The organism is Neorhizobium sp. AL 9.2.2 (genome assembly GCF_013317225.1).
Classification (GTDB): domain Bacteria; phylum Pseudomonadota; class Alphaproteobacteria; order Rhizobiales; family Rhizobiaceae; genus Neorhizobium; species Neorhizobium soli.
On the sequence record NZ_JAALXU010000001.1, the window covers coordinates 911,320 to 1,018,203 of the forward strand.

Annotated in this window: 123 protein-coding genes and 2 pseudogenes (2 of these 125 cut by a window edge); 88 read left to right on the forward strand and 37 right to left on the reverse strand. The window is 62.3% G+C overall.

Annotation, left to right across the window (positions count from 1 at the left end):
* The 3 genes from G6K99_RS04275 to G6K99_RS04285 form a co-directional block, all read left to right on the forward strand.
* Positions 1–774: the 3' end of a GGDEF domain-containing protein gene (locus G6K99_RS04275; protein ID WP_174195808.1), read on the forward strand. Its footprint begins 1,035 nt before the window's first position; the window shows 774 of its 1,809 coding nt (coding positions 1,036–1,809); its start codon lies beyond the left edge, outside the window; it ends in the stop codon at positions 772–774.
* Positions 775–874: 100 nt separating this feature from the next.
* Positions 875–1,876, forward strand: coding sequence for an NAD(P)H-quinone oxidoreductase (locus G6K99_RS04280; protein WP_174195809.1), 1,002 nt, complete (start codon positions 875–877; stop codon positions 1,874–1,876).
* A 584-nt stretch (positions 1,877–2,460) separates the two neighbouring features.
* Positions 2,461–2,607, forward strand: coding sequence for a DUF1127 domain-containing protein (locus tag G6K99_RS04285; RefSeq protein ID WP_082471856.1), 147 nt, complete (start codon positions 2,461–2,463; stop codon positions 2,605–2,607).
* A gap of 104 nt (positions 2,608–2,711) precedes the next feature.
* Here the strand turns inward: G6K99_RS04285 and G6K99_RS04290 are convergent, their stop codons facing one another.
* Positions 2,712–3,449 carry a DUF3750 domain-containing protein gene (locus tag G6K99_RS04290; protein ID WP_062453533.1) on the reverse strand — a complete coding sequence of 246 codons (738 nt, stop codon included), beginning with the start codon at positions 3,447–3,449 and terminating at the stop codon, positions 2,712–2,714.
* A gap of 101 nt (positions 3,450–3,550) precedes the next feature.
* On the opposite strand from G6K99_RS04290, the gene G6K99_RS04295 reads away from it, so the two are divergent.
* Both G6K99_RS04295 and G6K99_RS04300 read left to right on the forward strand, forming a co-directional pair.
* Complete coding sequence (locus G6K99_RS04295) at positions 3,551–4,558, forward strand: asparaginase (protein ID WP_174195810.1); 1,008 nt, start codon at positions 3,551–3,553, stop codon at positions 4,556–4,558.
* Positions 4,559–4,581: 23 nt separating this feature from the next.
* Complete coding sequence (locus tag G6K99_RS04300; protein ID WP_174195811.1) at positions 4,582–5,217, forward strand: glutathione S-transferase family protein; 636 nt, start codon at positions 4,582–4,584, stop codon at positions 5,215–5,217.
* Positions 5,218–5,503: 286 nt separating this feature from the next.
* Here G6K99_RS04300 and G6K99_RS04305 read toward each other — a convergent pair whose 3' ends face one another.
* The gene (locus G6K99_RS04305; protein WP_174195812.1) at positions 5,504–6,151 is read right to left on the reverse strand and encodes a glutathione S-transferase family protein; all 648 of its coding nucleotides are present in this window, start codon (positions 6,149–6,151) and stop codon (positions 5,504–5,506) included.
* A gap of 146 nt (positions 6,152–6,297) precedes the next feature.
* On the opposite strand from G6K99_RS04305, the gene G6K99_RS04310 reads away from it, so the two are divergent.
* Together G6K99_RS04310 and G6K99_RS04315 are read left to right on the forward strand one after the other, a co-directional pair.
* Positions 6,298–6,585: a type II toxin-antitoxin system ParD family antitoxin gene (locus G6K99_RS04310; protein ID WP_174195813.1), complete on the forward strand. Its 288-nt coding sequence runs from the start codon at positions 6,298–6,300 to the stop codon at positions 6,583–6,585.
* Positions 6,582–6,905: a type II toxin-antitoxin system RelE/ParE family toxin gene (locus tag G6K99_RS04315; protein ID WP_174195814.1), complete on the forward strand. Its 324-nt coding sequence runs from the start codon at positions 6,582–6,584 to the stop codon at positions 6,903–6,905. The genes G6K99_RS04310 and G6K99_RS04315 overlap by 4 nt, the downstream gene beginning before the upstream one ends.
* Here the strand turns inward: G6K99_RS04315 and G6K99_RS04320 are convergent.
* Both G6K99_RS04320 and G6K99_RS04325 read right to left on the reverse strand, forming a co-directional pair.
* Entirely contained in the window at positions 6,902–8,281 is a 1,380-nt protein-coding gene (locus G6K99_RS04320) for a TIGR03808 family TAT-translocated repetitive protein (RefSeq protein ID WP_174195815.1), read from the reverse strand. The two genes, G6K99_RS04315 and G6K99_RS04320, sit on opposite strands and share 4 nt — an antisense overlap.
* A gap of 82 nt (positions 8,282–8,363) precedes the next feature.
* Positions 8,364–8,894: a MarR family winged helix-turn-helix transcriptional regulator gene (locus G6K99_RS04325; RefSeq protein ID WP_113167485.1), complete on the reverse strand. Its 531-nt coding sequence runs from the start codon at positions 8,892–8,894 to the stop codon at positions 8,364–8,366.
* A 122-nt stretch (positions 8,895–9,016) separates the two neighbouring features.
* Here G6K99_RS04325 and G6K99_RS04330 point away from each other — a divergent pair, with 122 nt between their 5' ends.
* From G6K99_RS04330 to G6K99_RS04360, 7 genes are all read left to right on the forward strand, one after another.
* Positions 9,017–10,555, forward strand: a complete 1,539-nt coding sequence (locus tag G6K99_RS04330; protein WP_174195816.1) for an MDR family MFS transporter — start codon at positions 9,017–9,019, stop codon at positions 10,553–10,555.
* Between the two features lie 40 nt (positions 10,556–10,595).
* The gene (locus G6K99_RS04335; RefSeq protein WP_113112181.1) at positions 10,596–11,606 is read left to right on the forward strand and encodes a ligase-associated DNA damage response exonuclease; all 1,011 of its coding nucleotides are present in this window, start codon (positions 10,596–10,598) and stop codon (positions 11,604–11,606) included.
* Between the two features lie 334 nt (positions 11,607–11,940).
* Positions 11,941–13,578 (forward strand): cisplatin damage response ATP-dependent DNA ligase, encoded by a 1,638-nt coding sequence (locus G6K99_RS04340; RefSeq protein WP_113111251.1) that lies wholly within the window; start codon positions 11,941–11,943, stop codon positions 13,576–13,578.
* A gap of 87 nt (positions 13,579–13,665) precedes the next feature.
* On the forward strand, positions 13,666–14,574 hold the full coding sequence (locus tag G6K99_RS04345; protein ID WP_174195817.1) for a S9 family peptidase: 909 nt from the start codon (positions 13,666–13,668) through the stop codon (positions 14,572–14,574).
* Between the two features lie 82 nt (positions 14,575–14,656).
* A complete protein-coding gene (locus G6K99_RS04350; protein ID WP_092661599.1) occupies positions 14,657–15,481 on the forward strand; it encodes a L,D-transpeptidase in 825 nt (274 codons plus the stop codon).
* A 285-nt stretch (positions 15,482–15,766) separates the two neighbouring features.
* Positions 15,767–16,492, forward strand: a complete 726-nt coding sequence (locus G6K99_RS04355; protein WP_174195818.1) for a L,D-transpeptidase — start codon at positions 15,767–15,769, stop codon at positions 16,490–16,492.
* Positions 16,493–16,762: 270 nt separating this feature from the next.
* On the forward strand, positions 16,763–17,185 hold the full coding sequence (locus G6K99_RS04360) for an organic hydroperoxide resistance protein (RefSeq protein WP_062453520.1): 423 nt from the start codon (positions 16,763–16,765) through the stop codon (positions 17,183–17,185).
* A gap of 110 nt (positions 17,186–17,295) precedes the next feature.
* On the opposite strand, the gene G6K99_RS04365 is transcribed toward G6K99_RS04360, so the two are convergent.
* Positions 17,296–17,742, reverse strand: coding sequence for a MarR family winged helix-turn-helix transcriptional regulator (locus G6K99_RS04365; RefSeq protein ID WP_371816137.1), 447 nt, complete (start codon positions 17,740–17,742; stop codon positions 17,296–17,298).
* A gap of 54 nt (positions 17,743–17,796) precedes the next feature.
* On the opposite strand from G6K99_RS04365, the gene G6K99_RS04370 reads away from it, so the two are divergent.
* The 3 genes from G6K99_RS04370 to G6K99_RS04380 all read left to right on the forward strand — a co-directional run bounded on the left by G6K99_RS04370 (position 17,797) and on the right by G6K99_RS04380 (position 20,292).
* Complete coding sequence (locus G6K99_RS04370; RefSeq protein WP_174195820.1) at positions 17,797–18,549, forward strand: thioredoxin family protein; 753 nt, start codon at positions 17,797–17,799, stop codon at positions 18,547–18,549.
* Between the two features lie 46 nt (positions 18,550–18,595).
* The gene (locus G6K99_RS04375; RefSeq protein ID WP_174195821.1) at positions 18,596–19,420 is read left to right on the forward strand and encodes a VOC family protein; all 825 of its coding nucleotides are present in this window, start codon (positions 18,596–18,598) and stop codon (positions 19,418–19,420) included.
* Between the two features lie 71 nt (positions 19,421–19,491).
* The gene (locus tag G6K99_RS04380) at positions 19,492–20,292 is read left to right on the forward strand and encodes a hypothetical protein (RefSeq protein WP_174195822.1); all 801 of its coding nucleotides are present in this window, start codon (positions 19,492–19,494) and stop codon (positions 20,290–20,292) included.
* A gap of 15 nt (positions 20,293–20,307) precedes the next feature.
* Here G6K99_RS04380 and G6K99_RS04385 read toward each other — a convergent pair whose 3' ends face one another.
* The gene (locus G6K99_RS04385; RefSeq protein ID WP_113111244.1) at positions 20,308–20,703 is read right to left on the reverse strand and encodes a cytochrome c family protein; all 396 of its coding nucleotides are present in this window, start codon (positions 20,701–20,703) and stop codon (positions 20,308–20,310) included.
* Between the two features lie 8 nt (positions 20,704–20,711).
* Positions 20,712–22,298 (reverse strand): helicase HerA-like C-terminal domain-containing protein, encoded by a 1,587-nt coding sequence (locus G6K99_RS04390; protein ID WP_174195823.1) that lies wholly within the window; start codon positions 22,296–22,298, stop codon positions 20,712–20,714.
* 132 nt (positions 22,299–22,430) lie between these two features.
* Between G6K99_RS04390 and G6K99_RS04395 the strand changes: the two genes are divergently transcribed.
* From G6K99_RS04395 to G6K99_RS04405, 3 genes are all read left to right on the forward strand, one after another.
* Entirely contained in the window at positions 22,431–23,438 is a 1,008-nt protein-coding gene (locus G6K99_RS04395; RefSeq protein ID WP_174195824.1) for a YihY/virulence factor BrkB family protein, read from the forward strand.
* Positions 23,439–23,554: 116 nt separating this feature from the next.
* Positions 23,555–23,947 (forward strand): hypothetical protein, encoded by a 393-nt coding sequence (locus tag G6K99_RS04400; protein WP_062454796.1) that lies wholly within the window; start codon positions 23,555–23,557, stop codon positions 23,945–23,947.
* A gap of 78 nt (positions 23,948–24,025) precedes the next feature.
* A complete protein-coding gene (locus G6K99_RS04405) occupies positions 24,026–24,205 on the forward strand; it encodes a hypothetical protein (protein ID WP_062453514.1) in 180 nt (59 codons plus the stop codon).
* A 22-nt stretch (positions 24,206–24,227) separates the two neighbouring features.
* On the opposite strand, the gene G6K99_RS04410 is transcribed toward G6K99_RS04405, so the two are convergent.
* Positions 24,228–24,911 (reverse strand): spermidine synthase, encoded by a 684-nt coding sequence (locus G6K99_RS04410; RefSeq protein WP_174195825.1) that lies wholly within the window; start codon positions 24,909–24,911, stop codon positions 24,228–24,230.
* A gap of 271 nt (positions 24,912–25,182) precedes the next feature.
* Between G6K99_RS04410 and G6K99_RS04415 the strand changes: the two genes are divergently transcribed.
* Positions 25,183–26,199, forward strand: a complete 1,017-nt coding sequence (locus tag G6K99_RS04415) for a magnesium transporter CorA family protein (RefSeq protein ID WP_062453512.1) — start codon at positions 25,183–25,185, stop codon at positions 26,197–26,199.
* Positions 26,200–26,267: 68 nt separating this feature from the next.
* On the opposite strand, the gene G6K99_RS04420 is transcribed toward G6K99_RS04415, so the two are convergent.
* The 5 genes from G6K99_RS04420 to G6K99_RS04440 all read right to left on the reverse strand — a co-directional run bounded on the left by G6K99_RS04420 (position 26,268) and on the right by G6K99_RS04440 (position 31,463).
* Complete coding sequence (locus tag G6K99_RS04420) at positions 26,268–27,581, reverse strand: S9 family peptidase (RefSeq protein ID WP_174195826.1); 1,314 nt, start codon at positions 27,579–27,581, stop codon at positions 26,268–26,270.
* 193 nt (positions 27,582–27,774) lie between these two features.
* Positions 27,775–28,599, reverse strand: a complete 825-nt coding sequence (locus G6K99_RS04425) for an aldo/keto reductase (protein WP_174195827.1) — start codon at positions 28,597–28,599, stop codon at positions 27,775–27,777.
* A gap of 168 nt (positions 28,600–28,767) precedes the next feature.
* A complete protein-coding gene (locus G6K99_RS04430) occupies positions 28,768–30,282 on the reverse strand; it encodes a phospholipase D-like domain-containing protein (protein WP_174195828.1) in 1,515 nt (504 codons plus the stop codon).
* 109 nt (positions 30,283–30,391) lie between these two features.
* Positions 30,392–30,586, reverse strand: coding sequence for a hypothetical protein (locus G6K99_RS04435; RefSeq protein ID WP_174195829.1), 195 nt, complete (start codon positions 30,584–30,586; stop codon positions 30,392–30,394).
* A 148-nt stretch (positions 30,587–30,734) separates the two neighbouring features.
* Complete coding sequence (locus tag G6K99_RS04440) at positions 30,735–31,463, reverse strand: gamma-glutamylcyclotransferase (protein ID WP_244631354.1); 729 nt, start codon at positions 31,461–31,463, stop codon at positions 30,735–30,737.
* A 540-nt stretch (positions 31,464–32,003) separates the two neighbouring features.
* On the opposite strand from G6K99_RS04440, the gene G6K99_RS04450 reads away from it, so the two are divergent.
* Positions 32,004–32,891 (forward strand): branched-chain amino acid aminotransferase, encoded by an 888-nt coding sequence (locus tag G6K99_RS04450; RefSeq protein ID WP_174195830.1) that lies wholly within the window; start codon positions 32,004–32,006, stop codon positions 32,889–32,891.
* A 55-nt stretch (positions 32,892–32,946) separates the two neighbouring features.
* Here G6K99_RS04450 and G6K99_RS04455 read toward each other — a convergent pair whose 3' ends face one another.
* From G6K99_RS04455 to G6K99_RS04465, 3 genes are all read right to left on the reverse strand, one after another.
* Positions 32,947–33,576: an alpha/beta hydrolase gene (locus G6K99_RS04455; RefSeq protein WP_371816119.1), complete on the reverse strand. Its 630-nt coding sequence runs from the start codon at positions 33,574–33,576 to the stop codon at positions 32,947–32,949.
* 169 nt (positions 33,577–33,745) lie between these two features.
* Entirely contained in the window at positions 33,746–34,477 is a 732-nt protein-coding gene (locus tag G6K99_RS04460; RefSeq protein ID WP_174196046.1) for a sulfite exporter TauE/SafE family protein, read from the reverse strand.
* Between the two features lie 115 nt (positions 34,478–34,592).
* Positions 34,593–34,916, reverse strand: coding sequence for a hypothetical protein (locus tag G6K99_RS04465; RefSeq protein ID WP_174195832.1), 324 nt, complete (start codon positions 34,914–34,916; stop codon positions 34,593–34,595).
* 190 nt (positions 34,917–35,106) lie between these two features.
* Between G6K99_RS04465 and G6K99_RS04470 the strand changes: the two genes are divergently transcribed.
* The 7 genes from G6K99_RS04470 (at position 35,107) to G6K99_RS04500 (ending at position 38,783) form a co-directional block, all read left to right on the forward strand.
* Positions 35,107–35,709 carry a superoxide dismutase gene (locus tag G6K99_RS04470; RefSeq protein WP_062453504.1) on the forward strand — a complete coding sequence of 201 codons (603 nt, stop codon included), beginning with the start codon at positions 35,107–35,109 and terminating at the stop codon, positions 35,707–35,709.
* A gap of 302 nt (positions 35,710–36,011) precedes the next feature.
* Positions 36,012–36,449, forward strand: a complete 438-nt coding sequence (locus G6K99_RS04475) for a cytochrome c (protein WP_062579617.1) — start codon at positions 36,012–36,014, stop codon at positions 36,447–36,449.
* Between the two features lie 76 nt (positions 36,450–36,525).
* On the forward strand, positions 36,526–37,440 hold the full coding sequence (locus tag G6K99_RS04480) for a cytochrome c (RefSeq protein WP_174195833.1): 915 nt from the start codon (positions 36,526–36,528) through the stop codon (positions 37,438–37,440).
* Between the two features lie 44 nt (positions 37,441–37,484).
* A complete protein-coding gene (locus tag G6K99_RS04485) occupies positions 37,485–37,739 on the forward strand; it encodes a type II toxin-antitoxin system HicA family toxin (protein WP_174195834.1) in 255 nt (84 codons plus the stop codon).
* 8 nt (positions 37,740–37,747) lie between these two features.
* Positions 37,748–38,068, forward strand: a complete 321-nt coding sequence (locus G6K99_RS04490; protein ID WP_180215451.1) for a type II toxin-antitoxin system HicB family antitoxin — start codon at positions 37,748–37,750, stop codon at positions 38,066–38,068.
* 83 nt (positions 38,069–38,151) lie between these two features.
* Positions 38,152–38,418 (forward strand): AbrB/MazE/SpoVT family DNA-binding domain-containing protein, encoded by a 267-nt coding sequence (locus G6K99_RS04495; RefSeq protein WP_174195835.1) that lies wholly within the window; start codon positions 38,152–38,154, stop codon positions 38,416–38,418.
* On the forward strand, positions 38,415–38,783 hold the full coding sequence (locus G6K99_RS04500; protein WP_092661631.1) for a type II toxin-antitoxin system PemK/MazF family toxin: 369 nt from the start codon (positions 38,415–38,417) through the stop codon (positions 38,781–38,783). The genes G6K99_RS04495 and G6K99_RS04500 overlap by 4 nt, the downstream gene beginning before the upstream one ends.
* A 67-nt stretch (positions 38,784–38,850) precedes the next feature.
* On the opposite strand, the gene G6K99_RS04505 is transcribed toward G6K99_RS04500, so the two are convergent.
* On the reverse strand, positions 38,851–39,432 hold the full coding sequence (locus G6K99_RS04505) for a GNAT family N-acetyltransferase (protein ID WP_174195836.1): 582 nt from the start codon (positions 39,430–39,432) through the stop codon (positions 38,851–38,853).
* 182 nt (positions 39,433–39,614) lie between these two features.
* Here G6K99_RS04505 and G6K99_RS04510 point away from each other — a divergent pair, with 182 nt between their 5' ends.
* On the forward strand, positions 39,615–39,902 hold the full coding sequence (locus G6K99_RS04510) for a type II toxin-antitoxin system ParD family antitoxin (protein ID WP_174195837.1): 288 nt from the start codon (positions 39,615–39,617) through the stop codon (positions 39,900–39,902).
* Between the two features lie 5 nt (positions 39,903–39,907).
* Positions 39,908–40,225 (forward strand): type II toxin-antitoxin system RelE/ParE family toxin, encoded by a 318-nt coding sequence (locus G6K99_RS04515; RefSeq protein ID WP_174195838.1) that lies wholly within the window; start codon positions 39,908–39,910, stop codon positions 40,223–40,225.
* 4 nt (positions 40,226–40,229) lie between these two features.
* Here the strand turns inward: G6K99_RS04515 and G6K99_RS04520 are convergent, their stop codons facing one another.
* The 4 genes from G6K99_RS04520 to G6K99_RS23385 all read right to left on the reverse strand — a co-directional run bounded on the left by G6K99_RS04520 (position 40,230) and on the right by G6K99_RS23385 (position 43,695).
* On the reverse strand, positions 40,230–40,646 hold the full coding sequence (locus tag G6K99_RS04520; RefSeq protein ID WP_062453496.1) for a helix-turn-helix domain-containing protein: 417 nt from the start codon (positions 40,644–40,646) through the stop codon (positions 40,230–40,232).
* A gap of 155 nt (positions 40,647–40,801) precedes the next feature.
* Positions 40,802–41,077 carry a hypothetical protein gene (locus tag G6K99_RS04525; protein WP_062579631.1) on the reverse strand — a complete coding sequence of 92 codons (276 nt, stop codon included), beginning with the start codon at positions 41,075–41,077 and terminating at the stop codon, positions 40,802–40,804.
* A gap of 297 nt (positions 41,078–41,374) precedes the next feature.
* Positions 41,375–43,465 carry a S9 family peptidase gene (locus G6K99_RS04530; RefSeq protein WP_092661639.1) on the reverse strand — a complete coding sequence of 697 codons (2,091 nt, stop codon included), beginning with the start codon at positions 43,463–43,465 and terminating at the stop codon, positions 41,375–41,377.
* Positions 43,466–43,563: 98 nt separating this feature from the next.
* A complete protein-coding gene (locus G6K99_RS23385; protein ID WP_256413692.1) occupies positions 43,564–43,695 on the reverse strand; it encodes a hypothetical protein in 132 nt (43 codons plus the stop codon).
* A 145-nt stretch (positions 43,696–43,840) separates the two neighbouring features.
* Here G6K99_RS23385 and G6K99_RS04535 point away from each other — a divergent pair, with 145 nt between their 5' ends.
* A complete protein-coding gene (locus G6K99_RS04535) occupies positions 43,841–44,248 on the forward strand; it encodes a DUF930 domain-containing protein (protein ID WP_371816120.1) in 408 nt (135 codons plus the stop codon).
* A gap of 23 nt (positions 44,249–44,271) precedes the next feature.
* Here the strand turns inward: G6K99_RS04535 and G6K99_RS04540 are convergent, their stop codons facing one another.
* Together G6K99_RS04540 and G6K99_RS04545 are read right to left on the reverse strand one after the other, a co-directional pair.
* The gene (locus G6K99_RS04540) at positions 44,272–45,444 is read right to left on the reverse strand and encodes an AI-2E family transporter (RefSeq protein WP_174195839.1); all 1,173 of its coding nucleotides are present in this window, start codon (positions 45,442–45,444) and stop codon (positions 44,272–44,274) included.
* Positions 45,445–45,548: 104 nt separating this feature from the next.
* Entirely contained in the window at positions 45,549–46,412 is an 864-nt protein-coding gene (locus G6K99_RS04545; RefSeq protein ID WP_062579634.1) for a VOC family protein, read from the reverse strand.
* A gap of 321 nt (positions 46,413–46,733) precedes the next feature.
* Between G6K99_RS04545 and G6K99_RS04550 the strand changes: the two genes are divergently transcribed.
* From G6K99_RS04550 to G6K99_RS04565, 4 genes are all read left to right on the forward strand, one after another.
* Complete coding sequence (locus G6K99_RS04550; RefSeq protein ID WP_062453491.1) at positions 46,734–47,399, forward strand: hemolysin III family protein; 666 nt, start codon at positions 46,734–46,736, stop codon at positions 47,397–47,399.
* Positions 47,400–47,488: 89 nt separating this feature from the next.
* Positions 47,489–47,989 (forward strand): GNAT family N-acetyltransferase, encoded by a 501-nt coding sequence (locus G6K99_RS04555; RefSeq protein ID WP_062453490.1) that lies wholly within the window; start codon positions 47,489–47,491, stop codon positions 47,987–47,989.
* A 95-nt stretch (positions 47,990–48,084) separates the two neighbouring features.
* Positions 48,085–48,495 (forward strand): cupin domain-containing protein, encoded by a 411-nt coding sequence (locus G6K99_RS04560; protein ID WP_092661642.1) that lies wholly within the window; start codon positions 48,085–48,087, stop codon positions 48,493–48,495.
* A gap of 69 nt (positions 48,496–48,564) precedes the next feature.
* The gene (locus tag G6K99_RS04565; RefSeq protein ID WP_174195840.1) at positions 48,565–49,449 is read left to right on the forward strand and encodes an aldose 1-epimerase family protein; all 885 of its coding nucleotides are present in this window, start codon (positions 48,565–48,567) and stop codon (positions 49,447–49,449) included.
* A gap of 76 nt (positions 49,450–49,525) precedes the next feature.
* Here G6K99_RS04565 and msrB read toward each other — a convergent pair whose 3' ends face one another.
* On the reverse strand, positions 49,526–49,936 hold the full coding sequence (gene msrB / locus G6K99_RS04570; protein ID WP_174195841.1) for a peptide-methionine (R)-S-oxide reductase MsrB: 411 nt from the start codon (positions 49,934–49,936) through the stop codon (positions 49,526–49,528).
* 173 nt (positions 49,937–50,109) lie between these two features.
* On the opposite strand from msrB, the gene G6K99_RS04575 reads away from it, so the two are divergent.
* From G6K99_RS04575 to G6K99_RS04620, 10 genes and pseudogenes are all read left to right on the forward strand, one after another.
* Entirely contained in the window at positions 50,110–52,557 is a 2,448-nt protein-coding gene (locus G6K99_RS04575) for a putative monovalent cation/H+ antiporter subunit A (protein ID WP_174195842.1), read from the forward strand.
* A 295-nt stretch (positions 52,558–52,852) separates the two neighbouring features.
* Positions 52,853–53,260 (forward strand): annotated as a pseudogene (locus G6K99_RS04580) (Na+/H+ antiporter subunit B); the annotation flags it as partial.
* 134 nt (positions 53,261–53,394) lie between these two features.
* Positions 53,395–53,772, forward strand: coding sequence for a Na+/H+ antiporter subunit C (locus tag G6K99_RS04585; RefSeq protein WP_062453487.1), 378 nt, complete (start codon positions 53,395–53,397; stop codon positions 53,770–53,772).
* Between the two features lie 9 nt (positions 53,773–53,781).
* Complete coding sequence (locus tag G6K99_RS04590; RefSeq protein WP_174195844.1) at positions 53,782–55,398, forward strand: Na+/H+ antiporter subunit D; 1,617 nt, start codon at positions 53,782–53,784, stop codon at positions 55,396–55,398.
* Entirely contained in the window at positions 55,395–55,868 is a 474-nt protein-coding gene (locus G6K99_RS04595) for a Na+/H+ antiporter subunit E (RefSeq protein WP_174195845.1), read from the forward strand. Before G6K99_RS04590 ends, G6K99_RS04595 begins: the two co-directional genes overlap by 4 nt.
* A gap of 17 nt (positions 55,869–55,885) precedes the next feature.
* A complete protein-coding gene (locus G6K99_RS04600; RefSeq protein ID WP_062454780.1) occupies positions 55,886–56,218 on the forward strand; it encodes a cation:proton antiporter in 333 nt (110 codons plus the stop codon).
* Positions 56,215–56,559 (forward strand): monovalent cation/H(+) antiporter subunit G, encoded by a 345-nt coding sequence (gene mnhG, locus G6K99_RS04605; protein ID WP_244474029.1) that lies wholly within the window; start codon positions 56,215–56,217, stop codon positions 56,557–56,559. The genes G6K99_RS04600 and mnhG overlap by 4 nt, the downstream gene beginning before the upstream one ends.
* A 414-nt stretch (positions 56,560–56,973) precedes the next feature.
* Complete coding sequence (locus tag G6K99_RS04610; protein WP_062453483.1) at positions 56,974–57,405, forward strand: MucR family transcriptional regulator; 432 nt, start codon at positions 56,974–56,976, stop codon at positions 57,403–57,405.
* A 224-nt stretch (positions 57,406–57,629) separates the two neighbouring features.
* Positions 57,630–58,070: a helix-turn-helix domain-containing protein gene (locus tag G6K99_RS23245; protein WP_244631355.1), complete on the forward strand. Its 441-nt coding sequence runs from the start codon at positions 57,630–57,632 to the stop codon at positions 58,068–58,070.
* Between the two features lie 22 nt (positions 58,071–58,092).
* On the forward strand, positions 58,093–58,860 hold the full coding sequence (locus G6K99_RS04620; RefSeq protein WP_174195846.1) for a DUF6456 domain-containing protein: 768 nt from the start codon (positions 58,093–58,095) through the stop codon (positions 58,858–58,860).
* Positions 58,861–58,865: 5 nt separating this feature from the next.
* Here the strand turns inward: G6K99_RS04620 and G6K99_RS04625 are convergent, their stop codons facing one another.
* The 3 genes from G6K99_RS04625 to G6K99_RS04635 form a co-directional block, all read right to left on the reverse strand.
* Positions 58,866–59,882, reverse strand: a complete 1,017-nt coding sequence (locus tag G6K99_RS04625; protein WP_174195847.1) for an acyltransferase — start codon at positions 59,880–59,882, stop codon at positions 58,866–58,868.
* A 134-nt stretch (positions 59,883–60,016) separates the two neighbouring features.
* Positions 60,017–60,439, reverse strand: coding sequence for a SufE family protein (locus G6K99_RS04630; protein WP_062453480.1), 423 nt, complete (start codon positions 60,437–60,439; stop codon positions 60,017–60,019).
* Positions 60,440–60,621: 182 nt separating this feature from the next.
* Complete coding sequence (locus G6K99_RS04635; protein ID WP_092661655.1) at positions 60,622–61,059, reverse strand: DUF5330 domain-containing protein; 438 nt, start codon at positions 61,057–61,059, stop codon at positions 60,622–60,624.
* A 456-nt stretch (positions 61,060–61,515) separates the two neighbouring features.
* Here G6K99_RS04635 and G6K99_RS04640 point away from each other — a divergent pair, with 456 nt between their 5' ends.
* Together G6K99_RS04640 and G6K99_RS04645 are read left to right on the forward strand one after the other, a co-directional pair.
* Positions 61,516–63,123: a HAMP domain-containing sensor histidine kinase gene (locus tag G6K99_RS04640; RefSeq protein ID WP_162237973.1), complete on the forward strand. Its 1,608-nt coding sequence runs from the start codon at positions 61,516–61,518 to the stop codon at positions 63,121–63,123.
* Positions 63,095–64,276, forward strand: a complete 1,182-nt coding sequence (locus tag G6K99_RS04645) for a peptidoglycan-binding domain-containing protein (protein ID WP_174195848.1) — start codon at positions 63,095–63,097, stop codon at positions 64,274–64,276. The genes G6K99_RS04640 and G6K99_RS04645 overlap by 29 nt, the downstream gene beginning before the upstream one ends.
* A 31-nt stretch (positions 64,277–64,307) precedes the next feature.
* Here the strand turns inward: G6K99_RS04645 and G6K99_RS04650 are convergent, their stop codons facing one another.
* A complete protein-coding gene (locus tag G6K99_RS04650; protein ID WP_092662461.1) occupies positions 64,308–64,469 on the reverse strand; it encodes a Thivi_2564 family membrane protein in 162 nt (53 codons plus the stop codon).
* Between the two features lie 146 nt (positions 64,470–64,615).
* Between G6K99_RS04650 and G6K99_RS04655 the strand changes: the two genes are divergently transcribed.
* On the forward strand, positions 64,616–64,966 hold the full coding sequence (locus G6K99_RS04655; protein ID WP_092661659.1) for a DUF1491 family protein: 351 nt from the start codon (positions 64,616–64,618) through the stop codon (positions 64,964–64,966).
* A gap of 3 nt (positions 64,967–64,969) precedes the next feature.
* Here the strand turns inward: G6K99_RS04655 and G6K99_RS04660 are convergent, their stop codons facing one another.
* The gene (locus G6K99_RS04660; protein WP_174195849.1) at positions 64,970–66,061 is read right to left on the reverse strand and encodes a DUF2336 domain-containing protein; all 1,092 of its coding nucleotides are present in this window, start codon (positions 66,059–66,061) and stop codon (positions 64,970–64,972) included.
* 655 nt (positions 66,062–66,716) lie between these two features.
* Between G6K99_RS04660 and G6K99_RS04665 the strand changes: the two genes are divergently transcribed.
* Positions 66,717–66,890 carry a hypothetical protein gene (locus tag G6K99_RS04665; protein ID WP_156461810.1) on the forward strand — a complete coding sequence of 58 codons (174 nt, stop codon included), beginning with the start codon at positions 66,717–66,719 and terminating at the stop codon, positions 66,888–66,890.
* 17 nt (positions 66,891–66,907) lie between these two features.
* Here G6K99_RS04665 and G6K99_RS04670 read toward each other — a convergent pair whose 3' ends face one another.
* Both G6K99_RS04670 and G6K99_RS04675 read right to left on the reverse strand, forming a co-directional pair.
* A complete protein-coding gene (locus G6K99_RS04670) occupies positions 66,908–67,489 on the reverse strand; it encodes a DUF1254 domain-containing protein (protein WP_174195850.1) in 582 nt (193 codons plus the stop codon).
* A complete protein-coding gene (locus G6K99_RS04675) occupies positions 67,486–68,070 on the reverse strand; it encodes a DUF1214 domain-containing protein (protein WP_174195851.1) in 585 nt (194 codons plus the stop codon). The genes G6K99_RS04670 and G6K99_RS04675 overlap by 4 nt, the downstream gene beginning before the upstream one ends.
* A gap of 196 nt (positions 68,071–68,266) precedes the next feature.
* Here G6K99_RS04675 and G6K99_RS04680 point away from each other — a divergent pair, with 196 nt between their 5' ends.
* Positions 68,267–68,587: a HigA family addiction module antitoxin gene (locus G6K99_RS04680; RefSeq protein WP_092661661.1), complete on the forward strand. Its 321-nt coding sequence runs from the start codon at positions 68,267–68,269 to the stop codon at positions 68,585–68,587.
* Between the two features lie 197 nt (positions 68,588–68,784).
* On the opposite strand, the pseudogene G6K99_RS04685 reads toward G6K99_RS04680, so the two are convergent.
* Positions 68,785–70,992: pseudogene (locus G6K99_RS04685) on the reverse strand (transglycosylase domain-containing protein); the annotation flags it as partial.
* A gap of 162 nt (positions 70,993–71,154) precedes the next feature.
* Between G6K99_RS04685 and G6K99_RS04690 the strand changes: the two are divergent.
* The 10 genes from G6K99_RS04690 (at position 71,155) to G6K99_RS04735 (ending at position 78,787) form a co-directional block, all read left to right on the forward strand.
* Positions 71,155–71,622, forward strand: a complete 468-nt coding sequence (locus tag G6K99_RS04690) for a YcgN family cysteine cluster protein (RefSeq protein WP_174195853.1) — start codon at positions 71,155–71,157, stop codon at positions 71,620–71,622.
* A gap of 100 nt (positions 71,623–71,722) precedes the next feature.
* The gene (locus G6K99_RS04695; RefSeq protein WP_174195854.1) at positions 71,723–74,197 is read left to right on the forward strand and encodes a heavy metal translocating P-type ATPase; all 2,475 of its coding nucleotides are present in this window, start codon (positions 71,723–71,725) and stop codon (positions 74,195–74,197) included.
* Entirely contained in the window at positions 74,194–74,604 is a 411-nt protein-coding gene (gene cueR, locus G6K99_RS04700) for a Cu(I)-responsive transcriptional regulator (RefSeq protein WP_174195855.1), read from the forward strand. Before G6K99_RS04695 ends, cueR begins: the two co-directional genes overlap by 4 nt.
* Positions 74,605–74,619: 15 nt before the next feature.
* Positions 74,620–74,820, forward strand: a complete 201-nt coding sequence (locus G6K99_RS04705; protein ID WP_062453471.1) for a heavy-metal-associated domain-containing protein — start codon at positions 74,620–74,622, stop codon at positions 74,818–74,820.
* A 44-nt stretch (positions 74,821–74,864) separates the two neighbouring features.
* Positions 74,865–75,830, forward strand: coding sequence for a magnesium and cobalt transport protein CorA (locus tag G6K99_RS04710; RefSeq protein ID WP_062453470.1), 966 nt, complete (start codon positions 74,865–74,867; stop codon positions 75,828–75,830).
* An 84-nt stretch (positions 75,831–75,914) separates the two neighbouring features.
* Positions 75,915–76,112, forward strand: a complete 198-nt coding sequence (locus G6K99_RS04715) for a hypothetical protein (protein WP_062453469.1) — start codon at positions 75,915–75,917, stop codon at positions 76,110–76,112.
* A gap of 88 nt (positions 76,113–76,200) precedes the next feature.
* Positions 76,201–76,536 (forward strand): hypothetical protein, encoded by a 336-nt coding sequence (locus tag G6K99_RS04720; RefSeq protein ID WP_062453468.1) that lies wholly within the window; start codon positions 76,201–76,203, stop codon positions 76,534–76,536.
* 402 nt (positions 76,537–76,938) lie between these two features.
* Complete coding sequence (locus tag G6K99_RS04725; RefSeq protein WP_062453467.1) at positions 76,939–77,139, forward strand: hypothetical protein; 201 nt, start codon at positions 76,939–76,941, stop codon at positions 77,137–77,139.
* A gap of 113 nt (positions 77,140–77,252) precedes the next feature.
* Positions 77,253–77,534, forward strand: a complete 282-nt coding sequence (locus tag G6K99_RS04730; protein WP_062453466.1) for a metal-sensing transcriptional repressor — start codon at positions 77,253–77,255, stop codon at positions 77,532–77,534.
* A gap of 26 nt (positions 77,535–77,560) precedes the next feature.
* Positions 77,561–78,787 (forward strand): nickel/cobalt efflux transporter, encoded by a 1,227-nt coding sequence (locus tag G6K99_RS04735; RefSeq protein ID WP_174195856.1) that lies wholly within the window; start codon positions 77,561–77,563, stop codon positions 78,785–78,787.
* 24 nt (positions 78,788–78,811) lie between these two features.
* On the opposite strand, the gene G6K99_RS04740 is transcribed toward G6K99_RS04735, so the two are convergent.
* Positions 78,812–80,731: a diguanylate cyclase gene (locus G6K99_RS04740; protein WP_174195857.1), complete on the reverse strand. Its 1,920-nt coding sequence runs from the start codon at positions 80,729–80,731 to the stop codon at positions 78,812–78,814.
* Between the two features lie 271 nt (positions 80,732–81,002).
* Positions 81,003–81,632, reverse strand: a complete 630-nt coding sequence (locus G6K99_RS04745) for an outer membrane protein (protein ID WP_062453463.1) — start codon at positions 81,630–81,632, stop codon at positions 81,003–81,005.
* A 181-nt stretch (positions 81,633–81,813) separates the two neighbouring features.
* Between G6K99_RS04745 and G6K99_RS04750 the strand changes: the two genes are divergently transcribed.
* The 4 genes from G6K99_RS04750 (at position 81,814) to G6K99_RS04765 (ending at position 87,092) form a co-directional block, all read left to right on the forward strand.
* Entirely contained in the window at positions 81,814–83,211 is a 1,398-nt protein-coding gene (locus G6K99_RS04750) for an MFS transporter (RefSeq protein WP_174195858.1), read from the forward strand.
* A gap of 107 nt (positions 83,212–83,318) precedes the next feature.
* Positions 83,319–84,779 carry a protein adenylyltransferase SelO family protein gene (locus tag G6K99_RS04755; protein WP_174195859.1) on the forward strand — a complete coding sequence of 487 codons (1,461 nt, stop codon included), beginning with the start codon at positions 83,319–83,321 and terminating at the stop codon, positions 84,777–84,779.
* Between the two features lie 248 nt (positions 84,780–85,027).
* Positions 85,028–85,666, forward strand: coding sequence for a hypothetical protein (locus G6K99_RS04760; protein ID WP_174195860.1), 639 nt, complete (start codon positions 85,028–85,030; stop codon positions 85,664–85,666).
* A gap of 34 nt (positions 85,667–85,700) precedes the next feature.
* Complete coding sequence (locus G6K99_RS04765) at positions 85,701–87,092, forward strand: DNA-packaging protein (protein ID WP_174195861.1); 1,392 nt, start codon at positions 85,701–85,703, stop codon at positions 87,090–87,092.
* 109 nt (positions 87,093–87,201) lie between these two features.
* Here the strand turns inward: G6K99_RS04765 and G6K99_RS04770 are convergent, their stop codons facing one another.
* On the reverse strand, positions 87,202–87,402 hold the full coding sequence (locus G6K99_RS04770) for a hypothetical protein (protein WP_062453459.1): 201 nt from the start codon (positions 87,400–87,402) through the stop codon (positions 87,202–87,204).
* 97 nt (positions 87,403–87,499) lie between these two features.
* On the opposite strand from G6K99_RS04770, the gene G6K99_RS04775 reads away from it, so the two are divergent.
* From G6K99_RS04775 to G6K99_RS04820, 10 genes are all read left to right on the forward strand, one after another.
* Positions 87,500–88,129 (forward strand): hypothetical protein, encoded by a 630-nt coding sequence (locus G6K99_RS04775; protein WP_180215423.1) that lies wholly within the window; start codon positions 87,500–87,502, stop codon positions 88,127–88,129.
* A gap of 46 nt (positions 88,130–88,175) precedes the next feature.
* Complete coding sequence (locus tag G6K99_RS04780; protein ID WP_174195862.1) at positions 88,176–89,345, forward strand: phage portal protein; 1,170 nt, start codon at positions 88,176–88,178, stop codon at positions 89,343–89,345.
* Positions 89,346–89,405: 60 nt separating this feature from the next.
* Positions 89,406–89,681, forward strand: coding sequence for a CopG family ribbon-helix-helix protein (locus tag G6K99_RS04785; protein ID WP_174195863.1), 276 nt, complete (start codon positions 89,406–89,408; stop codon positions 89,679–89,681).
* Complete coding sequence (locus tag G6K99_RS04790) at positions 89,681–89,989, forward strand: type II toxin-antitoxin system RelE/ParE family toxin (RefSeq protein WP_113111204.1); 309 nt, start codon at positions 89,681–89,683, stop codon at positions 89,987–89,989. The genes G6K99_RS04785 and G6K99_RS04790 overlap by 1 nt, the downstream gene beginning before the upstream one ends.
* A gap of 181 nt (positions 89,990–90,170) precedes the next feature.
* On the forward strand, positions 90,171–90,497 hold the full coding sequence (locus G6K99_RS04795; RefSeq protein ID WP_174195864.1) for a DUF6107 family protein: 327 nt from the start codon (positions 90,171–90,173) through the stop codon (positions 90,495–90,497).
* Positions 90,498–90,593: 96 nt separating this feature from the next.
* Positions 90,594–91,187 carry an HK97 family phage prohead protease gene (locus G6K99_RS04800; RefSeq protein WP_174195865.1) on the forward strand — a complete coding sequence of 198 codons (594 nt, stop codon included), beginning with the start codon at positions 90,594–90,596 and terminating at the stop codon, positions 91,185–91,187.
* Between the two features lie 19 nt (positions 91,188–91,206).
* Entirely contained in the window at positions 91,207–92,493 is a 1,287-nt protein-coding gene (locus tag G6K99_RS04805; protein WP_174196048.1) for a phage major capsid protein, read from the forward strand.
* Positions 92,494–92,612: 119 nt separating this feature from the next.
* Positions 92,613–93,182, forward strand: a complete 570-nt coding sequence (locus G6K99_RS04810) for a head-tail connector protein (protein ID WP_174195866.1) — start codon at positions 92,613–92,615, stop codon at positions 93,180–93,182.
* The gene (locus G6K99_RS04815) at positions 93,182–93,514 is read left to right on the forward strand and encodes a phage head closure protein (protein WP_180215424.1); all 333 of its coding nucleotides are present in this window, start codon (positions 93,182–93,184) and stop codon (positions 93,512–93,514) included. The genes G6K99_RS04810 and G6K99_RS04815 overlap by 1 nt, the downstream gene beginning before the upstream one ends.
* On the forward strand, positions 93,511–93,912 hold the full coding sequence (locus tag G6K99_RS04820) for a DUF3168 domain-containing protein (RefSeq protein ID WP_174195867.1): 402 nt from the start codon (positions 93,511–93,513) through the stop codon (positions 93,910–93,912). Before G6K99_RS04815 ends, G6K99_RS04820 begins: the two co-directional genes overlap by 4 nt.
* Here G6K99_RS04820 and G6K99_RS04825 read toward each other — a convergent pair.
* A complete protein-coding gene (locus G6K99_RS04825; RefSeq protein WP_174195868.1) occupies positions 93,891–95,117 on the reverse strand; it encodes an MFS transporter in 1,227 nt (408 codons plus the stop codon). The genes G6K99_RS04820 and G6K99_RS04825 overlap by 22 nt on opposite strands.
* A 110-nt stretch (positions 95,118–95,227) precedes the next feature.
* Between G6K99_RS04825 and G6K99_RS04830 the strand changes: the two genes are divergently transcribed.
* From G6K99_RS04830 to G6K99_RS04840, 3 genes are read left to right on the forward strand one after another with little or no spacing between them, the layout of a single operon-like run.
* A complete protein-coding gene (locus tag G6K99_RS04830) occupies positions 95,228–95,635 on the forward strand; it encodes a phage major tail protein, TP901-1 family (protein WP_062453448.1) in 408 nt (135 codons plus the stop codon).
* Between the two features lie 20 nt (positions 95,636–95,655).
* The gene (locus G6K99_RS04835) at positions 95,656–96,006 is read left to right on the forward strand and encodes a gene transfer agent family protein (RefSeq protein ID WP_062453447.1); all 351 of its coding nucleotides are present in this window, start codon (positions 95,656–95,658) and stop codon (positions 96,004–96,006) included.
* Positions 96,006–96,221 (forward strand): rcc01693 family protein, encoded by a 216-nt coding sequence (locus G6K99_RS04840; RefSeq protein ID WP_174195869.1) that lies wholly within the window; start codon positions 96,006–96,008, stop codon positions 96,219–96,221. The genes G6K99_RS04835 and G6K99_RS04840 overlap by 1 nt, the downstream gene beginning before the upstream one ends.
* A gap of 13 nt (positions 96,222–96,234) precedes the next feature.
* Here G6K99_RS04840 and G6K99_RS04845 read toward each other — a convergent pair whose 3' ends face one another.
* A complete protein-coding gene (locus tag G6K99_RS04845; protein ID WP_174195870.1) occupies positions 96,235–97,005 on the reverse strand; it encodes a hypothetical protein in 771 nt (256 codons plus the stop codon).
* Between the two features lie 169 nt (positions 97,006–97,174).
* Between G6K99_RS04845 and G6K99_RS04850 the strand changes: the two genes are divergently transcribed.
* The 10 genes from G6K99_RS04850 to G6K99_RS04895 all read left to right on the forward strand — a co-directional run.
* On the forward strand, positions 97,175–97,648 hold the full coding sequence (locus G6K99_RS04850; RefSeq protein ID WP_174196049.1) for a phage tail tape measure protein: 474 nt from the start codon (positions 97,175–97,177) through the stop codon (positions 97,646–97,648).
* Between the two features lie 9 nt (positions 97,649–97,657).
* A complete protein-coding gene (locus G6K99_RS04855; RefSeq protein WP_174195871.1) occupies positions 97,658–98,296 on the forward strand; it encodes a DUF2460 domain-containing protein in 639 nt (212 codons plus the stop codon).
* On the forward strand, positions 98,293–99,168 hold the full coding sequence (locus G6K99_RS04860) for a DUF2163 domain-containing protein (RefSeq protein ID WP_174195872.1): 876 nt from the start codon (positions 98,293–98,295) through the stop codon (positions 99,166–99,168). Before G6K99_RS04855 ends, G6K99_RS04860 begins: the two co-directional genes overlap by 4 nt.
* Positions 99,165–99,629: an NlpC/P60 family protein gene (locus tag G6K99_RS04865; RefSeq protein ID WP_174195873.1), complete on the forward strand. Its 465-nt coding sequence runs from the start codon at positions 99,165–99,167 to the stop codon at positions 99,627–99,629. Before G6K99_RS04860 ends, G6K99_RS04865 begins: the two co-directional genes overlap by 4 nt.
* A gap of 87 nt (positions 99,630–99,716) precedes the next feature.
* Entirely contained in the window at positions 99,717–103,514 is a 3,798-nt protein-coding gene (locus G6K99_RS04870; protein ID WP_174195874.1) for a glycoside hydrolase/phage tail family protein, read from the forward strand.
* Between the two features lie 64 nt (positions 103,515–103,578).
* On the forward strand, positions 103,579–103,800 hold the full coding sequence (locus G6K99_RS04875) for a hypothetical protein (RefSeq protein WP_062453440.1): 222 nt from the start codon (positions 103,579–103,581) through the stop codon (positions 103,798–103,800).
* Positions 103,801–103,960: 160 nt separating this feature from the next.
* Positions 103,961–104,224: a hypothetical protein gene (locus tag G6K99_RS04880; protein WP_062579714.1), complete on the forward strand. Its 264-nt coding sequence runs from the start codon at positions 103,961–103,963 to the stop codon at positions 104,222–104,224.
* A 72-nt stretch (positions 104,225–104,296) separates the two neighbouring features.
* Positions 104,297–104,968 carry a response regulator transcription factor gene (locus tag G6K99_RS04885; protein WP_062453438.1) on the forward strand — a complete coding sequence of 224 codons (672 nt, stop codon included), beginning with the start codon at positions 104,297–104,299 and terminating at the stop codon, positions 104,966–104,968.
* Positions 104,958–106,382 carry a sensor histidine kinase gene (locus G6K99_RS04890; RefSeq protein ID WP_062453437.1) on the forward strand — a complete coding sequence of 475 codons (1,425 nt, stop codon included), beginning with the start codon at positions 104,958–104,960 and terminating at the stop codon, positions 106,380–106,382. The genes G6K99_RS04885 and G6K99_RS04890 overlap by 11 nt, the downstream gene beginning before the upstream one ends.
* Before the next feature lie 281 nt (positions 106,383–106,663).
* On the forward strand, positions 106,664–106,884 hold the 5' portion of the coding sequence (locus G6K99_RS04895) for a hypothetical protein (RefSeq protein WP_062454768.1). It continues 211 nt past the right edge of the window; the window shows 221 of its 432 coding nt (coding positions 1–221); its start codon is at positions 106,664–106,666; its stop codon lies beyond the right edge, outside the window.

Consider the following 106,884-nt stretch of genomic DNA (forward strand, 5'->3'; position numbering starts at 1 on the left):
AAGAACAAGGTCTACGAGCGCACCATCGCCCATTTCGTCGAGCGCGCCCCGATCATCGGGCTGGATGCCGAAGCGGAAGAGCTGATGAGCCTGTTTGCCAACATGGAAAACAGCGCCTGCGTAATCCTTACCGAAAACATGCGGTATGCCGGCGTCGTCTCGGCCGCATCGCTGATCAAGGTGGTCAACGAAAAGCAGCTGAAGATCGCCCAGGACCAGAACCCGCTGACGGGGCTTCCCGGCAACCGGGCCATCCGCGACTTCATGTACCAGGCCGGCCGCGATGACGACGAGCAGCGCTTCTTCTGCTATTGCGACTTCGACCATTTCAAGCCGTTCAACGATCATTACGGCTTCCAGATGGGCGACCACGCAATCTCGCTGTTTGCGGCGCTGATGAAGCGCTACTTCTTCTCCGACGAACATTTTCTGGGCCATGTCGGCGGCGACGATTTCTTTATCGGCATTCGCGACTGGTCCCGCGACGAGTTGGAGGAAATCCTCGAGCGCCTTCTATCGGATTTCCACGATGACGCCGTCGCGCTCTATTCGGAAGAGGAGAGGGCGGCAGGCCGGATCCGTGGCCATGACCGCACCGGCGTGGAGCGCGATTTCCCGTTGCTGCGCTGCTCGATCGGCGTTGTCCATCTGCCGCAGGGCCTGATCCTCGACGATATCGCCCGGATCGGAACGGAGATCGCAACGGTCAAGGTTGCCGCCAAGGAGAGCGACCGTGGCCTTGTTTTCGCAAGCTACGGTGACGCGGCAAAGTAGCGCCACACCGGCTCAACCGGATGCATGCATCCAACCTCCGCCTTTCCAAGCAGGGGGCACTGTCCTAAGTCAGTCGTCAGATACTGACAGGAGTAGACCCATGTCCATGCCGTCCCAGATGCGTTTCGTCGACCTGCCGTCCTTCGGCGCGCCCGATGTAATGACCCATGCCACCGGCCCGTGCCCGTCGGCCCGATCAGGCGAAATCCTGATCAAGGTGGAAGCCGCCGGCGTCAACCGGCCCGATGTCGCCCAGCGCCAGGGAAACTACCCGGCGCCGAAGGATGCAAGCCCGATCCTTGGCCTCGAAGTCGCCGGAGAAGTGGTGGCGCTTGGCGAGGGCGTGACCGAATTTGCAATCGGCGACAAGGTCTGCGGCCTTTCGAACGGCGGCGGCTATGCGGAATATTGCGTTGTGCCCGCAGGCCAGGCGCTGCCATGGCCGAAGGGCTATGATGCGGTGAAGGCCGCAGCCGTGCCGGAAACCTTCTTCACCGTCTGGGCCAACCTGTTCCAGATGGCGGGCCTGACCGAAGGCGAGAGCGTGCTGATCCATGGCGGCTCGAGCGGCATCGGCACGACCGCGATCCAGCTCGCCAAGGCATTCGGCGCGACGGCCTATGCGACCGCCGGCTCGAAGGACAAATGCGACGCCTGCGAAAAGCTCGGTGCGACCAAGGCGATCAATTACAAGACCGAGGACTTTGCCGAGGTGATCAAGGCCGAGACCGACGGCAAGGGCGTCGATGTGGTGCTCGACATGATCGGCGCTTCCTATTTCGAAAAGAACCTGTCGGTCCTTGCCAAGGACGGCTGCCTGTCGATCATCGCCTTCCTCGGCGGCAACATGGCGGAAAAGGTCAATCTCTCACCGATCATGGTCAAGCGCCTGACGGTGACAGGATCGACCATGCGGCCCCGCACCGCCGACGAAAAGCGGGCGATCCGCGACGAACTGCTGAGCGAGGTCTGGCCGCTTCTCGAAGCCGGCAAGGTCTCACCCGTCATCCATTCCGTGGTGCCGTTTGACGACGTGGTCGAGGCGCACCGGCTGATGGAAACCAGCAGCCATATCGGCAAGATCGTGATGCAGCTGGGGTGATGAAACCTGGGGGCAGGGGTGGCCTTGGGCATCGCCCGGAAGGCACCCCGCCACCGGCTGCGCGAATAGTGGTCGAACCGCCGCCGATCCGCAACTCAATAATATCTTCGATTGTTTACATAACTTGCCTTGCAAGCGCCGCAGATCGCACCTACCTTCTGATCATCATCAACGTAATGAAAGGAAGGTGGTCCAATGTCTAATGAGATTTCGGTCTGTGTAGCGGGCAATGGAAAGTTGTTGGTCTTGACGGGGCAGCCCTCGGCCTGAATGACATCTTCCTTCGGACTGCATGATTGCAGCCCGGGTTCGTTCAACCGGACCAAACTCATGGAAGGGCCGCTCAAGCGGCCCTTTTCCATGTCTGCCAGTTGCAAATATCGATGGTCTTCCATCCTGCCTGGCAATGATGACCAATTCCCTGACATCGACCCTTGGAAAGACATGCATGGCGCGCATGGGTGGCCTGACGCTTCAGTGCTTCTGCTTCATCCTTGGGCAGCGTATAAAGAGGTCATCGAAGCAAGAGAAAGCGCCAGCATCTGGCAGCTGAAGCTTCGAAAGCCTCAGGAAAGGGGATCATCATGAACGTAGCACGCACCATCAACAACTGGCGCAAGTATCGTCAGACGGTCACCGAACTGGACCGTATGACCTCGCGCGAACTCCACGACCTCGGTATCGACCGTAGCGATATCCGTCGCGTCGCACGCACTGCCGTCGGCTTCTGATCGGTTTCTGATCGTATAATCCGAATGTTTGCAAACGCTCGCAAGTCTGCGGGCGTTTTGCGTTTCATGCATGGCTCCCATGCATCGCGGCACTGCTCTCCCGGCTAGATGCCGATCCGTCCGAGCGCCGGCACCTTGATGCCCGGCCGGGCGAGATCGAGGCCCGCGACGAGACCGAGGAAATGGACCTCGATGCCGCTCCGCACCCCCACCGAAAAGCCTAACAGTCCACGCAGCGTCACATGCAGGTCGCGGCTGTCCTCGTCCAGATGCACGAATTCCCCATCCGGCAGATAGTCGCGGCCCACCGCATGCGGCGGAAGCACCGCGCCGATCTCAGGCACGGTGCGCAGCACATAGGCCACGAACGTATTGGAATTCGGCCCCGGCCAGATCGTGTAGCCGCCGGGCTCGGCGTAAGGGTAGGCGGCAATCGCGCCTTCGATCTTGGGGATCAGCAGCTCCGCCTTCGATCCGGTGATCGATGTCACCAGCTGCGGCGGGTTCGAATACCAGAAGGCATCCGGATCGCGGTGGTTGCGGCGGATCGGGTTGCCCCAGCCCACCTTGTCATAGCGGGTATAGGTGGCCGCACCCTTTGCCTTGGTCACGATCCAGGCATGGCTTGCGACCGAACCTTTCAGCCCGCCCGTCATCGCCGAAAAAATGTAGATCGCCGCATCGTTGCTTTCGTTCGCCTTGGGCAGGATACCGGCCGATGACCAGCGCGCGGCGCTCCAGCCGGACGGGTGTTCGCGCATCGCCCAAAGGCCGGCGGAAGCGAAGGTGGGAAGAAGGTAGACGACGAAGATAAGGAGCAGCAGTCGCTTTACCGATTTCATAAACATTCCCGTGCAACAAATCGCCGAAACGGCTATCAACGCCGCCGAAATGGCGTTTAAGCCGAATGAGCAATAGAAGCCGGCAAATTCAGGACTGACCGATGCAAAATCCCGTGACCGTTGAAGTGACCCGCGGCTCTCTCGTCGAAAGCCGCCATCGCGGCCTCGGCGTCGTCGTGGATGGCGAAGGCAAGACGCTGTTTTCCTTCGGTGATGCGGAAGCCGGCGTGTTTCCGCGGTCCTCCTGCAAGGCCATGCAGGCGCTGCCGCTTATCGAAAGCGGTGCAGCCGATGCCTACGGCTTCGGCAATAAGGAACTGGCGTTTTCCTGCGCCTCCCATTCCGGCGAGGACGCGCATGTGGCCATGGCGGCCTCAATGCTGGCCAAGGCCGGCAAGAGTGTCGAAGACATGGAATGCGGCGCCCACTGGGCATCCGAACAGGCCTCGCTCATCCATCAGGCCCGCACCATCGAATATCCGACGGCGCTGCATAACAACTGCTCCGGCAAGCATTCCGGCTTCGTCTGCACCTGCGTCCATTCCGGCACCCAGCTGAAGGGCTATGTCGACTACGATCATCCGCTGCAGAAGGAAATCCGCGACGTGATGGGCAGCCTCACCGGCGCGGTTCTCGCTGAAGACAATTGCGGCATCGACGGCTGCTCGATCCCGACCTATGCCGTTCCGCTCAAGGGTCTCGCCCACGGCTTTGCGAAAATGCTGACCGGCACCGGCCTTTCCAACGAACGGGCGAAGGCCTCGCGCCGGCTGATGGATGCCTGCATGGCCGAGCCGTTCTACGTCGCCGGCACCGGCCGCGCCTGCACGAAGCTGATGGAACTGGCGCCGGGCAAGATCTTTGCCAAGACCGGTGCCGAAGGCGTCTTCGTCGCGGCACTTCCCGATCAGGGCATTGCCATGGCGGTCAAATGCGAGGACGGTACGACCCGCGCCGCCGAAGCGATGATCTTCGCGCTCATCGCCCGCTATTTCGAAAAGGGCGGCGAAACGCAAGAAAAGCTGATGGCCATGGCCAACCGCACGATGAAGAACTGGAACGGCCTCACCGTCGGCGAAGTCCGGGTCACCGACGCGCTGTTTGCCTGATACCGACGAAGGGATACGGATCGATGCTGACGCTCTATATCACGCCCGGCACCTGCTCACGCGCCAGCCATATCGCGCTGGCCGAGTCGGGCCTCGATTATCAGGTCTCGCTGATCCGCTTTGCCGAGGGCGAGCAGCGATCACCAGCCTATCTGAAGGTCAACCCCAAGGGCCGGGTGCCGGCATTGGTAACGGACAAGGGCGTGCTGACCGAAACCGTCGCACTGCTCCCCTACATTGCCCAGCTCGTGCCGGAAAAGAACCTTGCGCCGCTCGACGATCCCTTCCTGTTTGCAAAAATGCAGGCCTTCAACGCCTATCTCTCCTCCACCGTCCACATAAACCACGCCCATGGCCGCCGCGGCGCGCGCTGGGCCGATAATGCCGCCTCGCATGCGGACATGATCGCCAAGGTGCCGCAGACCATGCGCGACAGCTTCGCTCTGATCGAGGATGGTCTTGTCGAAGGCCAATTCGTCCTCGGCGAGACGTTTTCCGTCGCCGACGCCTATCTCTTCGTCATGACCGGCTGGCTGGAAAGTGACCATGTCGACATGGCCGAATTCCCGAATGTCGCCGCCCACTACCGGCGCATCGAAATGCGGCCGGCGGTGCAAAGGGTGCTGGCGGAAGAAGCGGCAGCGAAACCCGCCGCCTGATCGTCAGGCCGCAGACTGCTGGCAAACTCTGAAGAAGCTCATTTGGCGAGAGCGATACCCCAGTCTCCGTCATCCTCGCCCTTGTGGCGAGGATCCAGCGACCCGACGTCTGTCGGGTCAAAGACTCCTTCAGCTCAAGGACTTGAGCTGACTGGATCCCCGCCACAAGGGCGAGGATTAGGGGAGTTTGGAGCAGCCGGCTCAATGTCCCAAGCGACCCCAGAGCGTTGTTCGGCAATACCTCTGTCAGCACTCTGAAGCAGCAGCGAAACCCGCCAATTGATCGTCAGGCCGGCTCGGCGTTGCGCTTTGCCCACATCGCCTGATAGGCGGGCCGGGCGACGCAGCCGTCATACCAGGCTTTCAGCGCCGGGCGGCCGTCGAACAGGGCGGCATGGCTGCGCGCGTAACGCACGATCTCCGTCACGTTGATATCGGCCACCGTAAACCGCTTGCCCACCATGAAACCGTCTTCGGAAAGGTGCTTTTCAAGCACATCGAACGGCCGCGAAAGCGTGCGTGCGGCAGCCTCGATCGCCGCCTTGCCTTCGTCGGTGGACGCACTGGACGACTGGATCGTCAGGGCCGCGGTTTCGACGCTGGTTGCCGCAAACAGCGACCACTGCACCATCTGCGCCTCTTCCTCGATCGTCTTCGGAGCAATCTCGCCGCCATGCTTGCGGGCAAGGTAAAGCGTGATGGCAAGCGATTCGTGCAGCACGAACCCGTCATCATCCATCGACGGGATCGAACCCATCGGGTTGACGCTCAAAAACTCCGGCGACCGCGTGTTGATAGGCGCGCCATCAACCGAAGCATCGTCCAGCCGATAGGCCTGGATGACCGGAATATGCTCGAACGGCAATCCCAGTTCCTCGATCAGCCAAAGCGGCCGCGTCGCGCGCGAACGATAGACGCCATAGATTTTCAGCATGCGTATCTCCCATTGTGTGTCGGGCGCGACGCTAGTGCGGTTCGGCCCCGAACGGAAGATGCCGCCCCCTCAATTCGACCGGTTGGACGTCCGCTTTCGTTTTCGGTATAGTCTTCAGCATTCTGATCTTTCCAAGGGCCAACCCCATGCGCGCCACCCGTTCGCTCAGCATCACCCTGCCGGTCGAGATCGCCGAAATGGTCGAAGCCAAGGTCGCCTCCGGCGAATACGCCTCGGAAAGCGACGTGATCGCCGAGGGCCTGCGCCCGATGGCAGCACATGACGCCGCGATCGAGAAGTGGCTGAGGGATGAGGTCGTTCCGACGCTTCGGGAAATGGATGCGCACCCGGAACGGGGATTAACCGGCGACGAGGTGGATCGGTATCTGGACGAGCTGGCGGCAAAACTTACCGAGCAGATGACGAAGGAATGAAGTACAGGGTCGTCTTCGATCCTGCGGCGAGAGATGATCTTGCCGATATCCTGACATATCTGGCACCTCGCATGGGTGTAGACCCCGCATTGGCCTATGTTCGCCGCATCGAAGACTACTGCCTTGATTTTTCGACATTTCCCCACCGCGGCATGCGGCGCGATGACGTTTACTCCGGGCTGCGGCTCGTCGGTTATCGGTACAAGGCAACGATCGCCTTCCGCGTCAGGGACGACGTCGTGCAGATTGCCCGCGTCTTCCACAACGGCCGCAACATCGATTTCGGCCCCAGCCCCGAAGCTGCCGACCCCGAAACCTAACCCACCCGGTTCCCCATAACCGTCAGATGCGGAAACGCCGCCGCCGCATCACCCGTCCCGCCCAGCTCTTCCGTCGCCGCCTCCGTCCACCGAAAGCCAATCACGCCGCCATCCTTCACGTCCTGAAACACGTTGCCGCTGATGACAGTCGAACCGGCGCCTTCGGCAACGCTGACGGCACAGCCCACCTTGGCGCCGCGCACGATATTGTTGCTCGCGACGACGTTGCGGAGATAGGGGCCGAAGCCGAGGGCCAGGCCCCAGAGGGCGGCATTTTCCACCACGTTTCCTGTGATCGCCGTGTCGGCTTCGGCGCTGATGCCGACGCCGAAGATGGCGCCGTCGAGTTTGTAGGGGCCGGTTGCCGAAAGGTTGCGGACGATATTGCCTGAAATGGTCGAAAGCCTGCCGCCTTCGTTGAAGTTGACGACGGAAATGCCGTTTGCCGCGCCATCCACCGTATTGCCCGAGATGACAGCGCCCTCGAACGAGAATTCCGCATAGATCGCCGTCTCGCCGGAGCGAAAGCACTGGTTGCCGGAAATCTGCGCGTTGGAGGAGCTGTTGGCGCGGATCGCCGAAAAGGCAGAGTCGGTGATGTGGTTGCCGCTCACCATCACGTTGGCCGCGCGAAACAGGTTGATCGCATTGCCATATTGCCCGGTGCCGCCATTTCTGGCGCCGATCCGGAAGATGCGGTTACCCGTGACGATGCTGCCATCGACGCCTTTCTCCCAGCGATGGATGAGAATGCCTCCATTGCCGCAATCAAATACGCTGTTGCCGGTCACTGAAAGACCGGTGCTTTCGACCGCATAGACCGCGTAATCCGCAGCGCCCGATATTTTCGAGCGCTCGATGCGTCCGCCGCACCGCTCCAGCTGGATCGCGGATTTGCGCGCGCCGAGAATTTCGCAGTTGTCGATGGAAACGTCGGGAATGCCGGAGAAATGGATAAGGGCAGGCGTCTGATCATCCAGCCAGCGATTGCCGCCATCGATCACCAGATTGGAAAGCTCTATCCGCCGTGCCGCGGTTGCACGGATAAACGATCCGTCGCCGGAATAGACGAGCCTGGAAGCACCTGAAACGCCGACGAGCCTTGTGTTATCGGGAAGATCGAGCCCGGAAACCCGGTAGTCGCCGGGCGGCAGATAGACCGGCTTGTTCTGCCGCGCCGCCTGTTCGATCAGCGCCAGCAGCTTGCGGGTCGAAACATCACCGCCGTCAGGCGACACGCCGTGGTCGCGCGCGTCGATCGAACCGCGCAGATCAACGGTCGAAACGCTGGCGGGTGCTGCAAGCGCTGACAGCGGCAATGCGGCAACCGCAGCGCCCGTCATGCCCCAGCCAAGCATTTTGCGTCTCGAAATCATCCAGCCGTCTCCATCATCCCCTTGCAACACGCATTTATCGTGCCAGCGGAAGTGTGTGGTTTCGGGACGGATGCCGAAACGGTCAGGTCGGAGAGGGACGGCCCGCGCCGCCGGGATAGACCGCTTCGAAGCCGGAGATGAACTTCTCGAACAGATGCGAAAACGCCGAAAGCTCTTCCTCCGGCCAGTCGCCCAGCACATTCACCAGCAGCGAACGCTTGACCGCCTGTAGCTCGGTCAGCAGCGCATCGCCGAGTTCGGTCCTGACCAGCAGCGAGCGCCGCCCGTCCTCCTGCGAAGCATCACGCCTGAGAACACCGCGCGACACGAGATCGGTCACCAGACGGCTGCCGCGCGACGGGTCGATCCGCATCGTCTCGGCAATCGCGCCCACTGTGATTTCGCCCTCGATCCTGCCCATCACGTCAAGCACGTCGAGATGCGCCGTTTCCAGCCCCGGAACCGTGTTGGCGATCGCGGTGCGCGCAATCATCCGCCGCCCCATCAGATGCCGCATCCGGGTCAGGTTGTCGCTGACACGCGAAAGACCCTCCGCAAATGCGGCGGTTTCGGTCGAAGGCTGTGGGTCTGATGCAGAAATCGTGGTCGTCATCGCTGCAACTTATCAGCAGGTGCCGGGTTGTTTCAACGAAATTGTTGCTTGGTGCATCTGCCTGCCGTTGACAATTATATGCTGAAGTCACATAAATTCGCCGACCTCTCAGGAAGTATGCCATGGATATGTCACGCCCGGCCCAGACCCCGCTTGTTGCCGACAAACGACAGCGTCTTCTTGTTTTCTGGTTCCTGATGGCGGCGCTGTTCATGGCGGCGCTCGACAATCACATCGTTTCCACGGCGCTTCCCACCATCGTCGGCGAGTTCGGCCAGATGGAAAGTTTCGGCTGGGTATCCTCGGCCTTTCTTCTGGCCATGAGCGCGGTCATGCCGATCTACGGCAAGCTTGGGGATCTGTTCGGCCGCAAATATGTGATGCTGTTTGCCATCGTCCTCTTCACGCTCGGCTCGGTCCTGTGCGGCTTTGCCTGGTCGATGAATTCGCTGATCGCGGCCCGAGTCTTCCAGGGTCTCGGCGGCGGCGGCATCATGGTGTCGATCTTCTCGATCAATGCCGATCTGTTCGAACCGCGCGAGCGGGCGAAATACCAGAGCTATTCCAGCCTGATGATCATGGCCGCCGGCAGCATCGGCCCGGTTCTCGGCGGCACGCTCAGCGATCTGTTCGGCTGGCGCTCGATCTTCCTGATCAACCTGCCGCTCGGCGTCATCGTCGTGACCGGCCTTGCCCTGCTGCTTCCCTATCGCCGCCCGCAGCGAAAGCCGAAGATCGATTATGCCGGCGCCGTCGTGCTGGCGCTGACGATCGCGAGCCTCGTCACCTTCGCCGACAGCCACCAGCTGTTCGGCTCGCTGATGGCAATCGAATCGCTGGTCCTTCTCGGCTTCGGCATGGCCTGCGCCGGCCTTTGGGTGTTCGTCGAAAGCCGGGTGCCGGAACCGATCGTGCCGCTCAAACTGTTCAGGGACAGCACCTTCTCGCTGTTTCTCATCATCACGCTTTGCTCGGGTGCGGTCGGCATCGGCATGGTCAACTATTACGCGCTTTTCCTGCAGACGACGACGGGCCTGTCGCCGTCGCAGGCCGGCCTGTTCTTCATCGGCCTCACCGGCGGCATCGTCGTCGGCTCCATGTCGGCGGGAAGGTTGATTTCCATCACCGGCCGCTACAAGCCGTTCGCCGTCTTAGGCCTGGTCATGAGCATCGGCGCTCTCCTGCTTTTGTCGCAGGTGACGTCGGCTACGCCGCTCTGGCTCGTCGCCATCCTTCTCATGTTGCAGGGACTTGCCGTCGGCTTCGGCCAGCAGGCCCCGATCATCGGCGTCCAGAATTCCGCACCGCGGGAAGATATGGGAGCCGCCACCGGTGCCGTGACGCTGATGCGCATGGGCGGCGCCTCGATCGCCATTTCGCTCTACGGCGCCATCATCGGCTCGTCGGTCAAGGGCAGCGGCGTGGTCATTCCAGGCGTTGCCGATATCGGCGCACTGACCCCGAAAGTGCTCGACCAGCTGCCGCAAGCCTCGCGTGAGGCAGTGGCCTCCGTCTACTTCTCCGCCTTCACGCCGCTCTTCTTCGCCGCCGCCGTGATCGCCGCCATCGGCCTTGTCGCCGCCCTTTTCCTCAAGCCCAAACGCCTGCCGACTGCGCAAGTCCAGGCCGCCGCACAACAAAACAAGCTGCCCGCCCCGTAAGGCTCTTCCAAGCGGGCTTTCCCCGCCTATCTCTCGTCCTATGAAACCCGAGGCACTGCTTCATCCCACACCGGCCGGCCTGTTCTGCCCCGTCGGCGGCTTCCATGTCGATCCGGTGCGCCCCGTCGAGCGGGCGCTAATCACCCATGGCCATTCCGATCATGCCCGCGCCGGCCACACCCATGTGCTCGCCACCCGCCAGACGCTCGACATCATGAAGATCCGCTACGGCGACGACTTCTGCACCTCCGAACAGGAGGCTGCATGGGGCGAGGTGATCGATGTCGGCGGCGTCAATGTCAGCTTCCATCCAGCCGGCCATGTGCTCGGCTCGGCGCAGATCGCGCTTGAGCATAAGGAACTGCGCATCGTCGTATCAGGCGATTACAAGCGCGGCGTCGATCCCACCTGCGCACCCTTCGTGCCGGTCAACTGCGATGTCTTCATCACCGAGGCAACCTTCGGCCTTCCGGTCTTCCACCATCCCCACCCCCGCGAGGAAATCGGCAAGCTATTGACCTCGCTCAAGCAGTTTCCCGACCGCAGCCACATGGTCGGCGCCTACGCGCTTGGAAAGGCGCAGCGGGTCATCCGCCTGATCCGCGACAGCGGCTATGACGAACCGATCTATATCCACGGCGCGCTGGCAAAACTCTGCGATTATTACGAAAGCCAGGGCATCGCGCTCGGCGAAATCCGCCCCGCCACGATCGACAAGAGCAGCCCCGACCTGTTCAAGGGCGCCGTCGTCGTCGGCCCGCCCTCGGCCTTTCAGGATCGCTGGGCCCGCCGCTTCAACGAACCCCTGATCGCCTTCGCCTCCGGCTGGATGATGGTGCGCCAACGCGCCAAACAAAGCGGCGTCGAGCTGCCGCTGGTCATTTCCGACCACTGCGACTGGCCCGAACTCCTGGAAACCATCAACGAGGTCGCTCCCTCCGAAGTCTGGGTCACCCACGGCCGCGAGGAAGCGCTGGTGCGCTGGTGTGAACTGAAGAGCATTCCAGCGCGGCCGCTGCATCTGGTCGGCTATGAGGATGAGGGGGATTGATGATGACTGTGCCGCTGAAAAGAGACCCCTCCCAACCCTCCCCACAAGGGGGAGGGCTTAACCCGGTCGCACCGCTGTCGCACAATCTGGGTGGTACCGTGCCGCTGGTTCTCTCCCCCCCTTGTGGGGGAGATGGCCGGCAGGCCAGAGGGGGATCGATGATGGGTGGATTGTTGAAGAAAAACCCCTCCCAACCCTCCCCACATGGGGGAGGGCTTAACCCGGTCGCGCCCCTGTCGCACAATCGAGGCAGTGCCGTGCCGCTTGTTTTATCCCCCCTTGTGGGGGAGATGGCCGGCAGGCCAGAGGGGGTTTTTCGAAGAGTGCTGCGCCCATGAAACCCTTCGCCACACTGCTGGACCGTCTTGTCCTCACCCCGTCGCGCAACGGCAAGATCACCCTGCTGGTCGATTACTTCCGCACCACGCCCGATCCCGATCGCGGCTATGGGCTGGCGGCGCTCGCAAGTGCGCTTGATCTCAAAAGCGTCAAGCCCGCCATGCTGCGCGAACTGGTGCTGGAGCGCATGGATGCGGTTCTGTTTCAGTATTCCTACGACTATGTCGGCGATCTCGCCGAAACCATTGCGCTGGTCTGGGATGGCCTCGAAAAGGACGACACCACCGATGCCGAGCAGCCGCTTCTGTCCGAAGTCGTCGCCCGCATGAACTCGCTCGGCCGCACGGAAGTGCGCTCAGCCGTCCGCGACCTGCTCGATCATCTCGATCCGTCCGGCCGTTTCGCCTTCCTGAAGCTCGTCACCGGGTCGCTTCGCATCGGTGTCTCCGCCCGGCTTGCAAAGCAGGCGCTGTCCGAAATGTCGGGCAAGGACGTCACCGAGATCGAAACGCTGTGGCACGGGCTGGAGCCGCCCTATGTGTCGCTGTTTGCCTGGCTGGAAGGCCATGCCGACAAGCCGGTTCTGGCGACGCCGGCGATCTTCCATTCGGTCATGCTCGCCAACCCGGTCGAAAGCGGCGATCTCGAAAAGCTCGATCCCGCCGATTACGCCGCCGAATGGAAATGGGATGGCATCCGCGTCCAGATGTCGGCCCATGGCGGCACGAAGAAACTCTATTCCCGCTCCGGCGATGATATTACCGGCGCCTTTCCCGATATCGTCGAGCAGATCAATTTCGACGGCGTCGTCGATGGTGAGCTTCTCGTCGGCGGCACCATGCGCTCCAACAATCCCACCCGCACCTTTTCCGACCTGCAGCAGCGCCTCAACCGCAAGACTGTGAACGCGAAGATGCTGGAGGATTACCCCGCCTTCGTACGCGCCTACGATATCCTGTTCGACGGCGAGGCGGATGTGCGCGCAAAAGGTTTTCTCGAGCGCCGCGAACGCCTGTCCGAGGTGATCGGCCACGCCCCGCATGACCGGTTCGACCTCTCCGATCTCGTGCCCTTCACCACCTGGGATGAGCTAGAAGCCCTGCGCCGCGATCCGCCGGATCCGGTCATCGAAGGCGTCATGATCAAGCGCCGCGACAGCGTCTATCAGGCCGGCCGGCTGAAAGGCCCGTGGTTCAAGTGGAAACGCGATCCCTATAATGTCGATGCGGTCATGCTCTATGCCCAGCGCGGCCACGGCAAGCGCTCCAGCTACTACTCCGATTTCACCTTCGGCGTGTGGACGGATGGCCCGGATGGCGATCATCTCGTGCCCGTCGGCAAGGCCTATTTTGGCTTTACCGACGCGGAACTGGAAGTGCTCGACAAGTTCGTGCGCGACAACACGGTCGAGCGTTTCGGCCCGGTGAGGGCGGTGCGTGCCGACAAGGATTTCGGCTTCGTGCTGGAAGTCGCGTTTGAGGGCATCAACCGCTCGACGCGCCACAAGTCCGGCGTCGCCATGCGCTTTCCCCGCATCGCAAGGCTGCGGATGGACAAGCTGCCGCGCGATGCCGACCGGCTGGAAACACTGACCGCGATGATCGATGCCAAAACGGCGGACGCGAAGATGTGACCGCCGGCCCGCTTGCGTTCTGAACCGTCGGGTTTACGCTCAACCCCGATATCTGAGACTACTCATATCCTTATAGACGGTCGTTCCATGTCAATCACCCGCCGCATGCTGATGACCGGTCTGGCACTCGGTGCACTTGGTTCCCTTGCTGCACCCCAGGCCCTGGCCGCGCCCTTTCCCGTCCCCGAAACCCTGCCGCTGGAAAAGGAAGATTATGCCGAAGCCAGGCGTCGCTTCCGCACCCATCTTCTGAAGCATGGTCCGGCACCCGAAGCCTCGCCGCCGCTCGGGACCCCGCCGGGTGCGCAAAAGGTTATGTATCGCGGCGGTCCGGATGGCTCGCTCGAACTGATCGCCTGGCTTTCCCATTACGAAGCCTCGGGCAAGCCGAAACCGGCCGTGCTTTTCCTGCACGGCGGCAATGCCACCGGCGACGGCCACTGGGAACTGATGAAAGCCTATTGGGAAGCGGGCTTCGTGGTCCTGCATCCATCCTTTCGCGGCGAAAACGGCCAGGCCGGCAATTTCTCCGGCTTCTACGACGAAACCTCCGATGCGCTGGCAGCCGCCACCTATCTGGAAAACCTGCCCGGCATCGATCGCAGCCGGATCTTCATCGCCGGCCACAGCAATGGCGGCACGCTGTCGCTTCTTTCAGGCATGACGCGGCGGTTCAGGGCGGCGGTTCCGATTTCCGCCGGCGTCAATTCCTGGCGCTTCTTTACCCGATACTCGAACGAAGTGCCCTTCGATGCCGCCGATCCGAAAGAGTTCGTAATGCGGTCGTCCGCCTGTTTCGGGCCGAGCCTCAAATGCCCGACGCTGCTTCTGCGCGGGTCGGACGAGCGGCCTTTCGATGCCGATCATCAACTGCTGATCGATCGTGCGCGGTCTGCCGGTGTGACGATCGACAAGAAGCTTCTGCCCGGCAATCATAACGGCGTCGTCCCCGGTGCCGTTGTCGAAAGCATTCGCTTCTTCAACCAGTTCACGTGATCCAGTCGCCACCTCTCCAGCCTCGCGAAAGCGCTGCCTGACAGATTGCCCCCGACGTCATCAATGCCGAAGCGGGACTGCCATGCAAAACAAAGCCTTATCGCTCAGCCGGACCTCCGGTCTTGCGGCCGTTCTCGTGGCGACGACGGCGCTCAGCGGTTGCCAGGTGCCGTTCGTCACCGATACGACCCGCATGGACCCGGCCGTGTTTGCCCGCGAAACCACGCCGGTCTTCTATCAGCCGGCCTACAACGAGCCGGTCCAGCCACAGCCTCTTCCCCAGAAGGAGGCTATTCCGCAAAAGCGTCAGCTTTATCAGACGCAGTTCCACCAGACCTACGGCATGCCGGTCTCCAACCCCGTGCACCGGGTCATGTACGAGGTGATCCGCGACGACGGCCACACGCTGCCGGCCATTCCCTATTCGCGCATCGACAACCGTTTTCTGCGCCAGGATGTGTCCTACCAGACCAATGAAGCACCCGGCACGCTGGTGGTCGATACCCGTGCCAACTTCCTCTATCTCGTGCAGCCCGGCGGCAAGGCGATCCGCTACGGCGTCGGTCTCGGCAAGGCGGGCTTTGCCTGGTCCGGCCGCGGCGTCATCCAGCGCAAGGCGAAATGGCCGCGCTGGACGCCTTCAGGCGAAATGGTGTCTCGCCAGCCGGAGCTTCGCCAGTTCGCAGCAGCATCCGGCGGCGCCGATCCCGGCCTCAACAACCCGCTCGGTGCCCGCGCGCTCTATATCTACAAGGACGGCAAGGACACGCTCTATCGCGTTCACGGCACGCCGGACTGGCAGTCCGTCGGCAGGGCAACCTCGTCCGGCTGCGTTCGCATGCTCAACCAGGATGTCATCGACCTGTTCGACCGTGTCCCGAACGGCACTCCGATCGTCGTTCTCTGACCGCTGGCGCGTGGCAAAACTGCCCACGGCAAGCTTGCATCTCGCGCGTCAATCCCCCGGGCCTCGTATCTGCCCTCACACACAGTGAAGTGATCACGCTGTTGCGCAGGGGACACAGGCTGTGTCGCATCCCTGTGATGGTGTGTGTCAACCTCGTGAATGGTCGATGAAGCTGGCCGCGTTATGTGATAGTGGAGCAAAACATCAGGCAGGGAACCAATCGGTTCGATTGCCGTTAAAATTTGCTTTTGCAGTGACGCGTTCCTCTAGGGTGACTTTCCGAACATGATTTCCAACTCTTCTTTCTCCCGACGGGGCTTCCTGTCCATGCTGGGTGTCGGCGCTGCCTCGACGCTCGCGGGCTGCGCTTCCACTGCGCCGGGCCCTTCCGGCAACATCGTCACCTACCGTGACGGCGTCGCCCTCCGCAACGACGGCCTTCCGCCGGTTGGCGGCGATCCCGAAGCCGCGATGATGTACGGCGCCGTCGAAGATGGTGGCTATGTCATCCCGGCCATCCCCTATGAGCGGATCAATCCGCGCTACTATCGCCAGCGCGTTGTCGATCCGACAGGCGAACGCCCGGGCACGATCGTCGTCGACACCCCGTCGCGCTTCCTCTATCTGGTCGAGCCCGGCGGTTCGGCCATGCGCTACGGCGTCGGCATCGGTCGCGATGGCTTTGCCTGGAGCGGCGAGGGCGTCATCCAGTGGCGTCAGAAGTGGCCGAAATGGACCCCGCCGGACGAAATGGTCGCGCGCCAGCCGCAACTGGTCAAGTATTCAATCGCAAACGGCGGCATGCCTCCGGGCCTCACAAACCCGCTCGGCGCCCGCGCGCTCTACATCTTCCAGAACGGCCAGGACACGCTCTACCGCCTGCACGGTTCGCCGGAATGGAACTCGATCGGCAAAGCCGTCTCGTCCGGCTGCGTCCGCCTGATGAACCAGGACATCATCGACCTCTATGAGCGCGTCCCCAACAAGGCCCGCGTCGTCGTCTGGCAGTAAGCATCTTCTTGATCTACGACGAAAAGGCTGCGGGAGACCGCAGCCTTTTTTGCATCCGGTGACCATCCGTCCCTCGGCAATGGCGCCATCGGCGCACCTCTCTTTCCCGGTCCCCGTTCATTATCTCCCACCCCGGTCCTGACTTCGCGGCCTGCTGCCCTATCTCCTGCCTTAGCGACCATGTCGCTGGACTAATGCCGGTTCAGGTTTTCGTGCCATCGAATGCTCGCGCGATGATCCGGCAATACCAATCACCAAGGGAGTTACTCCATGCCCATTCTTTACACGACCAAGGGTTCCGCAACCGGTGGCCGCTCCGGCCACGGTGCTTCCGACAACGGCGTGCTCGACGTCACGCTGACGGTTCCGAAGGAACTCGGCGGCGATGGCGCCACCGGCACCAATCCGGAACAGCTGTTTGCGGTCGGCTATTCCGCCTGCTTCCTCGGCGCGCTGAAAGCCGTCGCTGCCAAGGAAAAGGTGAAGATCCCTGACGAGGCCAAGGTCACCGCAACGGTCGGCATCGGCCCGCGCGAAGATGGTGGCGGCTTCGGCATCGAAGTCTCGCTGTCGGTCAACGCCCCCGGCATCGAACGCGCCCAGCTCGAAGACCTGGTCGCCAAGGCCCATATCGTCTGCCCTTACAGCCACGCGATGCGCACCTCGACCGAAGTCCAGGTTACCGTCGAGTAAAGCTTTAAAACAATGGTCCGGCGGGCAGTTCGGTTCTCGGACTGCCCGCGCGCGACGGCAAAAAGCGGCTTCGGCCGCTTTTTGTTTGCGCAAGTTACAGCCGACCCCGTTCAGCTCACAACCTTCAACGAGTCCCGCAGCTGGTCCGCATTGCCGCCGGGCAGCGCGGCATCAAGCTCTGCATGCGTCGCTTCCCAGATCGGCAGGGCTTTCGCCAGAACCGCGCGGCCATCCTCCGTCAGTGTCAGGAGCCGTCCGCGCTTGTCCTTCGGGTCAACGGCGCTGCCGATCCAGCCACGCGCGTGCAAAACTTTCAGGGCCGCAGTCAGCGTCGTGCGGTCCATGGCAAGCAGATCGCAGACGGATTTCATCGTCGCCGGCTGCGGCCGGTTGAGCGACATCATCAGCGAGAACTGGCCATTGTTCAATCCAACCGGCTTCAGCGCCGTATCGAAGGTTCGCGCTAAGGCCCGCGCTGCCCGTTGCACATGCAGGCAAAGACAGGTGTCGCGGACATGAAGCGTGGCGGAAAACGGAAACGAATCGGGATTTGACAGCATGGAAATATTATGTTGATATCAACCTATTCTGTCAAGAAAGGGGAGGTTCTTATGGATGTCAGCGCATTCCCGACAAATGCCGTCCTGTCGAAAGAAGAGTGGCTGAAGGCGCGGCTCGAGCTTCTGGCGCTCGAGAAGGAGGAGACGCGGTTGCGTGACAAGGTCCGCGCCGCCCGCCGCGCCTTGCCCTGGGTGCGGGTGGACAAGGACTATGTCTTCGACACGCCGCAGGGCGGCAAGACCTTGTCCGATCTCTTTGCCGGACGCAGCCAGCTGCTAATCTATCACTTTATGTTCGGACCCGACTGGAGCGAAGGCTGTGTCGGTTGCTCCTTCATGGCCGACCATTTCGACGGCACGCTTGCCCATCTCAACCATCACGACGTCACGCTGGTCGCCGTCTCGCGCGGCACGTTGGAGCAAATCGAGGCCTACAAGGCCCGCATGAACTGGCAGTTTCCCTGGGTCTCGTCCTACGCCACAGATTTCAACCACGACTATCGCGTTTCCTTCACGCAAGGAGAGATGCAGGGCGAGACGATCAACTACAATTTCCGCGACCTGCCCGTGAGCGAAGGTTTCGAGGAGCTTCCGGGCCTGTCCGCCTTCTACAGGAATGAGGCCGGCGAGATCTTCCACACCTATTCCACCTATGCCCGCGGACCGGAGGAGGTGATCGGCACGCTGATGCTGCTCGACCGCGCGCCGCTCGGCCGCAACGAGGACAAGACGATGAGCTTCCTCAAGCGCCACGACGAATATGCGGCAAAGCCCGAGCAACAGGCGTCATCCTGCTGCCATTGAGAGCTTGTCGCCGGGTCCGTTCAACACACACAAGAGGGAGATGGGCATGCTGCAGATCGTTTCGAAATCCCGTTCGGACACGCATGGAAAGTTCATCTGGTGCGAACTGATCACGTCAGACACGTCTGCGGCGGGCAAGTTCTACGCCTCGGTGGTCGGCTGGAATGTCCGCGAACTCGCCATGCCCGATATGCCGTCCTATTTCCTGTTCGAAATGGGCGAGGGTGACAATTGCCCCGGCATCGGCGGCATGATGCACTTTCCGCCGGAGCTTGAAGGCAAGATGCCGCCGAACTGGACCGGCTATGTTGCCGTCGACGATGTCGATGAAACCGCAAGTGACTTCGTTTCGCTTGGCGGACGCATCCAGCGCGACCCGGAGGATATCCCGGGCGTCGGCCGGTTTGCTGTTGTGGCCGATCCGCATGGGGCGGTTCTCTGCATCATGACGCCGATCCCGCCGGCAAACCCGCCCCGCCAGCTCGGCCCCGCCGATCCCGGCAATCTCGGCTGGTGCGAGCTGATGGCGGGCAACGGCGAGGAGGCTTTCGAATTCTATGGAAGCGTGTTCGGTTGGGCGAAGGACCATGACATGGACATGGGCGAGAGGGGCGTCTACCGCATCTTTGCCTATGACGGCCATCCCGGCCGGGCGATCGGCGGCATGATGACGAAACCGGACACGGTGCCTGCGCCGTGCTGGTCCTATTACTTCAACGTCGCGGCGATTGACGCGGCCATCGAGCGGATCACGGCCGGCGGCGGTAGTGTCGTGTTCGGGCCGATGCAAGTGCCCGGCGGAAGCTGGATCGTCCAGGCCACCGATCCGCAGGGCGCCTTCTTCTGCCTCGTCGCTCCGAAGCGCTCTTGATCCCCGAAACCTTGAACCTGTCCTCGTCAGGCCTAATTGCACCTTCACGCATAAGGCCGGAGGACCCACTCATGCATCCATTGCCCCGTCCGCTGAGCCTTGTTTTCTTTAGCATCAGCACATTCCTGGCCCTGTCCGGCATCGTCATGATCCTGACGGGTTTCCGGGGCGGCTGGCCGGTGCTGGCCCTGTTCGGGGCAGGCGCCTTCGTCTTTGCGCATATGCTCTGGCCGCAAACCTTCCATCGAAGGCGGGTGGATGCCGCAACGCTGATTTCGCGCTTTCCCGGTCCGGTCACCCTCTATTCCAGCCGCGTCCGCTATTTTTCGCTGGCCGTCGGCTGCGCAGCCTTTGCCGTCCTGCTTCTGTTTCTGCTTTTGGATGCCGACCCGGCCGATCCGCCGATGCCGGCACTGCGACAGGTCATTCTCTGGCTGGGCGTCGGTTTCCTGTCGCTCTGCGCCTCCGTCATGATGGCGGGCGTCCTTGTCGGTCAGCGGCTGGAACTGGATGGCGACGGCTTCACCATGGTCACGCTCGGACGTCGCAAAGTCTGGCGCTGGCAGGATGTCGAGGGCTTCAAGGCCGGCGGGATGACGCCGATTTCCATGCGCTTTCTGCCGAAGCTGGAGATGAAAATGGTCGTGTTCGACGATCTGACGCTTCCGGAAACCGCCCTGATCCGCATGAGCCGCGATGCGACCGGCCGCAATTCCGGCCTGCACGACGCCTACGGGCTCGATTTCACGCAGCTTGCCTGGCTCCTGGAGACCTGGCGCGAAAAGGCGCTGGGTGTGTCGCAAGTCGCAACCGCAGAGACAATCCGCGACGACGAATTTGTGCCTGTCTCGCTGGCGCATCTGAACGGCTGACAGCGGTCTCGACCGTTACTCGGCCTGCGCGGTCGTCTTCAGGTAAGCGATTACGTCGTCGATCTCGGCCTGGGTCCACAGGCCGAAGAAGCGCATGCTGGTTCCCGGCACTTTCTTCTTGGGGCTCGAGAGAAAGGCCGACAGTGCCGCGTCGTCCCAGACGAGACCGGCTGCGCCTGCATCCTTCATCGCCTGCGAATACTTGTAGTCGGGAACTTGCGCTGCCGGTCGCCCGACGACGCCTTTGAGATGCGGGCCGAACCGGTTGGTCTCCCGGTCGGCCACATGACAGGCGACGCATTTCTGGTACACCCGCTTGCCGTTGCCGGCATCTGCCGCCTGCGCGGTCGAGGAAAAGGCGAGCGCAACAAGGGCGAGGGCGCAGAGCCCTGTCCTTGCCGCTTTGTGCATCCGCCCGGTCACCGCTTCAGACTGCCCAGAATGCCGCGCACGATCGCCCGGCCCACCTGGGTGGCGACGGTGCGCGTCACGCTTTTCATGGCCGCTTCGATGATCGTCTCGCGCTGGTAGCCCGAGCGGCCAACGGTTCTGCGGCCCTTCGGCTCGTCGTCGTCCTTGTTGCCGAAGCCGGGCAGGGTCCAGCCGGTGGTTTCGCCGGAGCCGGCGGGCGGCGCGGGGTCGAGTTCGTCCTGCGCCTTGCGGGCAGCGGCCGCATCGGCGGCCTGCTTTGCCCGGGCGCCCAGCATTTCGAAGGCGCTTTCGCGGTCGAGATCCTCGTCATAGACCCCGAGAACCGGGCTGCGGTCCATCACCGACTGCCGCTCCGCATCGGTCAAAGGACCGATCCGTCCCGAGGGTGGGCGGACCAGCGTCCGTTCCACCATCGATGGTGCACCCTTGCCCTCAAGCGTCGAGACCAGCGCCTCGCCGGTACCGAGCTGGGTGATCGCGGTCGCGCAATCGAAGGCCGGGTTCGGGCGGAACGTGTCGGCGGCGGTCTTCACTGCCTTCTGCTCGCGCGGCGTATAGGCGCGCAGCGCGTGCTGTACCCGGTTGCCGAGCTGGGCGAGAACGCTTTCCGGCACGTCGAGCGGGTTCTGGGTGACGAAATAGACGCCGACGCCCTTGGAGCGGATCAGCCGCACCACCTGCTCGACGCGGTCGAGCAGAACCTTCGGCGCTTCGTCGAACAGCAGATGCGCCTCGTCGAAGAAGAACACCAGCTTCGGCTTGTCCGGATCGCCCACTTCGGGCAGTTCCTCGAACAGTTCCGATAGAAGCCACAAAAGGAACGTCGCGTAGAGCCGCGGGTTCATCATCAGCTTGTCGGCGGCAAGGATCGAGATCTGGCCGTAACCGGAATTCGGGTTCACCCGCATGATGTCGGTGATCTTCAGCGCCGGCTCGCCGAAGAAATGCTCCGCACCCTGCTGTTCCAGAACGAGCAGCGCCCGCTGGATCGAGCCGACCGAAGCCTTGGAAATGAGGCCGAATTCCTTGGATAGTTCCGACGCGTTCTCGGCCATGTAATTCAGAAGCGAGGTCAGGTCCTTGAGGTCGAGCAGCGGCAGCCCGGCCTTGTCGGCCAGCTTGAAGGCGATGTTCAGCACGCCTTCCTGCGGTTCGGATGCATCCATCAGACGGGCCAGCAAGAGCGGCCCCATCTCGGCGATCGTCGTGCGAACCCTATGGCCCTTGGTGCCGTAGAGATCCCAGAAGATCACCGGGAACTGCTCGAAATCGTAGTCGGCAAAGCCGATCTGCTCGGCGCGTTTGGCGAGGAAATCCTTGGGCTCGCCCTTGGCCGCGACGCCGGAAAGATCGCCCTTGATATCGGATGCAAAAACGGGAACGCCGGCGCGTGAAAAGCCCTCGGCCAGAACCTGCAGCGTCACGGTCTTGCCGGTGCCGGTGGCACCGGTCACCAGCCCGTGGCGGTTGCCGAATTTCATGTCGAGGAATTCGGCCTTGTTCAACGTGTCGTCAGGGTTGCGACTGCCGCCGATAAAGAGTTTCGCCTGATCGTCCGCATCAATATTCGCCATGCAACTATGCGCTCCCTAAACGCGTTCAATCTGTGGCTTTTATAGGATGCGCTGAAGAGCCGGGCAACGGCTGAAAATCGGCCAAGTGAAAACTGGCGCGAGAGGCGGCAGAAGAGGGGTGAATACGTGACGATGACGGACACAGCCGGACCGGCGGGAACTCGGACACTCGATGCGCAAAGCGTGCGCGATGCGCAAAGGGGCCGCCACGCGGAAGGTCCGATGGGCATACCGGCCCGCGGCCTCAAAGACGTGTTCTGGCGCGTCTATGCCGGCGTAACCGAAGATCGCATCACGCTGATCGCCGCCGGCGTCACCTATTACCTTCTGCTGGCGCTGTTTCCCGCCGCAAGTGCGCTCGTGTCGATCTACGGTTTCGTCGCCGATCCCGTGACGATAGCCGATCGGATCGCGTTTCTGAGCACGATTATGCCCGCCGAAGGGCTGAACATCTTCCTCGATCAGGTCCGGGCCCTCTCAAGCGAACGCGGCGCAACGCTGTCGATCGGCCTGATCGCGGGTCTGGCGCTGGCGCTCTGGAGCGCTAACAACGGCATGAAGGCGCTTTTCGAGGCCATGAATGTCGCTTACGGCGAGCAGGAAAAGCGCGGCATCGTCAAGCTCAACCTGATGTCGCTGCTCTTCACGCTCGGCGCGATGCTGATTGCCATCGTCATCCTGTTTGCCATGGGCGTGGTGCCGGCATTGCTCAAATATTTCTGGCTCGACCAGTGGTCGGAAATGATCATCCGCATCGCCCGCTGGCCGTTGATGATGGTCTTCGTCACGCTCGGCATCATGGCGCTCTACCGGTTCGGCCCCAGCCGCGAGCCGGCGAAGATCCAGTGGCTGACCTGGGGTGCTGCCTTTTCCACCATTTTCTGGCTTCTCGCCTCGCTCGGCGTGTCCTACTATCTGGCCAACGTCGCCGATTACAATGCCACCTATGGCACGCTCGGCGCACTGATCGGCTTCATGGTCTGGACATGGGTATCCGTCATCATCGTGGTCGTCGGCGCAGAGATCAACGCGGAGCTCGAACACCAGACCTCGATCGATTCCACCACCGGCCATCCAAAGCCGATGGGGGCACGTGGCGCTGAAATGGCCGATACGGTCGGTGTCGCCGCCGAGGATTGACAAGCCGCCGGTTGCGCCAACCCGGGCTGCGTGGCACCAGTTGGAACACGCCTGTTGGCATCCGGCACGAGTCTATGTATGACCTTGACGTGAACGTCAAAACTGAGGAGATATTGATGAACGAGATGGTTACCCGCGTTGCCGACCGCGTCGGTCTTGCACCTGATGCGGCCGAAAAGGCGATCGGCATGATGCTGGGCTTCCTGCAGCGCGAGGCGGATGACGCTGCCGTGGCGCGGATGATCGAAGCCATTCCCGGCGCGCCGGAACTGGTCGGCAAATTCAACGGCGAAGGTGCCGGTGGCGGTGGTCTGCTCGGCGGCCTGATGTCGAGCTTCGGCGGCGGCGGCATCATGACGCTCGGCCAGCAGCTGATGTCGCAGGGCCTCGGCATGGGCGAGATCACAGCACTCGCCAAGGAAACCATGGCTGTCGCACGCGAACACGCCGGCGACGAAACCGTCGATACGGTCATCGCATCGGTACCTGGCCTCAGCCAGTTCGTCTGATTTCGAAACGCAATCCGAAAGCCGCTGGCACAACTGCCGGCGGCTTTTCTAAATGATCAGCTATGCTATAGGTCGGCGATGAGCGACAACATCATCAAGTTCCAGCGTCCGAAACCGGTCAAGCCACCGCGCAAGTCGCCGTTCAAAAACATGGCGCCCGGTGTGAAGCGCATGCTGTTCTGGGTCGCCATTATCGCGGGTCTGGTCCTGGCATTCCTCTATTTCCAGTTCGCCGGCAGCCCACCCCCAGGCGTCTGAGCAAAACGTAGTCGGCCGAACGTCAGCCCTTGGCTGCCAGCCAAATCACGTGCTTTGCGCCACGCTTGCCGTTGGCGCGCGTGTTCACCACGTCCGCCTGAAATCCCACTTCCTTCAGCCGCCGGGTGAAACCCGCATCGGGCCCTGACGACCAGACGGCGAGAACGCCGCCGGGCCGCAGCGCCGAGCGTGCGGCATAGAGACCACTCATGGTGTAGAGCCGGTCGTTCGAGGCCCGCGTCAATCCATCCGGGCCATTGTCGACATCGAGCAGGATCGCATCGAATGCGCCGCTCGACTGGCGGATCAACTCGCTGACATCGCCCTCAAAGATCGCCACGCGCGGATCATCGAGGCAGCCCTTGAAGACCGGCGCCATCGGCCCGCGCGCCCAGTCGACTACGGCCGGCACCAGCTCGGCCACGGTCACCTGCGCATCCTCGGGCAGAACGGCAAGTGCTGCCCTCAGCGTGAACCCCATGCCGAGCCCGCCGATCAGCATCGACGGCTTGGCTCTATTGCCGATCTTATCGTGTGCGAGCGTCGCAAGCGCTTCTTCCGAACCGCTGAGACGGCTGTTCATCAGCTCGTTGGTGCCGAGCATGATCGAGAATTCCTGGCCGCGCTGCTTCAGACGCAGCTCGCCTTCCTCGCCGGGCAGGGCGCCGGGAATGGTTGCGCGGTCGAGCTGGATCCAGGGCAGCATGGGACAAACCTCTTGGTCGGAGCGGCTTTGCTACAGAAGCGCAAACGACGGGTCAATGCTGCGCTGCGGGGAGTTGACTTTCCGTGATTTCCGCGCCATTTCACGCGCAAAGCGCTACCCGTTCGGGTGCCGCTCTTTCAAAGGACAAACCGAGATGAACCCCGACAGTCGAAGTTCGACGTCAACAGATAGACCTGCCGCTTCGGGGCTCTGAACCGTTCATATCGGTGATGCGCTCCGGGGACCTCAATGGTCCGGAATAGGAGCCGTCATGCTGCGTATCCATGCCTATGATCACGACCGCCTTGTCGCGGCCGACGCCGTAATAGCCAGTGCAGCCGCCGATGCGACGTCTGTTGCTCCGCAGCCGCCTGTGATCTGGTACGACCTGATCAACCCGACGGCCAAGGAAGAGCGCGATGTCGGCTCCCGCCTCGGGGTTACCATTCCCACCCAGGACGAGATGGAGGATATTGAACTCTCCTCCCGTCTCTACCAGGAAGACGGCGCCGAGTTCATGACCATGACCGTGCTGACACGCCCGGATGCCGGCACGCCGCACAAGGTTCCCGTCACCTTTATCGTCAAGGGCCAGGTTCTCGTCACCGTGCGCTATTCCGAGCCGCGTCCCTTCGATGCGTTCATGGCGCGTGCCCGCAAGGGCAACGGGCTCGGCCTCCATTCGGCAACCGGCGAACTGATCATGACCGGTCTGGTCGAGGCGATCATCGACCGCATGGCGGATACGCTGGAGCGGCTCGGCAACGATATCGACCAGATCTCGCGCGATATTTTTGCGGCCAAGGCCTCCAAGGTCAACAAGAAGACGCGCGACCTGCAGGAACTGATCCGGGCGATCGGCCAGAAGGGCGAGTTCATCACCGTCGTACGCGAAAGCCTCGTCAGCGTCTCGCGCGTCGTTGCCTATTATGCGGCCCTCGATGGTGTCGATCGCAAGCTGCCGAAGGAAATGCGCCAGCGCCTGAAACTGCTGCAGCGCGATGCCACCTCGCTTGGCGATCACTCGGCCTTCATGTCCGGCAAGATCAACTTCCTGCTCGATGCGACGCTGGGGCTGATCAATCTGGAGCAGAACCAGATCATCAAGATCTTCTCGGTTGCGTCAGTCGTGTTTCTGCCGCCAACGCTGGTCGCCTCGGTCTACGGCATGAACTTCGCCAATCAGCCGGAACTGCAATGGCATTACGGCTATCAACTGGCGCTCTGCCTGATGATCGTCTCGATGGCGCTCCCCTACCTCTACTTCCGCCGCAAGGGTTGGCTGTAGTCACAAACGAAGACGGGCGAGGCATGTGCTCCGCCCGTCCTTGTCTGATCTAGGCGGCAAGACGCGCTCTAGCGTTCCTGGATCTGCGGCACGAAATCCGGCAGAAGCTTGCAAGGCTCCTTGTAGGTCTCGGCTTTCTTTTCACACAGCGCTGCCACCGTTTGTGGCGTCGGCTTCTCGCCCTTCTCGATCCAGCTCAGCATGGCCGAAAACAGTGCTGCATATTGCGGCGTCGAGAGCTTTGAATGCTCCGCCTCGTCGGAAAAGTTCTGCACCAGCAGCTCGCCATTGCCGGCCTTGTCCACCGTTTGGCGATAGATCGCCTCGTGATCGACAAACACGGTCGGATCGTTCTTGGCGTGCAGGGTGATGGTCGGCGCGACGATCTGGCCGGTGAGATCAGCATCATAGGCCATCAGCCGAGCCGCTTGCGGGTCCGCCTTGAACCGCTCGACACCCTTGTTCAGCGCTGCGTCATCGTCTGATCCCTTGTACTGCACGTCAGCATTGTCGAACGGGTTCTTGCCATCCATCCGCCGCCAGACGATGTCGGAAAACAACCCGGTCGCCCAGCTCAGATGCGCCACCAGCGTCTTTTCCGGCACCTTGGGGACGGCGAGGATATTGGCGAGGTTCTTCGCCTGCTCTGGCGAGCGCTTGTCCTTCGCAAGCGAGATGCCGGTGCATTCGTCGACGCGCTGCTGCAGCTCGTCGCGCGACATTTTCTCACCCTTGGGCAGGCCCTGCCAGACCGGATACTGCACCTCGTCGGCGCGCGGATGGTTCTTGCAGTAATATTGGTAGACGGCCCGCAGATCGGCGCGGAAGTCATAGCCATGGCCGCCGCCGGCCAGCAAGCCGCTGGTCAGCACCACGCCGTCGTAATTCTTCTGGCCGCGCCAGTCGAGTGCGTAGAGTTCGGCCGTCTTCGCCGCCACATTGCCGCCCCAGGACTGGCCGTGCAGCAGGACATGCTTCGGCTCACCGAGAAGCGCGATCGCGATCTGGCGCAGAGTGTCGGTATCGGACGCCGCCATCCGCACGCCATAGCCTTCGCGGCGATAGTTGGAACCGGCCCAGGCATAGCCCTCCTGAACGGTGACCGCGAAACGCTCGAGATCTTCGACCGGATCGTCCGGCGTAGGCTTTGCGGTGCGCGGCCCGCCATGGGCATGAACGACAAGGGTGCCGTTCCAGTCCTTCGGCTTGGCGATCCAGTAATAGGCGCCGTGCAGATCCTGACCTGCAAAGCACTCGGTCCCGGCCGGCATCGAACTCGGGCAGTCCTTCGGCGCCGGGTCCGCAGGCTTTTGCTGCGCGCTGGCGGGCAGGGCGGTAACAACCATCGCCGCCGCGGACATCAATATCGTTCTGAAATGCATGAAAACTCCTCCTCTTCCAGCCCTTGACAAGACCTATGGTTCTGGCTGGGAGAGGCAAGAGAAGACGTGGCCTCGACTGCCGCATGGGGGAGGCTCGCCGGGCAATTGGGCAGGATCCCACACAAACCACGGCGGGAGTGTGTGGGAAGCGACCCAAACGGACCATTGTCCGAGACCGAAGCCTCGGACCGGATCAGTCCCACTCTGGCGCGAGATGCACCGGCGATACGATGCGTCCGTCTGTCCGCGACAGCGCAAACACCGCTTCCATTTCCTGCGGCGACAGCGAGAAGTCGAAGATGTCGTAATTCTCCGGCAGCCGGCTTTCGGTCGCGGTCTTCGACAGCGCGATCACGTCCTCCTGCTGCACGGCCCAGCGCAGCACGACCTGAGCGGCGGTCTTTTTGTACTTCGCGCCGATCTCCTTCAACACCTCGTCCTTCGGCACCGCGCCATCGGCCATCAGGTAATAGGCGGTCACCGACATGCCGGTCTTGCGCGCTTCTATCAGCACCTTGGTCTGGTCGAGATAGGGGTGATATTCCACCTGGTTGTTGACGATAGGCGCATCGGACAACTTCACCGCTTCAGCCATCAGCGCGGTCGAAAAGTTGGAAACGCCGATATTCTTGACCTTGCCTGCGGTCCTCAGCTCGTTCAGCGCGCCGATCCGCTCGGCCAGCGGCATTTCGCTCTGCGGCCAGTGTAGCAGCAGAAGGTCGACGTGATCCGTCTTCAGCTTGGCAAGGCTTTCGTCCACCGAAGCGATAAAGGCATCGTGACCGACGCGGTCGACCCAGACTTTCGTGGTGAGAAAGATGTCGTCGCGCGGAATGCCCGACTGACGAAGGACGTCGCCGACAGCCTGCTCGTTCTTGTAGATCTGCGCAGTGTCCACATGGCGGAAGCCGAGTTTGAGGGCTTGCGGCAGAATGCGATGAACATCCGCATCGGGCATGCGGAACGTGCCGAAACCGAGAGCTGGGATATGGGCGCCGTTGGCGTTGACGGTTTGCATCATGTGCTCCTTGGAAAAGGGGGCCCGACGGGGAGCCGGGCAAAGAAGAGGCACACTCTAGATGGGCCGTGAAATCCGGCGATCAAGCAGAGACCGGCCCAGGATCACCCGACCGGATGCGACAAATCGGCTCGAAAGAAGGCCCTGGAGGCCGCGCAATCCGCCTCGTCAGGTCTCTTTGCGCGCCCGTTTCGCCCGTCTCGCGACTCGACCGAACCGCTGTTTCAGAAAGTTTGATGTCCGGTAGCGCACGCCGCTTGGCCGCTCGGGATCGGCAATATCGGATTCCGCCAGCAATTCCTCGTCGGCACTCAGCTCCCGCATCTTGACCGGCAGCAGACCTCGGCCGCTCTGTCGGTTCAAGGCCTCGATGGCCGCGATGATCGACCCGTCATGCGCTGCAACCGCGTCACGCACTTCCTGCGGTTCGCGCCCAAGATGTTCGGCGATGAGATCGTCGCGGGTGCTGACGATCTTTTCGCTCAGCGTGTCCTCACCCGGCTGCGCCTCGAGGATGAGGTCGCATTCCGTATCGTAGCCCATCGAGCGGTTGTTGAGATTGGCCGAGCCGATTTTCACGATCCGGTCGTCGGCAAACATCATCTTGGCATGCACATAGATCGACGTGCGGGCCTCGTTGACAGGGTAGTAGATCCGGAATCGATCATGAACATCGGCGTCCTTCACCATCTTCATCAGCCGAATGCGGGCGCTGTCCATCGCCTTGGCTTCCAGCCAGCCTTCGCAGCCCTCCGGATTGATCAGCACGATTTCCGGTCCGTCGGGCTCCTTCAGCCGTTCCGCCATGGCCTCTGCAATACGGCGCGAGGCGAAATACTGGCTCTCGACATAAAGCGTCTTTTTCACCGAGCCGATGATCGCAAGCTTGGCCGTCTCGATCTCGACGATCTGGCTGCGCCCCTCGTATTCAGGCGCGGTGCGGGCGATGCCGATCGAGATGTCGCGAAACCCGACCTCCAGCTCGTCCGGCCAGGGGTCGTTCTGCATGGCGGTATTCTCGTCGGGCGGATCGAGCGTCTCGTCGGTTGCCAGTTTCCAGCGCCGCCGTGCGACCTCGCCGAGCGCCCGTGCGGCCTCGCCGGAAAGGCAGGTAGTGGCATCGTGCCAGGGACCTTGCGCAAACCCCATCGGCGACTTGCGCAACGGCTCGTCTTCCGAATGATCGCGACTGTCCCAGCGCCCGACGGTCATGTCGATCCCGCCGCAGAACGCCACTTCGTCGTCGATGACGAGAAGCTTCATGTGATGCGCCGACAGCGCCGGATGCGCGCCGTCGAGCTTCAGATGGATGCGCTTGTCGAACATCCATTTGAGAATATAAAACGGGGTTTCACCGCGAGTGATCGAATTGATCAGCCCGATATCCCATTTGAGAATGCGAATATCGAGCCCGTTGTTTCGCTCGGCGAGCGCGTTCAGAAACTTGCCAAGCTCGTCGGGCCATTCTTCCTTCGCGTCCGTGTCAGCCTTGCCATCCTTCTTGCCCGGCTCCAGCTGGATGCGTGTGTCGAAATCCCAGCCGATCATGTAGATCGACTTTTTCGCCTTCGTCATCGTGCGCTTGGCGAAGCGAAAGAAATCGGCTGCATCGATGATGATGGAAAGTCTGTCCGCCTTGGCAATCCGCCAGCACGTGTCGCCTTCGTTGAGGATGCTTTGCATCGATCCAGTCGCCCCAGTCTTCGTCTTTTCGGTTATCGAGGATATAGGGCAGCGCCGCGCTGCTTCTACGGGAAATATACAAGGATCGGTGGAGTAATGCGCAGCCGCGTCATCCTGCATTTCTGCGATCGCGATGACTGCTGACCGCGATCGCAATCAGGATCAGCGGCCACAGGCACGACAGCAAAAGTCCCATGATCCTGTCGAAGCTCCAGGGAAGCCGTCGTGTCACACCCTCGGCCAACGTCATCCCGAAGAACGCGGTCGCTACGGTCAGGTACACTGTGGTGGCTACAGTCGTCATGGGTCTCGCTGGCACGGTGCCGGTCATCACGATGGGGGTTGCACGCGCCCCCGAAAGCGTTCAAACACGGATCGAGCCCGCCGTCCTCAACTTTTATGAGAGAGTGCCAGATTTCGCACTGCCGGCCCCGACGGGCGGCATCACGCTTCTAAGCGTGAATCGCTTCGATTTCGCGTGCCACCATCTCCTGCAGCCGCCAGAGATTGCGGTCGCGGATGCCGAATTCGGCCAGATGTACGACGGTATTATAGAGATATTCGGCGCAGGAACCGCGATGGCCGCAGGCGCGCGCCAGAACCGGCGCCACATCCTGCAACGGCGGAAGCGGGCGGATGATCCGTGCGCTTTTGCCGCCGGCCCAGAAGGTCAGCGCCCGGATCGTCTCGCCGCTTTGCGTCCGCACCGGGAGAAAACGGAAGGTCGAGAGGCTGTCCTTGTGGCTCACCTCGCGGCGCAGCGCCTTGCCGATCTGCTCGCGCTTTTCCGAATCGGACACCCGGTAGATCACGCCGTCGCAACGCCCGCCCCGCGACAGCATCATCATCAGCCCCGGCTGGTCCGGCGAACCGCGGCCGCGTTCGATATGCAGCGAAAACGACCGATGCCAGCCATAGGCCGTCGCCCGCTGGCAGGCGATCGAATCAAAGCCCGGCTTCCAGATCAGCGAACCGTAGGCAAAGATCCACAAAGGCTCATCGCCGATATCCCCCACCAGCCGCTCGGTAATCTCGGCATAGTCGGCATCCGTCAGCGGTTCCCAGGTTGGCGGTGCGCCCGGATCCATCTCGTCACGAAAACACAGGTCGACGAGGTCCTGCGTCAACGCCATGGACGATGACTTGAGAGCCGTTGAGGTGAGGGCGCCGGATCTGGACATGGCCTCTGCGTTGTAAAAAAATGAGTGCGTAAACGGGAGGTGAGGCGCAAGACTGCAAGCCTGAAAGGCTGCTGTCAACGTTTTTGGGCCGCGTTTGTGAAGGATTTGCTGCGTTGCCGCAGAGTGGCCCCACTGTTCTGGTCGAAGGGATCACGCAACGTTTCAGACGGAAATGTTCGCGTTATTCTGCGTGAGAGGGAGTTTTCGATACATGCGCTGGTTGTTTCTCATTGTCCTTGGCCTGCTGGTGGCCGTCATTTTGTCAATCACTCTGATGCAGAACGACAGTCGTCAGCTGGGTAGCGATAACCTGTTGCAGGGAGCGCCGGGCAGTCCGCGCCAGCCATCGGACTCGCCGCTTCTTCCGGCACCGGCACCGCAGCGAGCGCCCTGACCATGAGACGGCGGCAATTCGGGGTGCCATCAATATTTGTGATGAATCATCTCGGATTGTCGCTTGACCTTGAGAGCTTCGGGGATTTCATTCACGCCAAATTTTAGCGACCCCCGCCAAGCTTTGAAGACCCGAAGGAGAATATCATGGCCGTCGACACATCCCCTCGCTCCACCACCTGGACTTACGTGGATGGTGAGTGGGTGGAAGGAAATCCGAAGCTGATCGGACCCACCTCGCACGCCATGTGGCTGGGCACGACTGTGTTCGACGGCGCCCGCTGGTTCGACGGCATCTCTCCGGATCTCAACATGCACTGCCAGCGCGTCAACCGCTCGGCCATCAATATGGGCATGAAGCCGGTCATGGCCGCAGAAGAGATCGAGCGGCTGGCGCTGGAAGGCGTCAAGAAGTTCGACGGCAAGACGGCGATCTACATCAAGCCGATGTACTGGGCCGAACACGGTCTTCCCACCAGCGTCGTCGCCGCCGATCCGGAATCGACCCGCTTTGCGCTCTGCCTGTTCGAAGCTCCGATGCACACGGCAAAGGCTTCGTCGCTCACCGTGTCGCCCTTCCGCCGCCCGAGCGCCGAAGTCGCCATGACGGCCGCCAAGACCGGTAGCCTTTATCCCAACAGCGGCCGCATGATCGTCGAGGCGCAAAGCCGCGGCTTCGACAATGCGCTCGCGCTCGACATGAACGGCAATGTCGCCGAAACCGCATCCTCGAACATCTTCATGGTCAAGGACGGCGTGGTCATGACGCCGATCGCCAACGGCACTTTCCTCGCCGGCATCACCCGCTCGCGCGTGTTGACCCTGTTGCGCGGCGCCGGCTTCGACGTGCGCGAAGTCACGCTGACTGCTGCCGATTTCGCCAGTGCCGACGAGATTTTCACGTCCGGCAACTATTCCAAGATCGCCCCGGTGAACCGGTTCGAGGACCGCTCCCTGCAGGAAGGTCCTGTCGCCCGCAAGGCGCTCGAACTCTACATGGACTGGGCACGCTCGACCAAGGGCGAAGACGTCTGATTAACGAGGGACGGCACCCGGTCCGGGCCCCGTCCCTCAACCTTGTTCTGCCGCGTTAAAGCGCTTCGTATCCAAACACTTTCGCCAGAAATTCCACGGCGCGGCCGGCACCGGCGCCGGAAATCGTGTGTCCGAGCCCAGGCTCGATCGATGTCTCCACGTCGAAACCATGCTTTGCCAACGTGTCGGCCGCCTGTTCGCTTTCCCATGACGGGATGACGTCGTCGGCAGTGCCATGCACCAGAAACACCGGCATCTTCGTGGAGGGCGACAGCGGCTCGGGCGAAGACAGCCGGCCGGAAAAACCGACCACCGCACCCACACCAAACCGTCCGTTTGCGACCGCGTCGAGCGCCATGATCGTTCCTTGCGAGAACCCCACCAGCGCGACCCGATCAAGCCTGCCGGCAAAGCCGTTGTCCGCGATGATACCGTTGATCAAGGCATCGAACCCCGGCCGCGCCGCAGCAATCCGCGCGCCGCGATTTTCCGGCGTGACGCCCGCAACACTGAACCACTGGTAGCCGGCACCAAAGCTTGAAGGCTCCGGCGCATCGGGCGAAACGAAGACGGCATCGCCAAGCGTCCCCGCCCATTCCTCCCCAAGCGGCGCCAGATTGTCGCCACTGGAGCCGACGCCGTGCAAGAGGATCACAAGAAGGTTCGGGCGGTTGGTTTCAGCCATGGAAGACATACCTTTGCAGATGAGGATCGGACGTCGGAGAACACTCCGCTACGGCCCCCGGAGGAAACCGCGATACCCGTTATCTAGCGCGCCAGCCGCCAAAGGGACAGGTGCAGGACAGCGGATGTGGGATGTTGCGATGGGCTGGAAGGTTAGAGATCGTGAGCCTTCAGATGATCCGCACCGCAGCCGTACCGATGATGATCAGGGAGACGGCGACCATCAGCGGTTTGGTCGGCAGTCGCTTGACGATCAGCGCTCCGAACGGGGCCGCCAGCACGCCGCCGAGGATGAGGCCGAGCGCCGACGACAGTTCTGACCAGCCGAGCGTGGCGATGAAGGTCGCCGAGATCACCGTCGTTACCGCAAATTCGGTGAGGTTCGTGGAGCCGATCACCTTCTTTGGTTCATGGCCGCGGCCGAGAAGCGAGCTGGTGACGATCGGCCCCCATCCGCCGCCGCCCATCGCATCGAGCACGCCGCCCGCACCGCCCACATAGGGCACGATCCGGTCATGGATGTCGCGCCTGAAGGCCGGGCGGAAGGCCTTGTAAAGAATGTAACATCCGACCAGCATCAGATAGACCGAGACGAACGGCTCGATCGCCTGGCCGTCGATACTGGACAGGAGATAGGCGCCGATCGCGCCGCCGATCATGCCGGCCGGCGCCAGCCGCTTGACCAGCCGCCAGTCTACATTGCGATGGTAGAGATGCGAGGCGCCGGATGCAGCCGTCGTGAAACACTCGGTCACATGCGTCATGGCGCTGGCGACTGCCGGCGGCACGCCGAAAGCAAGCAGACTAGTGGTGGTGAGAACGCCGAACGCCATGCCGAGCGCGCCATCGATGATCTGCGCGAAAAAGCCGATTGCCACGAAGATCACGAAATCGGACGTCAGAAAGTCGAAGGTCAAGAAATCAAACACGGCAGCCCTCCCGGCAGTGTTTCATGCCCGGAAAAGTCTGCCGTGGTGGAAAAGTTCCCAAACGCTGCCGCCCGCGCGGTCGCGGATGTTACTTGCCAGGTTTTGCCCTCAGCATGTCGGCGGAGATCTCGCCACCCACTTCGGCCTTTTTGGTCTTCTTGTCGTAGGCGCAGATCGTGCTGATCCTGACCTTGGCGCCTTTGGCTTTGCCGGTGACGACCGCAAGCCCATAGGACTGGCTTCCGAAAGGATCGACCACGGCTCTTCCGTTCTCGATCAGGTCTTTCGAGGCCGCCACACACGCCTTGCCGACGTCAGCCTGAAACGTCGTCCACGCATCGTCGGAAGCGGCCTGGGCCGTCACGGCGGTGGTTGCGCAAACGAGGAGGATCGGTGCCACAAAGTTTTTCATCGTCAATTTTCTCCGGTTTCTGCATTCGGTGCGAAAGCGATTGATTCCTCTCGCTAATGCTTGGAAAATTCAGCAATTTCTTGTCGATTGAGCGGTTGTTTTTGGAAGGTTCACCGTTGCCTCTTCCCCATCGCGCTCCTATGTTCCAGCACGACCTTCACCCACGGTGTTTGCCAAAAGGAGTATACCAATGGCTTTCGAACTTCCCGAACTTCCATACGATTACGAAGCCCTTGCACCCTTCATGTCGAAGGAAACGCTGGAATACCACCACGACAAGCACCACAAGGCCTATGTCGACAACGGCAACAAGCTTGCCGCCGAAGCCGGCATGGCTGACCTGTCGGTCGAGGACGTCGTCAAGAAGTCCTTCGGCACCAACCAGGGCCTCTTCAACAATGCTGCCCAGCATTACAACCACGTCCATTTCTGGAAGTGGATGAAGAAGGACGGCGGCGGAAACAAGCTGCCGGGCAAGCTCGAAACCGCGATCGCATCCGATCTCGGCGGCTACGACAAGTTCAAGGCTGATTTCATCGCTGCCGGCACCACGCAGTTTGGCTCCGGCTGGGCCTGGCTTTCGGTCAAGGATGGCAAGCTCGTCATCTCCAAGACCCCGAACGGCGAAAACCCGCTGGTCCACGGCGCAGAGCCGATCCTCGGCGTCGACGTCTGGGAACATTCCTATTACATCGACTATCGCAACGCCCGTCCGAAGTACCTCGAGGCGTTCGTCGATAGCCTGATCAACTGGGATTACGTGCTGGAACGCTACGAGGCGGCTTCCAAGTAAGCGCAATCAATTGCTGATTTCCCAGACACCCGGTGCCGCAAGGCGCCGGGTGTTTTCGTTTCTGTTCACCCGAAGTCTGATCAAGCCTGGCGATCGTCAGGCGCCGCTGTCCGCCCACGCGCGGCCGATCTGAAGCGCTTGAAAAACATGACTTTGCCTTGGGTTTGACGGCTCCTAGAATCGAGCGCTAAATTACGAAATCGTGACTTCTTTCGGTCATGTAAGCTTGCCATCATCATCACGCGAATGCGTTGATGATGTGAGACGCAGACATCACATTGTTTTAGGGATCGGAGCCGGAAATGAAGTTCAGAACTATCGCCATGACGACCGCGGCACTCTGTCTCGGCTTCACCGCTGTCCTTGCGCAGGATGCGGTGGTCGAGAAGCGCGAACAGATGATGAAGCAGGTGGCCGCCTCCACGGCAGCCATGCGCAACATCGCCAAAGGCGACAAACCCTACGACGCCGATGCCATCAAGACAGCGCTGACCACGATCAGCACCAATATGAAGGCCTTCCCGGACCAGTTCCCTGTCGGATCCGAAGCCAATTCGGAAGCATCGCCGGCGATCTGGAAGAACGAAGCCGATTTCCGCGCCAAGGCGAACAAGCTCGCCTCCGATGCCGACATGATCCTCGCTTCGATGCCGACGGATGCCGCAGGCGTCCAGAAGGCCGTTGGGACGCTCGGCGCCAATTGCGGCTCCTGCCACGAGACCTACCGCCTGAAGAAGTAGCGCATGCCTGCATGCTTGAACGGCTGTCGCAAAGGCAGCCGTTCCGTTGCGCATCAATGTCGGAGGAAAGTTGGCGATGGCCGCAAGATGGGCAAAAGTGTTGGGCATCGGCGTGGTCGTTGTCGCCGCCGGCGCCGTTGCGGCCTGGGCGCTGACAAAGCCCCAGCCGCATGACGCCGGATACTGGTCGAGCGTCGGTCAGCCCGATCTTGCCAAGGGCGAGCAACTGTTCTGGGCGGGCGGCTGTGCCGGTTGTCACGCCGCAGAAGGTGCAGAAGGCGACGCGGCAAAAATCCTGTCCGGCGGACTGGCGCTGAAAAGCCCGTTCGGCACCTTCCACGTCCCCAACATCTCGCCGGATCCCAAGGCCGGCATCGGTTCCTGGACACTTGCCCAATTCGGCGATGCGATGACACGGGGCGTCGGCCCGGGCGGCGAGCATCTCTATCCGTCCTTTCCCTACGGCTCCTACGCCCGCCTGTCGGCAGCCGACGTCAATGACCTCTACGGCTACATGAAGACCCTGCCGCACAGCAGCAATGTCGCGCCGCCGCACGAATTGGGCTTTCCGTTCAACCAGCGGCTCGCGGTCGGCGGCTGGAAACTCCTCTATTTCGACGACGGCCCACGCGTCGAACTCGCTTCCGCCGATGATAAGGTCAAACGCGGCCAGTTCCTCGTCGAAGGCCCCGGCCACTGCGGCGAGTGCCACACGCCCCGCAACGCGCTCGGCGGCTTCGAAAAAGGCCAGTGGCTGGCCGGCGGTCCCAACCCGGAAGGGCAGGGCAGCATTCCCAACATCACCCCCGGCTCAAAGGACATCGGCGCCTGGAGTGAAGACGAGATCACCGAATACCTCTCGACCGGCTTCACCCCCGATTTCGACAGCGTCGGCGGATCCATGGTGGAGGTTCAGAAGAACATCGCGCATCTGCCGAAAAGCGACCTCCAGGCCATCGCCGCCTATCTCAAGGCGGTGCCGGCAAGGTGAGGCCGGGTGCTTGCAATAAATGATAGCAGGCCTATGATGCCGCGATGAACGGCAAGCAGCGCAAGACCCTCGAAGCTGTTTTCACAGACCCGGTATCGGGAGCGCTCCCATGGGCTGCGATCGAAAGCCTGCTTGTCGCATCCGGATGCACAGTGATCGAGGGAAGCGGCTTACGCGTCCGGTTCGAAAACAAGGGCGAAGTCGAGACCTTCCATCGTCCGCACCCGTCCAAGGAAGCGAAGCGATATCAGGTGCGAGCTGCGCGCGCCTATCTGATACGACTTGGGGTAAAGCCGTGAAAAATGTGATGACCTACAAGGGCTATTCGGCCCGCATCGACTATGACGACGAAGACGGTATTCTGTTCGGGCAGATCGCTGGCATCCGCGACGGCGTCGGTTTCCACGCCGACAATGTCGATGATCTCAGGAATGCGTTCCGCGAGGCTGTCGATGACTATCTCGAAACCTGCGCGAGGATCGGCAAAGATCCTCAAAAGCCTTACTCCGGAAAGGTGATGTTTCGGATCGATCCCGAAGTTCACGCGCGCGCCGCAAGGGCTGCGGAACTGTCCGGCAAGAGCCTCAACGAATGGGCTGGCGAGGTGCTGGCGAAGGCCGCGAAGTGATCCTTTTGCCCCCGTCGCTGCCGTGAGAAGCGCTTGATGGCTGCCTGAGATGTGCTATATTTATAGCACAAACGAGGTGAGCGATGACCGTTATTACCAAGATCAGGCGACAGGGCGGGGCAGCTGTCGTGACAATTCCTCCTGCAGTTCTGAAGATGATGGAATTGCAGGTCGGCGATCAGCTGTCGCTGGAAATGCACGACGGTGAACTCGTCGTAAAGCCGATCAGAAAGACCCAGCGGCGCTATAAGCTTAGCGAGTTGCTCGAAGGCGGCGAGGTCGTCTCCAGCCTGAATGCGGACATGGCCTGGGTGATGGAGGGAGACCCCGTCGGGCACGAAATTTCATGATGGTCCGCAGCAACGTCCCCAATCGCGGCGATGTTTTCTGGATCGATCCCAACCCTGTCGCGGGCCGGGAGATGAAGAACAGGCATCGGTTCGTCGTGATCACCCCGCGGGCGATCAACGCATTGGGAGTCAGCATGACGGTGCCGATCACCACCGGTGGCGCCTTGACCCGGGACGTCGGTCTGGCCGTCGCTGTCACCGGCCACGACACGACGGGGATCGCAGTCTGTAATCAGGTTCGCAGCTTCGATATACCGGCCAGAATACTGGCCAAGACCGCGAAATACATCGAGACATTGGACGAGGCGACGATGGATGACATCGTAGCTCGTGTGGTCAGCGCGATCGATCCCGCGTCGGAATAACGTGGTTGCGCTGCACTGACAGTATGGTCTGTCCCGCTCATTCGGACGGTATTGCCGTGTCCCAGCCTCACACCAACGTCTGCATATACCGCATGCCCGTCACTGGCCGCGGCTTGAAATCCATCTGTTCGTAGAACTTGTGGGCGGCGAAGTTGCCGGTGGCGGCGCTGACCGAGAGATAGCCGCAGCCTGCATTGCGGGCCATGTCGCGGGCGCGCGAGACGAGATGCTGGCCGATGCCGTGGCCACGGTGACCGTCGCGCACGAACAGGTGGTGCAGGTCCATGCCGCGGCTCCCCTCCTGGGCGCGGTAGAGCGGCACCAGAATGGCGTAGCCGATCAGGGCGTCGCCCGCATCCGCAACCAGCGCGGTGATCCAGGGCAGGTCGCCGAAAAGGTCGCGTTCCAGCATTTCGGGGGTGATGTCGGCCAGATCGTTGTGATGCGCGGCAAGGGCTGCGATCATCTCTTTCAACTGCGGCAGATCATGGCGTTTTGCGGCGCGGATCGTCACCACGGCCGGGCGCGGCAGTGAGATCTCGCTGTCTTCGATCGAAATCGGGGGCATTCTGGCATTCCTTTTCGGTCTCGTCGTGCCGTCAGGTGCCCTTAGAAACAACCAAGCCGCCTGACGGCGGCTTGTTGACATAATGAACTGTCGAGCCGCCCTTTACAGGTAGGCCCAAAAATACGTTGCGGCGGTGGTGGTGCACGTAATCATCATGACAACTTTTTGCGCCGGAATAAAATGCTTGTCAAGCGGGTGTTGATGACTGTCTCGGTGGCGTGAGGAGTGCTACAGTCAGTGCTGTCTTGAAAGCGAGGGCCGTGATGAAGAACATCGCGTTGAGCAAGGACGCAGAGCGTTTCATCAGAAAACAGATCGAGTCCGGCCGCTACGAGAATGCCGATGAGGTCATCGATGCAGGCCTCCAAATGCTTGAAAGCAACGAGCAGCCCTTGGAGAAATGGCTCCGGAATGAAATTCCGGGCCGGTATGACGAGCTGATCGAGGGCAGGGCAGAGGGCGTTTCGATTGACGATGCTTTCTCGCGTCTGGAAGACAGGCACCGCGCCCGCCTTGCCGCCGAAGCGAAATCTGCCGACGAAGGCCGATAAGGTCCATGGGGAACCGGTATGCGATCATCTTGCATCCGGAAGCCGAGCGTGAAGTTGCAGAGTTCTACGATTACGTCGCTGACCGTGCCGGCCCGACCGTCGCCTGGACCTATGTGACGAAACTGCGTGCTTTTCTCAATGGTCTCGCTGATTTTTCGGAGCGAGGAACAGTGCGCGAGAGCGAGGTCCCGGGCATCCGTATCATCGGCTATCGGCGCAGTGTCAGCATAGCCTTTGTCGTCCGCTCTTCCGAGGTGATCATCCTAGGTCTCTTCTTCAGTGGCCGTCTGGTGAGCGATGACATACTGCGCAACCGCCTCTAACCCCTCAATGCTCCCCCTCGCAGAGCCCGTGATCCGAGAGTGACCGGATCACGTAACAGTCCTTGATCGCATGGTTGCCGTCACAATGGGAAACGATGCGCTCGAGTTCCTCTTCGAGCTTCTTCAGCTTGGCGATCTTTTCGCGCACGCCGGAAAGATGCTCCGCTGCGATCCGGTCGATATCGCCGCAGGGCTGTTGCGGATGCGAACCGAGCGCGATCAGCTCACGGATCGCGGATATGTCGAGGCCGAGATCGCGGGCGTGGCGGATGAAGGCCAGCCGGTCCAGATCGCTGCGCTCGTAGCGCCGCTGGTTCCCTTCAGATCGCGTGGCGGCGGCAAGCAGGCCCATCTGCTCGTAATAGCGGATGGTTGGCACCTTGACGCCGGTTCGTTTGGAAAGATCGCCGATCGATAGCATGGCAGGCTCAAACCTCTAATGTCTGGAGGTTGAGATAGGACGCATTCACCACAGGTACAAGGATCAGCGTGTTGGCTTGAAGGGCGCCTTCAGGGAATGTTAACCCTGAACGGGGATTGTCACGCGGTGACGGGCCATGATCGATCAGACGTTGATCAGGAGAATTCCTGGTAGATGTCCTGAACCCAGGCCTGCTGCACGGGAGCGGTCGCGCCGCTGGTGGCAAAGGTCGAAGCGCTGTCGTCGCCGGCATCGAGGGCCCACAGGGCGCTCACCAGCGAGCTTGCAAACAGTGTGCTGCTGCCGGTCAGCGAACCGCTGGAACGGGTAGACGCAGGTGTGTCGCGCTGCTGGGTTTCGTCCTGCTTGCGATCGATGTCGACCGCCCGCTGGGGGTAGTTGTAGCCGCTGAGGCCACTATCGATCTTCATGGCACCGCCTCGATCTCGCTTGGGTTAAGCAAGAGTTAACGCCTGAAGCTTGCGCGAAGCTTGCGGCGGGAGATATCCGGCCGGTTTTGGGGCTTGACAGCGCGCATGGGACGTATTCGCGCCGCCGCCATTTCTGTCGAAAAATCAGCGATCTGACGGGAAAATCGAACGCCGCCAAGGCATATGCGCGTTTCCGCATATCCAAAACTGTTTTCACACAAAAAAAGCCGCAGCGCCCGATCGAGGCACTGCGGCGATTTTCATTGGAGATGATCGATTCTGTGGCGATCCGCCCGGTCAGGCTTTCCCGGCCACCTTGATCGCGAATGCATATTCGAAGGCGATCTCTTCCAGACGCTGGAAACGCCCCGACTTTCCGCCATGGCCGGCAGCCATGTTGGTCTTGAGCAGGATCGGTGCCGAGCCGGTCGAGAATTCGCGAAGCTTCGCCACCCACTTGGTCGGTTCCCAGTAGGTCACGCGTGGATCGGTGAGGCCGGAAATCGCAAGGATCGGCGGATAGGGTTTTGCACCCACGTTGTCATAAGGCGAGTAGGCGGCGATCCACTGGTACTCTTCCAGGCTCTCGATCGGGTTGCCCCATTCCGGCCATTCCGGCGGCGTCAGCGGCAGCGTATCGTCGAGCATGGTGTTGAGCACATCGACGAACGGAACGGCCGCGATAATGCCCGCGAACTTTTCCGGCGCCATGTTGGCGATCGCGCCCATCAGCATACCGCCGGCCGAGCCGCCTTCGGCAATGATGTTCTCATAGGACGTGAAGCCCTCGGCCACGAGGTGGTCGGCAGCGGCGATGAAATCCTTGAACGTGTTTTCCTTGGCTTCCATCTTGCCGTCTTCGTACCAGGCAAAACCCTTGTCCTTGCCGCCGCGGATATGGGCGATGGCATAGATGAAGCCGCGATCTGCGAGAGACAGGTTGTTGGTGGAAAACGATGCCGGGATGGTCATCCCATAGGCGCCGTAGCCGTAGAGCAGGCAAGGCGCGGTGCCGTCGAGCGGCGTGTCCTTGCGGTAAAGCAGCGACACCGGCACCAGCTCGCCGTCATGGGACGGCGCCATCACGCGGCGGGTCACGTAATCTGCGGCATTGTGGCCGGAGGGGATTTCCTGCGTCTTCAAAAGCGTGCGCGTCCGGCTCACCATATCGTAGTCGTAGAGCTGGGTCGGCGTCGTCATCGACGAATAGGAAAAGCGTATGACCGTGCTGTCATATTCGGCAGCGCCCGATAGCCCCAGCGAATAGGCTTCTTCGGCAAACGCGATCGAATGCTCCTCGCCGGTCCGGCGGTCGCGGATGATGATCTCCGGCAGACCCTGGTTGCGCTGCAGCCAGATCAGGTGCTGCTCATAGGCCATGTGCGAAATGATCAGCCGGCCGGGCTCGTGCGGTACGATCTCTTTCCAGTTTTCCTTCCCCGGTGCCGCAAACGGCGCCTCGACGATCTTGAAGTCCTTGGCATCGCCGTCATTGGTCAGGATGTAGAAGACATCGCCGCCTTCGGTCATCGAATACTCGATGCCCTCTTCGCGCGCCGCCACCAGCTTCGGCTCGGCGGTCAGGTCCGAGGTCGGGATGAGGCGGTATTCCGAGGTCTCGTGATCATGGATATCGAGATAGATCACGTCGTCCAGCAGCGATCCGCCGACGCCCATGAAAAAGCCCGGATCCTTTTCCTCAAACACCAGCCGGTCGTCCGTCTGCGGCGTGCCGAGAATGTGGTGGAAGACCTTGGAGGGACGATGGTTCTCGTCCTGCAGCGTATAGAAGAAGCTCTTGCCATCAGGCGCCCAGACGCCGCCACCGGCGGTGTTTTCCAGGAGGTCTGACATGTCCTCGCCGGTCGAAAGATCGCGCACCCGCAGGGTGAAATATTCCGAACCCTTGTCGTCGTAACCCCAGATGCCCTTGGAATGATCCGTCGCATGGTCGATACCGGCCAGACGGAAATAGTCCTTACCCGTCGCTTCCTTGTCGCCGTCAAGCAGGATCGTCTGATCGCCGCCGTCGCGCGGGGTGCGGAAATACTTTGGCTGCTCGCCGCCGGTCACAAACAGCGATCCGTAGGCAAACGGTCCGTCCTTCATCGGCACGGAGGAATCGTCTTCCTTGATGCGACCGCGCATTTCGGCAAACAGCGTCTTCTGCAATGCAGCCGTGTCGCCCATCGCCGCTTCCATATAGGCGTTCTCGCCCTCCAGATGGGTGCGGATCTCGGGGTCGAGGATCGACGGATCCTTGAACATCTGCTGCCAGTTGTCGGCCCGGAACCAGGCATAGTCGTCGGTGCGGGTGATGCCGTGACGGGTATCCGTCACCGGCTTCTTGGCCGCGACCGGAGGCGTGGGCAGATTTTCGAACGGCATTTTCGGGGAGGGGGCCAAGGAAGCACTCCGAAGTCATGAAAGGAGTGCCAGAGATAGGGGCGGCCGGACCATGAGGCAAGCGGGCAAGCCGCGTGAGCCTACTTCTTCTCAGGCTCGCGGGACTTGGCGAGAGGTGCGAGGTCACGGTGCTGCTGCCAGAATATGAAGGCGACGACCGATGATAGCCCAATGCCACTCATCAGGAATACCATCGCCAGTTCGGCTGTCATCTGTTCAGTCCGCTTTGCATGATGCCGATTCCGGTCCCGACCACCTAAAGAATACGCGCCAAGATAATTCCCGCTCTGGTAGGTGGTCAACGACGAATCCGTCTTCTAGTTTCCGCCCCGTCCGAGTCACTTTGGATAGGATTCCATGACGATACTGCTGCCCGCCCGGGCATCCATGACAGGCGCTCTCCTGATTTGCGCCGCCTCCACCCTGCCTGCCCACGCGCTCGACGGCCGCATTGTTCGCCAGCTGAACGCCCTTGCACCGGAAGAAAGAGTCGAACAGCGCTGCGATCTCGAGGCGATGGATCGCCTGCGCAAGGAAGGCGATTTCCGCCCCGACAAGGTGATCGCCTACACGTTTTCAGACCCGGTCGGGAACGACAACGGCCTCAAGGCAACCGGCGCAGCGTTCCGCAGCGGCGGTGACTGGTTCAAGCTGAAATTCAAGTGCGAGACCAACGCTGAAGGGCTCAGCGTCATCGCCTTCGACTACAAGGTCGGGTCCAAGATCCCGCGCGAGGAATGGGACAAGTACTACCTTTACGACTGACGGGTCGCTGACATCGCCGGGCTTTAGCCCGGCAGATGCGGAACGGTCTTCTTTTCTGGAAACAGTTCCGACAGTACGGTCATCATGATCAGCGACAGGGGCAGCGCCAGCATGGCGCCGACGGCACCCCACATCCATGTCCAGAACAGGATGGCGACGAACACGACAAAGGGATTGATCTCCCACTGCCGGCCCATGATCGCGGGGAAGATCAGGTTTTCCATCAGCAAGTGCACCGAGAAGAACACGATCGCGGGCAGCAGTCCAAGGAGAAGGGTGTCATGCGTGATGATGCCACCTGCTGCAACCGCGAGGGTCATGATCGTGATCCCGAGAAACGGGATGAAGCTCGACAGGAATGCGAACAGACCCCAGAGAAGCGGCATGCTGAGGCCGCCGAAATAGGCGATTGCGATCATCACGACGCCGAGACCGAGATAGAGCACGCTCGCAGTCGCAAAATAATAGCCGAGAACCTGATCGATTGCGTTCAGCACACGGATCGCAATCAGCCTCTGGTGACGCCGCGGGAAGGCGAGGATGAGGGTACGGCGAAGTCTAAGCCTGCCGTAGAGAAACAGAAGCAGCGCCGCAAAGAAGATCATGCCCTGCACGACGGCCGGCGTCAGATTGGCGGTAACGACGCTGAGGATGTTGCCGGAATTCTCCAACAGCGCCTGCATCGACATCGGCCCGGTTTCGAACGTGGCCGGCGAGATGTTCAGCCATTCCTGGCGCTGCAGAAATGGCATCATCCGGTCGATCATGCGTTGCAGAAAGCTCGGACCTTCCTGGATCATCATCGCAAACGGTTCGGCCAGCGCGTTGACGACCAGAAAGACCGCGGCGAACACAGCGCTGGAGAGGATGATCGCAATGCCGAATTTGGGTACGCCCAGGCGGCCAAGCTTATCCGCGACCAGACCGAGAATCAGTCCGACGACGACGGCAAGCGTGACAGGGATAAGCACCAGCGACATCATGTGGACGATGGCGAAGAAAACGATCGCAAAGATGCCGATCACGGCCCAGGCCTTGGCGACTTCCAGCGCCTCGCGCCCCAGCACGAGGCTCTCATCGGCGTCTTCGCTCTCCAGGCCGGAAATGACGGCATCCTTGCGATGCGCAGACCGGTTGGCGGCAAAGTCGATCAGCCGTTTTTTAGGATTGGCTGCGCGCGTGCTCGTCATGGCCATGAATTGTCTGATGTCCTCGTTGTCGCGATCAACGCAAAAACAGTGTTCCGGTTCCGGAATACTGCTCAGGTTTACGATCGCAACGATCAGGAATTCAGCGCGCGTTACGCAGCAAGCGTCAGGCCGATGCCCCACGGGTCTCTGAGAGCCCAGCCCTCGGCGGTTTTGGTTGTCGCGATTTCGTGCTTTTCCAGTGCGGAAAGAGCATTCGCCAGGGCCGACTGATCGTTGAACTTCACGGTGTAATCGGAAAGCCCGGTCATGTTTTCAAGCCGGGTCGTCGCGCCGCGGCTGTTCCAAACGTTGGCAGCGATATGGTGATGGTAGTCGCCGGTCGCGAAAAAGCTCGCACCGGGATACCGCGCCATGATCTTCAGGCCCAGCACGTCGCGGTAAAAGGCGTCCGCCTGCGGAATGTCGCCGACCTGAAGATGGATATGACCGAGCGCTGTTCCCTCAGCCATTCCGGCAAATGCCGCCTGGGGCGCGCTGTTATAAAGCTCCTGAAGGTTCAGCCGGTCGGTCGCCATCGCCACGGTGCCGTCCTGATGGTAGGTCCATTCCGTGGGCGTGCGGTCGCGGTAGATCTCGATGCCGTTGCCTTCGGGATCGGAAAGATAGAGCGCCTCGCTCACCAGATGATCCGATGCGCCTTCGAGCTGGATATTGTTATGCGCTGCATGGGCCAGCCATTGGGCAAGCTCAAGGCGGCCCGGCACCAGAAAGGCCGTGTGGAAGAGGCCGGCCGCATTGCGCGGCGCGCGGGCCACGTTGCCGCCCGTCGTCAGCGTCAGAAGCGGCACGCCGGCGACGCCCAGAACCTCACCGCTCGGCGTCTTTTCAAGCACCGAAAGCCCGATGATTGTCTGGTAGAAACCGGAGACGCGAGCAAGATCGTTGACCACCAGATGCGCCCGCCCGACATGCAGCGGGCGGCTGAGTGCAAACGGCTGCTGCTGTTCTGTCATGATCTGTCCTCCAGCTTTCAACGGGATCGAAATGACGACGCGCCATGCGCAATCTTTCCACAGTTATGCGCGCCATCGATCGTTCACGATAGTGAGCAGTTCGGCGATAGATTGTTCTCGATTTATTGACGCTGGGGCGGCCGCCTCTAGCCGTCCAGGCTTCATTGCCGCCGTTCCCGCACCATCCGGAACCGGCTCGTGCGGCCACAGTTTTAGGCTCATGACCAAGAGTTGAAACCATCGGAAATTTATTGTGAATCGCGCAGTCTTGCCAAGCTTTCCGCTCGGCCCCATTCTTGGGACCGGTATGGAAGGTGGGTAATGAGCGATCTCTTCAAATTTGGCAGAAACTACGATTTTCACGAGATCGTCGCGGATGGGATTGTCCATGGCATCGGACTGGTCTTCGCCCTGATCGGTGCCACGGCCCTGATCTTTTACGCCACCATGTGGTCGAGCCATGGCGAGATCGTTGCCGCCTGGATCTACGGGATCGGGCTGATCCTTTGCCTGTCGATCTCGTTTACCTACAACATATGGCCGCACTCGCCGACCAAGTGGCTGCTGCGGCGGTTCGACCATTCGGCGATCTTCATCCTGATCGCCGCCACCTATACGCCATTCCTCCAGCGCGGCGCCTCTGACCCTTGGATCTTCGGGATGCTGATCGCGATCTGGGCGACAGCGATTTTCGGTATCCTGATCAAATGCTTTTTCCCCGGCCGGTTCGACCGGCTGACCATCCTTCTCTATCTTGCCATGGGCTGGAGCGGGTTGATGGTTGCGGAACCTGTCTCGGCCTACCTGCCGCCGATCTCCGCATTGCTGATTGTTATCGGCGGCCTGATCTATTCGCTCGGCGTCATCTTCCACGTGTGGGAAAGACTGCGCTTCCAGAATGCCATCTGGCATTCCTTTGTCGTCGCGGCCGCCGCCGTCCACTATAGTGCAGTCATGACCTGCTTCAGCCTGTCGGCCAGTGCCTGACCGATCGTGTGCCCAAGACGCCAGCCCGCTTTACACGCTGCGGCCGTCTGATAAAGTGGACGGGCAATCACTATAATGGACGATAGCCAGTGCCCCCTTTGATCCGCGATGCCACCGAAGCCGACCTGCCGGCGATCCTCGAGATCTATAACGACGCCGTCGCCAATACGACCGCGATCTGGAACGAGACGCTGGTCGATCTCGCCAACCGTCGCGACTGGTTTGCCGCACGCCGGGCGAGGGGATTTCCGGTTCTGGTCGCTGACGAGGACGGGGTCGTCAAAGGCTACGCATCCTACGGCGACTGGCGCGCCTTCGAGGGCTTCAGGCACACGGTGGAACATTCCGTCTATGTGCACCGCGAGGCCCGCGGCGAGGGCATCGGCCGTCTGCTGATGCGCGAGCTGATCACCCGCGCCGCGTCGAACGGCATTCATGTGATGATCGCCTGCGTCGAAGCGGGCAACGCCGCCTCCATCCGTCTGCATGAAAGGCTCGGTTTCCGCCTGACCGGCACGTTTTCCGAAGTCGGCATCAAATTCGGCCGCTGGCTCGATCTTGCCTGCATGGAGCTCAGGGTCGCGGGCTGACGTCCTTCGCTTTCTCGTGGCACTTCCGTCCGAACGGCCTATATGCTGGCTGACATCGCATTCGCATCAATCGCATGACGACGAAGGATCTTTCCATGGATATCAAGCGTGTTGGCTCGCAGGCCTCCAAGAAGCAGCCGGCAGAGTATTTCACCGGCACAGTCCGCCTCGATCCACTGAATTCCGCACCGGCACCGGCCCGTGTCGTTGCAGCATCGGTCACGTTCGAACCCGGCGCCCGCACCAACTGGCACACCCATCCGCTCGGCCAGACGCTGGTTGTTACCTCGGGTTCCGGCCTCACCCAGACCTGGGGCGGTCCGGTCCGGGTAATCCGCGCCGGTGATGTCGTCTGGTTTTCGCCGGGCGAAAAGCACTGGCACGGCGCATCGTCGCAGACGGCCATGACCCATATTGCCATCGGGGAAGCGCTCGACGGCAAGACCGCCGACTGGATGGAGGCGGTCAGCGACGATCAATATGCGATTCCCCCGGAAACCGTCTGATCGTCATCTAACCGACGCGCAGGGTAGGCAATCCTGCGCCTCAAGCCTGAAATTTGCCAGGAGAGCCGCATGTCCGCTGCATCAGATGATACTATGACCCGTATCGCCAACGATCGTATCTCCGTTGAAATCTCCCCCCTCGGTGCGGAAATGCAGTCGCTGAAGACGGCGGATGGGCGCAACTTTCTCTGGAACGGCGACGCCGCCTTCTGGGCCGGCCGCTCGCCGATCCTCTTCCCGATCGTCGGCAAGGCGCCCTCCGATACCGTGATGATCGAAGGCAAACCCTATCCGATGGCGCAGCACGGTTTTGCCCGCCGCTCGACCTTCACGCTCGCCGCGTCCGAGGAGACCAGCTGCCGCTTCGAGCTTGCATCATCCGATACCACCCGCAGCGTCTACCCGTTCGATTTCCGCCTCGCCGTCACCCATTCGGTCGACGGTTCGAAACTCACGATTTCGGCGGAGGTGGAAAACCGCAGCGACCGGCCCATGCCCTTCGGCCTCGGTTTCCACACCGCCTTCCTCTGGCCGCTGCCGGGTGGAGAAGGCCAGGCCCATACGATCGTGCTCGACAACGGTGGCGAACCGGCGATGACGCGCCTGTCCGGCGGGCTGATCGACCCCACGCCACTTGCCTCGCCGTTCACGTCCGGCAAGCTGACGCTGTCGCACGACATGTTCGATGAAGACGCGATGATTTTCGCAGAAGGTGCCGGAACGGGCCTGACCTATGCGGCGGAAGGCGGCCCGGAGCTGAAGTTTTCCTTCGACAACCTGCCAAACCTCGCGCTCTGGCAAAAGCTCAACGGCCCTTTCCTCTGCATCGAGCCCTGGCACGGAACGGCTGCCCAGAACGGGACCAGTGCCGATCTCGAATCGCGTCCCTACACCGTCACGCTGCCCGCCGGGCAAACCGCGCAATTTGCGTTTACGGTCGAGTTGCCGGGGTAAGCCAAACGAAAACAGCGGCCCGGATGGGGCCGCTGTCAATTTCAAGTCGGTACTTTGGTGACATCCGTCCCGCTGACTAATCTGCCGGGCGGAAATTCATCGAGTGGCCGTTGATGCAGTAGCGCAGGCCGGTCGGTGGCGGGCCGTCTGGGAAGACGTGGCCGAGATGGCCGTTGCAGGTGGCGCAGCGGACTTCGGTGCGCACCATGCCGTGCGTGGTATCACGCAGTTCGGTCACCGCATCGGGGCTGACAGCCTCAAAGTAGCTCGGCCAGCCGCAGCCGCTGTCGAACTTGGTATCCGACACGAACAGATCCGTGCCGCAACCGGCGCAGCTGTAGATGCCTTTATCCTTGGCGTTCCAGTACGGCCCGGTAAAGGGACGCTCCGTGCCCGCCTGGCGCAGGATCTGATACTGCTCGGGCGTCAGCTCTTCGCGCCATTCTGCATCTGTCTTCTGAACTTTGTTGGTGATCACGTCGGACATCGGATCCATCCTTTCATTGTAAGACTTAGATAGGTGCGTTCAGCCTGTCGATAAAGGTCACGGTGCCGTGTTTCTTGCCCGTCAATGCTTGAGGGACAGACGGGTTTCCCTTAGAAACCGTGGGGCGCTGCCGCTCGGCAGGGATTTGCGAGGATACTCAACGGGAGGGGACCATGGCCGCCACCACGCCGGCATTGACCTTCGCGGCACTCATGCTGCCGTTTCTTGCAGCACTTCTTGCCCCCATGCTCTCGCGCCTGATGGGCCATCGCGCAGCGCTTGTTCTCGCACTTGCACCCGCCTTGGCCTGCCTTCATTTCCTGAGCTTCCTTCCGGAAATTGCCGCCGGAGAATCTGCCACGGGCGGCTATGTCTGGGTGCCGAGTTTCAACCTGTCCTTCTCCTGGTTTCTCGACGGCCTGTCGCTCACCTTCGCGCTGCTGATCACCGGCATCGGCACGCTGATCGTGCTGTATTCTGGCGCCTACATGAAGGGCCACCCACAGCAGGGCCGCTTCCTCGCCTTCATCCTGTTCTTTATGGGTGCCATGCTGGGATTGGTCGTCTCCGACAGTTTTCTCATGCTGTTCGTCTATTGGGAACTGACCTCGATCGCCTCCTTCCTGCTGATCGGCTTCGATCACGACCGGGCAGAGGCACGAAGGGCTGCGCTGCAGGCGCTGGTCGTCACCGGCGGCGGCGGGTTGGCGCTTCTTGCCGGCCTTGTTCTCCTCTGGAACGTCACCGGCATCACCCAGCTGTCGCTGCTTCTGCATTCGGGCCTACCGCTCAGCGCCAGCCCCCAGTATTTCGCCATTCTTCTTCTGGTTCTCGCCGGCTGCTTTACCAAGTCGGCTCAGTTTCCGTTCCATTTCTGGCTGCCCAACGCCATGCAGGCGCCGACGCCCGTCTCGGCCTACCTGCATTCCGCAACCATGGTAAAGGCCGGCGTCTATCTCCTGATGCGGCTGCAGCCGGTTCTCGGCGATACGCCCGCCTGGGAAATCCTGCTTCCCTTCTTCGGCGGCATCACGCTGATCTCCGGCGCGCTTCTCGGGTTGAGGCAGACCGACCTCAAGATGATGCTCGCCTATACGACGATGGCCTCGCTCGGCCTCATGGTGATGCTGACCGGGTTCGGCTCCGACCATGCGATCGAGGCCGCGGTGCTTTATCTCATCGCCCATTCGCTGTTCAAAGGCGCGCTGTTCATGGTGGCCGGCGCCATCGACCACGAGACGGGCACGCGCGAGATCTCGAAACTGGGCGGCCTGCGCAAGGCGATGCCCGTTACCTTTGCAGCGGCAGCGCTTGCGGCCCTCTCCATGGCCGGCCTGCCGCTGTTCTTCGGATTTCTCGCCAAGGAAGAGATCTATCTGGCGCTCGTCGACGGCAATCCGCGAGCGATCTTCTTTCTCTGCCTCGCCGTCATCGGCAACGCGCTGATGGGAGCGCTGGCGCTGGCGATCGGTTTCAAACCTTTTCTCGGTCCAAACCGCCCGGATCTTGGGCCCGTCCATGAAGGGCCATGGGGCCTGTGGCTCGGCCCCGTCGTTCTCGCGCTGCTCGGACTTTTAGCGGGCGTTTTCTCGGGCACCGCGCACCAGTATTTTTCAACACCCATGGCAAGCGCCGTGCTGCATGAAAACACGGTCATCGACATCTCCACCGTGCCGCATCTCGGTCTGCCGCTTCTCCTCTCGGTCCTCACCCTGATTCTTGCGGGTCTGGTCCTGTGGCAGTTGGAGACGGCACGCGGGTTGATGCGAAGACTGTTCGATGCGCTCGGTCCCGGGCCCGATCGCGGTTTCGACCATGCGGTTCAAGGCCTCATCCGCCTGTCAGTCGTCTTGACCCGCATTCTCCAGCCCGGCCGGCTGGAAATCTATGTCACCGCCACCTTCATCCTTTTGGCGCTTACCCTGCTGGTGCCGCCCTTCCTGTTCAACGAATTCCCTGCCATGCCGGCGTTCCCGCAGACCGTTGCCCTGCACGAATGGGTGTTTCTCGGCATTGCCGTGATCGGTGTTGCGGCGGTGCTGCGCGCGGCCGACCGGCTGACGGCAATCGTCGCGCTCGGCATCCAGGGCTTTGCCATCGCCGTTCTCTTCCTCCTGTTTGGCGCGCCGGATCTGTCGTTCACCCAGTTCATGGTCGAAACGCTCTCGGTCGTCATTCTGGCGCTGGTCATGACGCGCCTCCGTCTGACGCCTTCCGATCACCGGCCGCTCCTCCAGCGCCTGTTCGACGGCACGATCGCGCTCGCCTGCGGCACCGGCTTTACGCTGCTGCTGCTCAAATCCGTGGAGACGCCGTTCGACAACGCGCTGACGGACTTCTTCAACGCCTATTCCAAGGTCATCGCCCACGGTGCCAACGTCGTGAACGTCATCATCGTCGACTTCCGCGGCGTCGACACGCTGGGCGAAATCGCCGTCGTCATGATCACCGGGCTCGCGGTTCTGGCGCTCGTCCGGGTCCGGGCCGGGACGAAGACGGAACTTGGGGCAGGGGGCGCGAAACGGACGGCGACAGCTATCCCCAACGGAAAGACAGCGGCCAAAGCCCCGACCACCAAAGCCCCGCAGGCCAAACCATCGACCGGGAGACCAGACCGATGATCAAAGCCCGGACGCTTCCCCCAACGTCCCTCATTCCTGTGCTTGTCACAGGAACCCAGCCGCGGCGCGTCCGCGCCGTGAATGACGCGTCTCGCGCGACCACCTCTCCCGCACCCAAGGACTTGGGTGCGCTGGCTTCCTGTGACAGGCACAGGAATGAGGGGAGTGTGGAGCAACGTCGCGCTGGCAGGGTGGAACGCAGTCGTGCTGGACGGCTGGGCCACGGGAATACGGCAAGGCTGAACCACAGGAACGAGCGGCGGGTGACAGAAAGCTTCGAACAGGTGGCCCTGCCATGAACACCATCATTCTTCGCACCGTCGCCCCGGTCGTCACTGCACTGACGCTGCTCTTTTCGGTCTTTGTTCTGTTGCGCGGCCATAACGAGCCGGGCGGCGGATTTATTGGAGGTCTGATCGCTGTGTCGGGTCTGGCGATCTACGGGATTGCATTCGGCACCGGTGCGGTGCGCCGGGCCTTGCGCTTTCATCCGATGGCAATCGCCGGGGCGGGCCTTCTGATCGCCATGCTGTCGGGCCTCGTGTCGATCTTTGCCGGCGTGCCCTTCATGACCGGGCTGTGGATCACGCCGAGCCTGTTCGGCACGGACATTCCGCTGTCGACGGTCATATCCTTCGATCTCGGCGTTTACCTCGTCGTGCTCGGCGCCATCACCTCGATCGTGCTGGCGCTGGAACAGGAACCCGGTCCTGAGTTTCCCGCTCCGGCATTGCGCGGCACGACGTCGCGGCGCGCCGAAGCGGCTGCCTCCGCAAGGGAGGGCGCGCCAGATCCGGTAACGAAGAAGAAGCGCCGCAAATCGGGAGGAAAACGCTGATGGAAACGCCGCTCGCGATCCTGATCGGCCTCTTCTTTTCGGCCGCGATCTATCTCATGCTGTCGAAATTCACCGTCCGTATTCTCCTTGGCGTCGTGCTGCTCGGCAATGGCGTCAACCTGCTGCTGTTTACCGCCGGCGGCCTGACGCGTTCGGTCCCGGCGATCATTCCGGCGGGCGCAGACACGCTGTCCCATACCGCCGCCAACCCGCTGCCGCAGGCGCTGATCCTGACGGCTATCGTGATTTCGTTTTCGTTCTTCGCTTTTCTCCTCGTGCTCACCTACCGCGCTTTTCAGGATCTCGGCAGCGACAATTCCGACGAGATGCGACTGGCGGAACCCCGCGACGAACCATCGCCGCCGATGGGATATTGAGGACGTTTGATGGCATCCCCCGCAACATCCCCCGTTGATCTCGCAGCCGCCCTGGTCCTCACCCCGCCGCCGCTCGGCGACTGGCTGGTGATCCTGCCCGTCGTGCTGATGATCGGCGCCGGCGCAATTCTCCTGATGGTGCGCAAGTCCGTCCGCCTCCACGGCGGGATCGCCATTGCAGCGCTGCTTCTGCTCGTCCTCGTCAATGGAAGCCTGCTTTTGCGGGTGATCGAAAACGGCCCGGTGACGATGGTCATGGGCCGCTGGCTGCCACCGTTCGGCATCGCCTTCACGGCCGATCTGTTCGGTGCCACGATGGCACTGACGGCCTCGCTCGTGGCACTCGCCGCCGGCATCTTCGCGCTCAGGGATATCGATGGCTCCGGACGACGCTACGGTTTCTATCCCTTCCTGATGCTGCTGATGGCGGGCGTCTCGGGTGCCTTCCTCACCGGTGATATCTTCAACCTCTATGTCTGGTTCGAGGTCCTGCTGATTTCCTCGTTCGGCCTTCTGATCCTGGGATCACGACCCGAACAGATCGATGGCGCGCTCAAATACGCGGTCCTGAACCTGATCGCCACGACGCTGTTCCTGATCTCGGTCGGGTATCTTTATTCGCTGTTCGGCACGCTCAACATGGCCGATATTGCGCTGAAGGCCGGCGACCTCTCGGGCACGGCACCGCTCGTCACGCTGACGGCGCTGTTTACCTTTGCCTTTGCCATGAAGGCGGCAGCCTTTCCGCTCAACTTCTGGCTGCCCGCCTCCTATCACACGCCGCGCATCGTCGTGTCGGCGCTGTTCGGCGCGCTCCTCACCAAGGTGGGCATCTACGCGCTGATCCGCGTCACGGTCATGCTTCTGCCGGTGGAGCGAGAGGTGCTGAGCCCCGCCATTGCCACACTCGCCATTCTGACACTGATAACGGGTGCCCTGGGTGCGCTGGCGCAGAGCGATATCCGCAAACTTGCCGGCTACCTTGTCATCGCCGGCATCGGCAACATGCTGGCGGGCGTGGCGATCGGGTCTCCGGCCGCCATTTCCGGCGCCATCTTTTATGCGCTGCATTCGATGGTGGCGATGACGGCGCTCTATCTCGTGGTCGGCGAGGCGGCCCGCCGCGCAAGCCTGCTTTCCGGGGACGAAAACCAAGCAAACCGCTGGTCGCTGCATACGCTCGGCGGGCTCTACCGGTCGTCGCCGGGTTTCACGGCGGTGTCGCTTCTCGTGTTCCTCGCCGTCGCCGGCCTGCCGCCGCTGTCGGGTCTGTGGCCGAAGATCATGCTTCTGAAAGCCGCGATGGACATCAACGCATGGTGGCTTGCCGCCGCCATTCTCGTCTCTTCCTTTCTCGTCACCCTCACGCTTGGCCGGATCGTGCTTCTCGCCTACTGGCGGCAGGGGCCTGAATCCGCGGCCGGCCTTGAGCGACAGACTGCAGTTCGCGGCGACTGGCGGCTGTCGCTGCCGCTGTGCGCCCTCGTTCTGCTGGCCGCCGGGTTCGGCCTGTTTCCGGAACATCTTCTGTCGCTGACGCAATCGGCCGCCGAGGGACTTGCCGGCCCGTCCGCCTATATCCGTTCGGTCTTTCCGGACGCCCTGCCGTCGGGAGGCATAAGATGACGTCATTCATCCGCGCTTGCGTCTTTGCCGTCATCTGGGTGGCGATCACGGGCAGCGCCACCATCCTCAACCTTGTGTTCGGCTTTGCCGTCGCAGCGCTCGCGCTCTGGGTCGTGCGTGGCGAGATCGACCGCGCCAGCCGTAAGATGCGGATAGGCCGGATGCTCTCGCTCCTCGTCCTGTTTATCAGGGAACTGGCGATGTCGGCCTGGAAGGTGGCGGTCCTCGTCACGAGACCGAGGCTCGACGTCAAACCCGGAATTTTCTCCTTTCCGTTGACGGTCAGCCGCGATTTCGAGATCACGCTTCTTGCCAACCTCATCACGCTCACGCCGGGCACGCTGTCGGTGGATGTCTCGGCCGACCGCAAGTTCCTCTTCGTGCACGCGCTTGACGCCTCCGATATCGACGCGACCAAGCGGGAAATCGCGGATGGCTTCGAGCGCAAGATCCTGGAGGCATTCGAATGACCGTGTCCGATCCGTCAATGGCCGCGACGATCCTGTCTGTCTCCACCTGGCTTGCCATGGCGGTCCTGTCGGTCGCGTTCCTGTTGACCATCCGGCGGGTGGTGGCGGGACCGACGCTGCCGGACCGTGTGCTTGCGCTCGACATGCTGGTCGGCATCGTCATCGGCTTTATCGCGCTGATTGCCATCCGAACCGGCTTCAACCTCTATATCGATATCGCCATCGCGCTCGGCCTCGTCGGCTTCCTGTCGACCGTCGCCTTTGCCCGCTTCATCATGCCGCGCGTCACCGATGCCGCGAAAGATCCAGCGACATCCGGCAAGACACGCGTGCAAAGGAGGAAACGCTGATGGATCTCGTCGTTTCGCTTGTCGTCTCCGTCCTCGTCCTTGCCGGCGCCTGCTTTTCGCTGATTGCCGCAATCGGCATCAACCGGCTGCCGGATCTCTATACCCGCATGCACGCAGCCTCGAAGGCCGGCACGGTCGGTTCGGGTCTGCTGCTGCTCGCTGTCGGGGTCTATGCCGAGGATCTGCCGGTCCTTGCCCGCGCAATTGCAGGCTTTCTGTTCTTCGTCCTGACGGCCCCGGTTTCGGCGCATCTTCTGGCCGTCGCTGCCCGCCGCGCCGGCTATCCGATGAGCGAACATTCGCTCCACGATGAGATGAAAGCGCACGAAGAATCAATATAGAGGCCGCAATTCGAGCTATAAGCCCGTCATAAAGGCGTCTTTTTTCGATACACTATCAGTTATCAGGTCTTCCCCCGGCTTTACCATCAGAATTCGATCGGCATTACTAGATTTCGCAGTTGGATTTTGGGGGTCCGGATGCTAATTCAGGTGCAGTAGAACCCTGAAATTGTTCTCTTGCGGATTATTTCTCGTGTAAAACGCACAATACGTCTCAGAATTGTGTGCCTATGCGGGAATTGTCCGAAGTAAACAATGTCCGGTGGTATTTATGATCGGCTTCGCGCGCGAGACTTAGGGGTAGGTTTCAGTCTTCGGACAGTGTGCGGGCAGTGGGATGCCATCGTGGTTCTGCAGGATGCGGGTGTTGGTCGGCTCTCGCAACCGTCCGCGAATTACGAACAGGAGACGAAAATGACAGAAATCGCATTGGGCAAAGGCCCGGACCTGCTGGTGGAACTGACAGCAGATATCGTGGCTGCCTATGTGAGCAACCACGTCGTTCCGGTCGGCGACCTTTCAGGACTGATTGCCGACGTTCATACGGCACTGAGTGGCACGGCATCGCCGACGCCCGTCGTGGCCGTGGTTGAAAAGCCGAAGCCGCCGGTCCCGATCAAGAAGTCCATCGAGGACGATTACCTGATCTGCCTGGAAGACGGCATGAAGTTCAAGTCGCTGAAGCGACACCTCATGACCCATTACAACATGACGCCGGAAGAATACCGCGAAAAGTGGGGCCTGCCGTCCGACTATCCGATGGTCGCTCCCGCCTATGCGGAAGCCCGCTCGCGTCTTGCAAAGGAAATGGGCCTCGGCCAGCGCCGCAAGCGCGCCAAGGCTTGATCAGCCTTTAACAGACGGCCTTTAACAGACGGCAGCAGTAACACTGCCAATCAAGAGAACCGGGCGCACGCCCGGTTTTTTGTTGTCTAGAGATAGGAAAAAAATCATAATTAGATTCCTGATGCTTAGCTCGGATGGCGGCCTCTAGGGTGCATTTCGTATTTCCATCCGTCTCTTCCTCCGCTACCGTATGTGAATTAATTCCTAGAAGTGGAGGAGCTGTCATGCCTGCCGAACCGTCCGCCGGGGCAATACCCGTTTCGCCCAGCCTCAGCGTTTCCGGCCGTTCCACCGCACGGATGGCCGCCGGCGCATCCGCGCCTTCCGGGGTAACGCTTCGAATCGGTCGAAAGCCGAAACCCACATGCCTGATCGTGTTTCAGCTCGTCTCGGAAATGGTGTTCCTCTTCGGAGACCGGGTCATGGTCCGGCGCGACCGCCGAAGGCTTGCCGCCCATTCCCGCCAGATCGCCATGTATGTCTGCCACGTGGCGCTGTCGATCTCGGTCGATGACATCGCCACAAGCTTCGGCCGGGAGCGATCAACCGTCGCCCATGCCTGCCATCTGGTCGAGGACCGCCGCGACAACCCGGCCTTTGACGATTTCGTTTCCGCCGTCGAACGGATGGTCACCTCCGTCTTCGGTGAAGCGGATGAGGGCTGAAGCTGAAAGAGGAGACGGGTCGATGAAGGATGAAAAGAGCAAAGAGCGTCTGCGTCTTGTGCGCTTGCTGCGCCAGCTTTTGAAAAACGACGGCCTGATCTCGGATGTCGAGACGGCGCATGGTCGCGACCTCGTGCACCAGGCCGTGTCGCTGGGCCTTGCTGTCCAGCAGGATGGCCGGCTTTCGGCGTCGGCTGAGGCCATGTCCTATCTGCGCCGGGCCGTGGCGGAGCGGGAGGAAGAGGGGTTTGCCGCTCAGCATGGCGAGATCGAACGGGTCGGGTTGGTGGTGGAGGGCATTAGCCAGACGGTGCGGCGCAATCTCGCCGAATCGCCGCTCGGCACTGTCGCAAGGCTGAAGGACAGGGACGGGTCGGCCTTCCTGCCATCAGCCGCCGTCGAGGCGGGTGAGCGGCTGCTTGCCGATTTCACCCGCGGTCAGCTGCAGCCCAAGATCACCGCCTCGTGGGAGCCGCGCCTGTCCAGCCGTGCTGATGGCGGCCGCGGCGGGCAGGCGGATGTGGCCGGCAGCGCCATCGACGCACGACGCCGGTTTGGTGCGGCCGTGGAGGCGATGGGACCGGAACTGTCGGGCGTCGCCGTCGACGTCTGCTGCTTTTCGAAAGGGCTGGAACTGGTCGAACGGGAGCGGCAATGGCCGGCACGCTCCGCCAAGCTGATGCTGCGCACCGCACTTCTTGCTCTCGGCCGGCACTACGATCCGCCGCGGCCGGATCCCCGCCGCCGCAGCCACAGTTGGGGAGCAGACGATTACCGGCCGATCCTCTGACAACGTCAGACCGCAGCTATGGCCTGGCGCCTGCGAAACAGGTTGAGGCCGTTGATGTATTTCCGGGCCGGCTGCTCCACCCCGTAGAAGCTCACAAGCGTTGCCACAAACATCGCGGCGACAAGGATAGGCGTCGCCCACCAGGGAGCGATCTCGGCCACCTTGTAGAAGGGCTGCTTCCACAGATAGAGCGAATAGGACCAGATGCCGATCATGGCGAGCGGCTGGAACGACAGGGCGCCGAGCGCTGCCTTTGGCGCCAAATCGATCGTGTTGATGGCAAAGGCGAGAAGCAGCGTCCCGACCGTATAGCGGGCCATATCCGGCGCCGGCAGGATCCACAGCGACAGACCCAGGATCGCGGCGACAATGGGAGCCGCAGCCGGGACGCGAACCTTGTCGATGAGCACGAACAGCGCCACCGACGCAAAGATCGAGGCCATCCGCACATCGCTCAGCCAGTACACGCTCATGGCGCCCGGTTCGGCAAGACTGGTGCGGATCGCACCGTTTGCCATTGCGGCGATGGCAATTGCCAGGCTGACGAAAGCCGCAGCCCTCGCATTGCGGATGACGACGACGACGAGAAGGGCGAGCAGAACATAACTGTGTTCCTCGACCGACAGCGACCAGACATGCCCCAGCACCGACGACGTGTGGGTCCAGGCCTCGTAATAGTTCGTGGTGAAGGTGATCGCCGCGAGATAGGCGGAAGGCTCCAGCAGGAGATGCGGCGGCGCGCCAGCAAGCCCGCCGACGACGGAGACGGCGAGCATCGCCGTGGCAAACACCAGGAGCGCCGGATAGATGCGGGAGAACCGACGCTGGAAGAAGGTCGGAATGTCGGTCTTGCGGACGAGCAGGATATCGGCCATCAGCCGTCCGCTCAAGACGAAGAAGAGTTCGACGCCGAGTGAACCGAAGGGCAGAAGCCCGCCTGAGAAATGGTCGGCGATCACGAACAGGATCGCGATGCCGCGCCATCCGTCCAGGTATGCGATACGGTTTGCCTTGTCCTGCATCCTGCTGCCCTGTGGTTGCTTTTAAACAAGCGAGTAGAGCATCAGTATAACAACGAGGATCGGCAGTCCTTCACGTCCGGGTGAGCGGGACTACTATCGTGCGACAGGGTTAATACCGGAAATCCGTGTCTTGATCAGGCGGCCTGCATGATCACCGCTTCCTGACGGATGCGCTTGACCATCGAGCGCAGGCCATTCGCGCGCTGTGCCGAAAGATGCTCCACAAGGCCAATCTTGTCGAACACCTCGATGGCATCCGTGGAGGCGATTTCAGACGCATGTTTGCCGGAATAGACCGACAGCACGATCGCGACGAGCCCGCGCACGATATGCGCATCGCTGTCGCCCTCGAACGTCATCACGGGGTCGGCGCTGTCATCGCTGCCGTGGCTGACGACCCAGACCTGGCTGGCGCAGCCCTGTACCTTGTTTTCCGCAGTCTTCTTGTCGTCGGAAAGGTCGGGCATGGCCTTGCCGAGTTCGATCACATAGCGATAGCGATCCTCCCACTCTTCGAGATAGGCGAAATCGTCGATGATCTGTTCGATGCTGGCCATGGCGTGCGGTCCCGTTTGCGCCTTCATATAGGCGGTCACAGCCTCGATTAAAGCAAAAAAATCACCGTGAGGATGTTGGTCCTCACGGCGTCAGCAACAGGCTGATGAGAGTTAAGGCAGTCCGGCACCGGGAACCGTGGCACGAGACCCGGTGCAAGCTTTGAAATTCGTTGAAGAAGCGGTCAGAGCGTCGGGCGCTTGAGCGGCACCGGAATGTTGCGGGGGATCGTGCCGGTCGCAACCTGCTCGCCGCGGGGGGTCTCGATGCTGATGTCGGAAAGCGAACCTGATGGCATCGGGGTGGCTTCTGGGTCGGCCTTCATGGCAAGCTTCGGCTGGCCGTCGCCGAACTGCTTGTCGAGAAGCTCGTAGGCGACACGGGCACCTTCCTTGGCGCGGACACCAAGCACGGCAAGCGTGTCGGCGCCCTTTTCGCAGACTTCGGGACGTTCGCTGCAGATCGCACTGATATACTGATAGGCGCCGCTTGCGGCAGACACCGCATCGGCCACCTGGAGCGGCGAAATGTTGGCGTCATCGGAGGCCGGCTCGGCGCTGAAATAGGACAGCACCACCAGCACGGCTGCGAAGAACACACTTCCCTTGATCAGAAACCACATCGTCTTGGTCCACCTGTTTTGCCCGTTTTCGGGCGTGCCGGCTAAGCTCCAGTCGTCTGGCTTGCCTGTTCCGGTCTTGACGTCAATCTAGCCGCGGGGAGCGAACATCGCTTTGACGGGTTCGCTCGGGTTTTCGGCAAATTCGATTAAAATGCGACCTTTCCTTGCTCGGGCGGCGGGGTGGACGGATGCTTCCGGACAATTTTAACAAACCGGATTAAGCATAAATGGGGCGGCCCGCCCACGCGCCAAGGGTTGTCGGTCCGCCGATCTGCCCCAATGGTTAATGTATCAGGAAAAATCAAACCAATTCCGACGCTTACGCCCTGTTAACCACAATCAGAAAACAAGCCGTGGATGTGTGCCAAAGCCGGAAAACGGGGCCCTGGACGGGGCTGCGGAAGCCTGTCTTTATAGTTTCCTTAAGCGCACGAGCCCTATTGTGAAGCCTCGAATATGAGACTGAGTAGGTTTTGCGTGCGCGTATTGAGTGACATTGCCGAGAGGGCGGTTCTGCTGGTTGACGGGGCTGCATCCCGTTGGCTGCGACGCATCGGCGAGGGCGAAACCGTCTCTGCCGCGGCCGTCGCGTCGCTGCGCCGGCTTGCCTTTTGCGGTGGCGTCGCCTTCGTCGCCGTGCCGGCTCTTCTCTCCGTCTTTATGAAGCCGGCACTGGCTCTGCCGCTTGGCGCAACCGTCGTTTCGGCGCTCTTTCTGATTCTCGCAGCGCTTGCCTTTGCATGGCCCCGCAATGTCGCCCGGCCGGTCGCCAACGCGCCAGCCGTCGATGATATCGCCTTTCATGCCTGCCCCGGCCTCGCCCTCATCGTCGATCCGCAGGGACGGGTGGTCAAGCTTGGCGGTCGCGACCACGCCGCATTCCCGGACAAGCTGAAAGCCGGCCTTGGCGAAATGCTGGCCGAAATCGTCCATGTTTCCGATCGCCTGGCGCTTCTTCAGGCCGTCGATACGCTGCGCCAGGGTGGCCGCAACGCAATCGTCGACATCCGTGTCGAACGTCCCTTCAGCGCCGTCGGCGGCCGGCAGTTCCTGCATATGTCGTTCGACATGTCGGCGATCCGCGACGGCGAAGGCGATCTGGTCCAGATCTTCGTCCAGGCGCTCGATCGCAGTGCCGAAGAGCGCCTGCGGGTCGAAGCCGAAAATCGCACGATCGAGGCGCAGTCGGCCCATGAGGCGAAGTCGCGCTTCCTCGCCGCCGTCAGCCACGAGCTGCGCACCCCGCTCAATGCGATCCTCGGCTTTTCCGATGTTCTGGCCGGCGAATATTTCGGCAAGCTCGCCAATGACCGCCAGCGTGAATATGTCGGCCTCATCCGCCAGTCGGGCGGCCACCTCCTGTCGGTCGTCACCACCATGCTCGACATGTCGAAGATCGAGGCCGGCCGTTACGAGCTGCTCGCCGAACCCTTCCATATCAGCGAAGCGGTCGAAGCCTGCCGTGCGATGCTCGATCACTCGGCTCGCGAAAAGGGCGTCACGCTGACAGCGCGCACCAATCGTAACCTTGCCGAAGTGGTGGCCGACCGTCGCGCGCTGCAGCAGGTCCTGATCAACCTTGCCGGCAACGCCATCAAGTTCACGCCGGCTGGCGGCGTCGTCTCGATCGATGCCACCGTTGTGGCCGGCAAGCTGGTGATCACGGTCAGCGATACCGGTATCGGCATTGCCGCAGACAAGCTTGCGACGATTGGCCAGCCGTTTACGCAAATCGAAAACGATTTGAGCCGCCAGTATGAAGGCACGGGCCTCGGCCTGTCGCTGGTCAAGGGCCTGATCGCCCTGCACGGCGGCCGCTTCACGATCGAAAGCCGTCTCGGCGAGGGTACCGTCGTCACGATCGCCCTGCCAGCCGATGGGTCCGGCATCGAAGGCGCAGCCGTGGATGACGGTGAGGAGAGGGTGGAATTTCCGCCGCGCCTCATGATATCCAACAAGCCAGGCACGAATAGGCAGCAAGCCCACATCGCTCCCGAAATACTTACGACCATGATGGACGAAGAGGATTTTACCGATGGCCCCGCGAAAGCGAAAATCGCCTGAGAGGCGCAAACCGGCAAAACGGCCGGCGCTTGCCCTTCGCGCGGTGACCGCGACGGGGGGAATTGTTGGTGGCGTCGTGGGCGGCGTCCTGACACGCCATCCGCGTCCTGTGTTGGGCGCGGCAGGCTTTGTCGTTCTGTTCAGTTTCGTCGCCGCCAATGCGCTCTGGTACCAGCCGGGCGGACATCCGTCGCCCTTCCTTGCCACACGCGATCCGAAAGACCCGAACGCCATCGCCGGCTACCGGCCCTACAAGCGCATGCCGGCAGAAGACGTCACCACGTTCCGCATCGAACGGTCCGGCGATGCCAAGCCCGTCATCGAACCGGTCGAACAGCCTGCCGAGCAGACCGCTGTCCAACCGGCTCCAATGCCGGCACCCATGCCGGCTCCCGCTGTCGATCCGATCACGACGCTCATCACCGCAGCACCGCCGGTCCCCGGTTCCGACCAGGATCGTGAGCTGGTTGCCGAAATCCAGCGTGAGCTGACGAAGCGCGGTCTCTATGACGGGGCCGATGACGGCGTTACCGGTCCGCGCACCCAGTCGGCCATCGTGCTGTATCAGCAGCGCATGGGGCTGCCGCAATCCGGAGAGGCCGGCAGCGATCTGCTGGCGGCGCTGAAGGCGGAACGCAAGCCCTCGACCGGCTCGCCCTCGAGCGCTGCCGTGCATGTCCCCGTACCCCAGCCATCGGGCGTTGCAAAACCCGCGGCTGACGAGACGGCCCGCGTGCAGCCAAAGCCGATGGCGCAGCCGAAGACGGTGCCTGCGAACCGGCCGGCCGAAAATATCAGTCTGAAGAGTGAAGACCCGGTGGCGGCGGCGATCCGCTCGTCCGAAACCGGAGGTTCGCGGTCGGGCCAGATCCGCATCCCGCCCGCGGATATTCCGACTGGCGGATTGCGTCCGTCGCCTGCGGTCGCGAAGTCGAACGCCGTCATGACGGCGGATATCCCGGCGCCGAAGCTCGTGCTGCAGATCCAGCGTGGGCTGCAGAACATTGCCTATTCGGATGTCGAAGTGGATGGGGTTGCCGGTGCACAGACGAAGGCGGCGATACGCCGTTTCGAAAAGCATTACCGGTTGCCGGAGACCGGTGAACCAAGCGAAGCGGTTTTGAAGAAACTGAAGGCGATCGGCGCGCTCTAAGCCTGAAGCCGCAAGCGCGCCGGGTCGGTTGTTAGAACACGGCCAGATACTTCAGCAGCGCGATGATGCCGATGATCAGTACGATAACCTGGATGATCTGCTTGATCCGTGCTTCGAGCGGCAGGCGCGCGACAAGATAAAGTACGAGGACGATCACGAGGAAGGTGATCAGAATGCTGATAAGAACGCTCAAGGCCCACTCCTTTTTGGCAAAAATGCGGTAGTGGGGTGGGAAATATGACAGCGGTGCCGAAAGGAAAGGGTTGCCAAGCCTTTACCCTCACTTTCTTTTGATTATTTTCGCTTAACGATGCCGTCCTCAGCCGCTATGACGCTGTAATGCGCCTTAAAACCCACATATTTGTCTCCGCCCTGACCCGCCGCGTCTTTGCCATGGGCGACTACGCAGCGGTCGAGAAAAAGGGTGCCGAGGAGGCTGGTGCCATCTTCATCCGCCAACGATTTCGCGATGGCACCGAAACGCTTTATGCGCCGGCACCGCAAAACTTCTTTGACGACGAGGACGATGGCGGGCGCAAGTTCGAACGGCGTCTGGTGCGGGCAGAGCCCGATACGGTGCGCGAGACGATCGATCGCGAAAAGCGCTTCGATCCGGATCTCTGGGTGGTCGAGATCGAGGTTGACGAGATCGGCGACCTGATCGAGGTCGTCAGCGCCGATGCTCGATAGGCCTTACCGGCCGCGGCCGGCGCGTCTCATGCTGGCCGATGTACGGAATGGCCGCTCGGCCTCTTCGGTCGCGTGGGGGGCAGGGGCCTCGACGGGTTGCGCAACCGGTCGCTCCGCATAGGTATAGCCGTCGGCCCGGCGCCAGGCTTCGAGCCTTCGTCCACATTCGTCGATATCGAGAACCAGCCACATGGCCGTTGCCCGGCTTGCACCGTCAAGCTGTTCGTGTGCGAGGTGACCGTAGAACCTTTCCAGGACGAAGACGGCTTCCGCTTCGTCCATGAACAGACCCTTGAGCGTCGTCGCCAGCTGCTGGCCGGAGATATCGAGCATGATCCGTTGTGCGAGCCAGCGGCTGGCCGACAGCGCGTCTGCCAGAACGCCGGCAAACAGCGTCGCCTCGCGGGCACGGGCAAATCGGACCAGAAGGGCGGCATGCGTTTCGCTGAGCTGCCGCAGACCCTGCCGGTCGTCGCTCTGGCGTTCCATATGGCCGGCCAGAAGCTTGATGCGGCGGCGCAGCTCCTCTTCGCGCGCAGCCCGGGCTTCCTCGGGCAGCAGAAAGTCGTCTTCGGCCTTTGCGGTCTCGACCGGCGTGTCTGCCGGGGATTCGACCACGGTCGACATGGCCTCGATCGCGGCAGCGGGAAGCTCGCGCCGTTCGGTGATCGGCCTTGCGATCGTATCATAGCGCATGCCGACCAGCGCATCGATGACGATCGGCGACAGGCTTTCGCGCTTGGCGATCGCGCGGGCGTGGTTGACGCCCTGGCTGCGGGCGATGGTGATCAGCGCATCGTTGGAAAGGCAGGGCGAGGCAATCAGGAAGGGTGCGGCGACCGCGATCGGCTGGCTTCCGATGAAAAAGGCGACGGCCGGCGGAATGGCGGGTGATTGCGAAAGGGCTGCCACCGCATCGCGGCGGGCTTCTTCCGAAGAGGCGGCAAACAGCGGTGCGAACAGCTCGGCGAACTGTCTCAGTTCGGAGCGGGAAGGACGCGACAGGCTTTCGAAGCTCGTGACGGTGGCCATCAACACCACATCCTTTTTTCGCATGGCTTGTGGCCTCTCAAGGTCTCGAAACTCGTTGGTCACGGGCAACTCTCATCTACGCAATACATGTCCGAAACGCGTGATGCCGCCGGGGTAAACACGCGCCCCGGTGCATCTCATCTACCTGTGCCTGGGGAACTCCCCGGAGCATATTCCGCCGGATGCAGCTGTCTCTCGCGCCGCGCCCGTCGGTTTCGCCTTGGTTTACCAGATGCTAACGCTTTGAGGGTTAACGGTCAGTGAAAGCGGCTCGTTTTGGCGCACCGATGACCGCTCGAAAACGACAAAATCGTGCCGTTCGAAGACTGTGAAGTTTGAATGACGCGGTGAACAACGATGCCGTTTTGGCGTTCATCAGCCTGATACCAGCATACGTCGATATCAACTGCCATATTAGAATTAACTCACTGTTAATCCACGTCTGGCTGTATTGGTCTGTAACCGGGCCGTAGCATCCGGTTTTATAAGCGTCGGGGCACCCTGAAAGCCCGTAAGACTGGGTAGATGGCCCGAAGGCTCGCATAACGACCGTGAGGTCGCTTTTCTAAGGTAATGTCGCTGCGCCGCGATTGGGCGCTCTGACGAGAAGGACGCGGATGTTCCTGCCGTATCAGGCAGGTCGCGTCAGCCCCGAAAGGGCAGGGTGAGATATCTTCGTCTTCATCCGTCTCGAATTCGTAAAGTCACGGAGACGAGCATGGCAGAGATCGTGATACTGAACAAATGGCGTGACCAGCATGGCCGCAAGCCGCAGATCCGCATCGGCGAAGCCGATCCCGGCGAAGTGGTGCTGTTTACCGGCGTGCGCTACGAGCGTTTCGACGACCGGATGGACCGCAAGGCCGAAAACCACGCCGTCCGCGCCGAGTAGGCCGGTACGAAACGGACCTAGAAGCGGCTTCTGCCGCGCCACTGGAACGCGCCACAATCCGCGTTCTTCAGAAACTGCGTGGCTGCCTCGGAAAAACTCGCCTGCGGCGTCAGCGCCCGCAGCACTGCATAGCCTTCGCCCGACTGGCTCTCGACAAGGATCGACTGGCTGATCCCGGTGGGCAGGCTTTTGCGCAGCATCGTCATCTGCGTCGGCGTCGCGATCACCACATCCAGCATGCCGCCCGGCGACGTTCGGTCGTTGATGCTGAACACCTCGTTGGACGCCCCGTCATAGATCCCGAGCGACCAGAACGGCAGGCCGGTATTTTCAGCCGTCAGCCTGACCGGGCCTTCCGATACGTCAAAACCGCAGACCGCGGTCTCCACGAACGGATCGTCCTTGGAAAGACCGGCCCGGTCCGCCGTTTCGGTCAGTCGGTAGAACCGTTGCGTTTCGCCTTCCTTCAGCACCCGCGTATAGGCATCGTTTTCCGAAAAATGCGGCAGTGCGAGCACGATGATCAAATGCAGCAGTGCTGCCCCGACCAGTCCTGCCGCGACAGCAAACGCCAGACCTGTGAAAAACCGCCGGATCATGGGCCGCATCCGATCTTTTCAATGAGCGGCATGGCAAGGTCGATCAGTCCGGAACTGCCCGCGGTCGGCGTGTCGAACAGGGTGAGGACGAGCCTGAAGTCCCCGCTTTGTGTGAGAGCCAGCCAGTTGCCGGACTTGGCCGTCGGCGATGCGGTGATTTCGAACTCGCCATTCGGCTGGCGCAGCGTGATGCGCGAATTGAGCGCCTGCGGCAAATCCGACGACAGCAAGGGTGAAGCAGCCCCGGGCGCCTGCGCAAACAGCGTCCAGAACCGTGCCTGCGGCGTGTGACCCCGGATCCTGTAGGAGCAGCTTGCCACAAGCCGCTCGCCTGTCATGTCGGTCGTCGCGGTAAAGGTCAGGCCTTCGGCGCTGGCATAGAGAAGCTTGCCGGCATTGGCCCGGTGCGATTTGGCATAAGGGTCTGCATCGGCCGTCTGCGCCTGCGGAAACGCCTCCCAAGGCCCGATCCGGAGCACCCCGAACCCGGTCGTCGCATCAAGCGCCAGCCGGGTCGACCAGATCCCGCCGCCGAATGCGATGGCAAGTGCAACGGCGATGAGGAAGGGAATACGGAACACGGGATTGGCTTTGTGTCTTTTTGGAGCGTTCGCGAAGGGTTAGCATTGTTTGGCGGGAAGGGGGAAGGGCCTCGCGCGGCATATTGAAATCTATGCCGATCGATCCGGCCCGGCCTGCAGTGTCGAGATGGAAGTAACGATCCCCATCGAACGGAAATAGTGAATAGATTTCGTCTGAACTGATGGAGGCCCGAGCATGTCGAAATCGTCAATTACCAAGGCTGATGCTGAATGGCTGCCGAACCCGCATCCCGGCGAGATTCTTCTGGAGGATTTCTTAAAGCCGATGCAGCTTAGCCAGAACGGGCTTGCCTGTGCCGTCGGCGTTCCACCCCGGCGCATCAACGAGATCGTGCTTGGCAAGCGCGCGATCACAGCCGATACGGATCTCCGTCTGGCACGCTATTTCGGCATGTCGGAAGGCGTCTTTCTCGGCCTGCAGGCTGATTACGAGCTTCTTCGCCGCCGCCGCGAACTCGGAGATGAGCTCGAGCGGATCACTCCGCGCGCTGTCTGAGGCCAACCCACCTAGCGCCGCACTTCCAGATTGATCGGCGTCACCTTTGCCGTCGACTGTTTCGGCTGATGCCGGGTCGATATCGAGCCCGTCACGGGACCGGCTTCCGGCACCGACGCCTTGTCGCTTTGGGTAGCGGCGCCCTGGACCTTGTCACCCTGAACAGAGGTTGCCTGTCCGTCGACAGCTGGCTTGCCGGCATCGGCGACCTTGGGGCCGCCCGCTGTAAGCGGTGGAGCCTCGGACAGCGCCTTGCCGATCTGCTTGAGCGTTCTGGTGGCTTCGGCCGAAAGCGAGCGCGGTCTCTGCAGCGGCGGCAGGGCATTCTCGCCTTCCTTCGCTTTCGCAATTTCCTGGCTCTTCTTGTCGCTCTTGTGGTCGCCGTTCGGCAGTGGGTTTTCGATGCCGGGAATTGGTTTCAGCTCGATCCCCTGATGGGCGTAGTCCATCAGCACCTTGAAGGTCATCGCCGGAAGCGAGCCGCCGGTCATGTTGTTCATCGAGGTGAAGTCGTCGTTTCCGAACCACACCGCCGTCGTGTAATTGCCGGTAAAGCCGATAAACCAGGCGTCGCGATAGCTCTGCGAAGTGCCGGTCTTGCCGCCGGTGACGATGCCGCCATCGAGTGCCGCGCGTCGCGCCGTGCCCTGATAGGGGATCGTCGTCAGGATGCGGTTCATCGATGAGGTCGCCTGTTCGGACAGAACCCGCTTCGCCGGCGCCTCGTCGCGGCCGAAATCGTAGAGAATGTTGCCGCCGTAGCCCAGAACCTGCTCGATCCCGTGGCGATGCGATTGCACGCCGCCGGCCGGCATCACCGCATAGGCGGTGGCCTGGTCGAGTACCGTTACCTCGGACGTTCCGAGCGGGATCGTCTTGTCGCTTCTGAGCGGCGTCTCGACACCAAAAGCCTTTGCGGTGTTGACGATGACGTCGGTGCCGAGCACATCCTTGGCAAGCCGGACAGGCACCGTGTTGAGCGATTGCTGCATGGCGCTCATCAGGGTGACCTTGCCCTTGTAGGAGCGACCGTAATTCTGCGGCGACCAGCCCCGCCAGGTGATCGGAGCGTCGGAGATCACCGATTCCGGCTTGTAGCCGTGCTCCATCGCGGCGGAGTAGGTATAGAGCTTGAACGACGAGCCCGGTTGTCTCAGCGCCTTGGTGGCACGGTTGAACTGGCTTTCGCCATAGTCGCGGCCGCCGACCATGGCGCGCACGCCGCCGCCGTTTTCGATCATCACCATGGCGCCCTGCTTCACCTTGAAGCTGTCGCCGTATTCGCGAAGGCTGGTTTCCATCGCGGCATCGGCTGCCTGCTGCAGGCCCATGTCGATCGTGGTCCTGACCACCATCGAATGCTCGCGGATCTTGCCGGCCTTGGCCAGCCGCTGCACCTCGTCGAAAGCCCAGTCGAGGAAATAGTCTGGCGACTTGACCTCGGCGCGGTCGATCGCGGTTGCCGGCGTGCGGCGTGCCGCGATCACCTGGCCCTCCGACATCAGGCCTGACTGTACAAGGTTGGACAGAACGTCGTTGGCGCGGGCGCGCGCAGCCGGCAGGTTCACATGCGGCGCATATTTCGCCGGTGCCTTGAACAGGCCGGCCAGCATCGCGCTTTCCGCAAGGCTGACTTCGGTGATGTTCTTGCCGAAATAGAACTGGCTTGCCGCGGCTGCCCCGAACGTGCCGCCGCCCATATAGGCGCGGTCCAGATAGAGCGACAGGATCTCTTTCTTCGAAAGGTTCGCCTCCAGCCACATGGCCAGAAACGCTTCCTTGATCTTGCGCTCGATCGACCGTTCGTTGGTGAGGAACAGGTTCTTCGCCAGCTGCTGGGTGAGAGTCGATCCGCCCTGGACGACGCCGCCGGCCTTGGCGTTTTCGGAAAGCGCGCGGCCGAGGCCGATGAAGTCGATCCCGTAGTGATCGAAGAAGCGGCGGTCCTCGGTCGCCAGCACCGCCTTGATCAGGTGGTCGGGCAGTTGCTCGATCGGAACCGAGCCTTCATGGATGATGCCGCGATGGCCGATGACGTTGCCGTAGCGGTCGAGAAAGGTGACGGCGAAATCGCCCCGGTTGCGCCAGTCTTCCTTGGTTTCTTCAAAGGCTGGCTGGGCAAGCGCCAGAAGCGCAACGCAACCGACCGTGCCGAGCGTCATAGCCTCGCCGGCAAGCTCGAAACCAAGCTTTTTCAAGCCTGTAACGCGGAACCGCCGGAAGAAGATGGTGATCTCTTCCCAGACTTCGCCGGCCCGGAAACCGAGGTTCCAGACAGTGGAATCGATCCAGCTGTCGATCCGCAGGAGGATGTGGCGCTTCTTGCGCGAGGAGCCGGAGCGCTCTTGCTTAACCGGTGATTTCGGATGGTCCTGCACTGGAAGTTCCTGCCCCATTTCCCCCATCGCCCGATGAGAAACGCTTGACGCCGACCCCCTGGAGGGATCAAAGGCATGAGCGTCTCACCGTTATTCAGCATTAGCTGACAAAAGGTTTATGCGCGATAGAGAATCCGCAACAGGGTAAAGGCGGCAGGGGAAAATTGGTCCCCATCCGCGACAGATATGATGATGGAAGACGCATTCTGGAAAACCAAGACGCTTGAAGATCTGTCCCAGCAGGAGTGGGAAAGCCTGTGCGATGGCTGCGGGCTCTGCTGTCTCAACAAGCTCGAGGATTACGACACGGGCGAGGTGGCTTTCACCTCGGTTGCCTGCCGGCTTCTCGACGGCACGAGCTGCCAGTGCAAGGACTATCCCAACCGCCAGGCGACCGTTCCGGAATGCATCCAGCTGACGCCGGCCCAGGTGGACGAAATCCCCTGGCTGCCGCCGACCTGCGGCTACCGGCTGGTGCGCGACGGCCATGATCTCTGCTGGTGGCACCCGCTGATCTCAGGCGATCCGGAAACGGTCCACCAGGCCGGCATCTCGGCCCGCGGCCGCACGATCAGCGAAGAAGAGGTCGATGTCGAGGATTTCGAGGATTATCTGATCGACTGGCCCCTGCATGTCGGCGAGGCACAGCGGGGCTAGGTAGAAGACGCGAAGAACAACCCTCGTGAAAAAACAGCCCGGCCCTTGACCTTCCCATGATGGGAAGCCCTACATGGTGATGCGAAGAGGATCGCGACCCATGAACCAGATTATTCGCCCCATCCATCGCTCCGAACCGATCACCGTGCCCGTCGAGGGCATGACCTGTGCCTCCTGCGTGCGCCGGGTGGAAACCGCGGCTGCAAAAGTGGCGGGCGTCGAGAAAAGCGCTGTCAACTTTGCAACGAAGAAGCTCACGGTCGAAACGGGCGCGGGGTTTGATCCGGAGACGCTGGAGGCGGCTGTCCGCAAGATGGGCTACGAGATCCCCGACGGCGCGATGGATCTTGCGCTGCGGGAAGCGGGTTTTGACGCGGGCTCTGATCATCACCCGGCGTTGAAGCCTGCGGAGACGAGCGCGCAGGCTGATCATACCCATGCTGATCATACCGGGGCCGCCCATTCCCAAGCCGAGCATCCGCATCCAACGCATGAAAACGCCGCTCACGACCATGCCCATATGCATGGCGGTGAAGCGGGTGTCCTGAAGCGTGATCTCGCCATTGCGGCAGTGCTGACGTTGCCGCTGTTCGTGCTGGAGATGACGGGCCACGTCTACGCGCCGTTCCATCACTGGCTGATGGGAGTCATCGACACGCAGAACCTCCACTACCTCTACTTCGTGCTGGCAACGGTGGTGATTTTCGGGCCGGGTCTGCGCTTCCTGAAGCTTGGTCTGCCGGCCCTGTTGCGGGGCCATCCGGAGATGAATTCGCTGGTCGCAGTGGGCGTTCTTGCCGCCTATGGCTATTCGGTGTTTGCCACCTTCGCGCCTGGCCTGCTGCCGGAAAGCGCGCGCTTCGTCTATTATGAAGCGGCCGCCGTCATCGTGACCCTGATCCTGTTCGGCCGCCTGCTGGAGGCGCGTGCCACAGGCCGCACCGGCGAGGCAATCGAGAAACTGGCCGGTCTGCAGGCGAAAACCGCGCGGGTCGAACGGAGCGGGGCGGTCGTCGATATTCCCTCGTCCGAGGTCGTGGTCGGCGATATCGTCGTGATCCGTCCCGGCGAACGTCTGCCGGTCGATGGCACCGTGATCGACGGGCAATCGAATGTTGATGAATCGATGATCACAGGTGAGCCGCTGCCGGTCGAGAAGATGGCGGGCGCGTCCGTCACCGCCGGAACGGTCAACCGCACCGGCTCCTTCCGTTTCCGCGCCGAAAAGGTCGGCCGCGATACGGCGCTTGCCGGCATCATCCGGCTGGTGGAACAGGCGCAGGGCGCCAAACTGCCGATCCAGACGCTGGTGGACAAGGTGACTGCGTGGTTCGTGCCGGCCGTGATGCTTCTGGCGGTCGTTACATTTGTCGTCTGGTTCCTGGTGGGACCGGAGCCGCGGCTGTCGCATGCGCTGGTGGCGGCGGTGGCGGTGCTGATCATTGCCTGCCCCTGCGCCATGGGTCTCGCCGTCCCGGTCTCGATCGTCGTCGGCGCGGGCAGGGCCGCAGAGCTCGGCGTGCTCTTCCGCAAGGGCGATGCGCTGCAGGCGCTGTCGGATGTGGATCTCGTCGTGTTCGACAAGACGGGCACTATGACGATGGGACGGCCGCAACTGACGGATCTGGATGTTGTGGACGGGTTTTCGGAAGACGAGGTTCTGCGCCTCACCGCAGCCGTCGAGCGTCGCTCCGAACACCCGATTGCGGATGCGATCGTCAAGGCGGCGGAGGCGAAGGGTCTGGTCTTGGCCGAGACCGAGGATTTCCGCTCCGTCACCGGCTACGGCATCAGTGCCCGCGTCGATGGCCGAGACGTTTCGGTCGGCGCCGACAGGTTCATGGACAAGCTCGGCATTTCGGTCACGCCACTGGAACAGACGGCCGCCCGGTTGGCCGGCGAGGGCAAGTCGCCGCTCTATACGGCGATCGACGGTCGTCTGGCGGCGGTGATTGCCGTTGCCGATCCGCTGAAGCCGTCGAGCGTTCAGGCCATCAAGACGCTGCGGGCGATGGGCATCGAGGTTGCCATGGTGACCGGCGACAACCGTCGCACCGCACAAGCGATTGCAGCCCAGGTGGGGATCGATACGGTCGTTGCCGAGGTTCTGCCCGAGGGCAAGGTGAAGGCGCTGGATGACCTGCGGAAGGGGAGCGGTTCCGCCGCCGTGTCCTCGCCGCAGGCGACTTCACCCCGGGCACGCCGGATCGCCTTTGTCGGCGACGGCATCAACGATGCGCCGGCGCTGGCGCATGCGGATGTCGGCATTGCCATCGGCACCGGTACGGATGTGGCGATCGAGAGCGCCGATGTGGTGCTGGTCGGCGGCGATCTGACCGGCGTGGTGTCGGCGATTGCCATCAGCCGGGAAACGATGCGCAATATCAGGCAGAACCTGTTCTGGGCGTTCGGCTATAACGTGGCGCTGATCCCGCTCGCCGCCGGTCTGTTCTATCCCTTGCTCGGATTGACGCTTTCGCCGATGCTGGGCGCTGCCGCCATGGCGCTGTCGAGCACGTTCGTGCTTGGCAATGCGCTGCGATTGAAAACCGTCGCACTGGGAGAGAAAGCGTGAATATCGGCGAGGCCGCACAGGCATCCGGCGTTTCGGCCAAGATGATCCGCTATTACGAGGAGATCGGCCTGATTACGCCGGCCGCCCGCACCGGCAACAATTACCGGACCTATGGCAGCGATCAGGTGCATGTGCTGCGCTTCATCAAGCGCGCCCGCTCGCTGGGTTTTTCGCTGGAGGAAACGCAGGCGCTCTTGAAACTGTGGCAGGACCGCAGCCGCGAGAGCGCCGCCGTCAAGGACATCGCCACCACCCATATCGACGATCTGGAGCGGCGCATCGCGGAGATGCAGGGCATGGTCAAGACATTGAAGCACCTTGCCCATTGCTGCGGTGGAAACGACCGTCCCGACTGCCCGATCCTCGACGACCTTGCCGGTTTCGCGTCACCGGCGCATACAGATTGAAGAAGGAGACCTGAGATGACCGTGATCTTCACCGTGCCGGACATGACCTGCGGCCACTGCGAAAAGACCCTGCGAAACGCTCTCGCCGAAGCGCTGCCGGATGCACCCGTGTCGATCGATCTTGTCACGCATACGGTGATGGTGGGTGGCGACGAGGCAAAGGCCGCGCAAGCGATCCGTGACGCGGGTTATTCGCCGGAACGGGCCAAGGCCTAGTACGTTATCGGCATCGCAGACCATACTCCATCGCAGAGCATACCATGACAGTTGTCGCTTCCTATGTGTACCGCAACGGAAAACGTGCCGAGGCGGTTCCTGTCGATGGGCCGGCGCCGAGACTGTCCGGTCAGGATTTCGTCTGGATCGGCCTGCACGAGCCGTCACCGGACGAGCTGCATGCGCTGGCCGAAACCTATGAGCTGCACCCTCTTGCGGTCGAAGACGCCATCAACGCCCATCAGGTGCCCAAGGTGGAAGCCTATGGCGAACAGCTGTTCGTGGTGGCAAAGACCGCCCATCTGGAAGGCGAGAAATTCAAGTATGGCGAGACGGCGATCTTCGTCGGAAGGCGCCACATCATCACCGTCCGGCACGGCTCGGCCCGCAACCATGCCGCCATCCGGGCACAGCTCGAAGCCTCGCCGCAGCTGCTCTCCAAGGGGCCTGACTACGTCCTGCACGGGATCATCGATTTTATCGCCGACGGCTATCTACCGCTGGTGCAGACGATCGAGGACAAGGTGCTGGAGATGGAGCAGAAGATGCTCGCGAACTTTCTTGAGCGGGAGCAGATCCGCCGTCTCTTCCGCCTGCGCCGTCAGCTGATCCTGTTCGGTCGTATTTTGGGCCCGATGTCGGAAGTGGCGGGCAAGCTCGTCAATCTCGACCTTCCCTGCCTCGATCGGGACGCCAAGCCGTTCTTCCGTGACGTGCTCGATCATATCCGAAGGGTCGAAGGCATGGTGGGCGGCCTTCGCGAAGTCATCACCTCGGTCTTTGAAGCCTCGAACCTTCTGGAACAGCAGCGCCAAGGCGTCATCACCAGGCAGCTGGCCGCCTGGGCCGCCATTCTCGCGGTGCCGACGGCCATCGCCGGCATCTACGGCATGAATTTCGAGAACATGCCGGAATTGAAGACCGAATACGGCTATCCCGCTGTGCTGGTTGCGATCGTCCTTCTCTGCAGCATCCTTTTCTACCGGTTCCGGAAGTCTGGTTGGTTGTAGTTGCAACCAAGCAAGGGAACTCTCGAGCTGGCGTCGAGTTGGTTCGGTCAGAAAGATGAAACCCTTGCTACGGAGAACCCCGCCATGGTCGACCAGACCCCGATGATCCTGCTGGCCGTTGTCTTGCTTGCCGGTATTGGCACGCTCGGATTTTTGATCCTGCGCCGCTGGAAGACCAAGCGCATTCCCAAAGCGCACGATCTGCCCGAGGTCGCCAACCGGCGCTGGCTGCGACGCGAAGCGCGCAATGCGCAGTCGCTCATCGACAAACGGGTTCCATAAAAGCGCGGTTCCTCACGGGAATTTGAGATGAAACCAATTTGTGCCCGGCCGGTTAACACCCTGTAGGGATACGAAAAGGAATTCAAAAATGATCAAGACATTGACAGTTGTTGCCGCACTTTCGTTTGGCCTATCCTCTGCAGCATTTGCGCAGACGAGCTATGATATGAACGGTTCGGCCAACCGCGCGGACGTCCAGCAGAACATGAGCGGTGCCGGCGGCAACATCCCGCCGAAGCCAGCCGCATCGGGTACTGTAGACCCCTATTCGACAGGCAGCGTTACCCCGGGCTCGGCAGTCGGTTCGACCGGCGCCTACGGTAGCCGCGCAGGCTGCGCACCGGGCGGTGAGCCAGGCGATGCTGCAAACTCCGGCAACCTGCCGAACCTGACGGGCGAAACTGCCCAGGGTACCGGTTGCTGATCACACAGTGACGGTAGCGGTTGGACGGGTCTTACCCCCTTCCGATCGAACCTGATGAGAGGTCCTCGGTGAAAGCCGCAGGACCTTTTTTCGTGACAAAAGGTTCGCAGTCACAACCAAGGTCGTAGATTGAATGCTGGGAAAACTGGGAAATCAAAAGGACGGCCAGCGTGATCTCGCGGCAGCGACGTGACGTCAATCGGCCACCCGACCCCGTTCTAAAGATAACGGCAGTCGCGTCCTTTCGCGCTTTTGGCAGACCGCAGCCGTCAAGTCCATTGCAAATTTGGCAACACGGGCCCGACATTCCTGCATGAACATCGGTCATTGCAGGGGATCGTGCGAAAAGCTATTCGTCTGGCCTGAACGCATTGGCCGGGAGACACGACAATCATCAAGATCATGGTATTGCTTCACAGCGCCAACGGCCTCGAATGGCAGTCTCCGCCCAAGGGCACCAGCTTGAAGACGCTGAGCGAAGCCGAAGAGCAGGGCTTCATCACCATCCGCGGCGAGTTCCAGAAACGCCAGTTCCGACTGACAGAGATGGGTTTCGAATATATCCAGCGTGACAAAAGACGTCTGGAAGCCCGGCGGTCGTAAGCCAGGCTAACGGCACAACGCTCGCAGCCTCCACCCAGAGAGCTGGAGGAACTCGTATGAAAGCAGTTCTGAAGATACTTGCCTTATCCCCTCCAGGGGGATAGGATTATCGCATGACAGAACACGATCACGTCCACGAAAGTCATCCCGAAATCGTCAAGCGGCTGAAACGGGCTGAGGGACATCTCAAAAGTGTGATCGCCATGATCGAGGGCGGCAGGCCGTGTCTCGACATCGCCCAGCAGCTGCATGCGGTGGAAAAGGCGATCACCAATGCCAAGCGCACCCTGATCCAGGACCATCTGGACCACTGTCTCGAAGACACGATCGGCGCGCTCGATCGGGAGAAGCGCCACTCCATCGACGAGTTCAAGTCGATCACCAAATACCTTTGAGACCTAAATACCCGTGAGATATTCCCATGCCTGATTTTGCCGACCTCCTGCAGCAGGGATCTGCCCATGCCTGGCTGTTTGTTCCAAGCGCCATCCTGCTTGGGGCCTTGCACGGCTTGGAGCCGGGCCATTCGAAGACGATGATGGCAGCCTTTATCGTTGCGGTGAGGGGGACGGTCACGCAGGCGGTGCTGCTCGGTCTTGCCGCGACGATCTCGCACACGATCGTCGTCTGGGGCATCGCCTTTGCGGGTATGTATCTCTGGCAGGGCATGGATGCCGAGGCTTCCGAACCCTATTTCCAGCTTGTTTCCGCGGCGGTCATCATTGCGATCGCACTCTGGATGCTGTGGCGGACATGGCAGGATCAGCAGATGGGAAAGGCCGCTGCCGCCCACGGGCATGATGGCTCGCATGGGCATGACGGTCATCACGGCCACCACGGTGGCCATGGCCACGACGGCCATCACGGCGCCCATCACGGCGCCCATGACCACGGTTCAGCACAGGGGCATGCCGCAGGCCACGGTGACATCAGGCGGGTCGATACCGGGCACGGCATCGTCACGCTCGAAATCTTCGAAGACGGCGTTGCGCCTGTCTGGCGTTTTCGCTCCGAGCGCGGCCACGGCTGGACGGCGTCCGATGTCGTCGTCACGACACAGCGCCCGGATGGATCGCGGCAGGCCTTCGTCTTTGCCGATCAGGGCGGATATCTGCAGTCGACCACGGACATTCCCGAGCCGCATGCGTTCGTCGCAAGCCTGAGCCTTGGCCACGGCAACCATACCCCTGACTACGACCTGTCCTTCACGGAAGGCCACGACCATGACCACGCCGAGATGCAGGGGCTAGACGTGGCGACGGACGGGTATCAGGATGCCCATGAAATGGCGCATGCCAACGACATTCGTCGCCGGTTCGCCGACCGCAAGGTGACCACATGGCAGATCGTTCTGTTCGGTCTGACCGGAGGTCTCATCCCGTGCCCAGCCGCCATCACGGTTCTGCTTCTCTGCCTGCAGCTCAAGGAGTTCACGCTCGGCTTCGTGCTGGTCATGTGCTTTTCCATCGGCCTTGCAATCACGCTGGTGACCGTCGGGGCCGTTGCTGCGCTGAGCGTGCGTCACGCCACGTCGCGCTGGAGCTGGTTTTCGACGGTTGCCCGTCGCGCGCCTTATGTCTCCAGCCTCCTCATCATCGCCGTCGGCCTCTATGTCGGCATCCACGGCTGGCAGGGACTGCCGGCGTAAGGGGCGTCGCGGATTGGGCGGGGCTTAGCTCCCCGCCGTCTCCACCCGGTTTCGGCCTGCAGCCTTGGCGTTGTAGAGGGCTTCGTCGGCGCGCTTGAAGAGGGCTTGCGAGGTTGTAACGAGGTCCTGGCCGGGGATGAGCGTGGCGAGGCCGACGCTGATCGTGGCGCGGTTGGAGGGTGGGTTTCTGCCGTGTTCCAAGCCGATCTCTTCGACGCCCACGCGGATGCTTTCGGCGATGGCATGCGCGGCCTTCGCGTCGGTTGCGGCGAGCAGCACCGCCACTTCCTCGCCGCCATAGCGGGCGCAGACATCGCCGGGGCGGATGACGGTTGACCGTACCACCTGTGCGATCGCGCGCAGGCATTCGTCGCCGGCCGCGTGGCCATAGGTGTCGTTGAAAAGCTTGAAACGGTCGGCATCGATCATCAGCAGAGACAGCGGCGTCATCGAACGGTTCGCCGCAGTGACCATCGCTTCGAACCGCGCGTTGAAGAAGCGCCGGTTGGCAAGCCTTGTCAGGTCGTCGGTATTGGCGAGAAGATCGAGCTCGTCCTGTGCGCGCTTGTGGCGGCTGACATCGCGGGTGATCGCAACCACCCGCGGCGCCTGGGCCGGATGCGAAGCCGGCAGACGGCTCATCGCCGTTTCCAGCCATACTTCCTCGCCGTCGGGCTTGACGTGGCGGATCAGGAATTTCTCATGACCAGGCCCACTGCCGAGCCGCTCCGTTGCCTGGCGCACCAGGAATTCGGTATCTTCGGCCATGCCGACAAAGATGCTGCGGCCGATCAGGTCCTCTGGCTCGAGCCCGAGGATGCCGATCGAGGAGGGCGAGACATATTCGCGGATGCCGTGTTCATCGAACCGGGTGATGAGGTCGCTGGAGGATTCAGCGAGCAGGCGGAACTCCGCCTCGCGCGCGGCGACCAGCGCTTCGCGCTCCTGGCGCAACTGCATCTGGCGGCGCCAGTAGACCGTGGCGAACCCGGCCGCGATGAGAAGGATCGCCGCATAGATCCAGCGCGTCCTCGCGGTCGACGCCCAGGAGATCAGCACCTGCCATTCCGATGCGGCCGCGAGCGCCACCAAGCCGGTCAGCTGGCTCTGGTGAAAGCCACCCGCCCGCGCCGTCTGGTCGATCGGTGACTGGTAATGAAAGGCGCCGACGCGGGTCTGGCGGACATGGGCAAACAGATCGCTCTTGGACATGTCCTGACCGAGAATGCTGTCGGCCATCGGCGCGCGGGCGAGAACCACGCCATCTCCGCGAACGAGCAGGAAAGAGGCATCGGACCCGATATCGTAGCGGCTGAAGAAATTGACGAAATGGTTGACCTTGATGGTGGAGACCACAACCCCGCCGAACGTGCCGTCCGGTAAAATCACCTTCTGCGAGATCGGCAGGACCCAGGTCTGGGTCAGCCGGCTGAGGATGGGCTTTCCGAGGACCGGGAGCGGGAAGGGGCTGGCCTTGTGGAATTTGAAATAGTCGCGGTCCTGATAGGAGACCCCGGCGGGGCGTGTTGCCGACGAGGTCGCAACCATCTGGCCATCGGCATTGAGATAGGAGAGCGTATCGAGTGTGGGCGACGCACTAAGCTGGCGCTTCATCAGCGCGTCGATCGCCTGGGCGAGATCGGCCTCGCCGTCTTTCTCCTCGATCTTGGAGATCAGGCTTGCGAGCGGCAGCCGCGACATTTCCACCACGTCGTCGGCATGCTGGGTAATTGCTTCGGCCGTCTGTTCCAGTGCCGCTTCGACCCGTGCGACCTGTGTCTTCCAGTTGGAATATTCCGCCCAGCCGAAAAGTGCCAGAAACGCACCGAAGCCCACAACCGCCGCAGGTGTCGCCAGAGCTGGGCCAAGGCCGTGTCTGGTGCGGCGGCCTAGCCCTTTGCGGTTCTCGGGGTCTGCCCCGCGAGACGATGGGGAAAACGGCATGCGCAGAAACTTCCGAAAATAGTCAAAACACGAAACTGCAACCCGGCTGATTCACGTCGCGCGCGACGTCATCGGCAGGACCACGGGCAAAGAGCCGACAAGTCCCGTCTAATACAGGAAAGTTAAGCGAACCTCTCGCAACGGGAGCCTGATCCTGCCGTGATGATGATGGCCGGGACAGTGGTCGAAATCCCTGAAGAGCAAGTTCCAAAGAAAAAGGCCACCGCGCGAGCGGCAGCCTTCTCCTCATACAATCAGATGCTTGACGCGATCAGAACTTCACGCCGAGGCCAACCTGCACGACGTGCTGGTTGAAGTCGACATCAGCGCCGGCGAGGTTGCCGTTGCCGTAGTCGTTGTAGCGATACTCGACGCGGCCGAACAGGTTGTCGGTGAAGGCGTGATCGACGCCAGCGCCGATCGTCCAGCCGTGCAGCGTGTCGTCGTCGTCGCCAACCGGCGTGTCGACTTCAACATTGGTGGCTGTCCAGCCGCCTGCTGCGTAGATCAGGGTGCGGTCCATGGCGTAACCGAGACGCGCACGGGCCGAACCGGAGAAGCCGCTTTCGGCATCGACGCCAGCGGCGACATCGTCGTTGTTCCAGTCGTAGTTGACGTCGCCTTCAACACCGGCAACGAAACCGTTGGAGAACTGCCAGTTGTAGCCGACGAAGCCACCCATGCGGGCGCCGTCGAAGTTCTGGGAACCAGCGCCTTCGATATCAGCATCGCCCCAGCCGTATCCGCCGTGGATACCGAGGTAAGGACCGGACCAGGAAAATGCCGGAGCGGTTTCGTAGGCGACTGGCGCGCTCGGAATGGTCTCAACCGCATCGGCGGCGAGAGCTGCGGACGAGAGGCCGGCTGCAAGAGCTGCGGCGAGAACGAGTGTGTTCCTCATGATGATTTCTCCGTGTTTTCAACGACTGCTTGTTATGAGGATCAATGTAGTGCGTTCGGCTTGGAAAGCTGTAGCTAAAATGTCACGCGCGCCAAAATCGATCCTTGACCGTTGACCGGGGGACTTTGCGCCGCCACTGCTGCGGGCGGGAAAGCCTTGCGGATGAACCGGGGAGCATGCCGTGCTGACAAGAACAGACACCGGATGGAAAACGCTTTTGTCCGGCCGGAACGGCCTGATGCTGGGGCTGATCTCCGCCGGGATCGGGTTGCATGCCTTCAACCAGTTCGCGATTGTTGCCGCCATGCCGCTGGCCGCCGCCGAACTTGGCGGGCGCGACTGGTTCAGCTGGGTCTACAGCCTCTATTTCATCGGTTCGATCGCCGGCGGCACCAGTGCTGCCTATCTCCGCGATCGGTTGGGTGTGAAATCCAGCCTGTTCTGGTCCATGGCGCTGTTTTCGCTGGGCGGTCTGATGGCGGTTCTGGCGCCGAGCTTTTTCTTTATCGTTGCGGGCAGACTGTTGCAGGGGATTGCCGACGGTCTGATCGTGGCAATCTGCTACAGCCTCATCCCGGCCAATTTCTCGTCCGCGGTGACGGCGAAGGTATTTGCGGTGGAGGCAACCGTCTGGGCGGTCGCGGCTCTGCTCGGGCCGCTGATCGGGGGGCTGCTCGCAGAGGCGTTTTCGTGGCATGCCGCGTTTCTGGCGGTGACGCCGTTTCTCATCCTGCTTGGTCTTTTCACGCTGTTGACGACGCCCGAGACCGGCAGCGCGGCAAAGGCCGCGTTTGCGCCTCTGGCCGTGGCGCTCTGCGTGACTGCGTCCTTCATTTTCGCACTGTCGTCCGCAACGGGGGTGATCGGCTGGCAGGTCGCCTGTCTGGTGCTGGGATCACTGGCGCTGGCGCTGACCGTGACGACGGATGGAAAGCTCGGGCCGCAGTTGTTTCCGGCTGGCGCTTTCAGGCTGGGATCGGTGCTTGGCCACGGGTTCTGGATGCTGTTCCTGATGTCGGCGGGCCATGCCTCTGGTGCCACCTATCTGGCTCTGATCATCCGCGACGTGTGGGGCATCGGACCGGCGGCGGTCGGCTATATCGTGGTGGCGATGGCGCTGACCTGGAGCGCGGTCGCGATGGCCTCCAGCCGGATCAAGTCTTTAAAAGGACGACACTTTGCGATGCGGGCCGGGCCGCTGTTCCAGCTCGCGGGCTTCCTGATGATCGCGGTATCGATCGACGTCCGGGAGATCCTGCTCGTGGTCCTGAGCCAGATGGCGATCGGCACCGGTTTCGGTCTGTCGTGGGCGGCGATCAACCAGGCCTCGATGGAGGCCGCCGGCGACGAGGAGCGTGACCGGGCGAGCGCGCTTTTGCCGACCATGTCGACGGCCGGCTACGCCGTCGGATCGGCGCTGGCCGGCATGATCGCGGCAGCGACCGGGCTGACGCGGCAGTTGTCGCAAGGCGATCCCGGTCATGTCGCCTACTGGCTCTACGGGACGTCAGCTGCCGCGGCACTGGTGACGTTTCTGCTCGGGTTTGGGGTGCGGTTGAAGGCGGGCAATAAGGGCTGATCTTGCTTGTTCCGCAGGCGCGAGACCCCATATTGGGGATACGCCACAGACCAGACTCAAGCACATACCCGAGACCAAGCCCCTGAAAGGGCCGAAGGAGAGATCCCGTGTTCCAGTTCGACAATTCCTATGCCCGCCTGCCGGATCGGTTCTTCGCTTCCGTCTACCCGGAGCCGGTGGAGGGGCCGAAGCTTCTGAGGTTCAACCAGAAGCTGGCAGCGGAACTGGGCGTCGAGGCGGATCTTTCGGATCCTGATCGTCTGGCATCCGTGCTTTCCGGCAATGTCGTGCCGCAGGGGGCATCGCCTCTCGCCATGGCCTATGCTGGGCACCAGTTCGGCAATTTTGTACCGCAGCTCGGCGATGGGCGGGCGATCCTGATCGGCGAGGTCATGGACCGTGCCGGACAGCGCCGCGACATCCAGTGGAAGGGCGCGGGGCCGACGCCGTTTTCGCGCCGTGGCGACGGGCGGGCAGCACTTGGGCCTGTCATCCGCGAATATGTGGTGTCCGAGGCCATGCATGCGCTGGGCATACCGGCGACGCGGGCCCTGGCGGCGGTTTCGACCGGCGAGCTTGTCCAGCGCGAGCAGGAGCAGCAGGGCGCAGTGTTCGTGCGGGTCGCGGCAAGCCATGTGCGGGTGGGGACGTTCCAGTTCTTTGCCGCCCGCGGCGATACCGAGGGTGTGCGGACGCTGGCGAACTATGTGATCGAGCGGCATTACCCTGACCTGCTGGGGGCGCAGAACCCGTATCTGGCGCTGCTGCAGGCGGTGGCGGACCGGCAGGCGGAGCTGATTGCCCGCTGGCTCGGCGTCGGCTTCATCCATGGTGTGATGAACACTGACAACATGACGATTTCGGGCGAGACGATCGACTTCGGCCCTTGCGCCTTTCTCGACGAATACAACCCGATGAAGGTGTTTTCCTCGATTGATCGGCAGGGACGCTACGCCTATCGCAACCAGCCGGGCATCGGCCAGTGGAACATCGCAAGGCTTGCCGAGGCGCTGGTGCCGCTGATCGATGCCGACGAGGAAAAGGCGGTGGAAGCGGCCAATGCTGTCCTGAAGGCATTCGGCGACACGTTCCAGGCGCACTGGATCGAGGTGTTCCGCGCAAAGCTCGGTCTGGTCACCGCGCGCGACGGTGATGGCGATCTCGTGCAGGGACTGCTTTCTGCAATGGAGGAAAACGAAGCGGATTTCACGCGGACGTTCCGAGCGCTCTGCAACGCCGCGGAAGGACACGACGACGACCTGCTCGCCTGTTTCTCGGATACGGCCAAGCTGCAGGAATGGTTGCCGAAATGGAACGAGCGGCTGGCCGAGGAAGGTCGCAGCCCGGCGGACGTGGCAACAGAGATGCGCGGCGTCAATCCGTGGCTGATCGCCCGCAACCACCGGATCGAGGAAGCAATCGCGGCTGCCAATTACGGTGATTTCAGCTTCTTTGAAAAGCTGGTGGAGGCGCTCGAAAAACCGTTCGAAGAGCGGCCGGAATTTGCCGACTACGCGATTGCGCCGACGGCGGAACAGAAGGTTGCGCGCACCTTCTGCGGGACGTGAGGGAGAAGCTGCTCTGGTAAAATTTTCGAGATAGGAATTTAATCCTTGACGGCGTGACGGTTGTCGGGTAGTGTTTAGGCATAGTCGAAGAGTTGCGTCGGGAGAGGCTTCACGCCCCGACCGCCGCAAGGCTTCCAGTCAGGGCTCGGATTGACCTCCGGGCCCTCTTTTTTTCCAGGACATCGATATCGAAACCGAACGTGCGACGGCAAGCCGGCGCGGCGGGTTTTCGGCTGTGGAGATCTGCCATGAACCGTTCCGATGCTCTCGCCGGTTTTGATCCAGACCTGTTCGGCCTGTGGACGGACGAACCGCTTTACGACGCGGATGACGACGTGACGCAGGATGCCGAACTGCAAGAGACGGTTCGAAACGTTCTGCTGGAGATCAAGTCTGCGGAAACCGAGCTGAAGCCCGCAGATGAACTGCGGCAGCTGCTGAACGAGATGACGGCGGAGATGCGCCAGCAGTTCGCCACGTTCCGGACGATGCGGGAAGCGGCGTCCGGGCTGTTGTCCAGCGAGGCCGACGACGCGGTGTCAGCTGACGGCAACGAGGCGGCGCAGAAACTGGCGCGGGCCGATGTGAAGGCGGCGACCGATGCGATGAGCCTGATCGTGCGCACGCTGGAAAAGGTCGATGCGCTGCAGCGTCAGCTTTCCCGCGACCGGCAGGTGGAGGCCGACAGGCTGGCCGATGCCGGCGGATACGAAGAGGCGAAGGCCCGCTTCGTCCGGATGATCGAGGATCGCGCCAATGAAACAGCCTTTGGGTATTTCGAAGCCTGGAAACGCGATGGCCCACCGGGATGGGTGGCGCAAAGGCTTCCAGCCGGAGGAACCCAGCCAGCGCAAGATGCGGCGGGCTGCAGAGAAGATCACGGGTGAGGCGGTAAAGGCATCCGGGTCATTTAGGGCGGGCATGTCTGGCATCGCTGATGTCAGGGAGAAGAGTGCACGGGATCTGGAGGCCGGAATGGTTCTCGCCGGTGCGATGGGGTTGCCTCGCGCTCCGGACGCGGTGCCGGCGGAGAGCTGTGACGAGCCTGGTCCGGGAGAGAACGCGTTTGACGGGTTCGTTCCCGGTCTCGACCGGGATTGGGCGTTTACGGCGCTTCCCGGCCAGAGGCCGCCGGAGGGCGACTGGCGGACATGGCTGATCATGGGGGGGCGCGGATCCGGCAAGACGCGTGCCGGCGCCGAATGGGTGCATGCGCTGGCGTGTTCGGCCGGAGAGCGGTCCGATCTTCGCATCGCGCTCGTGGCGGAAACGCTGGGTGATGCCCGCGAGGTGATGGTGGATGGGGTGTCCGGCGTCTGCCGGATTGCGGTACGGCACTGGCCGGAATTCGAGATTTCACGCAAACGGCTGGTCTGGCCGAACGGCACGGTGGCGCAGATCTTTTCCTCCGAAGATCCGGAAGCCCTGCGCGGACCGCAGTTTCACTACGCCTGGTGCGACGAAATCGGCAAATGGAAGCATGCGCAGGAGACGTTCGACATGCTGCAGTTCGGCCTGCGGCTGGGACGCGATCCGCGCCAGCTGGTGACGACGACGCCGCGACCAGTGCCGGTGTTGAAACAGCTGATTGCGGACCCCGGCACGCGGCTGATCAAGATCTCCACAGCCCGTAACGCCGGCAATCTGGCGCCGGGCTTTATCGCGGCGCTGGAGCGACGCTATGGCGGCACGCGGCTCGGGCGCCAGGAACTCGGCGGCGAACTGATCGAGGATCGCGACGACGCGCTGTGGAAGCGGGCCGATCTCGAAGCCTGCGTCACGCGGTTTACCGGAGTCTTGCGGCGCATCGTGGTGGCGGTCGATCCGCCCTCGGGATCCGGCGAAAACTCCTGCTGCGGCATCGTCGTGGCAGGTGTCGAGGCAAGCGAAGGTTCGCCTGGCCGGGCAGTGGTGCTGGCCGACTGTTCGGTGACCGGCCAGACCCCCGGCGGCTGGGCGAAGGCCGTGGTGAAGGCCTATGCGCGCTTCTCGGCAGATCGGGTCGTGGCGGAGGGCAACCAGGGCGGCGACATGGTGCCGGCGATGCTGAAAAGCATCGACGCCAACCTGCCGGTAACGGTGGTGCATGCATCCCGCGGAAAGTTTGCCCGCGCAGAACCGGTCGCAGCCCTCTACGAGCAGGGACGGGTGGTGCATGCGGGACGGTTTGCGGAGCTGGAGGACCAGATGTGCGATTTCGGTCCCAACGGACTGTCATCGGGACGCTCGCCGGACCGGCTGGATGCGCTGGTCTGGGCGCTGACGGCGCTTGTTTTGGACGGCCTGGGCGAGCCGCGCGTCAGGGGGATTTGAGCCTAGGCCCGGTGTGGCGCTTCTGGTGAACCGCGCAACGAAAAGCGGCCCGGACAGGGCCGCTCAAGCGTTCTATATCTGACAGTTGGCTACTGCCAACAGTTGCAATTCAGCTTTTAGCCGGCACAGCCGGAGCGCTGTCGCGCATCTGCTTCCATTCGGATTCCATGCGCTCGAGGACGTGCTGCGGCACCGATTTCGTGGCGGCTGTCTGGGCGGTCTGCTGCATCATCATGATCTCCGGATTGTGCGCTGCACCATCATGGTGGTGCGCCCCTATGAACGTCGCATGGTTGGATTGGTTCCACATCCTTACTCCGAAGTAAATCGTCACTAACAGACTAAAACGATTTAGTTTTTTCTAAACCGATTGAAACCTTCGAACGCGGTAAAGGGGTAGGATTAACATGGGATACGAGCGCAGTTTTTTCTTCGATCACGTGCGCAGGAACCCGTTCAGCGGGCGGTTGGCAAGTGGTCAGGTGGCCGGGTTGGCTGCTGTTTTGGAGGCATGGGAGGCGCGCAACCCCATCGAAGGCCCCGCGGCGCTTGCCTATGCGCTGGCGACCGCGTTTCACGAGACGGCAGCGACGATGCAGCCGGTGCGCGAAACGCTGGCCAAGACCGATCAGCTTGCGGTGGTGCGGCTGGAAAGCGCTTACAGCGCCGGCCGGCTGCGGACGGTGAAGACGCCGTACTGGCGTTACGATGCCGATGGCCGCACCTGGCTGGGGCGCGGGCTCGTGCAACTGACCCACAGGCGCAACTACCAGAAAATGTCGGCGCTGACAGGGATCGATCTGGTCACGGCACCTCATCGCGCCATGGAGATGGATGTGGCAGTAAAAATCCTGATCGAGGGCATGCGGGCCGGCAGTTTCACCGGCCGCAAGCTCGGCGATTATTTCGGCCCTGGGAAATCGGACTGGGTCGGGGCGCGAAAAATCATCAATGGCAATGACCGGGCGGCGCAGGTGGCGGGGTACGCGAAAGCGTTCGCGGCAGCGCTGCGGGACGATGCGGCGATGGCGGCCTGAACGTCTTCAGAGGGAATTGATCCCGGATCGAGTGAAGGATGAAACGATGAGATTTCCATTCCGCCTTCCTGGGCTTTCCCGCATCGCGCCGCCTCAGGAAACCAAGGCGACGTCGGGGCTATCGTCGGGCTTTGCGATCGTATCTGGCGATGGCGCGGCGCACTGGTCCGGGCGGTCCTATGCGGCTCTGGCAAAGGCCGGGTTCATGAATAACCCGATCGCCTATCGGGCCATGCGGATGGTGGCCGAAGCTGCCGCCGCCGTGCCGTGGCTCGCCTATCGGGGGACGAGCGAGGCAGCCGATCATCCGGCGCTGGCGCTTCTGGCACGTCCGAACGGCCGCCAGAGCGGGCCGGATTTCTTCGAGGCGCTGTACGGGCATCTGCTTTTGTCCGGCAATGCCTATGTGGAGCCGCTGGCGCTTGGCGGCGACCTGCGGGAACTGCATTTGCTGCGGCCGGACCGGGTAAGCGTCGTCGAGGGGCGCGACGGCTGGATTGCGGCCTATGATTATCGCGCCGGGCAGGGGACACGGCGGCTTGCCGTCGATCGTGACGGGCCGGGGCTGCTGCACCTGAAGCTGTTTCACCCGCTCGACGACCATTGTGGCCTGTCGCCGCTGGTGGCGGCTGGCGCAGCGCTCGACCTTTCCAATGCGGCGGCGGGCTGGAACAAGGCGCTGCTCGACAATTCCGCAAGACCGTCCGGCGCGCTGGTCTACCAGCCGAAGGACGGCGGCAATCTTTCCGCGGATCAGTATCAGCGGCTGAAGGACGAACTGGAGGCTGGCTATTCGGGCGCGGTCAATGCCGGGCGGCCGCTGCTTCTGGAAGGCGGGCTGGACTGGAAGGCGATGGGGCTTTCGCCGAAGGACATGGATTTCATCGAGGCAAAGAACGGTGCTGCCCGCGACATCGCGCTGGCGCTCGGCGTGCCGCCGATGCTGATCGGCATTCCCGGTGACAATACCTATGCCAACTACCAGGAGGCGAACCGCGCCTTCTACCGCCTGACGGTGTTGCCGCTGATTGCCCGCACCGCCGCAAGCTTTTCCGCCTGGCTTTCCGACGCTTTCGGGGAGGGGTTGCGGCTGGAGCCGGATCTCGACCGGGTGGACGGGCTATCGGCTGAGCGCGAGGCGCTGTGGGCGCGGATCGGTGCTGCAGGCTTCCTGACGGAGGACGAAAAGCGAGAGGCGGTGGGTTATTCGGCGTGATTGCGCGATCACGGCGCAGAGTGTATTTTGTAATACGGTGTATTACAGATGGAGATCGTCATGGCAGACGCCAAATCCGAAAAGCCCGCTCTCTCGGACCCGATCACCTTGCGCGTGCCGCAGGACATTCTCGACGACATCGAGAAGATCGCCGAAACCTCGGATCGCAGCAGAAGCTGGGTGATTGTCCGGGCGTTGAAATATTATCTGATGGCGGAGGGGAATGACATCCTGCAGATCCGCAAGGGCGAGGAACAAATTGCGCGCGGCGAATTCGTCGATGCGGAGGAGTTCTTCGCGGAGGTGCTCGACGAGAAGAAGAGCGACGCCGCCTGATGCGGATCAGGCTCTCCAAGGATGCGGCGCTCTTTCTGAGAAGCGAGCAGCGGTATCTGGAGCGTTTCAATCCGCGCGCCGCCGAAGCGGTGCTGCGGCAGTTGCGGGGATCGATGCGGCTCTTGCTGGACTATCCGCAAGCCGGGAGCCCGATTGAGGCGCTGGAAGGCCGGCGCCGTTTCGTGTCCGGCGAGTATGTCATCGACTACAGGATGGAGAAGGGGATCGTCTCCGTTTCCCACATTCGACACGGCCGTCAGCTGCCGCCCGATCTTTTAGCGGACGCACCGGCAGACGACGGAAACTGAGAGACTCAACTTCTCACCCCCCTGACTCAACTCGTCAACGCTGTCTCTCAAGCGATTCAGGGGATTGATGAAAACCTGAAGGCCTCATGTGGCGCGTGAAGATGCGCGCGAGGCCTTGGCGGTTGCGGATGGAGATCCGCTTTCCGGCTGACACTCTCAACATAACCCAGAAAGTTTAACGATGGCTGACCTTGGGCACGATCCGGGAACGCTCGGCGTGTGGGCTGCGCGGACCGCAGGTGCGGTGGCGGGTGCAGGCGTTTCGCTGGTCTATCTCCTGCCGAAAAGCGGGCACGAGGCGGCGAGCCGGTTTCTGACCGGGGTGGCCTGCGGGCTGATCTTCGGCGGGCCGGTCGGGCTGTGGCTGATGGCGCGGTTGGGGATCAGCGGGGAGCTTCCCGAGCCGGAGACCTTGCTGGCGGGATCGGCTGCCGCCAGCCTTTCGGCCTGGTGGGTGCTGGGCGCGCTGTCGCGCTTAGCCGAGCGATACGGGCGGCGCAGGGAGTAAGGCGATCCCGACGACGACGAACCTCCTCTGCCGCAAGCGGCCGCCGCCGCGAGCGGATGGGGTTCAGCAATTCCAATGACTTTGCAGGAGATCCCGATGCACGCTGACCGCGGGCAACGCCCGCCCATGCGCCCGAATGTGCGCAAATTCGCCAATCTGGAACTGGCCGGCATTGCCGGCGACGGCACGTTTTCCGGTTATGCCAGCGTGTTCGGCGAGGTCGATCTCGGTCGTGACCGGATCGAACGGGGAGCGTTTCTCTCCTCGCTTGTCGAACGCGGCGCAACCGGTGTGCGCATGCTCTATCAGCACGACCCCAATGAGCCGATCGGCGCCTGGAAGACGATCCGCGAGGATGGTCGCGGGCTGTTCGTCGAAGGCGTGCTGTCGCCGGGCGTCGCCCGATCGCGGGAGGTGCTGGCGCTGATGAAGTCCGGTGCGCTGGACGGGCTTTCGATCGGTTTTCGAACCGTGCGGGCCCGCACCGACGCCAAGACCGGGGTGCGGCGCATTCTCGAGGCGGATCTTTGGGAAATCTCCGTCGTGACCTTTCCGATGCTGCCATCGGCACGGGTGTCCGACGTCAAGCATCAGCGCTTCTTCCGAGACCGCGAGACGGAGCTGGTTCGCCAGATGCGGCGGGCGGCGAAGATGATGTGGAGATCGTCGTTCAGGCAGAACAAGGCTTAACAGAGAAGGACAGGACATGATGACGGGACAGGGACATGTAACTGGAAATGGCGCTGTTGCGCCGGAAGTGAAAGCCGTGCCGGAAACGGTGACGGCGGCGCTCGACGAGTTCATGGAGGCGTTCGAGGCGTTCAAGGACGTCAACGACCGAAGGCTGGGCGAGATCGAGCAGAAGCTGACCGCCGACGTGGTGACCCGCGACAAGGTGGACCGCATCAACCGGGCCATGGACGACCAGAAACGGGTGCTGGACCAGCTGGCGCTGAAGAAGGCGCGGCCGCCGCTCGGTGGAAGAAGTGGCTACGGCCAAAGTGCCGACCTTTCGCCTGAGGCGATGGAGCACAAGGCGGGGTTCGACGCCTATATCCGTCGCGGCGAGGATTCAGGTCTGCGCGAGCTGGAGGCGAAGGCGTTCTCAGTTGGGGTGGGCGCCGATGGCGGCTATCTGGTACCGCCGGAGACCGACACGGAAATCGGCCGCCGCGTTTCCGTCGTGTCGCCGATGCGGGCGCTTTCGACCGTGCGCACCGTCTCGACCTCGGTCCTAAAGAAACCGTTCTCGACGACGGGCCTCACCACCGGCTGGGTGGCGGAAACCGCGGCGCGGCCGCAGACCAATACGCCGCTTCTGGCCGAACTCGCCTTCCCGACCATGGAACTCTACGCCATGCCGGCCGCCACCCAGGCGCTGCTCGACGACGCGGCTGTCGACATGGAGGCCTGGATCGCCGGCGAGGTGGACATCGTGTTTGCCGAGCAGGAGGGCGATGCCTTCGTGCGCGGTGACGGGGTCAACAAGCCGAAGGGCTTTCTCGCCTATACGGCTGTCGCCGATGCGAGCTGGGCCTGGGGCAGTCTCGGCTATATCGCAACCGGCGTTGCCGGCGGCTGGAAGGCGACCAATCCCTCCGACACGCTGGTCGAGGTGATCTACGCGCTCAAGGCCGGTCACCGTCAGAACGGCACATTCATGATGAACCGCAAGGTGCAGGCCGATATCCGCAAGTTCAAGGATGTCGACGGCAACTATCTGTGGCGGCCGCCGGCAAGTGCGGGCCAGGCCGCCTCGCTGATGGGCTTTCCGATCGCAGAAGCCGAGGAGATGCCCGACATCGCCGCAAGCTCGACTTCGCTTGCCTTCGGTGACTTCCGGTCGGGCTATCTTGTGGTCGATCGGGCCGGTGTGCGCATCCTGCGCGATCCGTATTCCGCCAAGCCCTATGTGCTGTTCTACACCACCAAGCGGGTTGGGGGCGGGGTGCAGAACTTCGAGGCGATTAAGCTGGTGCGGTTTGCCGTGAGCTGATCAGCCAAACGCACCGACGCTTGCCGGAACTGCCCGTCATCCGGCCATCGCCACCTTCTTCCCGCAGCGGCGGGGAGAGGGTGGGGTGGGGCCGGATATCATCTTCGACGAGGATCCCCATGACCTATGCCCAGACCACTCCGCCTCTCGCGGAACCGCTGACGCTTGCCGAGGCGAAGGCGCATCTGCGTCTTGACGGTGCCGACGAGGATGCGCTGATCGGATCGCTGATTGCGACCGCGCGCGAGCATCTGGAGCGTGAGACGGGCCTCTGCCTGATGGCGCAGACGTGGCGGCTCTATCTCGACTTCTGGCCACAAGACGGCGTGATCCGCATCCTCAAGTCTCCCGTGCAAGCGATTCAGAGCGTTACGATTTACGATGCTGCAGGCACTGCGGTTCATGTGTCGCTTGAAGACCATCTGCTCGACGGCAAGGGGCGACCGGCGCGGCTTTGGCTGCGCTCGACGATCGATCCCGGCCAAGCGTTGAACGGGATCGAGATCGACTTTTCCGCCGGCTATGGCGAGGCCGGGACCGATGTGCCGGATACGCTGAAGCGGGCGATGCTGATCCATATCGGCCACATGTTCGCCTTCCGCGGGGTACTGTCGCCCGACCAGCAGCCGGCGGGAATTCCCGATGGCTATGAGCGCCTGATCGCGGCCTTTCGCATGCGGAGGCTGTGATGGTGGTGTTTCTCGACCCCGGCCAGATGACCGCCCGGCTGGAGCTGGAAGATGCGGTTTCCGTATCCGACGGTCAGGGTGGTGCGACCGTAACCTGGCAATCGGTGGCGGCCGTTTGGGCAATGATCGAGCCGGTCTCATTCGTTGTGACCGAAGCGGCAAGTGCCGAGGTGGGCACGGTCAGCCACCGGATCTGGATCCGGTTTCGAAGCGATGTCGCGGCCGGGCAGAGGCTGACCAAGGGCGCGCGGATCTTCCTGCTGAAACTGGTGCGCGACCCTGACGAGACCGGTCGCTATCTGGTCTGCCAATGCGAGGAGCAGGCACTATGACCTCAGCCTCCAACGCGCTGATGAAGGCGGTCCATGCGCGGCTGACCGGCGACGCCGCATTGACGGCGCTGGTCGGTCAAGGCGGTGTCCACGACCGGCTGATGCCGAAGCCGAAACTGCCGGCGATCGCCTTTGGAGAGTGGGAGACGCGTGACTATTCGACCGGCACGGAACCGGGCGAGGCGCATAGCCTGACCATTACCGTGTGGTCGCAGGCCGAGGGGCGTCGGCAGGCGCAGGAGATCGCAAGCCGGGTGGATACGCTGCTGCACGATGCGGCGCTGACGCTGGAAGGGTTTGTGCTGGTGAGCCTGTTGCGGACGGGATCGCGCACCAGACGCGAGCCAAACACGCGGTATCTTCAGGTCGAGCTGCGCTATCGTGCGGTGACCGAGTGAGAGGCAGCAAGCCGGTTGCTCTGCCGCACGAGATGCATGAGGAAGAGGATGCCGGTAAGCGCCGAGCCGGCCAGAAGGACGGTGACGACGAGAACCGTCAGAGCGCCCGAACGATCGAGAAGTGCTGTGAACACGACGGGAGCGAGCGCATTGGCAAGGTTCTGCGGCATGGACAGCCGTGCGGCCTGGCGGCCATAGTCGCGCGGTGAAAACAGGGCGAGCGGCAGCAGCGCCTTTGCGACCTGCAGGACTGCCGAGCCGATGCCGTAAAGCCCGATGAAGATCCACAGCGTTACGGTCGACGACGGCAGGACGATGAGGCTGAGAAAGCCGAGGATCATGAAACTATTGCCGGTCACGGCCGTAATGAACGGATTGCCGCGCTTGCCGAGCAGCATATCGAAGGCGCGCGCCGAAATGCCGATGACGCCACGCGCTGCGGCAAGCTGCAGGGCGAATTCCGGCGTCGCACCGGATTGCCGCAACAGTTCCAGAAGCGACGGCGACACGCCGTAGGATGCGAAGGAGGCAATGGTGGTGGCGGTGGCGACCAGAAGGAAGGCGAGCTTGCCTTGCCGGGCGGTAAAGGCAACCGGGGGCGCATCGACGCCGGCATCGGCGGTGTCCCAGGCGATCGGCTTCGGCAGGGCGAAGAGATAGAGCGGAACGCAGACGAACAGATGCAGGAAAGCGCAGACCATCAGCGTGGTGCGCCAGCCGATGAGATCGTTGCCGAGACTGAGCAGCGGCCAAAAGATGGTGGCGGAGAGGCCGGTAAACAGCATCAGGATGGTGATGCTGCGACGGCCCTTCGTGCCTTCACGCTCGACCACCGCGGCATAGGCCGGCGCTGACAGGCAGAAGGCGCCGCCGGCACCGAGCAGGATCCAGGCGACCGCATAGAGCGGCAGGCCGTTCGCAAGCGACAGCACGAGCAACCCGACGCAGAAGAATACGGAACCGGCGGCCAGAACCTTTGCTGCCCCATGGCGCCCGAGCAGCCGTCCCACGAGCGGACCACAAAACGCGCTGGCGAGCATCATCACCGACAGTCCGGCAAACACCATTTCGTTGGCAAGGCCGAGATCGGGCGCGATCGAGCGACCGAGAACGCCGAGGCTTTCGAACGTGGTGCCCCAGCCGATGAGTTGCGTGATGGCGAGAACGCCAATGGTCCGGGCAGACCGGAGGGGGGACTTGGTCAATGCGATATCGCGATGGGGAGCGGGCGAGGAAATGTGTCCCGCGGCTGTAGCAGGTCGGCACGCAACCCGAAAGCATCAATACTTCAAAGCGGTTGGAAAAGGATCGGGACATGGTGGCACAGAAGGGCAAGGACCTTCTCCTGAAGGTGGACAATAGCGGAACGTTTCTGACCGTGGCGGGACTGCGCTCCCGGCGGATCGCCTTCAACGCCGAAACGGTCGACATTACCGATGCCGAAAGCAGCGGGCGCTGGCGCGAACTTCTGGGCGGGGCGGGGGTGCAGCGGGCATCGCTGAGCGGTTCGGGGATCTTCAAGGACGGCACGAGCGACGCGCTGGTGCGCAGCACGTTCTTTGCCGGCACGATCCTGTCCTGGCAGATCATCATCCCCAGTTTCGCGACACTGGCGGGTGCGTTCCAGGTGACGGCGCTCGAATATTCCGGCGAGCACAATGGCGAAATCCGGTTCGAGATTGCGCTCGAATCCGCCGGCGTCGTGAGTTTCACAGCATTGTAGGAGCATGAAAGGGGGATTTCATGGGCATGCATGGACGGGCCAACCGCCGACGCGGCGAGGTGGAGGCCGAAATGGACGGCGAGCGGCGCATCCTGTGTCTGACGCTCGGCGCGCTGGCAGAACTGGAAACGGCCTTTGCGGCGAGCGATCTGACGGAGCTCGCGGGACGGTTTTCCTCCGGGCGGATGAAGGCAGCCGACATGATCCGCATCATCGGGGCGGGCCTTCGCGGCGGCGGCAACCTGATTACCGACGACGAGGCGGCGGCGATGAGCGTCGATGGCGGGATCCTGTCCTGTGCGCGGATCGTCGGCGAGTTGCTGAGTGCTGCCTTCGGCACGGATGAGGGCACGTCACCCGCAAACCCCTGATGGCCGCAGCGGGCGGGAAGGCGCAAACGTTTGAGCCTTTTCCATGGGATGCGGCGATGCACGCCGGTCTCTGCCTGCTGCGGCTTTCCGCACCGCAATTCTGGGCGATGACGCCACGGGAACTGTTTGCCGCAACCGGCGGCCTGATCAAACGCGCGACGTCGATCGAGCGAGCCGGGCTGGAGACGCTGATGCGGGCTTTTCCGGATGGCTAGTTCGCCCCGCGCCTCATGACATGTGACCAACCGAGGCGACCGGGTGCAGTCCTTGATCGTTGACTGGATCAATACTTTGATCGACGTAGTTCACGACCGTCCCGGCAGGTAGCCTGATCTTCAGGGTTCTTTCGGTCAGATCCTCGCCGGAGAAGATCGCTACCTTGAAGGTGATGTAGTTTCCGCGCTTTCTCGCCAGGGCGCGCGGAGCCGACTTGAGATCGAAGGCGCATCGGAACTCGACCGCGCCGGGCGTTGTCTGACGATCTATCCAGCCAGGGATGGCAACGAAATACTGCAGTTTGCCCGCTTCGACGCTGGGTGTGAGCTCCCTGATGGAGCCATCCCCGTTCTTGCGAACGAATTTCACGCTGCCCATCGGCATGTTGCGAAACCCGACCGTCGCCTGCACCTCGACGATGTTGAAGTTTCGTCTGTTCCAGTTGATGACTCTGATCCAGTCATACTGTTGGTCGTCACGCATGACGACGCGCTCGATCGTCGGAGGCGCATCGCCCAGCATGAAGGCAGTCTGCCGGCGCTGTTGCGAAAGCTGGCCATGTGCCAGAAAGGTTCCGATGATGGCAGCCACCAGAGCTGCCCAACCGCTGGTCGCGCTTGCCCAGTCCTGAGCGGTGCATCTGGTCTGCTCGCACAGGGCGAAAGTGAGTACCGGGAGGTGGATGCTGCCGTAAACCATGACCCAGGCTGCAGCCGGTAAGACAGCTAGAAACAGAATGATCCATCCGAGATTTTTGCGGAACCATGTTCGATCGATCAGCATTCGGCCTCCTCCATCTTAAGGTGCAAATAGTATTAATTGCAATCTAGCATTGTTCCTGCCCGCCGCAAGGTGGCTGGTCGGCGAAATTTGAACGGGAGCTGAGGCTGTGGATCCAGATGACGAGACGTTTGGTGCGGCCGTGACGGGGGCTGAAGCCTTGTCCGGCGTGATGGCGGATCTTGAGGCGCGTTCGGACCGGTTCGGCCGGGCTTTGACCAGTGCACTGAGCACGGCGACGACCGGGGGCAAGGGGTTGGACGACGTGCTGAAGGGGCTCGGCAACCGGCTGGCGGATATTTCGCTATCGGCAGGGCTGAAGCCGCTCGAAAGCCTGCTCGGCAATGCAGTGAGCGGGCTGATCGGTTCGGTGACGCCGTTTGCCGATGGCGGTGTCGTGCGGGCGCCGACTTTCTTTTCGATGGGCGGCGGCACCGGGCTGATGGGCGAGGCGGGTGCCGAGGCGATCCTGCCGCTTCGGCGCGGCGCGGACGGGGCGCTCGGTGTGGCGTCAGCTGGCGGCGGCGGGGGAGCGCAGGTCGTGTTCAACGTGACGGCGACCGATGCGGCGAGTTTTCGCAAGAGCGAGGGCCAGATTTCGGCGATGCTGGCACGCAGCGTTTCGCGCGGGAACCGAGGATTGTGAGGGGCAGCGATGAGCGGATTTCATGAGGTGCGCTTTCCCCTGCGGGTGGCGCTTGGGGCAAGCGGCGTGCCTGTGCGCCGGACCGATATCGTCAACCTGTCCAATGGACGGGAGGCCCGCAACCAGCGCTGGCGCGATTCGCGGCGAAGCTATGAGGCCGGATCCGGGGTGAAATCGGTTGCCGATCTCTATGCGGTTCTGGAATTCTTCGAGGCGCGCGGCGGCCAGCTCTACGGTTTTCGGTTTCGCGATCCCGTCGACTGGAAATCCTGCGGTCCGGGCCAGGCGATCTCGGCGAGCGACCAGCAGATCGGGGTCGGCGATGGGGCGACCTCCGCGTTCTCGCTGACGAAAACCTATGCGGATGCGGCCGGCGGCTGGGAGCGACGGATCACCAAGCCGGTGGCGGGAACGGTGGTCGTGTCGGTCGGCGGCGTGGCGAAGGCAGCGACGTCCTTCACCGTCGATACGACGACCGGCATCGTGACCTTTGCGGAAGGGCAGGTGCCTACGGCCGGCCAGATCGTGCGGGCCGGGTTCGAATTCGACGTGGCCGTGCGCTTCGATACCGACCGGATCGAGATCAATCTGGCGCATTTCGACGCCGGGCGTATCCCGGCCATTCCATTGACGGAGGTGCTGGCATGAGGGCGATCCCGGCGGGTCTTGCCGCCCATCTGATCGGCGAGGCGACCACGATCTGCTATTGCTGGCGGGTGACGCGACGTGACGCGGTGGTGCTTGGGTTTACCGAGCATGACCGCGATCTGGTCTTCGACGGCACGACATTTCTGGCGGCGAGCGGTTTTGCGGCAAGCGAGGCAGAACAGGCGCTCGGCATGGCAGCCAGCGCGGAAGAGGTGGAAGGCGGCCTCTCCAGCGCTGCGATCGACGAGGCGGATCTTGCAAGCGGGCGCTATGACGGCGCGCGGGTTGAGCTGTTCGTGGTCAACTGGGCGGATGCCGCTCAGCATATGCTGCTGAATATCCGCGAGATCGGCGAAGTTTCCAGATCGGGCGGCGCCTTCAAGGCAGAGCTGCGCAGCCTTGCGCATCGGCTGGGCCAGCCACAGGGGCGGGTCTATGGCAGGCGCTGCGACGCGAGCCTTGGTGATGCGCGCTGCCGGGTCGACCTCTCGGCCTGGCGCGGGAATGGCTTGGTGGATGCGGTGATCGATAAAAGCCGCATCGTCGTGTCGGGTCTGTCCGGTTTTGCGGAGGGATTTTTCGGCCGTGGCGTCGCACAATTTGCGGGAGGGGCGCAGGTGGATATCGAGGTTCACGAGCGACGCGCCGACGGCAAGGCGGGGCTGACATTCTGGTTGCCGCTGGAGCAAGCGGTCGTTCCCGGGCAGGCGGTGACGCTGACGGCCGGTTGCGACAAGACGGTTTCGACGTGCGGCGGGCGGTTCGCGAACCTCCTCAATTTCCGCGGCTATCCGCATGTGCCGGGCTCCGATTTTGCCTATTCCTATGTGGATGGCGAGCGGCTGCATGATGGCGGAGCGCTGTTCGAATGAGCGCCGCCGGAGAGCGGATCGTCGCGGTGGCTGAGACCTGGATCGGCACGCCCTATCGGCATCAGGGGGCAACGCGCGGCATCGGCTGCGATTGCATCGGCCTGATCCGCGGCATCTGGCGGGAGCTTTATGGCGAGGAGCCGGAACCGGTGGCGCACTATGCACCCGATTGGGCGGAACGGGGCGGTGAGGACCGGATGGCGGAGGCTGGCATCCGGCTGTTCGGACCGGCACTTGGCGTCGGGCAGATGCAGCCGGGCGATCTGCTGCTGTTTCGCTGGCGACCGGACACGATGGTGAAGCATGCGGGCATCTTCGTCGGGCCGTCCCATTTCATTCATGCCTACGAGCAGGTGGCGGTGACGCGCTCGGTTCTCGTGCCCTCCTGGCGCCGCAAAATCGCTGCCGTGCACCGGTTTCCGACGGCAAGGGATGAGGGGCAGTCGCCGGCGAGCAAGTGAGCGGCAGCCACCTCCCTCCCACAATCCAATAACTTGACAATTTTAGCGCGCATCCAGTTCACGACTGGGTCGGCGTGAGGGGATTCCATGGCGACGATCCTGTTTCAGGCGGCGGGTGCGGCACTTGGTGGGGTGTTCGGTCCTGTCGGGGCGATCCTTGGGCGGGCGGCGGGGGCGTTGGCGGGGAGCGTTGTTGATCGGGCGTTGCTCGGCGGTTCCTCGACCGTCTCGGGTGCGAGGCTCGCGACGGCGCGTATTCCGGGGGCGGACGAAGGGGCGCCGGTCAGCCGGGTTTATGGGACCGCGAGGATCGGGGGCACGCTGATCTGGGCGACGCGGTTCGAGGAGGAGGCGACGCGGGAGCGGAACGGCGCCAAGGCGACGGGCAGGTCTCAGACGGAAACGTTTCAGTATTTCGCCAACTTTGCCGTCGGGCTATGCGAGGGACCGATCGCCTGCGTGCGGCGCGTCTGGGCCGATGGCCAGGAAGTGGACCTGACGGCGATCGAGATGCGGGTGCATGTGGGCGACGAGACGCAGTTGCCGGATCCGCTGATCGAGGCGAAGCAGGGGGAAGGAAAGGCGCCGGCCTATCGCGGGCTTGCCTATGTCGTGCTCGACCGGTTGCCGCTGGAAGCGTTCGGCAACCGCATTCCGCTGCTGCAGTTCGAGGTGGTGCGGCCGGTGGGGACACTGGAGCGGCAGATCCGGGCGGCGACGATTATTCCCGGCGCGACCGAGCATGGCTATCACACGGTTCAGGTGACCGAGAAGACGGCGGAGGGCAGCGCCCGCATTCTCAACCGCAACACGATGGTGGCTGAGACGGACTGGCAGGCGTCGCTCGACGAATTGCAGTCGATCTGCCCCAATCTCGAGAGTGTGGCGCTGGTCGTTGCCTGGTTCGGGACGGATCTGCGCGCGGGGCAATGCCGCATTCTGCCGGGTGTCGAGGTGGAGACACGGCGCGACGAGAGCACCGTATGGTCGGTTGCAGGCGTGGTCAGGAGCGCGGCGCACCGCGTCAGCTTGTCCGGAGGCGGCCCTGCCTATGGCGGCACGCCTGGGGATGCGAGCGTGCTGGCGGCGATCACTGATCTCAAGGCGCGCGGGCTGAAGGTGTTTCTCTATCCGTTCGTGATGATGGACATCGCGCCGGGCAATGGCTTGGCCGATCCCTATGGTCAGACGGAACAGGCTAGCTACCCCTGGCGCGGGCGGATCACCTGTCATCCGGCCCCGGGACTGGCGGGAAGTGCCGACAGGACAGCGCTTGCGAGGACGCAGGTCGAGGCCCTTGCCAGTGGGGCGGACGGCTATCGGCGGATGGTGCTGCATTATGCGGGGCTCGCCGTCTCGGCCGGTGGCGTCGACGGACTTGTGATCGGGTCGGAACTGAGGGGGCTGACGCAGATCCGCGATGAGACCGGCAAGTTTCCGTTCGTCGAGGCGCTGGTGACCCTTGCATCGGATGTGCGGGCGCTTGTCGGACCGGCGACGGCGCTGACCTATGGCGCCGACTGGAGCGAGTATTTCGGTTACCATCCGCAGGATGGCTCCGGCGACGTGCTGTTCCATCTCGATCCGCTCTGGGTGTCGCCTCATATCGATGCGGTCGGGATCGACAATTACATGCCGCTCTCCGACTGGCGCGACGAGGATCTGGCAGCGGCAAATCCGGATGGGTTCCGGTCCTGCGACGACCGGGCGGCGATGGCGGCGCAGATTGCGGCGGGTGAGGGCTTCGACTGGTATTACGCAAGCGAGGCCGACCGGGCGAACCGGCTGCGCTCGCCGATCACCGACGGGCTGGCGGGCAAGCCCTGGGTGTATCGGGCCAAGGATATCCAGGGATGGTGGGTCAACCGTCACTATAACCGGGTGGGTGGCGTGGAGAGCGGTTCTGCGACGGCCTGGTTGCCCGGGATGAAGCCGATCTGGTTTACCGAACTGGGTTGCCCGGCTGTCGACAAGGGCGCCAACCAGCCGAATGTGTTTGTCGATCCGAAATCGGTGGAAAGCAGCCTGCCGTATTTCTCGTCCGGCGGGCGCTCCGACAGCCAGCAGCGACGGTTTCTTGAAGCGCATCATGGCTGGTGGCAGGGCGATGGGGCACCCGCCGGCATGGTCGATCCCGATCATGTGTTCGTCTGGACGTGGGACGCGCGACCGTCTCCGGCGTTTCCCGACGACCTGACGATCTGGAGCGACGGCGAGAACTGGCGCACGGGGCATTGGCTGAACGGCAGGCTGGGCGGAACGACGCTTGCCGACGCGATCGCGGCCATCCTCAACGATCACGGTTTTGACGACTTCGACGTGTCCGGCGTGACCGGCGATCTGACCGGCTATGTGCAGGCCGAGGTGACCTCGGCGCGCGCGCTGCTGGAGCCCCTGTTCAGCGTGTTTCAGATCGACGTCAGCGAGGATGCGGGGCTGTTGCGGTTCCGCTCGCGGCAGGGCGCGAGCCTTGCTGCGCGCGAGATCGCGATTGTGGCGGAGGTCGAGGGCGAACCGCTCTGGTCGGAAAGCCGGGGGCACGACAGCGATTTTCCGGCGGAAGCGGTGCTCGGCTTCTACAATCCGGTTCTGGACTATGAGCAGGCGAGCGCAAGGTCGCGCCGTGCGAAGGCCGAAAGCGAGCGGGTGGCAAGCTACGACCTTCCGGCGACGCTGTGCGAGGAAGCGGCGCTCGGGGCGGTGGAATCGATGCTGCGAGCGCAGCGCGTGGCACGGCGCTCGATTTCCTTCACACTGCCGCCACAGGATCTGGCGCTCGAGCCCGGCGATGCGGTGCACCTCACCGATGGTCCCGACGGTACGTTCGTCATCCAGCGGGTTGAGGACGGGGCGGTGCGGCGGATCGAGGCGCAGAGCCATGCGCCGCTTCCGCCTGGGCGGTATGATGATGTCACGACGCGGCGTGACGGCGGCCGTTCGGCGAGCGACGCCTTTGCGCCGGTCCTCCATTTTCTCGACCTGCCGCGGCTGACCTCGTCCGATGATGAAGGGTTTGCGGCTGTCGCGGCCTATTGCAGGCCCTGGCGGCGGATCGCGGTTTCGTCTTCGGCAACGACCGATGGATATCGCCGGCGGGTGACGGTCGATCGCCCAGCAAGGCTCGGCTTGCTGGTTTCGGCGCTCGATCCCGGTGTAACGGGACGGTTCGACCGCTCAAAAGTGCTCGATCTCGACCTTTATTTCGGCGGTCTCTCGTCGGCGCAGACGCTGGCGGTGTTGAGCGGCGACAACCGGCTAGCCATCCGCGCGTCAAACGGCATCTGGGAGATCGTCGGGTTTGCCGAGGCGCAGGAGATCGCGGCGGGGCGATGGCGGCTGTCCGGATTGCTGCGGGGACTGGCGGGAACCGAGGATGCGATGGCGGCCGGGAGCGCTGTCGGTGCGGCCTGCGTGGTGCTGGACGATGCCGTGAAGCCGCTCGGGCTGACCGGTGACGAGCAGGGACGGAGGCTGAATTTCCTGGCCGAAAGCCTGGGCGCCGTCGGAGGCCGATCCGGACCGCATGTGTTTGCCGGTGGAGAAAGGGCGCAGACGCCGCTTTCGCCGGTGCATATCCGCGGTGTCCGGTTGGCCGATGGCGCTGCCCAGTTCCGCTGGATCCGGCGCGGGCGCGTCGATGCCGACGGCTGGGACGGGCGCGATATTCCGCGAGACGAGCCGGACGAAGGCTACCGCGTCGAGATCCTCGGGACCAGTGGCGTCGTGGTGCGGCGGGTGGAGGTCGAGGCTCCGCTGTTCCTTTATCCGGCGAGCGACGAGCTTGCCGATTTCGGCTCTCAGCAGCCGAGCCTCACCCTGAGCATCCGCCAGATCGGGCAAGCCGTGCCGCTCGGCATTGCGGCGCTTGCGACGATCGCGTTCTGACAGCCGAGTTTGAGTGCCAATTTTTGTGTGCCGATTTCTGACAATATCGTGATGGGAGACAGCTATGGACGGGACAAAAGCCTGGTATCAATCGAAGACGATCTGGGGCGCGCTGATTGCCGTTGCCGCCCCGCTTGCGCATGTGGCGGGAGTGGAGATTAACGCTGATGCGCAAGGGGAGCTTGCCGACATTCTGGTCACCTTTGCCGGTGCTTTCGGCGGGTTGCTGGCGCTCTACGGGCGGATCGTCGCGAGCGCGCCGATCCATCCGACGGGCAAGGGATGACGGCGCCACGAGGGTCAGCATTACAGACCATTCATTTGCCATTCAGTTGGTATTGGATACATACTCCATCGAATGCTTTGGACATGATTTCGGGGACGTGATTCAAGACCGTGATCCCGGGGCGTGACACCTGTCGTCTTATGAGTGGAAACCGAAAGCCATGGCGCGACTGCCGATCATTGCGATCATCGCCGCGACAATAGCGGGATTGGCGGCCTTTGTGCCGGCAAACGCGCCGGCGCGCGACTATCTGATCCTGGTTGCAGGCGACTGCGGCACGGCGGCAAACAAGGTATTGCGCGACACGGGAGGTCAGCTTTTGTCCGCCCAGCCATCCTCGGACGGACAGACCTGCATTGTCACCGTGCTGGTGCAGGGCAATGGCGAACGTCCGCGCAAGGTGACGGTCCGGGTTCCCATGTAGGCCGGTTGCCTGTAAACCGGCTTGTAAGCTTCATACCGCGGCGGGGCCCGCAGTGATTTTCAGGACAGTTTCATGCGTATTCTCGTGGTCGAAGACGACGTCAACCTCAACCGCCAGCTTTCCGACGCGTTGAAGGAATCCGGCTATGTGGTCGATCAGGCCTTCGACGGCGAAGAAGGGCACTATCTCGGCGAGACCGAGCCCTACGACGCCGTGATCCTCGACATCGGACTGCCGCAGATGGACGGCATCACCGTTGTCGAGAAGTGGCGTGAGGCGGGCAAGGGCATGCCGGTGCTGATGCTGACGGCGCGTGACCGGTGGAGCGACAAGGTGTCGGGTATCGATGCCGGCGCCGACGATTATGTGGCAAAACCCTTCCATGTGGAAGAAGTGCTTGCGCGCGTGCGTGCGCTTATCCGGCGTGCTGCGGGGCATTCGTCGTCCGAGATCATCTGCGGTCCGGTTCGTCTCGATACCAAGGCATCGAAGGCAAGCGTCGATGGGATACAGTTGAAGCTGACCTCGCACGAGTTCCGGCTTCTCTCCTACCTGATGCATCACATGGGCCAGGTCGTGTCGCGCACCGAGCTTGTGGAGCACATGTACGACCAGGATTTCGACCGCGATTCCAACACGATCGAAGTGTTTGTCGGGCGCCTGCGCAAGAAGATCGGTGTCGACCTGATCGAAACCGTGCGGGGCCTCGGCTACCGCATGCAAGCGCCCAACGATGCGCATTAAGCGGATAGGGCCCCGCTCGCTCACCGCTCGCGTTCTGCTTCTGGCAACCACCTGGTCGGCGGTGGCGCTGGTGGTGATCTCGATCGTCATTTCGCAGCTCTACCGCCAGTCCGCCGAACGCTCGTTTACCGACCTTTTGCGAGCGCAGCTCTATAACGTCATCAATTCCGTGACGATCGGCGAGGACAACAAGCTGATCGGCAACCCCCAACTGGGCGACCTGCGTTTCTCGCAGCCGGAGACCGGATGGTACTGGATCATCGAACCGCTCGGCACGTTTGCCGCGACGGCGATCTCGTCCTCGTCGCTCGGGACCTCCAACATCACAGTGCCGTCGATCCTGCAGGCGCCGTTCAACAATCGCTACGAGCGTTTCTATCCGACCCGCGACGCTTTCGGGAACCATGTTCTGGTCGCGGAAACCGAAGTGGTTCTGGACGGCGAGGGACGCGCGGCGCGGTTTCGCGTTTCGGGCAATCTCGATGCCGTGGAAGACGATATCCGCAGCTTTTCGCGCAGCCTCTATATCGCGCTCGGCGTGTTCGGCATCGGCAGCCTGATCGTCAACGGCCTCGCCATCCTCTACGGATTGCAGCCGCTTGATGCGGCGCGCCGCTCGCTGGAGCGGGTGAGGCGCAGTGAGGCGGAGCATCTGGAGGGAGAATTTCCCCGCGAAATCATGCCCTTGGCAAACGACATCAATGCTTTGATCGAAAGCAACCGCCGCATCGTCGAGCGGGCCCGCATGCAGGTCGGCAATCTCGCGCATTCGCTGAAGACGCCGATCGCGGTTCTGCTCAACGAATCGCGCATGCTCGACAAGGTGCAGTCCGATCTCGTCCGCTCGCAGGCCGAGACGATGCAGGCGCAGGTGCAATCCTATCTGAATCGCGCCCGGATCGCGGCACAGCGCAACTCGCTTCTGGCGCGCACGGATATCGAGCCGGTGCTGGAACGGCTGGTGCGGGTCATGCGCCGCCTCAACCCCGACAAGGAATTCCACCTTTCCGTCTATCCGCCGGGCGCAGCGCTTGCGCTGGAGCAACAGGATGTCGAGGAGACGATCGGAAACCTGTTGGAAAACTCCGCACGGTTCTGTCGCACCGGCGTCTGGGTGACGGCAGCGCTTGCAACAGCGCCACCGGAAAAGGCAGAAGGAGAGGCGGCCAAGCGTCCCTGGATCGAGATGGCCGTCGAAGACGACGGGCCGGGTCTCAATCCCGACCAGATCACCGAAGCGGTCAAGCGCGGCAGGCGGCTGGACGAGAGCAAGCCGGGCGCCGGGCTGGGACTGTCGATTGTAAGCGAGATCGTCAGCGAATATCAGGGCGAGCTGGAGATGACGCGCGGGGTGCGCGGTGGCCTTCGGACCCAGTTGCTGCTGCCGGGCATGATCAAGGAAGTCGCCGGCTGAGTACAAGGCTGGTTGAGGGAAGAAAACTGTGGCCGATGGGCAACGACGCCGCACTTGCTTCCGACGGTTCTGGACGGACGGAGCGCCTGCTATATCTTGTCTACAGCCAGTGGCACATCATGCCGTGACGATGCGGCGACAACAAGAACTGCGCACAAATAGGAGAGGCGACAATCGCAGCATTTCAGTTCCGACCCAATAGCGTCATAATGGCGCCAAGCCGGAAACCGAATGATGCCGGTTCCGATCCTGAAAACGAAACGAGCGCGGTTCCCGACACGATGCGGTTGTCACATCTCCTCACTGCAGCAACATTCATGACGATTGCCGGCCTGCTGGCAGGGTGCAACACCAGTTCCACCGCGGCGGGCGCCCCGAAAGGCCTGCTGTCGCAACGGCCGTCAAGTTCGGCTGCCTATATCACGGCGCTGCAGGGCGGGATCGTCGGGCGCACCGGCGCCGAGCTCTCCAGCAGCGATCGGACGCGGGCGCTTGAGGCGGA

Excerpts from the sequence above, each read along its gene's own strand:
- G6K99_RS04515 (WP_174195838.1), top strand. The coding sequence starts at position 39,908 with ATGGGGAACCGGTATGCGATCATCTTGCATCCGGAAGCCGAGCGTGAA.
- G6K99_RS04635 (WP_092661655.1), bottom strand. The coding sequence starts at position 61,059 with ATGTGGTTTCTGATCAAGGGAAGTGTGTTCTTCGCAGCCGTGCTGGTG.
- G6K99_RS04390 (WP_174195823.1), bottom strand. The coding sequence starts at position 22,298 with ATGGCGAATATTGATGCGGACGATCAGGCGAAACTCTTTATCGGCGGC.
- G6K99_RS04550 (WP_062453491.1), top strand. The coding sequence starts at position 46,734 with ATGAGCGATCTCTTCAAATTTGGCAGAAACTACGATTTTCACGAGATC.
- G6K99_RS04690 (WP_174195853.1), top strand. The coding sequence starts at position 71,155 with ATGATGGAAGACGCATTCTGGAAAACCAAGACGCTTGAAGATCTGTCC.
- G6K99_RS04655 (WP_092661659.1), top strand. The coding sequence starts at position 64,616 with ATGCGCCTTAAAACCCACATATTTGTCTCCGCCCTGACCCGCCGCGTC.
- G6K99_RS04350 (WP_092661599.1), top strand. The coding sequence starts at position 14,657 with ATGCAAAACAAAGCCTTATCGCTCAGCCGGACCTCCGGTCTTGCGGCC.
- G6K99_RS04470 (WP_062453504.1), top strand. The coding sequence starts at position 35,107 with ATGGCTTTCGAACTTCCCGAACTTCCATACGATTACGAAGCCCTTGCA.
- G6K99_RS04305 (WP_174195812.1), bottom strand. The coding sequence starts at position 6,151 with ATGCTGAAAATCTATGGCGTCTATCGTTCGCGCGCGACGCGGCCGCTT.
- G6K99_RS04855 (WP_174195871.1), top strand. The coding sequence starts at position 97,658 with ATGAGCGGATTTCATGAGGTGCGCTTTCCCCTGCGGGTGGCGCTTGGG.
- G6K99_RS04395 (WP_174195824.1), top strand. The coding sequence starts at position 22,431 with ATGACGGACACAGCCGGACCGGCGGGAACTCGGACACTCGATGCGCAA.
- G6K99_RS04325 (WP_113167485.1), bottom strand. The coding sequence starts at position 8,894 with ATGACGACCACGATTTCTGCATCAGACCCACAGCCTTCGACCGAAACC.
- G6K99_RS04595 (WP_174195845.1), top strand. The coding sequence starts at position 55,395 with ATGACGTCATTCATCCGCGCTTGCGTCTTTGCCGTCATCTGGGTGGCG.
- G6K99_RS04335 (WP_113112181.1), top strand. The coding sequence starts at position 10,596 with ATGAAACCCGAGGCACTGCTTCATCCCACACCGGCCGGCCTGTTCTGC.
- G6K99_RS04410 (WP_174195825.1), bottom strand. The coding sequence starts at position 24,911 with ATGCTGCCCTGGATCCAGCTCGACCGCGCAACCATTCCCGGCGCCCTG.
- G6K99_RS04560 (WP_092661642.1), top strand. The coding sequence starts at position 48,085 with ATGGATATCAAGCGTGTTGGCTCGCAGGCCTCCAAGAAGCAGCCGGCA.
- G6K99_RS04300 (WP_174195811.1), top strand. The coding sequence starts at position 4,582 with ATGCTGACGCTCTATATCACGCCCGGCACCTGCTCACGCGCCAGCCAT.
- G6K99_RS04330 (WP_174195816.1), top strand. The coding sequence starts at position 9,017 with ATGGATATGTCACGCCCGGCCCAGACCCCGCTTGTTGCCGACAAACGA.
- G6K99_RS04505 (WP_174195836.1), bottom strand. The coding sequence starts at position 39,432 with ATGTCAACAAGCCGCCGTCAGGCGGCTTGGTTGTTTCTAAGGGCACCT.
- G6K99_RS04870 (WP_174195874.1), top strand. The coding sequence starts at position 99,717 with ATGGCGACGATCCTGTTTCAGGCGGCGGGTGCGGCACTTGGTGGGGTG.
- G6K99_RS04810 (WP_174195866.1), top strand. The coding sequence starts at position 92,613 with ATGACCTATGCCCAGACCACTCCGCCTCTCGCGGAACCGCTGACGCTT.
- G6K99_RS04565 (WP_174195840.1), top strand. The coding sequence starts at position 48,565 with ATGTCCGCTGCATCAGATGATACTATGACCCGTATCGCCAACGATCGT.
- G6K99_RS04780 (WP_174195862.1), top strand. The coding sequence starts at position 88,176 with ATGAGATTTCCATTCCGCCTTCCTGGGCTTTCCCGCATCGCGCCGCCT.
- G6K99_RS04800 (WP_174195865.1), top strand. The coding sequence starts at position 90,594 with ATGCACGCTGACCGCGGGCAACGCCCGCCCATGCGCCCGAATGTGCGC.
- G6K99_RS04310 (WP_174195813.1), top strand. The coding sequence starts at position 6,298 with ATGCGCGCCACCCGTTCGCTCAGCATCACCCTGCCGGTCGAGATCGCC.
- G6K99_RS04285 (WP_082471856.1), top strand. The coding sequence starts at position 2,461 with ATGAACGTAGCACGCACCATCAACAACTGGCGCAAGTATCGTCAGACG.
- G6K99_RS04590 (WP_174195844.1), top strand. The coding sequence starts at position 53,782 with ATGGCATCCCCCGCAACATCCCCCGTTGATCTCGCAGCCGCCCTGGTC.
- G6K99_RS04695 (WP_174195854.1), top strand. The coding sequence starts at position 71,723 with ATGAACCAGATTATTCGCCCCATCCATCGCTCCGAACCGATCACCGTG.
- G6K99_RS04280 (WP_174195809.1), top strand. The coding sequence starts at position 875 with ATGTCCATGCCGTCCCAGATGCGTTTCGTCGACCTGCCGTCCTTCGGC.
- G6K99_RS04345 (WP_174195817.1), top strand. The coding sequence starts at position 13,666 with ATGTCAATCACCCGCCGCATGCTGATGACCGGTCTGGCACTCGGTGCA.
- G6K99_RS04575 (WP_174195842.1), top strand. The coding sequence starts at position 50,110 with ATGGCCGCCACCACGCCGGCATTGACCTTCGCGGCACTCATGCTGCCG.
- G6K99_RS04715 (WP_062453469.1), top strand. The coding sequence starts at position 75,915 with ATGGTCGACCAGACCCCGATGATCCTGCTGGCCGTTGTCTTGCTTGCC.
- G6K99_RS04540 (WP_174195839.1), bottom strand. The coding sequence starts at position 45,444 with ATGGCCATGACGAGCACGCGCGCAGCCAATCCTAAAAAACGGCTGATC.
- G6K99_RS04680 (WP_092661661.1), top strand. The coding sequence starts at position 68,267 with ATGTCGAAATCGTCAATTACCAAGGCTGATGCTGAATGGCTGCCGAAC.
- G6K99_RS04355 (WP_174195818.1), top strand. The coding sequence starts at position 15,767 with ATGATTTCCAACTCTTCTTTCTCCCGACGGGGCTTCCTGTCCATGCTG.
- G6K99_RS04290 (WP_062453533.1), bottom strand. The coding sequence starts at position 3,449 with ATGAAATCGGTAAAGCGACTGCTGCTCCTTATCTTCGTCGTCTACCTT.
- G6K99_RS04860 (WP_174195872.1), top strand. The coding sequence starts at position 98,293 with ATGAGGGCGATCCCGGCGGGTCTTGCCGCCCATCTGATCGGCGAGGCG.
- G6K99_RS04730 (WP_062453466.1), top strand. The coding sequence starts at position 77,253 with ATGACAGAACACGATCACGTCCACGAAAGTCATCCCGAAATCGTCAAG.
- G6K99_RS23245 (WP_244631355.1), top strand. The coding sequence starts at position 57,630 with ATGCCTGCCGAACCGTCCGCCGGGGCAATACCCGTTTCGCCCAGCCTC.
- G6K99_RS04725 (WP_062453467.1), top strand. The coding sequence starts at position 76,939 with ATGGTATTGCTTCACAGCGCCAACGGCCTCGAATGGCAGTCTCCGCCC.
- G6K99_RS04400 (WP_062454796.1), top strand. The coding sequence starts at position 23,555 with ATGAACGAGATGGTTACCCGCGTTGCCGACCGCGTCGGTCTTGCACCT.
- G6K99_RS04425 (WP_174195827.1), bottom strand. The coding sequence starts at position 28,599 with ATGCAAACCGTCAACGCCAACGGCGCCCATATCCCAGCTCTCGGTTTC.
- G6K99_RS04525 (WP_062579631.1), bottom strand. The coding sequence starts at position 41,077 with ATGAAGATCGATAGTGGCCTCAGCGGCTACAACTACCCCCAGCGGGCG.
- G6K99_RS04840 (WP_174195869.1), top strand. The coding sequence starts at position 96,006 with ATGGCCGCAGCGGGCGGGAAGGCGCAAACGTTTGAGCCTTTTCCATGG.
- G6K99_RS04640 (WP_162237973.1), top strand. The coding sequence starts at position 61,516 with ATGAGACTGAGTAGGTTTTGCGTGCGCGTATTGAGTGACATTGCCGAG.
- G6K99_RS04785 (WP_174195863.1), top strand. The coding sequence starts at position 89,406 with ATGGCAGACGCCAAATCCGAAAAGCCCGCTCTCTCGGACCCGATCACC.
- G6K99_RS04885 (WP_062453438.1), top strand. The coding sequence starts at position 104,297 with ATGCGTATTCTCGTGGTCGAAGACGACGTCAACCTCAACCGCCAGCTT.
- G6K99_RS04415 (WP_062453512.1), top strand. The coding sequence starts at position 25,183 with ATGCTGCGTATCCATGCCTATGATCACGACCGCCTTGTCGCGGCCGAC.
- msrB (WP_174195841.1), bottom strand. The coding sequence starts at position 49,936 with ATGTCCGACGTGATCACCAACAAAGTTCAGAAGACAGATGCAGAATGG.
- G6K99_RS04630 (WP_062453480.1), bottom strand. The coding sequence starts at position 60,439 with ATGGCCAGCATCGAACAGATCATCGACGATTTCGCCTATCTCGAAGAG.
- G6K99_RS04890 (WP_062453437.1), top strand. The coding sequence starts at position 104,958 with ATGCGCATTAAGCGGATAGGGCCCCGCTCGCTCACCGCTCGCGTTCTG.
- G6K99_RS04500 (WP_092661631.1), top strand. The coding sequence starts at position 38,415 with ATGATGGTCCGCAGCAACGTCCCCAATCGCGGCGATGTTTTCTGGATC.
- G6K99_RS04295 (WP_174195810.1), top strand. The coding sequence starts at position 3,551 with ATGCAAAATCCCGTGACCGTTGAAGTGACCCGCGGCTCTCTCGTCGAA.
- G6K99_RS04435 (WP_174195829.1), bottom strand. The coding sequence starts at position 30,586 with ATGACGACTGTAGCCACCACAGTGTACCTGACCGTAGCGACCGCGTTC.
- G6K99_RS04720 (WP_062453468.1), top strand. The coding sequence starts at position 76,201 with ATGATCAAGACATTGACAGTTGTTGCCGCACTTTCGTTTGGCCTATCC.
- G6K99_RS04830 (WP_062453448.1), top strand. The coding sequence starts at position 95,228 with ATGGTGGCACAGAAGGGCAAGGACCTTCTCCTGAAGGTGGACAATAGC.
- G6K99_RS04530 (WP_092661639.1), bottom strand. The coding sequence starts at position 43,465 with ATGCCGTTCGAAAATCTGCCCACGCCTCCGGTCGCGGCCAAGAAGCCG.
- G6K99_RS04880 (WP_062579714.1), top strand. The coding sequence starts at position 103,961 with ATGGCGCGACTGCCGATCATTGCGATCATCGCCGCGACAATAGCGGGA.
- G6K99_RS04385 (WP_113111244.1), bottom strand. The coding sequence starts at position 20,703 with ATGCACAAAGCGGCAAGGACAGGGCTCTGCGCCCTCGCCCTTGTTGCG.
- G6K99_RS04455 (WP_371816119.1), bottom strand. The coding sequence starts at position 33,576 with ATGGCTGAAACCAACCGCCCGAACCTTCTTGTGATCCTCTTGCACGGC.
- G6K99_RS04770 (WP_062453459.1), bottom strand. The coding sequence starts at position 87,402 with ATGTGGAACCAATCCAACCATGCGACGTTCATAGGGGCGCACCACCAT.
- G6K99_RS04440 (WP_244631354.1), bottom strand. The coding sequence starts at position 31,463 with ATGTCCAGATCCGGCGCCCTCACCTCAACGGCTCTCAAGTCATCGTCC.
- G6K99_RS04375 (WP_174195821.1), top strand. The coding sequence starts at position 18,596 with ATGCTGCAGATCGTTTCGAAATCCCGTTCGGACACGCATGGAAAGTTC.
- G6K99_RS04510 (WP_174195837.1), top strand. The coding sequence starts at position 39,615 with ATGAAGAACATCGCGTTGAGCAAGGACGCAGAGCGTTTCATCAGAAAA.
- G6K99_RS04320 (WP_174195815.1), bottom strand. The coding sequence starts at position 8,281 with ATGATTTCGAGACGCAAAATGCTTGGCTGGGGCATGACGGGCGCTGCG.
- G6K99_RS04835 (WP_062453447.1), top strand. The coding sequence starts at position 95,656 with ATGGGCATGCATGGACGGGCCAACCGCCGACGCGGCGAGGTGGAGGCC.
- G6K99_RS04340 (WP_113111251.1), top strand. The coding sequence starts at position 11,941 with ATGAAACCCTTCGCCACACTGCTGGACCGTCTTGTCCTCACCCCGTCG.
- G6K99_RS04585 (WP_062453487.1), top strand. The coding sequence starts at position 53,395 with ATGGAAACGCCGCTCGCGATCCTGATCGGCCTCTTCTTTTCGGCCGCG.
- G6K99_RS04430 (WP_174195828.1), bottom strand. The coding sequence starts at position 30,282 with ATGCAAAGCATCCTCAACGAAGGCGACACGTGCTGGCGGATTGCCAAG.
- G6K99_RS04420 (WP_174195826.1), bottom strand. The coding sequence starts at position 27,581 with ATGCATTTCAGAACGATATTGATGTCCGCGGCGGCGATGGTTGTTACC.
- G6K99_RS04610 (WP_062453483.1), top strand. The coding sequence starts at position 56,974 with ATGACAGAAATCGCATTGGGCAAAGGCCCGGACCTGCTGGTGGAACTG.
- G6K99_RS04645 (WP_174195848.1), top strand. The coding sequence starts at position 63,095 with ATGGCCCCGCGAAAGCGAAAATCGCCTGAGAGGCGCAAACCGGCAAAA.
- G6K99_RS04360 (WP_062453520.1), top strand. The coding sequence starts at position 16,763 with ATGCCCATTCTTTACACGACCAAGGGTTCCGCAACCGGTGGCCGCTCC.
- G6K99_RS04815 (WP_180215424.1), top strand. The coding sequence starts at position 93,182 with ATGGTGGTGTTTCTCGACCCCGGCCAGATGACCGCCCGGCTGGAGCTG.
- G6K99_RS04760 (WP_174195860.1), top strand. The coding sequence starts at position 85,028 with ATGAACCGTTCCGATGCTCTCGCCGGTTTTGATCCAGACCTGTTCGGC.
- G6K99_RS04480 (WP_174195833.1), top strand. The coding sequence starts at position 36,526 with ATGGCCGCAAGATGGGCAAAAGTGTTGGGCATCGGCGTGGTCGTTGTC.
- G6K99_RS04735 (WP_174195856.1), top strand. The coding sequence starts at position 77,561 with ATGCCTGATTTTGCCGACCTCCTGCAGCAGGGATCTGCCCATGCCTGG.
- G6K99_RS04545 (WP_062579634.1), bottom strand. The coding sequence starts at position 46,412 with ATGACAGAACAGCAGCAGCCGTTTGCACTCAGCCGCCCGCTGCATGTC.
- G6K99_RS04665 (WP_156461810.1), top strand. The coding sequence starts at position 66,717 with ATGGCAGAGATCGTGATACTGAACAAATGGCGTGACCAGCATGGCCGC.
- G6K99_RS04600 (WP_062454780.1), top strand. The coding sequence starts at position 55,886 with ATGGCCGCGACGATCCTGTCTGTCTCCACCTGGCTTGCCATGGCGGTC.
- G6K99_RS04490 (WP_180215451.1), top strand. The coding sequence starts at position 37,748 with ATGACCTACAAGGGCTATTCGGCCCGCATCGACTATGACGACGAAGAC.
- G6K99_RS04865 (WP_174195873.1), top strand. The coding sequence starts at position 99,165 with ATGAGCGCCGCCGGAGAGCGGATCGTCGCGGTGGCTGAGACCTGGATC.
- G6K99_RS04370 (WP_174195820.1), top strand. The coding sequence starts at position 17,797 with ATGGATGTCAGCGCATTCCCGACAAATGCCGTCCTGTCGAAAGAAGAG.
- G6K99_RS04820 (WP_174195867.1), top strand. The coding sequence starts at position 93,511 with ATGACCTCAGCCTCCAACGCGCTGATGAAGGCGGTCCATGCGCGGCTG.
- G6K99_RS04535 (WP_371816120.1), top strand. The coding sequence starts at position 43,841 with ATGACGATACTGCTGCCCGCCCGGGCATCCATGACAGGCGCTCTCCTG.
- G6K99_RS04850 (WP_174196049.1), top strand. The coding sequence starts at position 97,175 with ATGGCGGATCTTGAGGCGCGTTCGGACCGGTTCGGCCGGGCTTTGACC.
- G6K99_RS04495 (WP_174195835.1), top strand. The coding sequence starts at position 38,152 with ATGACCGTTATTACCAAGATCAGGCGACAGGGCGGGGCAGCTGTCGTG.
- G6K99_RS04485 (WP_174195834.1), top strand. The coding sequence starts at position 37,485 with ATGAACGGCAAGCAGCGCAAGACCCTCGAAGCTGTTTTCACAGACCCG.
- G6K99_RS04845 (WP_174195870.1), bottom strand. The coding sequence starts at position 97,005 with ATGCTGATCGATCGAACATGGTTCCGCAAAAATCTCGGATGGATCATT.
- G6K99_RS04405 (WP_062453514.1), top strand. The coding sequence starts at position 24,026 with ATGAGCGACAACATCATCAAGTTCCAGCGTCCGAAACCGGTCAAGCCA.
- G6K99_RS04670 (WP_174195850.1), bottom strand. The coding sequence starts at position 67,489 with ATGATCCGGCGGTTTTTCACAGGTCTGGCGTTTGCTGTCGCGGCAGGA.
- G6K99_RS23385 (WP_256413692.1), bottom strand. The coding sequence starts at position 43,695 with ATGACAGCCGAACTGGCGATGGTATTCCTGATGAGTGGCATTGGGCTA.
- G6K99_RS04625 (WP_174195847.1), bottom strand. The coding sequence starts at position 59,882 with ATGCAGGACAAGGCAAACCGTATCGCATACCTGGACGGATGGCGCGGC.
- G6K99_RS04520 (WP_062453496.1), bottom strand. The coding sequence starts at position 40,646 with ATGCTATCGATCGGCGATCTTTCCAAACGAACCGGCGTCAAGGTGCCA.
- G6K99_RS04765 (WP_174195861.1), top strand. The coding sequence starts at position 85,701 with ATGTCTGGCATCGCTGATGTCAGGGAGAAGAGTGCACGGGATCTGGAG.
- G6K99_RS04790 (WP_113111204.1), top strand. The coding sequence starts at position 89,681 with ATGCGGATCAGGCTCTCCAAGGATGCGGCGCTCTTTCTGAGAAGCGAG.
- G6K99_RS04740 (WP_174195857.1), bottom strand. The coding sequence starts at position 80,731 with ATGCCGTTTTCCCCATCGTCTCGCGGGGCAGACCCCGAGAACCGCAAA.
- G6K99_RS04795 (WP_174195864.1), top strand. The coding sequence starts at position 90,171 with ATGGCTGACCTTGGGCACGATCCGGGAACGCTCGGCGTGTGGGCTGCG.
- G6K99_RS04710 (WP_062453470.1), top strand. The coding sequence starts at position 74,865 with ATGACAGTTGTCGCTTCCTATGTGTACCGCAACGGAAAACGTGCCGAG.
- G6K99_RS04620 (WP_174195846.1), top strand. The coding sequence starts at position 58,093 with ATGAAGGATGAAAAGAGCAAAGAGCGTCTGCGTCTTGTGCGCTTGCTG.
- G6K99_RS04705 (WP_062453471.1), top strand. The coding sequence starts at position 74,620 with ATGACCGTGATCTTCACCGTGCCGGACATGACCTGCGGCCACTGCGAA.
- G6K99_RS04315 (WP_174195814.1), top strand. The coding sequence starts at position 6,582 with ATGAAGTACAGGGTCGTCTTCGATCCTGCGGCGAGAGATGATCTTGCC.
- G6K99_RS04775 (WP_180215423.1), top strand. The coding sequence starts at position 87,500 with ATGGGATACGAGCGCAGTTTTTTCTTCGATCACGTGCGCAGGAACCCG.
- G6K99_RS04465 (WP_174195832.1), bottom strand. The coding sequence starts at position 34,916 with ATGAAAAACTTTGTGGCACCGATCCTCCTCGTTTGCGCAACCACCGCC.
- G6K99_RS04450 (WP_174195830.1), top strand. The coding sequence starts at position 32,004 with ATGGCCGTCGACACATCCCCTCGCTCCACCACCTGGACTTACGTGGAT.
- G6K99_RS04805 (WP_174196048.1), top strand. The coding sequence starts at position 91,207 with ATGACGGGACAGGGACATGTAACTGGAAATGGCGCTGTTGCGCCGGAA.
- G6K99_RS04475 (WP_062579617.1), top strand. The coding sequence starts at position 36,012 with ATGAAGTTCAGAACTATCGCCATGACGACCGCGGCACTCTGTCTCGGC.
- G6K99_RS04875 (WP_062453440.1), top strand. The coding sequence starts at position 103,579 with ATGGACGGGACAAAAGCCTGGTATCAATCGAAGACGATCTGGGGCGCG.
- G6K99_RS04745 (WP_062453463.1), bottom strand. The coding sequence starts at position 81,632 with ATGAGGAACACACTCGTTCTCGCCGCAGCTCTTGCAGCCGGCCTCTCG.
- G6K99_RS04380 (WP_174195822.1), top strand. The coding sequence starts at position 19,492 with ATGCATCCATTGCCCCGTCCGCTGAGCCTTGTTTTCTTTAGCATCAGC.